This window comes from Paracoccus sp. C2R09 (assembly GCF_018860625.1).
Classification (GTDB): domain Bacteria; phylum Pseudomonadota; class Alphaproteobacteria; order Rhodobacterales; family Rhodobacteraceae; genus Paracoccus.
This window is the reverse complement of the sequence record NZ_JAHKQB010000029.1, coordinates 485,454-581,787: the sequence shown is the minus strand read 5'-3', so window position 1 is coordinate 581,787 and position 96,334 is coordinate 485,454. Positions and strand designations below refer to the sequence as shown.

The following is a 96,334-nucleotide window of genomic DNA, read 5'->3' as shown; positions in this document are numbered from 1 at the left end:
AGCCCCGTCAACCGCGCCATTCCATCCTTTCCCTGCATCGGAAAACGACCCTCGCATCGTCCGAAGGACGACGCTAGAAGGGTGCCCGACCGGACTTTCCGGTCGATTTGCAATTGGGGAAAGACGATGACCACATCCGATGCGCAGCAGTTGATCGTGACCTTGGGCGAAGCGGCCCGCATGGCCGCAATCGAGCTTGCGCAGGCCCCAGCACCGCAGAAGACGCAGGCTTTGAACGCGGCGGCGGATGCCCTGCTGGCCGACAAGGCGGATGTGATCGCAGCCAATGACAAGGATATCGAATTCGCCCGCGAGAAGGGCCTGAGCGACGCAATGCTGGACCGCCTGCGGCTGGACGATGCGCGGATCGAAGCGATCGCGGCGTCCCTGCGCGAAGTGGCGGCACAGGACGATCCGGTGGGGCAGGTGATCGCGGAATGGGACCGTCCCACGGGCCTGCATATCCAGCGCGTCCGCACCCCCATCGGGGTGATCGGCGTGATCTATGAGAGCCGTCCGAACGTCACCGCGGATGCGGCGGCGCTGGCGCTGAAATCCGGCAATGCCGTGATCCTGCGCGGCGGCAGCGAGAGCCTGAACAGCAGCAGCGCGATCCATGCCTGCATGGTCAAGGGACTGCGCGCGGCGGGCCTGCCGGAAGCCTCGGTCCAGATGGTGCCGACGCGCGACCGTGCCGCGGTGTCTGCGATGCTGGGCGCGCAGGGGCTGATCGACGTGATCATTCCGCGCGGTGGCAAGGGGCTGGTCGGTCTTGTCCAGGCCGAGGCCCGCGTGCCGGTCTTCGCCCATCTGGAAGGGATCTGTCACATCTATGTCGACGCGGCCGCCGATCCGGAAAAGGCGCGGCGCGTGGTGTTGAACGCCAAGACGCGGCGCACGGGCATCTGCGGCGCGGCCGAATGCCTGCTGATCGACCGCGCCTTCCTGGCTGCGCATGGGGATACGATCCTGCGCGACCTGATCGACGCGGGCGTCGAGGTGCGCGCGGCGGACGAGCTTGCCCGGACGCAAGGCACCGTTCCCGCCTCGGAGGACGATTTCGGCAAGGAGTTCCTGGATATGATCATCGCCGCCAAGCCTGTCGACGGCGTGGATCAGGCCATTGCCCATATCCGCCGCTTCGGCAGCCAGCACACCGAATCCGTGCTGACCGAGGATGACGCGGTTGCCGCCCGCTTCTTCGCGGGGCTCGACAGCGCGATCCTGATGCGCAATGCGTCGACCCAGTTCGCGGATGGCGGTGAATTCGGGATGGGGGCCGAGATCGGCATCGCCACGGGCAAGATGCATGCCCGCGGCCCGGTGGGTGCCGAGCAGCTGACAAGCTTCAAGTATCTGGTGACGGGCGACGGGACGGTCCGCGCCTGATCCTTCAGAAGGCGATCTCGCCGCCGGACTGGTCGAACTCGGCCACAAGGCGGCGGTTCTCGGTGCGGGCCAGCTCGGCCAGCAACGGGAACTGAACCTCGGACGGGGCGGCTTCGCGGCCCTGTCCGACCGACAGCCACGCCCACAGATCGGCATCCAGCCGCGCCCGGTCGCATTCCGCGATCAGCCGCCAGCCCGGCGCATTTCGCAGCACCAGCACCCGGCCGCCCCAGGGCATCACCGTCTCGAGGCACAGCAGCCCCAGCATGACCATGCGTACCTGCGGTCGCGCGAAATCGCCCTCTGCATCCAGCTGGACCCGAAGGCGCCCCTGTGCCGAGATCCCGTCGACCAGCTTCTGCAGCTCGGCGCGCGGGACGCGCTGATCCTCCTGCGCGGTGCCGAAGGCCATGCGGAAGGCCTGAATGCGGTTGCGGGCCGATGCGACGGCTTCGGCGATCAGGCGAATCTCGGGGCTGTTGCCGATATCCGGAAAGTCGGGCGACATCTCCAGCAGTTCGACCCCGTTTCCGATCGCGCCCAGGGGCGACACGAGGTCGTGGCAGAGGCGCGATCCCAGCAGGGCCGCAAGTTCACCAGCCCGGGGCGCCGTTGTCACATCGGACATGTTGGATTACCTTTCACTTGAACCCTCGGAGCGAATGTCGTGAATGAAATACTCGAGCCCGGAATGATCGTGCGCCACCCCGACGCCCCCGAATGGGGCGATGGCCAGGTGCAATCCCGCATCGGGGACCGCATCACCGTGAACTTTACCGAGGCGGGCAAGCAGGTTCTGGACGGCAGGCGCGTGGCATTGGCAATCGTTCGCTTCGATGATCGTTAACCTTTTGTTATCGTTAATTCATGGTGCAACTTGCGGTTGTCACAGGCAAGGGCAACTTCGTTAATCCTGCTGGATTGTTGCAATGAGGTGCCACGCCCCCTAGACAGGCCGGGCACAGGTCAATCCCCAGGGGTCCCCTTGAACCGCATCGATACAAGCTTCTTCGAGATCCGTCTTGCCAGCGATCCCCAGGACCTTCTGGCCGCGCAGCGCCTGCGCTATCGCGTCTTCGTCGAGGAACTGGGCGGCACGGGACCGATGGTCGATCACGACGCCCGGCTGGAACGGGACGAATTCGACGACGTGGTGGATCACCTCTGCCTGATCGACACCCGCCGGGACGCGGCCGAACTGGATCATGTCGTGGGCGTCTATCGCCTGCTGCCCGGTGACCGGGCCGCCAGCTTCGGGCGGTTCTATTGCGATGGCGAATACGATCTGGGGCCGCTGCGCGATTGCGGCCGCCCGCTGCTGGAACTGGGCCGGTCCTGCGTCGATCCCGAATATCGCGGCGGGTCGGGCATGTTCGTCATGTGGAACGCGCTGGCCGATTACGTGCTGGACCACGGGATCGAGATCCTGTTCGGCGTCGCCAGCTTTCACGGGACGGATGCGCAGATACTTGCGCCCTCGCTCAGCTGGCTGCACCACAAGCATCTGGCCCCGCCGGAACTGCGACCCCGTGCGCGTGACGAGGGTTTCCAGAGGATGGACCTGATCGCGCCCGATGCCATCGACCGCCGAGAGGCGTTGGTCGCGATGCCCGCCCTGATCAAGGCCTATCTGCGGCTGGGCGGTCAGGTGGGCGAGGGGGCCTTCATCGACCGCGAATTCAACACCACGGACGTGTTCCTGCTGATGGACACGGCCGCGATGTCGGCCAAGCACCGGCAATTCTATGAAAGCCGCTGGCAGCAGGCGACATGACACCCGCGACCTGGCGCGAGGGCGAGCCGATCGCGCTTCGCCGTCCCCGTGGCCCGCGCGACTGGCTGCGCGTCCTGCGGCGCGGGCTGCCCGCCATCGCGGTCCTGCTGATCGGCGTCATCCTGATCCTGCCGCTGCGCGCGGTCGAACGTCTGTTCCACGGACCTCGCCGCCCGTGGACCGGTCCGCATGTCCAGGTCGTCTGCCGCCTGGTCCTGCTGGCCATGGGCATCGGCTGGCGGCGCGAAGGTGTGCCGATGCAGGGGCCCGGCGCGGTGGTGGCGAACCATTCCAGCTGGCTCGACATCCTGGTCTTCAACGCGGCGATGCCGGTCTTCTTCGTCAGCAAGGCCGAGGTTGCGGGCTGGCCGGGCATCAACATCCTGACCCGCGTGACGAACACGCATTTCGTGACGCGCGATCCGCGGCTTGCCCGGCAGCAGGCGCAGGAATTCGCAGCACGCATCCGTGCGGGGCACAGGCTTCTGTTCTTTCCCGAAGGCACCTCGACCGACGGGCGGCGCGTGCTGCCCTTCAAGCCGACGCTGTTCCAGGGGTTTCTGGACCCCGAGCTGCCCAAAGGGTTGGCAATCCAACCGATCAGTGCGTCCTATCACGCGCCTGACGGTCAGGATGCGCGGTTCTATGGCTGGTGGGCGGACATGGCGCTTGGGCCGCATCTGCTGGCGGTTCTGTCGGTGCCCCGCCAGGGTCGCGTGACGGTCCGCTTGCATGCGCCCTTGCCGATCCGGGCCGAGACGCGGAAGACCTTGGCCGCTAAATCCGAGGCCGCGATCAGGAAGGGCTTGACCGACTCGACCGCCCGATGCTGACTTGAGACCCGTTCGATACCGCATATCGTGTTTCCCGTCCTTGTCGCCACAAAGGAACGTCCGATGACCCGCTTTGCCGCCCCTATCGCCGAACAGATCTGGGACATGAAATACCGGATGAAGGATGCCGAGGGGCAGCCGGTCGATACGGGGGTCGAAGACAGCTGGCGGCGGGTCGCGCGCGACCTTGCGCGGGTCGAGAAGGACCCCGCCGCATGGGAGGAGAAATTCTTCCACGCGCTGGAGGATTTCAGGTTTCTGCCCGCCGGTCGCATCCTTGCCGGGGCAGGCACCGGGCGCACCGTGACGCTGTTCAACTGCTTCGTCATGGGCACCATCCCCGACAGCATGGGCGGCATCTTCGACATGCTGAAGGAGGCCGCGCTGACCATGCAGCAGGGCGGGGGCATCGGCTACGACTTCTCGACCATCCGGCCGCGTGGGGCGCTGGTCAAGGGCGTGGCGGCGGATGCCTCGGGGCCGCTGTCCTTCATGGATGTCTGGGACGCGATGTGCCGCACGATCATGTCGGCGGGCAGCAGGCGCGGCGCGATGATGGCCACGATGCGCTGCGACCACCCCGATATCGAGGCGTTCATCGAGGCCAAGCAGGACAGCGCGCGCCTGCGCATGTTCAACCTGTCCGTGCTGGTGACCGACGATTTCATGGAGGCGGTGAAGGCCGACGGATCCTGGGATCTGAAGTTCGACGGGCAGACCTTCCGCAGCCTGCAGGCCCGCGATCTGTGGAACCGGATCATGCGGGCGACCTATGATTATGCCGAACCGGGCGTGATCTTCATCGACCGGATCAACAAGGCGAACAACCTGCATTACGCCGAAACCATCGCCGCCACCAATCCCTGCGGCGAACAGCCCCTGCCGCCCTATGGCGCCTGTCTGCTGGGGTCGGTGAACCTTGCGCGGCTGGTGCGCGATCCCTTCACCGATGCCGCGCGGCTGGATCCCGATGCGCTGGACGATCTGGTCCGCACGGCGGTGCGCATGATGGACAACGTGGTGGACGCATCGCGCTTTCCGCTGGAACAGCAGCTGGCCGAGGCGCAGGCCAAGCGCCGCATCGGGCTGGGCGTCACCGGCCTTGCCGATGCGCTGCTGATGCTGGGACTGCGGTACGGTGCCGATGACGCGGTCGCGCAGACGCGGGTCTGGATGAAGGCCATTGCGCGGTCGGCCTATCTGGCATCGGTCGATCTGGCCAAGGAGAAGGGGGCGTTTCCGCTGTTCGACGCGGATGAATTCCTGCGTTCGGGCTTCATGTCCAGGATGGACCCGGATGTGCGGGACGCCATTGCCACGCATGGCATCCGCAACGCGCTTCTGACCAGCATCGCGCCGACGGGCACGATCAGCCTCTATGCCGGGAATGTCAGTTCCGGGATCGAGCCGGTCTTCGCCTATGCCTACAAGCGCAAGGTCCTGCAGAAGGACGGCACGCGGACCGAGGAGGAGGTCGTCGATTATGCCGTCCAGATGTGGCGCGACCTCAGGGGCGACGCGCCCCTGCCGGATTACTTCGTGAACGCCCAGACGCTTGCGCCGCGCGATCATGTCGCCATGCAGGCGGCAGCGCAGGAATGGGTGGACAGCAGCATTTCCAAGACGATCAACTGCCCCGAGGATATCGATTTCGAAGCGTTCAAGGACGTCTATCTTGCGGCCTGGGACCTGGGCTGCAAGGGTTGCACGACCTATCGCCCGAACGATGTCACGGGCAGCGTCCTGTCGGTCAGCGAAACGACCGAGAAAACCCCCGAGGCCGATCAGGGCGCCGATGTCGTCTACCTGACCGAGCCGCTCGACCGTCCCGCCGCGCTGGAGGGGTCGACCTACAAGCTGAAATGGCCGGATTCGGCGCATGCCATCTATATCACCGTGAACGACATCGTGCAGGGCGGCCATCGCCGCCCGTTCGAAGTGTTCATCAATTCCAAGAACATGGAGCATTACGCTTGGACCGTCGCGCTGACGCGGATGATCTCGGCGGTGTTCCGGCGCGGGGGCGATGTCAGCTTCGTGGTCGAGGAGTTGAAGGCCGTCTTCGATCCGCGCGGAGGGGCCTGGATGAAGGGGCGCTACGTCCCTTCGATCCTTGCCGCGATCGGCGGCGTGATCGAGCGGCACATGATCGCCACCGGTTTCCTTGCGGGCGAGGGGCTTGGCCTGAAATCCGATCCCCAGGCCGATCCCCAGTCCGAGGCAATGGCCGTGGGCGATGCCCCGCGCGGCGCGGCATGCCCCGCCTGCGGCGAGTTCGGCATGCGCATGGTCGAAGGCTGCATGACCTGCCCCTCGTGCGGCCATTCGAAATGCGGATGAGGGGCGTCGATCAGGGGGCTATTGTGGCGTGCCACGCGACATGACCTAACCGTCTCACAAGGTCATTTCGGCTGAGATGATAAAGAAACGGCCTCGGGGAGTACCCGAGGCCGTTTGCATGTCCGGTTGTGGAGACGCTGCCAGTATTTTTGCTGGGCAGCAGGCCAAATCGACCTCCGTTGCGCATCGTGTGATCGTATGAACGAAGGCAGACGCAGCAAGTGAATGCGGTTCCGCGTCCATCCGATCGTAGCTTGTCAGGAGCGGCCCTGAGCCGCCTTCCACCCACCACGCCGATGCTGCGCCGCAGCTTCACCAGAACGGTCATTCATCCACGGCGCAGCATTTTCGGAGGGTGAAGGTCGGCAGAGCGGACAAAGCGGACAGTTAGGGTGCGGCTTGCACCAGCATCCCCGCGACCGACAAAGCGAGGATCAGTGCCATGATGCCGTTGAACACACGCATCTGGCTTTGACCGATCCGAGCTCCGCCCCATGCCCAAGCTGCTAGGGACAACCAGCAGATCGCACCAAACAGGATGGTGAAAACAGCCATTCCGGTGGTGCGGTCCTCTAGTGGCAGCACGAAGGTCGAGATTGATGAGAACACCGCAAGCCAGGCTTTCAGGTTAAGCCCCTGCACCACGACCCCGGACCAGAAGCCGGGAATCCTGGGGTCACTGTCCGCAGGGTTTCCGCCACCGCCACGAAGCAGCCCGCATGCCATCCACAAGAGATAGGCGGAACCAGCAAGGGTCATCGGCCCTGCGAGTGCCAAGACCCACTCGGTTCCGATCAGCATCCCGCTTCCGACAATCACAAGCAGCGCGAGGAAGCTGGCGGTCGCACCGCTTACGAAGCGCAGAGCCCGTGGCGCTCCATGCGTCGCGCCCGTCATTGCGCCGATGATATTGACCGGCCCCGGCGTCGCCGAGGACGCGAGCGCAAAGCCGCACATGGCCAACAGCGTCTCCAGCGGCAGCATCAGCGTAACAACGGCAGGCTACCACAGATCCGGTCCACAGCCTTTCGAGGCCCGGCCAGCAGGATTGCCTGCGGCGCGTGACCCGCCAGCGGCGCAGCAGCGATGCGCGCGGAATAATCCGCATAGTCGTGGGCCTCGAAGGCCGCGCGCATGTAAGCCAGCCGCAGCGGAAGGTCAGATGCAGCGGCAAACAGCGTCGGCAGGTCGGCCGCCGAGGCATCGAGCACCGGGAGCGCAACCGTCGTGATCCCGCCCAGCACCTGACCGTCCCTCGTGGTGGTGTTGGCACCGACCAACTCGGGGCGCAGTTGCCCCAAGCTCATGCCCAGGACGGCGGCGAAATTGGCCTTCAGGCCGGTGGGCAGGGTTTCGTCCAAAATGAGAACAGGTTTCTGTGACATAGCTGTATCCTTTTTGGGACCTTCCATGTCACACCGGTTGCCAGGTGGGATTGGACGAAATTGACCTTCAGTGCCGGATCAGAGCGCCCGGCGTCACACCGTAGTGGCGACGGAACTGCCGGATCAGATGCGCCTGATCGCAGAACCCGGCAGCAATGGCTGCCTCGGCGGCAGGCGTGCCGTCCAGCAGCAGGCGGCGTGCCAGGTCGACGCGCGCCCGCAGCACATGGCCATGCGGTGTCAGGCCCGTGGCTCGGGTGGTGCTGCGGATCAGGTAGGACGGATTTAATCCAACCTGCTCGGCCAGATCGGACAGGCTCAGGCTCTCACCGTCCGCGACACCGGCCTCGATCCGCTCCAGCAGGGCGCGAATGGCAGCGGGTTCGCGACCCGACTGCCGCAATTCAGCACCGCCGTAATGCGCGAAAGCCTGTGCCAGCACCGCATGTACAGCCTCTTCAGCCTCCAGTCGGCCAGCATATTCTGTCGGATTGTTGAGGCTCCGCGACAGCCGCGCCAGCGCCCTCGTCAGCCTTAACCCTCGATCCTGTGGAGCGATCTCGGCAAAGCCCCGCAAGTCACGCAGACCGAGCACCGCGCGCACCGCCGTCTCCGGAGCATAAAGCATATTGTATCGCACACGACCTGCCGCTGCGCGGCCGGTATGGGGTTCATCGGGGTTCATAAGCGACAGCGACCCGGCGGGCAGCACCATGCTTTCACCCCGGCATTGGTATCCACCCGCGCCCTCTCCGATCGCACCGATGGCAAAGCCTTCATGAGCGTGGCGGGCGAAAGTCTGATTGCTGAATGAGGCTTCAAAAAGTTCGATGCCGTGAAACCAGCCCAGATGGTGATAGCGATTGCGCTGCATAGAGACGCTATATAGTCGGTCCACCTCACCGTGAAAGGCCTTTTTGGGCTCGAGGGAGACATGCGGCGCTGCGGCATGCCCCTTCGTCTTGGCGCATCAGGTTTGCGGGCGCTGACGGCCCGTTGCGGACCTTCACGCCAGGCGCCGGGCATGACCGGTCGCGGCCCAAAGCCGCCCTTCGCGCTTGGTGCAGGTCACCAGCAAACACCTAGCCGAATTTGCAGGGGGAGAAACGCGTAGTGTCGGTGACCAGCTCGAAGCAATAGGGCTGGAGCCTATTCCCTTATCGCCAGCGGGTAGGGGGCGTGTGTTTCTGCGCGCCGACGTGCCCCGTGGTCCTGCAACACTGAGGCATCATTCCCCGAATGCCCATCGAGATGTCGCTTGGCCGGAACCTGAGTGCAAATAACTCAGCAGAAGGCGTCTTCCATTTCCGATCCCAAATGTTGAAAGTCTGTTTATCAGATGTCTCTGTGTGCCGCTGCTCACCGGTTACGCTTGAAGCCGCAAGCCAAGCGGGCATCGCAGGTCATTGAAAGCAAGAATTCGACTATGGGATGAGTTGTTGAGAGAAATTGAATTCAAGACTTGGCTTGGCGAGCAAGGCCAGTCGCCTCAAGCAGCATCTTCCCGGGTTAGCAGTGCCAAGCGGGTTGAGAGTTATTTGGGAGATCTGGATGAACTCTTCTCCTCACAAGACAAGGAGGAAATCCTCGAGCAGTTTGCTTACAGCGCTGAGGATGAGCGTGAAAAACGGCCCAATCCGTCGCCCGTTCCAATCGATGGCGTGCTGAGAACTGGTCTGGCCAGCATACGGCAGGCTCTTCAGCTCTACCACGCGTTCTGGGAGGGCAAGCAGCCCGCGCCCGGTGAACTGGATACGGAGGCTGCTGCAGACCGCCTGTCGCGCGAGAAAATCGAAGCCGCTATGGACGCCTTTGATTTGCGTGAAACTTCTGAGTTCGAAGCCACGTTTTCCGCGTTCAAAGTGCCTACAAGGTACTGGGTCAGGTCAACCAAGTCGCGATCACAGAAAGCCTATCCTACCAAACCAATTGTGGGCTTTCTGAGTGGGAAGATCTCCAAGAATTTGAATGGCGGATGGAGTCAATCGTCAGCTGCGGCTGCCCAATTGCACAAGGCTGGATTCGTGATCGTCGACAAGGATGATCAGCCTTTGCCGCTACCTGACGAGTATGCGCACCTGATGCGAGGCGCGGAGCGCGCTAGGCTCGTTGCTCTTAACTACTTCATTGAGCCATCTCGGGAGGCCGGGCTGCGTAGCGTTACCATCCGAGCGGGCGCTCTGCATGATCTGTGTGGTCTTGAGAGAAATTGGGCAAACGTCTGTCAGGCCCTAGAAGGGGATAAATTCCGGTCTCTGGCCCGTGTATCCGCCCCGACGATCAAGGGTCCATCCAGAAGTACGACAACAGAGTTCACCTTCGAGCTTGAGCCCCGGCTGGGCAGTAAAGGGGATGATATGCGAGCTTCAGCAAGCACAGTGGCACAAACGCTGATCCTTTACGGGCCACCGGGCACCGGGAAAACGTTCAGCACTATGGCCGAATCCGTCCGTCTGTGTGGAGAGGCGGTGCCAGAAGACCGTGACGATCTGATGGTCACGTACCAAGGTTTGTTGGCTGCGGGGCGGATCGAGTTTGTCACGTTCCATCAGTCCATGGCATATGAAGAGTTCGTCGAAGGGCGGCAGCCTATGACCGGGACGGATGAGGGTGGCGGTACTTCAACGGCCGGGTTCAGGCTGGAAACCGTTCCGGGCATTTTCCGTCGCATAGCGAAACGGGCCGAGACCAGTCGAGGGCGATCGTCAGCAGAGGAGGCTGTGCGTCTTGGCGACCGTCAGGTTTTCAAGATGTCGATCGGCGAAGCGAGCAATCCTGAAGAAGCGCATCTTTTCGAGGAGGCAATCCAAGGTGGTTATACCCTCTTGGGATTTGAGGACATCGATTGGTCGGATGAGAAGTTTGCGAGCCGCCAGGCCATCATCGAAGCTTGCAAGGCCCAAGGCGAACACCATGCCAGCGTGGATGCGCGCTCAGGTGTTGTGCAGATGCCTTTCAAGTTTAGGAATGAGGTCAAGGAAGGCGACCTTGTAATCGTTTCGAAGGGCAACTTGCTGTTTCGAGCTATCGGAGTGTTTACAGGGGAATACGAGTTCGCTCCACGTCCGGAAGGCGACTATGCCCATCGCCGAGCTGTGCGTTGGCTTTGGGTCGACCGAGACGGGGTTTCCGTTGCCGAGATCTACTCCCGCAAGTTTTCCCAGAAATCGATCTATACGATTGACGTAGTCGAGCTCAATGTACCGGCCCTTGAGCGCTACATGAACAGCCAGCAAAGCGATGGCCCGTCGGAACCCGAGCCCTTTGTCCTGATCATCGACGAAATCAACCGCGCGAATATTTCGAAGGTTTTTGGGGAGCTGATCACGCTGCTCGAGCCGGATAAGCGACTTGGCCAACCAAACGAGATCAAGGTGCGTCTGCCGTATTCCGGGGACGACTTTGGTGTTCCGTCGAACCTGCATATCGTTGGCACGATGAACACCGCAGACCGCTCTATTGCCCTGCTCGATACGGCACTCCGACGACGCTTCACCTTTCGTGAGCTCATGCCCGATGGGAAGCATCTTGACGATGCCGGGGCCCGCACCGGGATCGATTTGGCGCTCCTTCTAACGACGATCAACGAGCGGGTAGAGTATCTCTATGATCGCGATCACCAGATAGGGCATGCCTACTTTACCGGCTGCCAGACGCTAGCTGACGTGGACGAGGTGATGCGCCACAAGGTTATTCCTCTGCTGGCCGAATACTTCTTCGAAGATTGGGCCAAGATTGCTGCAGTCCTGGGAGATCTGGAGACCCATGAAGCGACCATCGAAGGCGGTTTCCTCAAACGCTCGGTTCTGAAAGCACCGCCGGGGCTCGACAACGGCGAAGCAATGCCTCGTTTCCGATGGGCTGTCCGTAGCGCTGCGGAGGGCTTTGATTACTCCAGATTGCTTGGGTCATGATCCGCCGCACGCTCCGTGAGTGGCAGCGCATCGGCTATGGTGATGACGAGGCGACCATCCCACAGGCAGAGGCCGATCGCATTGCCGTGGTCGCAGCGCGTTCCGCATTTGCCGGGCGCGGTGGGGAAGGTGTTCTTGAACACGGTCGCAAGGCGTTGCGTGCGCGGGGGGTGGTGGGCGTGATCGCTGCGCCGGGGTGTCAGTTGGAGATTCTTCCAAAGATAGAAGGCCTTGGGGAGCATGAGGCCACTGACGATGCGCTCCGTCGCCGTCTGATCCACATGCTGGCAGTAGTCCATGATTTGCGCATCGATACTGGTGCCATGACGCAGCTTGGTTGGCAAAAAGACACTGTTCTGGAACTGCTTATCCGACTCTTCTGCACGCGCCTTCTGGAGGCGGTGCGCATGGGGTTGCCGCGTCGATACTTGGAACATGCCGATGACCTTACTGCGCTCCGTGGGCGGCTTGACCTCACCCGGCAGTTTTCACGTCATGCGGTTTCGCCGCAAAGGCTTGCTTGCAGTTATGATGAACTGTCGTTCGACAGTCCGCTGAACCAGGTTATGCGCGCGGCAGTTTCCCGATTGCAGCGGCTGGCTCAGGCTGCCGACAATCAGAGGCTGTTGCGCGAAATTGAATTTGCGTATTCGGACGTGACCCGTGTTCCTGTCGCCGCGCTGCGTTGGGATCAGATCACTTTGGACCGGACAAACCAACGTTGGAGTGAACTCCTATCGTTCGCTCGCTTGCTTCTTACCGACAGGCATCAGCAGACGAGCGCAGGCGCCATCGACGGTCATGCGCTTTTGTTCGAAATGAATGCGCTGTTCGAGCAGTACGTTGCCAAATTGCTGACCAGGGCCCTGTCAGGCAGCGGGTACCGTGTCTCAGCGCAAGGCGGCCACCGAGACTGCTTGTTCGAAGAGTGTACAGGGCGCTTTCGGACTAAGCCGGACCTCATCATTCGCCAAGGCGATCGGACCGTGCTTGTCATCGACACCAAGTGGAAACGGATGTCCCCTCGCATTGACGATCCGAAGCAGGGTGTCAGTCAGGCTGATGTGTATCAGTTGATGGCTTACAGCCAACTCTATCAGTGCCCGAACGTAATGCTGCTCTACCCACATCACGGCGATTTGCCGCCCGATCCAATTCGCACCTGCTATGCTATCGCCAATGCAGGTGCGAAAGAAAACCTGGTTGTCGCCACTCTAGACGTAACAGGCCCGTCGCGTACGCATGTACAGGCCCTTGAGGCGTTGGTTCAAAGTGTGCTGTCAAAATCCGAGGCTGCGTAGCTCGCAGCGTTTAATCACTGCCTGAGTGCAATGTGTAGCTGCGGAGCATGTGGCTCCGCAGCGCGGGACATTACGGCACCGTTGCGGTCATTCTTTCTGAAATTTTGGAGCAAATCGATGCGACATCAGAACTCTTAATCATTGATTTATAAGGATAATTTTGCGGATGGTGAGTAATGTTGCTTGGTACGCCACAGCTATGGCGGATCAGGCGACATGACCTAAACGTCTCAAAAGCTCATTCTGGTTGAGATAATAGATAATGGCCTCGGGGGAGTACCCGAGGCCGTTTGCATGTCTGACCGTGGCGACGCCTGGTGGTGTTTGCGGGGGCAGCATGCCGAGGAAGAAGGTCGAGCTTCACTACGTGTATTGCGATCGTAGTAGGGAAGGCAGACGAAGTGAGCGGATGCGGTTCCCCGTATATCCGATCTTGGTTCGTCCGAAGATTACGGCCCTGAGCCGACTTCCGACGTCCTCGTAGCGAACGGCCGCCGCGAGCCCATAGCTGCCTTGGCTGATCTACGTGTTGTCGGACGCGCACCAGATGTGCTGGCGTCCTCGGCCGGCGCTATATTTTGACCGCCATCAAGCTTGTCCACGAACTGAAAACTGCACTCCCGGGGGGGAAGCCCGGGTGAAATGCAGCAAAAGGGGCCGGCTGAGCAGCCCTTGTGGTAATGGCGGCCTTCTTCAGAAATTGACCCTATCGCCGCCTTTCAGCGCAAGTATTTCCCGCGCCTCGTCCGGCGTGGCGACTTCGCAACCGAGATCCTCGACGATCCGGCGGATCTTGGCGACCTGCTGGGCGTTGCTTTCGGCCAGCTTGCCACGCGAGATGAACAGGCTGTCCTCCAGACCGACGCGCACATTGCCACCCATCTGGCTCGCGGTCGTGGCGAGGGTCATCTGCGCGCCGCCTGCGCCCAGAACAGACCAGCGGTAATCGTCGCCGAACAGCCGGTCGGCGGTGCGTTTCATGAACACCAGGTTATCGACCTCGGGTCCGATGCCGCCGAGAATGCCGAAAATGAACTGGATGAACACCGGTGCCTTGAACAGGCCGATATCCATGCAGAATTTCAGATTGTAGAGGTGGCCGACATCATAGCACTCATGCTCGAACTTGATGTCGTGCGGGGCCAGCGTATCGGCGGCTTCCTTGATGTCGCGGAAGGTATTGCGGAAGATGTTGCCGTCGGAATTGGCGACGTAGTCCTTCTCCCAGTCGAATTTCCAGTCGTCATCCTTGAAGCGATTGGCGAGCGGGTGGAACGAGAAGTTCATGCTCCCCATGTTCATCGAGCACATTTCTGGGCTGAAGGTCTTGGCCGGCGTTATCCGGTCCTGGATCGACAGAGACAGCGAACCACCCGTGGAGATATTCAGCACCGCATCCGTCGCCTGCTTGATCCGCGGCAGGAAGGGCTGGAAATCCTTGACGTCGACCGACGGCGCGCCGGTCTCGTTGTCTCGGGCGTGCAGGTGCAGGATCGACGCACCGGCCTCGGCTGCCGCGACGGCTTGCTGTGCGATATCGTCATAGGAATAGGGCAACGCGTCCGACATGGTGGGCGTGTGGATCGCGCCTGTGATGGCGCAGGTGATGACGGTTTTCTGACGTGCCATGGGTCAGTCTCCTTTGGTGTGGTCCGCAATCACGACGCGGTAGCCGAGTGGGAAGAGTTGCAGATTGAAGCGGTGCCGGATGAAGCCCCAGATGCCGTGCGGCGCCTTCAGCATCACCACGATGGCAACAAGGCCGAGGACCATCAGGTAGATGGTGCCAAGATCCGCCAGCGTTTCACGCAGCAGGAAGAAGACCAGCGTGCCTATGATCGGGCCCTCGATGGTGCCGATCCCGCCGATGACGACGATGAAGATCACGAAGGCGGTCCAGTCGTTGACGCTGAACGCTGCGTCGGGGGAGATGCGTAGCTTCTGCAGGAAGATCAGCGCGCCGATCACGGCCGTCAGGCCGGAGGTGACGACATAGACGAAGAACTTCGTCCGCCAGATGTCGATGCCGAGCGAGGCCGAGGCCAACTCGTTGTCGCGGATCGCGGTCAGCGCCAATCCCTTGCGCGAACGCAGCAGCAGGTAGACGGCGGTGACGACGATCAACGCCGCGCCGAGTGCCAGCCAGTAGCTGAGCGCCTCGCGCGCCGAGCGATCAGCGGCCATGGAGCGCACGATATCGGTGGGCAACGAGGTGCCGGAGCCGCCACCCAGTGCCGAAACCTGTGCGAAGACCAGCCGGAAGACCTCGGCCACGACCCAGGTGCCGATGGCGAAATAGGCACCCCTCAGGCGGAATATCAACGCCGCGACGGGGATCGAGATCAGCGCGCCGAGCACGCCTGCCAGGGCAATGGCAACCAGCGGGGGCAGACCTGCGAATATGGTCAGCGCGAACAGCATGTAACCGCCGAAGCCGACATAGGCCTGCTGTCCGACCGACACCAGCCCGGCATAGCCCGCCAGCAGGTTCCACAGCGAGGCCAGCGCGAGGTAGAGAAAGACCTCGCCCATCAGCCGCAGGTCGGCCCGGCCTGCCCAGTACGGCGCGGCGATCAGGATCACGACGATCAGAGCACCCAGCACGGCGGCGACCTTCGCGGCGTTGGAGGTACGGCTTACCCGGATATCTGTGTTCATCCGCTGATCCTCGGGAATAGGCCGTTGGGGCGCACGGCAAGAATGACGAGAAAGGCGATGTGGCCAGCTAGAAGCTGCCAGCCGGGGTTGATCGTCGCGCCCACGGTCTGGGCCACGCCAAGGATGACCCCGCCGACAAGTGTGCCCCAGAGGTTTCCAAGCCCACCGATGATCACTGCCTCGAAGCCGAAAATGAGCCGCCCGCCACCGACCGAAGGGTCGAAGCTGGTGCGGATGCCCAGCAGAATGCCCGCGACTGCCGTCACCGCGAGCGCAAGCGCCATGGCAAGCCCGAAGACATGGCGCTTGTTCAGCCCCATGAGCTGAGCGATGTCCTGGTTGTCCGACGTGGCGCGAAAGGCGCGGCCCAATGGCGTGCGATAGAAGGTCCATTGCAGCGCCGCGATGACAGCGACTGCGATGGCGAAGGTCAGCAGCGGCAACAGTCCCAGGGACAGCGGGCCGAGCGCGACCGAGGCGGTTTCGAGCACGCCCGCGTCCATTTTCTGCGGATCGGCCGAATAGCCCTCCAGCAGAGCGTTCTGGATGATCACCGACAGGCCGAAGGTGACAAGCAAAGGCGGCAGGATGTCGTCGCCCAAGGTATGGTTCAGCACCCCCCGTTGCAGCACATAGCCGATCCCGGCCATCACCGGCACCACGACGATCAGCGCCACCAGCGGGTGCACCCCCAGCACGACGGTCGTGGTCAGCCCCAGATAGGCGGCCAGAACGATCAGATCGCCATGCGCGATATTGACCAGCCGCATCACTCCGAAGATCAGCGACAGCCCGGCAGCAAAGAGCGCATAGAGCCCCCCCAGCAGGATGCCTTGAACCACTGCATTCACGAAATCCATGTCATTCCACTCCGAAATAGGCGCGTGCGATGTCTTCGCGCGAAACGGCGTCGGACCTGCCCTTAAGCGACACCCGACCCTCTTGCAGGCAGTAGACACGGGACGACACGGCAAGCGCCTTGGTGATGTCCTGCTCGACGATTACCGCGCTCATGCCGCCGCCGACGATGCCGGGCAGTGCCTTGTAGATGTCGCGGATGATGACCGGCGCGAGGCCGAGGCTGATTTCGTCGAACATGATCAGATCGGGGTTGGCCATCAGTGCCCGGCCGATGGCGACCATCTGCTGCTGACCGCCCGAAAGCGAGGTCGAGGCCTGCGCCTTGCGTTCCTCCAGGATCGGGAAGAGGTCATAGACCCTGCGCAGGTTCCACGGGCCCGCGCGATTGACCCTCCCGCCGATCATCAGGTTCTCCTCGACCGAGAGCGAGGGAAAGAGCTGTCGGCCCTCGGGCACCATGGCGAGGCCCATTTTCGCCACCACGTCTGGGCGCGCATTGCCGATCGGCCTGCCGCGATAGGTGATCTGCGACGCCTCGTTCCCGATCAGCCCGGCGATCGAACGCAGCAGCGTCGTCTTGCCGGCGCCGTTGGCCCCGATGATGGCCAGGACCTCGCCCTCGTTGACCTCCAGGTCGACCCCGTAAAGCGCCTGGAAATCACCATGGAAGGCATTGAGGCCCGTGAGTGTCAGGATCGGTTCAGGCATCGGCTTCAATCCCCAGATAGATTTCCTGCACTTCCGGGCTCTCCATGATCGCCCGGGGTTCGCCCTCGGCGATCTTGCGGCCGAAATCGATCACGATCAGCCGCTCGACCACCGCCATCAGCGCATGCACCACATGTTCGATCCAGATGATCGAAACGCCGCTGGCGTGGATCGACTTGATGGTGGCGATCAGCGATGTGCATTCCGCCTCGGTCAGCCCGCCCGCGATCTCGTCAAGCAAGAGAAGGCGGGGCTTGGCGCAAAGCGCGCGGGTCAGTTCAAGCCGCTTGCGGTTGAGCAGGGTCAGCCCGCCGGCGCGGTCGTTGGCCTTTCCTAGAAGCTCGGTCTGGTCAAGCACGTCGAGGCAGAGCCGCTCGGCCTCGCGCCCGGACAGTCCGGCTGACTGCGTGGCCGCCACCATCGCATTCTCGAACACCGTCATATGGGTGAAGGGCTGCGGAACCTGGAAGCTGCGGGCGATGCCGGCGCGTGATCGGCGCGCGGCACTCATGCCGGTAATGTCCTCGCCTTCGAAGCTGATGCGCCCGCTGTTTGCCATGAGCGTGCCGGTGATCAGATTGAACATCGAGGTCTTGCCGGCACCATTGGGACCGAGGACGCCAAGCGCCTCGCCTTGTGCCAGCCCATAGCTGAGGCCGTCAGCAACGGTTACGGCGCCGAAGGATTTCGATACGCCGTCGAGTTGTAGGATCTGCGCCATCGGGGCCTCCCATCGGCGATGTCGGGCGGCGGCATTTGCCGCCCCTTGGGGGGTCAGAGAAGTTTCAGCTCACCGGTAAGCGGAATGTCCGGTGCCGCGGAATTGGCCACGATCTTGAGATCGAAGGCATCGCCTTCTTTCTGCCACTGGCCGGCGACCAACGGCGTCTTGGTGACGTTGTCGATCGGTCCGTTCGACCAGTCGACCGGGCCGACGATCGTGTCGAGCTTGGTCTTCGGGATTGCCGCAGCGATCGATTCGTAGTCATCCAGGTCCTCGGCGCGCCTGACGACATCCGCCACGACTTCGAACAGCGCATGCTTGAAGCCGATGGGCTGGGTCCAGGGGCGGCCCGAGGCGGCGGCATAGCCCTCGGCCAAATCCTTGGAGCTGGCGCCGGTCAGCGACGAGCTGAACGGATGGTTGGGCGACCACCAGACCTCGGACGAGAGGCCATCGCCGCGATTGCCGAGCGACTCGATTGCCGAAGGGAAAAGCAGCGCCTTGCCGATGGTCACGATCCTGGGTCTGAAGCCCTGCTGCGCCGCCTGCGACCAGAAGGTGGCAAAGTCGGGCGCGATCATGTTGCCGGTCACGATCTCCGCGCCGGCGTCCTTGAAGGCGTTGATGTAGTTCGAGAAGTCGTCGGTCAGCGGCTGATACCGCCCGGGATCGGTCAGGGCGTAGCCGGCGGCGGCCAGCGGCTTGGGCATGCCCAGCTCGGCATCGCCCCAGGCATTGCCGTCAGCGTCGTTCGGAAACAGCCCCCCGACCACCTTCGTCACGCCGGACTGGCCCCACATGTCGAGGAAGACCCCGATCACATCCTCCAGCCCCCAGAAGAAGTGATAGGTATAGTCGAACCCTCTGCCCGGCACGCCGTTGCGGCCGAAGAAATAGGGCTGCCAAGGGCAATCCGTGGTGATGCAGGGCACCTCGTTGATCTCGGCCTGGTCCGAGACCGGGTTCACGGTGTCGGGGGTGGACGCGGCGACGATGATGTCGACCTCGTCACCGAGGATCAGGTCGGCAGCCACTTCGGCGGCGCGGTTCGGGTTGGACTGGCTGTCCTTCGAGATGATCTCGATGTTCCAGGTCTTGCCGTTGTTTTCGACACCGGTGTTGAAGTGGTCCTGGATGGCAGCCAGCACATAGTCATCTGCCTCGGCGAACCCGGCCAGCGGCCCGGTGCGCGGGCTGACATGACCGACTTTCAATGTCGGGGTCTGCGCGTAGGCGCGGGTTCCGCGCAGGATCGCCGGGGCGGCCAGCATCGCGGCGGAACCGGTCAGGAACCGACGACGTGTGGGGGTCAGCAGCTTTATCATGGTTTTCTCCTCCTCCCGGCCTCCCCGCCGGGTTTGATCCGAAATCAGGTCAGTTTCAGTCGTCGAGAATGCCTCCGAGCCGGGTCAGGTGACGGCCCACGCGGGCGCGCACCGCATTGGCTTCGTCTTCCGTCCATTTGCGGAAGCCTTCACCGGATTTCATGCCCAGCTTACCATCCTTCACGAGCTGCTGGAGATAGGGTGACGGGCCTTGCCGGCTTTCGAGGTCGAACAGCACGTTTTCGTGGATATCCAGCGTCAGGTCGGTGCCGACAAGATCGGCGTTTTCCAACGGGCCCAGCACGGCCAGCCTGCGGCCAAAGCAGGACTTCACAACCGTATCGACCGCTTCCGCATCGCAGATGCCGCGTTCGACAAGGCTCACCGCCTCGCGCCAAAGCGCGTGTTGCAGGCGGTTGCCGATAAATCCCGGCACGTCCTTCTCCACCATCACCGGGGTTTTCCCGGCGCTGGCCAACAGGGCCATCATCCGGTCGGCGACCTCGCCGTCGGTCCACGTGGTCTTGATCACTTCGACCAGCGGGATCAGGTGGGGCGGATTCCACCAATGGGTGCCAAGCGCCCGTTCGGGGTGTTTCAGTCCGTCCATGATCTTGGTGATCTGGATGACCGAAGTGTTGGAAGCCAGCACCGCCGCGACGGGTGCATGCGCTTCGACATCGGCGAAGATCTGGCGCTTGAGGTCCAGCTTCTCCGGCGCGGCCTCGAAGATGTAATCCGCTTTGCGAACGGCCGACGCGACCGACGAACACGGTTCGATCATCTTCGATGTACGAGCGATCTCGTCATCCTCGGCACCCATCACCCGCAGACTGTCGGATATCCGCTTCGGGGCGGAATTCAGCGTCTCGGCATGCGGGTCGGTGATCGTCACACAATGTCCGGCGCGCGCCAGGGTCAGCGCGATGCCGTGCCCCATAAGTCCGGCACCGATGACCGCGATCTGCTGCTTGTTGGAAATCATTGTTCAGCCCGCCGTATAGCCACCGTCGGCATAGAGAATATGCCCGGTGTAGAAATCGGATGCCTTGGAGGCGAGGAACAGCAGCGGCCCGGCAAGGTCTTCCGGCTCACCCAGGCGACCCTTGGGCACACGTGCGAGGAAACCATCGCGCACCGCCTTGGCCTTTTCGTCGTCACCGAACATCCAAGCGGTCAGCGGCGAGCGGAAAACGGTGGGTGCCATGGCATTGACCGTGATGCCGGTGGGGCCAAGCTCGCAGCCCAGTGCCCTCACGATGCCGTCGGTCGCGGCCTTGGAGGCGCAATAGGCCGTGTAGCCCGCCGGATGGCCCAAAAGCCCGCGCGCCGAGGAGACCAGCACGATCTTGCCACCTTCGCCCTGCGCCTTCATCTGCCCCGCAGCGGCACGCGCCAGCAACCAGCTTTGCGTGACATTGGCGTCCATCACGGATTCGAAGGTTTCGGGCGCCATGTCGTTGATCAGCGCGACCTTGTTCATGCCCGAGGCGACGACGAGAATGTCGAGCCGCCCGTAAGCCTCGACCGCCCGTGCCACGAGGCCATTGCAGGTTTCCTCGTCGGCGGGGCGTTTGTTGATCGCCGTCACTTCGGCGCCCATGCCGCGGCACTCTTCGGTGATTTCGTCCAGTGCGTCCTGGTTGCCGGCGACAAGCACCAATTTGCAGCCCGCCCCGGCGAGGACACGCGCCGCGACCATGCCGAAAGCGCCCGACGCCCCGGTGATCAGCGCCACCTGGTTCTTGACGTCGAACATCGAGAGGGGATTTGCCATCGCGTTCATGCCTCAGACCTCCGGGGGATAGGGAATGACGACCAGCATCTTGCACGTGTCATTGATGCGGTTCTCGATCCTGCGGACCTCGTTTGGCGGGATGGTGCAACTGTCCATCCGACCGAGCACGGTTTCCTCGCCCTCCACGATCACCGTCATCTCGCCTTCGAGCACGACATAGACCTTCTCGTAGGGCGTGCTGTCCGGGCCCGCGCCGCCGCCAGGCAGGAACTGGCTGAATCCGATCCACTGATTTGTCGGTCCACCTTCCTCGAACCCCTGAAGCCTCAGCCCATGGCATTCGAAATGATTGGGGGCGGTATAGGTCTGCGCATCCTCGAAACGTTTTACATGCATGGCGTCCTCCCTCGCACTCGCATCGTGAAAAGAGGCCGCCGATCTCCCGGCGGCCAGTCAGGGAGCGTTCAGAACTCGGAACCGTCATCGATGCGGAAGTTCTGCGACTTGTCGATCATCGCCACGAGGCGGATGATGCAGCCGTCGCCGCGGTCCCAGTTCCACGGGAAGAAGGCAAAGGTGCAGCGCTTTCCGGTCACGGCATCAAGATCGCCGCCGACGTTCTCGATGCCCAGGATGCCGTTCTTGAACAGGATGTTGTGCACAGGCTCCCACTCGGGGAAGTCGTCTTTCCAGTCGTTGCCGCCGGACCATTCCTTGTATTCCTGTTCCAGATGCGGCAGCAGTGGTCCGTTGCGCTGCGGGCCGATCGCGGTGGCCAGCGGGTGGTCGTTGGCCTGGGTGTCATGTCCCACGACCTTGATACCCTTCTCGACCATCCATTCGCCGGCCGAAGCCACGAGACCCGGGCAATAGGCGAAGTAGTCGCCGTCCTCATAGTCATGGTGCCAACCGGTGTTGATGATCAGGACGTCGCCCTTGCGGATGGCGTGTCCGCAGGCCTTTTCCAGATCCTCACCGGTGATGGGCTCCCACTTCTTCTTCGGGATGGACACGACGATGCCGGTGCCGAAGAAATGCGGCAGCGGCACCTCGTCGATGAAGGGCGTGCCCTGCACCACATGCGCCGGTGCGTCGATGTGGGTGGTCGCATGCATCGTGGTGGTGATGCGCTGGCTCAGCACGCCGGATTTGGCCATGTAGTGGATACGTTCGATCTTGGTATCCTGAAAGTACGGCCAGTTCGGGTTCTGGAACCCGAAGCGGTGACTGAGATTGTAGAACTCCAGCCCCATGTCGTTATTGGTATTTTCCTGAAACTCGATCCCGCGAATTTCGACCATCGGATGCACCTTCTCTGTTCACCGGCCAAGGACCGGTGTCGGATTGAATGTCTATGCAGGAAGCTCCTCCTCCCGTCCCGAATTACGGTACATAAGTCCACGATACGGTCAATCAAAACCTATAATTCGGTTGATCTGCACCGCATCGCGGTACATAACGATCTGAACTGCGAAGCAAGCAATGAGTACTAAAGCGAAAGGTAAATTCCTCTAATGATTAAGAATAATGACGGAAAGGACCGGTCAGGAATTCAGGTTATTGCGCGGGCCGCCGCCATCCTGCGCGTACTCAAGGAGGAACGAAGCGGGCTCAGCCTTGGTCAGATCGCGCAGCGCGTCAACTTGCCCCGCTCTACGGTACAGCGAATCACGGGTGCCTTGTCCGCAGAGCGGTTCGTCATGCAGGACCCCAATGGCGGCGGTATCCGGCTTGGCCCGGAACTGGGTGCATTTGCCGAAGCGGCGAACTTCAACATCGTGGAGCGATGCCGCGCGATCCTGAACGAAGTAACCCAGAAGACCGGTGAAACCACGGATCTCGCGGTGTTCCGCAATGGCGGTATGATCTTCCTTGATCAGGTGCCCGGCTTGCACCGTCTGCGCACCGTGTCGTCCGTCGGTGATATCTTTCCGCTGACCACCACCGCCAATGGCCGCGCCTGCCTTGCGCTGATGCCGGAAGAGCAGTCGCGGCAGCTGATCAACCAGGAAACCGCGGGTGGATCGACAGATGGTGATCTACAGGCATTGCTGGGCAGGCTGGAAGATATTCGCGCGAACGGTCTGGCCTATGATCTTGACGAACACACCGCCGGCATTTCCGCCATCGGATTTGCATTCCGTGACCTGAGCGGAAGTTACCACGCGATTTCGGTACCGGTACCGACAATGCGTTTCGCAGACATAAAAACGCGCTTGGAGCTCGCATTGCATGAGGCACGGGACAAGGTCCGGGCAGAGTTTTCGTTCGAATAACAAGTGTAGCAAGTCGGATCACGCGTGCCCCGCGCGTTCGTAGGTGATGTGACTGTTCGATGCACCCTTCATACGAGAGCGGCTTCTGATTTTTTGTACCATTCGAATGGCGGCATCAATTGGTATGCACCGGCAGGATGGCACGCGGCGAATGCCCAGAATCCGCAATTTATGACCGGCGGTTCGTAGCGGAGACAATATTGGACCCCCGCAGCAATCGGCTGAATTGTCCGCTCTGTAGACCTCAACTCTTCGAGAACCGTCTCATCCACCTCTTTCTCGATGAGCTCAATCCTCTTGCGCTTGGGTTCGGACGTTGTGTGCCTGTCCGACCCGGTCGTCCGGGCTGCCATCCATCCTGCTGAAGCGCTTCATCTACGGCTAGCTGAACCGGATCCCACCCAGCCTCCGTCTGGAACACGAGGCACGTTGCAATCTCGAGCTGATGTGGCTGACCAACCGCTTGGTGCCCGACCACAAAACCATCTCTGACTTCCGGCGGGGCAATGGCCCAGCCATCCGCAGGACATGCGCACGGTTTGTCGAACTTTGCCGCCGGATCGGCGCGCTTAAGGGGGGTGCGTTGCCATCGCAGGCACCAAGTTCAAGACAGTGAACAACCGCGACCACGACTTCACGAAGAACAAGATTGCCATCCGTTAGGGCCGCACCCGGCAGGAGATTGCGCGACTGAAGACGATGCAGAAGGCTTTGGCCGACGCACCCGGTGGGCAGATTTCCCTAACCGATCCCGGTGCCCGCGCCATGACGACCAGCGCCCGGCATGGCGGCATGGTCAACTACAATGTGCAGACAGCGGTCGGTACCGAGACGCATCTGGTCGTGGCACACGAAGTTACCAATCAGGGTTTTGCTCGCGACCAGCTCGGCCCAATGGCGACCGCCGCCAAGGAAGCCCTTCCGCGCGACGGACTGCATGCCATCGCCGGCAAAGGGTATTTCAGTGGCGCTCAGATCCTAGCTTGCCATCAGGCGGGGATCACCACGACCATGCCGCGCCCGTAAACCTCGGGCAGCCGGGCCAAAGGTATGTATGCGAGGGCCGATTTTGCCTGTAACCCTGCACACGATGTCCATGTCTGCCCGGTGGGTGAAGAATTGATTGACCGCTGCACCCGAGGGGAAGGCGGGCTGCGGGACGGTCGCTACTGGACCAACGCCTGTCAGCATTGTCGGGTCCCGCACCGCTGCACCAGTGGCAACGAACGCCGGATCACTCGATGGGACCATGGGCATTTGCTCGATGCGATGTACGAACGGCTGAGCGGGGACGCGAACCCGATGACCTTGCGCCGTTGCACGGTCGAACACCTGTTCGGCACGATCAAAGCTTGGATGGGGCACACCCGTTTCCTGACGCGGGGGCTAAAGAATGTCAGAACCGAGATGGCGCCTAATGTTCTGGCCTGCAATATGAAGAGAGTGGTCGCGTTGATCGGCGTCCGGCGCCTGATGCAAGCCATTCCGGCCTGTTTGGGTAGCCGCCAGAGGATCAGGCGCTGCATTACCAGACCGTCATGCGCGCTCAGGGATGATCTGCGGCAGCTCAAGACGAGCAGCGCGAATAAGTTGGATCAGGAAGCTCGCGTCGACGGGTTTGCACACAGACCCTGACGGACACGTTGATCGATAGTCAGGGCAGGAAGCCGCTGAATCGACGGTGACGCATTCTTGCGTACAGGCACTTCTGGCGTGCCTAGGTCAACTTGCGAAACATGGGTGCCGCGCAGATGAGTAAGAGCTGGGTAGGCCACGAAGGTCATTGATTATGAAGGTTTGTTTCAATGCGATGCGCCAGTGGGAACAATTCGCTTAAAAAAGAAAAATTCTTGGGATATTAATAAATAGTGGCGGATAGCACGCCACGGAGCAGGTCATTCGCGGTCTACCGGATCGCACGCCGCCTTGCCGATTTCGATGCCGTGCTGCCCGGATGGTCGAACCGCTTGGGGCCGGGGTGCCGGACATCCGCCTCAGATGAAGGAACGGGTCCGCGACGGCTTGCGGCCAAGCATGTTGCGTAGTGCCAAGTTGAGAACCGATGCGGTGCTGCAGGCGGTTGCAAGGTCTGCGGGCAGCTTCGCGCGATCTGCACCGCGGGGGCAGGACGGGCTGTCGGGCGACAGCCGGGCAAAGAGATCCGGCCAATCCCCGGCAAAGCGTGGCAGCGCAATGTCGGCAGGCGCCGGGTCGGCCAGAAGCCACGTGCGCACGCGGATGACCCCGTCCTTGGGTGGAAGACCTCCGACTGCGGGTGCGATACGGCCGATACTCTCGATCTTGGGAAAGCCGAGCGTTTCGGCGGTGGCAAGAACCTGTTCGGCAACGGCCCATCCGCATCCGAAGGACAGTACATGAAGGGGCCGTGGTTGTGACGGGGTGCCAAGAATGCCTGCCTCGGCGCCGATCGTGGCCAGCCCGCGCCACAGCCCGCCGCCGGGCTGTAGGGCCGCCGCGATCCCTTCATGCCACATCTGCAGCAGCGGGCGCGCAACCACCAGCCCCCGCCGGGTCAGATAGGATGTCAGCGGTTCGGCCACCCCGTCCGACCGTTTTTCCGCGCGCCGCGCCTCGTCGGTCATGCGCAGGACCAGGGTGCGGATCTCATCCACGCCATAGGCGACATTGATGGGATAGATCCCGTTCAGCTTGAATGGCTCGATCAGCCGGGCGCTCAGCCGGGCGATGACATCGTCACCCAGGGCAGGGTCGTGAAAGATCAGCGCAAGTCGGGGATATTTCCGTCGGCCCTTGTCGGACGCCAAAAAAAGCGCGGTCTCTCGGAGCGTGCGGGGACCGGCGCCGATCCGACCGTCCCCCCGCAAGCCGTCGCGTTCTGCCTGTATCGAATGCCCGATCAACGCGTTGCGACGCGGGTTGCGCAGCTGGGCCACGGCGGAAGGGACCGTCGCATGCTGCCCGGCTGTCGGGAATGACCGCACCTGCAGATCGAAGGCCGCAGGCGCACGAGGCGCAAGCCTGAGGACCCAACCGTCGATCACGTTGGCATCCCAGTCGGAATAGCTCCAATGCGCGTGGCCCTTGCGCCCCTTCCATTGGCCCCAATCCTCGCCCCACGAGTTTCGAATGACGAACCCCCGATCGTCATAACCGACGATGGTGAAGGCATGTGCCCCCGATCGACCCGGCTTCTGCGGAATGCGCCCGACGGGCCGGGTGCGGCGCCGCCAACCTTCATGCAGATATGCCGAGACCACGACGGATCCGACCTCTTGCACCGCAAGCTGATAGTCGCTGACCAGAGGGTGCAGCCGGAAATAGGCCCCGAGGGCGATGTTGCGGGCCTCCTTGGCGGCGGCGATGGTCAGATGCCATGTCGGATCGTGCCCGGTATAGGGGGCCGTCTTATCCAGGCAGACCCCATGGTGATAGATGCCCTTGATCGCGCCCCGAAGCGACGTGCCGCCGGGCAGGTCGTCCACGAATTCATCGTTGCGGGTCGCCAGGGCATAGATCATCGCGGGGCTGACACGTTGACCGGCCCCGCCCGCAACGTGCTTCAGTTGCAGGTTGATCGCCGATGCAAGCGCGAAGCCCACGCAACTGAACGGATCGGCCTGGCAACCGATCTCACCTGCGGTGGGTCGTTCGGGCAGGATGGATTGCCGGGCCGGCTGCAGCACGGGGCGATAATACTGATCGCGCGCATCGCTGCGATCCGGCAGCAGGGCGTGCATCCTCGGCAGATCGTCCCCCTGGGTCGCGAATTCCTCGCCGGTGGCCCGCAGCTGGGTCAGGGGTCTTCCGAAATGGAAAGAAGACGCGTCTGGCCATTTGTCCGGGTCGGGTGCCACCGCGCCCGCAGGCCCGGTCATGCGCATATGCAGCGCCTGTTCCCCCAGAACGACGGGAAGAAAGACGCCGCGATTGGGGTCGTCCACGCCCGAACCCCCGAAGTAATGAATGCCGATCGCCTCGCCCGTGGCCAGATCGATGATCGGAGAGCCGGAGCTGCCCGGCAGCGTCGAGGCATCGTGCAGAAAGACCGCCTGGCCAAGGCCTCCGGTCACACCGTAAGCGGCGCGCTTCGTCGCAAGATCGCCGTCGAATATCCCGATCAGCGCATTCGCATCCGAGGGGGCGGTAGAGGGGTTGGGGTAACCGATGACGCCGATCTCGAGCGGATTTCCGTTCGGGCCCTGATCCGGCTGCCGCAGCGGGACGGGTTCGCGGTCGCAATCCGCGTTCAGGCGCAACAGCATCAGATCCCATTTCGGATGCGCCCATTCGACGCCCTCCACGCCGATGACGGTATCGACCGCAGGGTCGGTCACGGCACTGCCGGACTGTCGTTCGAACACCACGCGGGCAGGGCGGTATGGTGGTCGATTGGAGGCAATCAAAGGCATGGAGTTCGGCCGACATTGGATCGCCGCGCCCGGATTCAGAATGGCGCCCAGCATATGCCGGGCCGTCGCAACGCGGCGTCTGTCGGCCGAAACGCGAAAACAGGTTCCCAGCCGCAGCCACCGGCCCCCGTCATTCACTTCGATCACCCCGACCGAGGGGGCAATCGCGGCGACCCGCGCCGCTAGAAGCCTGCGCGAGGCATCGGACAGCGTTTCGAACCGGGCGGTATCGGGCAGCTGATCGGCCAGCAGCACGATCGCCGGTCGGTTGCTTCGGATGATCGAACGAACACGGCTGGCCGCCCCCGGCGGAGTGCGATGACCCGCCATAAGTTCGCGAATATGGAATATGTCGGACATATATGGGCCATAATTAATTTATAACCGGATGCATTTATGATATGCTGAATCAGAAGCGGTTTAAAGATTCTCTTTCTGCACGAACTGAAAATAATATTATTAACCCGAAGAATTCAGAAATGCATTTTCATCCCGATATTGTTCCGCTTGGTCTTGTCGCGATGCTTGCTGAGTTCCGGAGGGTGGTCATGCGCAAATTCCCCAAGTTCGTCGCCCTGCTGGGTGGAATGGCCCTGGGCATGTTCGGTGCACCGGCGGTGGCGGCCACGGGCGCCGCCCCCGAAAGGACCGAGATGTCCGAGACCTGCCTGTCGGTGAAGGCGTCCGATGATGCCCGGGTGGTCTGCGCGGATCTGGCCGCCATCGACCAGACATTGGTCTATAACCGCTTCGGCTCGTTCAATCCCTTTGGGATGATCTTCGTGTTGAACCGCGACATTGCCCCGCTGGAACCTGCGGTTGCAGCCGACGGAGTGATCGACCTGTCGCTGGATGAACCGCTTGCGGCGGGCGATTGCCAGACGCTGCTGGGGACGGAAACCCGTGCGGCCGGAACCGGGCTGTCTGCCGGAAATGTGCGGCTGCGTGATTGCAAACGGCCCCGTCCGATGGTTCTGCGCGTGAATGTCGGGGATACATTGGTGGTGCATGTGCGCAATCTGCTTGCCCCGTCGCAGGCCCCCGATTTCTCGCGCGATTTCTGCGACCGGGCCGATCCCACCGCCGATATCGGCAGGGAACGCGTCCGGGCATCCGTCGCCGAAGGGGATGCGCAGCTGGTGGCGCATGGCGAGGCTTCCTGCGACACGCAGCCATCATCCGATGCGCCGGAGGACCGGGCGTCACCGCCCGATTGGCCCCGGACACGCGGCGTGAACCTTGTCGTCCAGGGCCTGGTTCCCGTGGCGATGCCCGGCAAGGACGCCCCCGATCCCGCATGCTATGGCACCGACATGGTAGAACCCGGCGATGATTTCCACTGCCGCTACCGGGTCCTGCAAGAGGGGACCTATTTCTTCGCCTCGCTTGCTGCGCCCGCCGGCGGAGAGGGGAACGGCGGCAGCCTTGTCCATGGCCTGTTCGGGGCGGTCGTGGCGCAGAAGCCCGGATCGCGCTGGTATCGCAGCCAGGTGACAAGCGCAGCGCTGGACGCGGTCTGGAACGCGACCGGCACCGTGCCGAACCGGACCCGGCAGGGCGGCCCCGATTACGAGGGCACCGACGACGCCGGGACGGGGGTTCCGATCCTGAACATGGCGATGCCGGTCGACGGAACCGCCCAGGCGGATTTCAACGATGCCGGCGCGGTCGAGATCGTGCATGGCGATCTGAATGCGATCATCTATTGCGACAGCTCGGCGCCGGGTGCCGATTGCGCGCCCGCGCTGCAGGGTCAGCCGGTCGATGCCGGAACGGTCGAGCCTGCTTATACCTCGTTTCGTGAATTCTCGGTCTTCTTCCACGATGAGCTGAAGACCTTCTATACCAAAAACTTCCGCGAGCTGGGCCAGTTCGGCCAGCTGGCAGGGGTAAAGGACGGGTTCGCGATCAATTACGGGGCGTCGGGCATGGGCTCGATCCTGCTGGCCAATCGCAAGGGCATCGGCCCCGGCGACGACTGCATGGAATGCCTGTACGAGGAATTCTTCCTGTCATCCTGGGTCAACGGCGATCCGGCCTTGCTGGAATGGTATCCGGACGACCCGTCGAACGTTCACCATTCCTATCTGAACGATCCGGTCGTCTTCCGAAACTTCCATGCCGGACCGAAGGAAACGCATGTCTTCCACCTTCATGCGCATCAGTGGTTTGCGGGCAACGACCCCAACCGGGGCAGTTACCTCGACAGTCAGACGGTCGGACCGCAGCAGGGCTTCACCTACAACATCTATCACGGTGGCCTGCGCGGTCCGGGCGATACAGGGCAGGGCTGGTGGGACAGCCAGGGGTCGGGGAACCGCAACCGGACGGTGGGGGATTCGATCTTCCACTGCCATCTCTATCCGCATTTCGCGCAAGGGATGTGGGCGCTCTGGCGTGTGCATGACGCGCTGGAGGACGGCACCCGCCTGATGCCGGACGGGCAGGCGCATGACGGCCTGTCGGTCGATTTCACGCCGGTCGCGGATCGGGCGGCGGCCCGCGCAGGCAGCGTCGATCCGACCACCGGCGAATGGATGAACGCGCAGGAGGGAACGCCCATCCCGGCGCTTGTACCCTTGCCGGGCGAACCGATTCCGCTGGCACCGACCTATGCCGTTGCCGCCGACATGGATGCCGACAGCGGGGAACTGCTGTCGGATGCGCCGACCCCCATGCCCGGCTATCCCTTCTATATCGCGGCCGAACCGGGCCACAGGCCGCCGCAGGCGCCGCTTGATATCGCACGCAACCTTGGCGAATTCGCCGATGCCAGCGCCGCCGAGGATCTGCGCCGGGACGGCGATGCGTCGGGACTGTTCGAAGCCGCCGGCGAATGGCTGGACGGGGGGCTGAACCGACATGTCGTAAGCGCGGGGTCCGAACGCGAATTGGGGATCAGGCTGCCCGAAGTCATCTCGGATCCCGCGATATTCGAGGCGCTGTCGCCCGAACGGCAGGTCGATGCGATGAGGCAGGTGATCGCCAAGGCCTTCGCCCTCGGAGATCTGAGCGGCAAGATGAACCGCGCCGTCATCAAGCTTCGCGACCCCCTGGGCGAGCGGCTGGAGCAGGCAGCGATGGGGTTCCACCATGATGGGGAACGCTATGGTCCCGACGGAGGCGCGCTGCGCCTTGCGCGGGCGGACGGGACCGCGGTGACACAACAGCAGAACGGCGGCTATGACACGGGGCTTGCGACCGCGCCCGGCGCACAGCCGGACCGCCCGCCCGTCTTTTACGTCAACGGCGCCGCCCCCCGGCCGGGCGCGCCCTTTGCGGATCCCTGCGGGCGCTGGATCCCCGACGCAAAGGCGGATGCGGTCACGGACCCCCTGACCGGCAGCTGGCTGGGTGATCCGTTCCTGGGCGACGGGGCCGTGGCGGGGTATCGGCGATACGAGGCCTCTGCCGTGCAGCTGGACATGATCGTCAACCGGGCGGGCTGGCATGATCCGCAGGCCCGCATCAACGTGCTCAGCACCGAATCCGACAGGTTCAAGGCCGGACCGGGCCTGATATCGCCCCTGATCAGCGACAGCGAGGAGCCGTTCTTCTTCCGCGCGCTGTCGGGCGAATGCATCGAATTCCGGCACACCAACGAACTGCCCAAGGAACTGGAACTGGACGATTTCCAGGTGCGCACGCCGACAGACACCATCGGCCAGCATATCCATCTGGTGAAGTTCGACGTCACCTCCTCGGACGGTTCGGGCAATGGCTGGAACTATGAGGACGGCACCTTCGCCCCGGACGAGGTCGCGGCCCGGCTGTGCGCATGGGACAAGACCGGGAACCCGCAGGCCGCCGCGATCATGGCCGACCTGGAAGCCGCCATCGCCGGCACGCTAAGTGTCGCACCGCAGTTCGAAGCCGATTTCGGCGACAGCTTCTGCACCTCGCCCGTGGTCGAGGAACATCGCATCTGGCGGCTGCCGCGCAGCCTGTTCCCCTATCTGTTCCAGACCACGACCCAGCGCTGGTTCGCCGATCCGATCCTGTCGAACGACGAAAAGGGCAAGGCCATCGACCGGACGATGCGGACGGTCTTCACCCATGACCATTTCGGACCCTCCTCGATCCAACAGCACGGGTTCTACAGCGCGCTCGTGGTCGAACCGCCTGCCCGAACCGGCGTCGCGGGGGATCCGGATCGCAAGCCGCTGCTGCAGGCGGTCTGCGATTTCGATGCGGCGGGCCCGGATTGCGCCACGCCGCTGGACCCGGCGGATGCGGCCACGACCGTGGCATGGGGCGGCGAGCAGTGGGAGGGGACGCGCAAACTGATCCGCACCGGGCTGGGCGATCCCGAACACCCGAGCTATCGCGAATTCGCGATGTCGATCGCCGATTTCGCGCTGCTTTACGATCCGCGCAGCCGGAACGATGCGCAACAATTGGTCAGGGCGATGCAGGATCCCACAGGTGCCATGGATGCGGGCCTCGGGGGTCTGGAAGGAATGGCGAAGATCTATTGCGAGGCACGCCACCGGCTGAGCCCGTTCAACATGGAGGCGGCCTGCAATACGGGCTTTCAACGCGAGGGCCCCGGGCTCAGCTTCTTCTATCCCGGCGATCCGCCTGCCTGGATCGCCGGCGGGCTGAACCGGGACGATATCCACCGGTCGCGTTACCAGGGGGACATGTTGGCAGGCCAGCCCGACGGAACGAACGAGGTCCGTGCGCTTCTGGAACATCTGGTCAGCTATCGCCAGAAGGCGGGCGGGACCTTCGACCCGGATCGTCCCGTCTTTCCCCTGGGCGTACCGCAACCGGGGCGGATGGCGGGGCCCGTCGCCGCACCCGAGCGGCCGGAATCGATTTCGGTCGACCATCACGACCCGTATCTGGTGAACTATCGCGGTGCGCCCCTGCCGCTTCGGATCGCGGATACGGATGGCGGCCCGGATCGATCGGCCGATTGCGCACCGTTGCAGCTGAACCGACCGGGCGAGCATGGCGAAAGCGATGCGACACGCGCCTTGGCCGATGGCATGTTCGGGACATGCTCCTATTCCCACCAGATGACCGGGGAAATCGGCGATGCGGGGAATGCGCTTCATTCGGGTGTGCATCAGGATCCCGAAACGCCGGTCCTCGAAGCCTTCGCCGGAGAGCGGCTTGCCTTCCGCCTGGTCCAGGGCGCGCAAGAGGTGCAGCATACCTTCGTCCTGTCGGGGCAGCCGTTCAAGCGCAATATCGATCAGGCCTTTCCCCAGGGCGCCCGGCCGCTGGTCGATGCGGCTGCGCCATCGCTGCAGAACCGCTGCCAGCAGTTGGCGCAGATCGTCCAGGGGCGGCCCGGATCCTACCGCCAATGGCTGGACACGGCCCCGTCGAACCGGGAGGATCCGCCATGGGACGCCGATAACATCGCCTATTGGAAGGCCTTCGAAACCGCGCTGGCCAATTGCGACAATATCGAAGGCTTCAATTTCGCGCAGGAGATCGGCATCTCCGAGCATTTCGAGATGCAGGGCAGCCTGCGCGCCGATATCGGCGCAAGCGTCGAAAGCGCGCTGCTCGGTGCATCGGGCGGTCTTGACGATCAGGCCCAGGATGGCACGCCCAAGACCTCGTCGGACTATCTCTATCATTTCGGGTCGGTCGATGCGCTTTGGAATGGGGCCTGGGGGCTGGTGCGCATCTTCAGGGATGGCACCGCGCCCGATCCGGCAACCGTGCCGGGGCTGAACTCGGTCGAGGTCGGACCTGCCGTGCCCATCAGCACACGCCTTCGCGGCAACGTGCGCGGCGCCGAAGGCGCGGCCGCGCTGCCCGGGATACCGGCCGGTTCGGGGCTGGCATGCCCCTATCCCACCGAAGGCGGGCCGGTGCAGCGGGTCGTGGATGCGGCCATGGTCGCCTTCGAAACCCGTCGCGTGTTCGACCCCAAGGGAACGATCTATGCCGACGGTGTCTACGACCCGGACGGCCTGATGCTGGCCCTGATGTCGCCGAACGATCTGGGCATCAACGATATCGCGGACGATTCAAGCTGGAAGGCACTGACGGCGGACAAGGTGATCGCCGACATCCAAAGGGTCCACGGCACGCAACCGGAACCCTTCGTCCTGCGCGTCCGCGCCGGGGATTGTCTCAGGCTGCGCGTGGTCAACCTGCTGGGTGGTCCGGATGGCGCGATGCGCGACCTGATCGGGGATGCGATCCTGCCCAGGATCGTTCCGTTGAACGCCGACCCCATTCCCGAACTGCACGAGGGTTCCGACAACGGCAAGCGGTTGCGCCTCGCGGCATTGCCCGATGCGGACAACCGTGGCGGCGTTCGACCCTCGGCATCCCTTGCGCTCAGCCTCGGGCTGCCCAGCCTCGATCTGGTTCGCGACGTTCCCAAGGGCTACGGGTACAACCTTTCAGCGCTGCCCGGCGGCAATGGCGGTGTCGAGACCAGTCGCCTGATGGTGTCCTATGCTGGCCGTTCGCGTCTTGATTTCGACGACGAGAACGACGCGCAGACCGTCCTTGCCAACCATGCCATCGCCATTCTGAATGCGCCGGAAGGCCCCCTGGCGACGCTTCTTTCGGGCGTCACGGGCGGGGATTCGGGTCCGCTGATCGTGGTGCCGCATACAGAGGAAGGCGCCGCCTTGGCCTCGGTCCTGGGTCACGACTTCGATTTGATGGCACCTCAGGCCCTGACCGGGGGCGTCCTGGGCGCCGATCCGGCAGTTCTGGAACCGATGCTGGCCGAAGGCTGCGCGGCGGATCGGGACTGCCCCAGCGCAGAACAGCTTCACACGGAAATTGCCGCCCATGTGCAATCGGCATTGTGGCAGGCCGCGCACGAGGTCACGCATTGGATCCCCTATGCCTTCGGGCCGGTGCCCGTCGTTCCGACGGGGGATGTCATCTCTCAGACCGTGCATGGCCTGTTCGGGGTGATCGACGTGGTGCCCGCGAACTGGCAGCCTGCCGGAACGGGCGGGCTGTCCTGCGCCGATCATCCGGTCGAAGGTTACGAATACTGCGAAGCCAGCCATGTGCCGGGCCTGGGGGACGGGCAGGGGATGCTGTACCAGGTGCCCCGGGATGACGGCGACCCCGTCAACCTGCGCGAATTCGTCCTGTTCTATCAGGACGGGCTGAACCATTGGGATGACGCATCCACGCTTGCGGTGAACTGGGAAGGCGAAGGCGACCGTCCGGCGCGGGACGGCGACGGTCGTTTGCTGCGCATCGTGCCCGATTGCATCGTCTGCGATGACAGCTATGATCGGGGCGAGGCTGCCGTCAGCCAACGATCCCCGGCCTTCAGTCGCATGCTGCGCCAGGCGTCGCCCGATACACCCATCGACGAGAGCGACGATCTCAACGCGCATGTGTTCCCGCCCCGCTTCGCGCTGTCCGATGCCGGTCAGCTGAAACTGGAGGCCTGCACCGACGAGCAGGTCGTCATCCGCGTCGTGCATCCCGGTGGGCGTGCCCGTCAACGGGCCTTCGTCATGAACGGACATTCATATGACGATCTGTTCCCCGGCTTCGGTTTCCCCCGCTCGGCCCTGCTGGCCCCCGGCAAGACGATGACCGCCTGGCTGCGACCTGCGGCAGTGCAGGGAACCTATGTCTGGCATGACGGGCCGACCCATATCCGGGCGGGCGGGGTCTGGGGTCTTCTGGACATTGCCGACAAGGATGCCGCCCGATGCGCCGAACGATAAGGGCGGTCGCCGCCGCAGTTCTGCTGGCCCAGCCCGGGACGGGCGCGGCAGAGGATCTGAAGCCCGCCCTGGTCGCGCAGGCCGAATTCCTCCGGCCCGACGGAACGATCGCGACGGCAATCGCCGAAGGCGAGACGGTGACGGTCCGCGTATCGGTCGCAAGCGGCTTTTCCAGCCAGCCACCCTCGGGGCTGACGCTGTTCGGGTGGCTGCGGCAGGTCAGCGCCAGCGATCTGCCCTGCGGGCAATCGGCCGAAAGCTTTGCCCGGACAGGGCGGCTGCCAGCGGGGGCGATCTTTCTCAACGACCCGGTCATCGGTGTCGTGACCGAAGACGACGCGCTGGTCCTCTCGGACCCGGAATTCTCGTTGGCTTCGGCCAATATCATGGGGGCGTTCCGCCTTGACGAACGTCCGTCCACGCTGGTGCCCGACCCCGACAGCCGCCGTTTTCTTCTGGCCCTGCCATCCGCGGGCGAGGTTCTGGCCGTCGGTCCGACCGGACAGCGCGAGACGGTGGTGGCCGGGCTTCATCGCCCCGCACAACTGGTCGCCGGACCCGCGGGCGGCATCCTTGTCCGGCAGGACGACGGGCAGCTGCTGTTCGCGACCCGGTCGCAGCGGCACGAGATTGCGCGGGGCGTCGCGACCCTTCGTGCTGCGCGCGACCAGCGATGGGCCGCGGCGCTGGACGCGCGGCACGCCCTTGTCATCGATGCGCAGCAGGGCGCGATCGTCGCAAGGGTGGGGGCACCCGATGCCCTTGATGTGGCGATTCTGCACGATGATCAGGCTGATCGGCCATTCGCCATCGCGGTGCTTCGCCGCGACACCGTGGCCGTCCATTACCTTGGGGATATCGAAGCCCCGGTCATCATCCCGCTGGCCGACCAGGCCGCGCGCCTGGTGGCCTCGCCCCGCGGGCGGGTCGTGCTGGCCTGGACCCCTTCGGGTGGCCGGGTCAATGTGGTGGATGTCGCGCGAAGCCGGCTGGTCCGGGCCGTGGGTGCCAATGCCCCGTTCACCGAGATCGCGTTTTCCGAGGACACCGCCTTTCTGATGCTGGCCAGCCAGACCCATGTCGGCGCGCTGGATCTGGCGGCCATAGCCCGGGGCGAGGATGCGAATTTCCGCGAGATCCAGATAGGCTCCTCGACCGTGCCGCCATCCGGATCCGCCCGACAACTGCTGGCGCCGCTTTTCCCGATGGAGGGAATGCTGGCCGTCCATGCCGACAGTTATCAGGGTTACCGGATCATGGATGGATCCGTCATGGGCGATGCGCCCGCGATGACCGCAACCTCGTTGCGCGGGGGCGTTCCGCGACTGGTGGCAACGCTGGACCGCAGCTTCGTGGAAATACGGCCCGGACTGTTCGAAACCGTCACGGCCCTGCCGCGCACGGGGCGCTTCGAGCTGGTGATCAGCACGGGCCTGGGGGAGCTGAACTTCTGCAGCGAGGTGCCGGTCGCCAATCCCCACGGCCCGCCCCCGGACCCGGTCGGCACCATCACCGCATTGCGCGATGGCGATGCGGTGCGCTTCAGGGTCATGGGACCGGACGACCGTCCGCAGGGCAACGCCCGGGGGCGGATCACCTTTTCGGCGCTGGCGGGTGGCTGGCGCGCATCGGCGCCACTGATCACCGATGCCGAAGGCCGGTCGAAGCTGGCCTATACCCTGCCGCGGCTGAGCGGGATCGTCGTGCAGTTCGACGCCCGCGGCACGTCCCGCTACCGCCCCTTGTTGTTGGAGGATATGGAATGAACCGGATTGCATCTGCCCTGGCTGCCGCAGTGTTTCTTGCATTGCCCGCCACCGCGCAGCACCACGAACACGCGCATGACCATGACCATCGAATGACCGATATGACCGCCGGCATCGAACGGTTGAGCCTGCCGAATTTTCCGGTCACCAGTTCCGAAGGCGTGACGGCCGGGTTGCGGGACATGCTGCCCCATGACGCTCCGCTGATCCTCAGCTTTACCTATACAGGCTGTGAATCGCTTTGCGCGGTGACCAACGCCATCCTTCTGGGCGTCGAAGACGACCTTCTGCGTGCGAATGCAGATGAGGTCGTCATCGCGACGATCTCCATCGACCCGGCCAATGATACGCCCGAACAGCTGCGGACCGCCAAGGCCCAGATCGGCGCCGGTGAAGGCTGGCTGTGGCTGACGGGCGGCACAAGCGGGACGAAGCCGATCCTCGACACGCTTCGGTTTCCGCCCGGCGCGATCGAGGATCACGACCCGATCTTTCTGATCGGCAGACCCTGTTCGGGTCGTTTCACGCGGGTCGTGGGCCTGGCCGATCCGCAGGATCTGGTGTCCTTCACGCGCGATCTGCCGGAATGCGAAGCCTGATCGCGGCCTGTCTGATCGTCGCGGCGCCCGCATTGGCCCAGACGGAGCCGGGACAGGCACTGTTCCTGCAGGGCGAAGGGGCCAGCGCCGTCCTGTTCGGGGGGCTGCGAATGTCGGGCCAACAGATCGCCTGTGCCGGGTGCCACGGCGCAGATGCCCGGGGCGACGCCGAAGGTGCGACCGTCTTTCCGCCCATCGACTGGGCCAGCCTCCGCCGCGGGGATCGTGCGGGCGGTCCTTATGATCGGGCTGCTTTCGCCGCGGCCTTGCGCGACGGTCTGGCACCGGATGGCCGCCGTCTTGTGGATGCGATGCCGCGATATGAAATCACCGACGACGCCATCGACGGGTTGGTGAGGTTTCTGCAGGGCATCGATGCCGATCAGCGCCGGGGGGTCGGCCCGCGCAGCATCCATATCAGCGCCCGCGCAGGTGGGGACGCCCTGCGCGGGCTCAGCCTGGCCGTCGATCGTTTCAATCGCGATGGCGGCGCCTTTGGGCGTTCCCTCACCATGGGGCCGCGGGAAACCTCGCTGCTGGACGAAGAGGATCTGGGCCGGATCCTGGATCTTCGCCTTGAACGGGCCGGCATTAAGCCTGTCTTGCGCGCCGAGCTGTACCCATCACCTGCACGCGCGGACACCCACCCCCGAACCCTGCGCGCCTATTTTCACGGGCTTGTGCTGGGCCAGGCTCTGATCGAATGCGGGCGGGACGTGACGCGGCATTGCATCGAGGATCACGCTCGCAAACTGCGCCTGTCCATGTTCCTGGACCTCCCATGACGCGGACCGAGGGAAGGCGACCTGCAGCCGCCTGCCTTGCAGGCCCGCAAGGCGCGGGTGCCTGACGGGCGCGGCGGCACGACATCCCCCGGGGCACGGCCCCTCGACCAACCGAGGTGACCGCCACCCTTGGGCGCCCGAGCGCTGTCCGACGTGGCGATCTTCTGGCCGTTCGCGATGTCAGTTGCCGCTGGACATCTCGGTCCTGAAGACCTCGGCCACGACCTGACATGCGAAATCCGCATCCACCGGCTTGTCGTTCAGCAGCCGATACCAGAGCGCACCATGGATCAGCTGCGACAGCAGGTCCGCATCCCGCGCGGGGTCGAGCTGACCGGCGGCCTGCGCGCGGCGCAGCAGGTCGGTGACCATCGCCTCTCTCGGGGCCACGAATTTCTGGTGGAACGCGTTCCCGAATGACGGGTCCTGTTGGGCCGCGGCGATCAGGGCGCGCATTGTGTCGCCGTCGCGTTCCAGATGCGCGAAGATGCGTTGCAGGAAATCGGCCAGCAGCCTGGCATAAGGCAGATCGCGATCGTCCGTCGGCGGTGCGGCCTGTCGCGCGGTTTCCTCGAAGACCGCCTCCAGCACCAGTTCGGCCTTGGTGTCCCACCGATTATAGAGCGTCTGCCGCGCGACACCTGCCTCCTTCACGATGGCCGAGATCGAGACCTTCTCGTAGCCCTCCTCTCGGACAAGCCTCAGTGCTGCTGATCGCAACGCCTCGCCTGCCTCGGGATTGATCGGACGTCCGGCTTTTTTTGCAATATCTCCCACGCAGCCTCCCTTCTGCACGCCCCCGCTTGATAGATGGACGGCAGTCTATTATGTAAAGTAGATCCAAGTCCATTAATACCAGAATAGCGGAATGAACATGCAAATCAAACCACCTTCGGCGCGGCGGGCGGCCGCCATAACAGGGACCCTCGGGCTGCTCTCTCTCTTTCCACCGCTTGCCACGGACATGTACCTGTCGGCGATGGGCGATCTGGCGCAGTCGATGGGCACGGATCACACGGCGGCGGAATTCTCGCTCTCGATCTTCTTTCTTGGGCTGTGCGTCGGGCAATTGCTGATCGGTCCGGCCAGTGACGGCTTCGGCCGCAAACTGCCCCTGATCTTCGGAACGACGCTGTTCGTTGCCACCTCGATCGCGCTGCCGCTGATGAACGACATCACGGTGTTCAACACCTTGCGGTTCTTCCAGGCCATCGGGGCCAGCGCAGGGATGGTCGTGGGCCGCGCGGTGGTCAAGGACCTCTATCACGGGCAGAAGGCGGCGCAGGTGATGACCGTGCTGGTGATGCTGCTGACCGTCGGGCCGATCGTGTCGCCCACGCTCGGCAGCCTGCTGCTCGAGGCGTTCGGCTGGCGTTCGATCTTCGTGACCATGGCGGTGATCAGCGCGATCGCCCTTGTGCTGACGCTGGCGATCCTGCCCGAGACCCTTGCGCCCGAGGCCCGTCAGAAGCGGCCCTTCGTCGATGGCGCACGCGGTATCGCGATGCTGCTGCGGCGGCGCGGCTTCCTGGCGATGGCGCTGGTGGCGGCGCTGGTGCAATCGGGGATGTTCGCCTTCATCACCGGATCCTCGGCGGTGTTCCAGGGGGTGTTCGGGTTGGATACGGTCAGCTTCGGGCTGATGTTCGCACTGGTCGCGGCGGCGCTGGTGATCTTCGGGCGGGTGAACACGCTGCTGCTGCGCAGCTATCGTCCCGCGCAGATCGTTCGCGCAGGCCTGCCGGTCTTCATCGGGGCGGCGGCGATCCTGGCGGCGATCTCGGGGACGCATCAGCTGTGGCTGTTCATCCTGCCCTTGTGGATCGCGATCGGGATGGTGGGGCTTTTGTCGGCCAATGCGATGTCGATCGCGATGGACCTGGCGCCTGATGGCGCGGGTGTCGGTTCGGCGCTGCTGGGCGCGCTGCAATTCGCGATCGCCTTCGGGGTGTCGTCGCTGGTGGCGGTGGGGGACAGCAGCACGGCCCTGCCAATGAGCCTGGGGCTGTTGCTGCCATCCCTGGCCGCCGGGGCGCTGTTCTTCGCATCGCCCCGCGGATCGGCCCAGCCCGTTACGGGCTGAAGGGCCTGCGCCCTGCCGGAGTGTTCCGGCAGGGCGCGTCGATGATCAGACCTCGTTGCGGCCCGAGGCGAGGATGCAGAGCAGCGAGATGATCGCCGCCACGAGCACGTAATACCCCACATACCCCATACCGTAATTCGCCTGCAGCCAGGTCGCGATATAGGGGGCCAGCGATGCGCCCACGATGCCCGCGAAGTTGAAGGCCAGCGACGAACCCGTGTAGCGCACATGGGTCGGGAAGGGGGCGGCCAGCGCCGCGCCGATGACGCCATAGGTGATGCCCATCAGCGCCATGGCGATGGTGACGAAGGCGAAGACGCCCGAACGGCTGCCGCTGAGCAGCGGGTCCAGCGCGAACGAGAACGCCCCGATCAGGATGGTCACCAGGATCAGCAGGTTCCGGCGGCTCCAGCGATCCGCGACCTTGCCCGCCACCGGGATCAGCGCGCCGAAGACGATGGCGCCCCAGACCTGCACCTCCAGCGCCTCGGGCAGGGTCATCTCCAGCACCTTGACGTTGTAGGACAGAAGATAGGCCGAGCCGATATAGAACAGCACGAAGGTCGCCAGCGCCACGAAGGTGCCCAGGAACAGGCTGCGCTTGTGGTTGCGGAACACCTCGACGAAGGGCACGGACACGCGGTCATGGCTGTCGATGGCCTTCTGGAAGGCCTTCGTTTCCGCCAGCGACAGGCGGACCCACAGACCGACGGCGATCAGCACGATCGAGAAGAGGAACGGCACGCGCCAGCCCCATGCCAGCAGATCCTCGCGCGACATGAAGGTCAGCAGCAGCAGGAACATCCCCGAGGACAGGAACAGCCCGACCGGTGCGCCCAGCTGCGGGAACATGCCGTACCAGCTGCGCTTGCCCGGAGGGGCGTTCTCGGTCGCGATCAGCACCGCGCCGCCCCATTCGCCGCCGAGGCCGAAGCCCTGCCCGAACCGGCACAGTGCCAGCAGCAGGGGGGCCATGACGCCGATCTGGCTGTAGGTCGGCAGGATGCCGATGATCACGGTCGAGATGCCCATGGTCAGCAGCGCCGCGACCAGCGTGGCCTTGCGGCCGACACGGTCGCCGAAATGGCCGAAGACCACCGCGCCCAGGGGCCGTGCAAAGAAGGCGATCGAGAAGGTCGCGAAGGACGCCAGCAGGGCCGTCGTCGGATCCTCGCCCGGGAAGAACAGCGCGGGGAAGACCAGCACGGCAGCCGTGGCATAGACGTAGAAATCGAAGAACTCGATCGTCGTGCCGATCAGGCTTGCCAGCAGGACCCTGCTTGGCTTGTTCAAGGGTGTCGAGGCTGCCGATGGCTCGGCCATGCCCCCGGTCGAGGAAGCGTCGGTCATGTCATTCGTCCAAGGTTATGCGGCGGGCATCGCTGCCCGCTATCGGGCCCTTGCCCTAGCGGAACAAAACTGCGCCAGAAACCGCCTGAACGAAATTTTAGGCGATTGCATGGCAGGGTTTCGTTCAATGCATGACTTGGGGTCCGGTCAGGACCAGTATGCGGCGATCATCATGTCGCGCTTGGCATGGCCCCGCGCGATCAGCGCCTTGCGAGCAAACTTGGATTCGTCGGCGCTGGCCGCGAACCAGACGTGATCTTCGGGGGCGATGTCGGTATCCGCAACGGCCCAGACCAGATCGTCGGCCGAATGCACGCGGGCATCCTGCGCCAGATCGCCCAGGTCCGCGACCGACGCGCGGATCGTCGCGGTGACCGCGCCCGGCGCCTCGGCCAGAATGCGGCGCATGGCGGGCAGGGCGGTTTCATCCCCGAACAGATGCACGCGCGGCGCGGTCGGGCAGGTCCCGCCGCCCGGGCCCATGATGCCAACTGTCATGCCAAGGGCACGGTCGGCAGCCCAGTCGCAGGTAGGGCTGCCCGCATGGCGGAAGATGTCGAAATCCAGCCAGCCCGGACCATAGGCCGCCACGGTATAGACCGCGCGATGCAGCGCATCTGCCCCCTCGGGCCAGCCGACCCGCCCCGTGGGCTGCACGCGCGGCCAGATGGCCGTGCGCCCCGCCGGGGGGAGCAGCAGGCGGAAATGCATTCCCCCTTCGGTAAAGCGCGCGGTATCTTCGCCCGTCAGGCGCACCCGGATGAAGCCGGGCGTCAGGTCGTGGACCGATGCGACGCGCATCAACGACAATCCGGGGGCAAGCGCGCCGGCATCGACGTGATCCCAGGCGACCTGCAGCCCGACCTCGGCGAAGATCTCGGTCGCACTGTCGCGCAGGGTCCCGATCAGCCTTTCCTCGGGGGCGGCCAGATCGACCGACAGGCTGTCGCCATGGGGCGTCAGGCGCAGCTCGCAGCCCCAGACGGACATGGCCAGCTGTTCGGCATTCTCGGTCAGAGGCACGTCCCACGCGGCGGCGCGCGCCTTCAGTGCGGCCACCGCCGCCCCCGATGATTGCCCGATCAGCCCCGTGCTTCTGTAGCTGCGCAACTGTGCCATGCCTGCCCCCGATCTGCTTGCCTGTCTATTAGCATAGTATTTCTGTCGGGCAATTGACAATCCCGACAGATTCGATCAGCAAACGATCATCGACACTTGCCACGACAGCAATTCATGCAGCTTGCGATCCCCGTTTCGCAGGCCTTGCTTCGTGCATCCGAATGACGGCACCCGGAAAAAGACGGACATATCCCGATGAAAAGACCCCTGATCGCGTTCCTTCTGGCCAATGCGGCGACGCTTCCCGCGATGGCTCAGGATACCCCCTACATGCTGCCCGGCATCACGCTGGAGGCCGAAAGCAACACGACGCTGGTGCAGGACGGATATGTCGCGATCAGCGGGCGCCAGGCGACCCGCGTGGACACCCCGATCGCCAGGATCCCGCAATCGGTCTCTGTCATCACCCAGGATCAGGTCGAGGATCAGGCACCGCGCACCCTGAACGAGGCGCTTGGATACACGTCCGGGGCGAACCCAAACAATTACGGTTTCGACACGCGCTATGACGCATTCTTCCTCCGGGGCTTCCCGGCCTATTACAACGGCTATTTCCGCGACGGCCTGCGCCAGGTGAACGCACCCACGGCCTGGTTCAAGACCGAACCCTATGGCCTCGAAGGGGTGGCGGTGCTCAAGGGGCCGAACTCGTCGCTGTTCGGCGTCAGCGGTCCGGGCGGCGTGGTGAACCTTGTCACCAAGCGCCCCAAGGATACCGAATATGCCGAGATCCGCGCGACGACCGGCGGCAACGACCGTGCCGAGATCGCGGCCGACTTCTCGGGGCCGGTTTCCGAAGGCAGCGATTTCAGCTATCGCCTGACCACGCTCTATCGGGACAGCAACACCGATCTGGAAGGGTACAAGGACGACAAGCTCTATGTCGCGCCCGCCCTGACCTGGGACAACGGCACCACGCGCGCGACGATCCTTGCGGAATTCACCCGTTCGACGACGGGCGGCACGGCAGCCTTCTACAATTCGTCCTATGGCGTCGCCTCCGACATCTATAACGGCGATCCCGATTACAACGATTTCGATCAGGACCAGTGGCGCATCGGCTACGAGGTCGAACATGACCTGTCCGACGACCTGACCCTGCGCCAGAGCTTCCGCGCGGCCCGCGTGTCCTCGGACCTGGAATACAGCGGCTATTACGCGCTGGCCGGTTCGCTGAACCGCTACTGGGGCCATTACCGCGAAGAGATCGAGACCCAGACCCTGGACAGCGGCATCCGCTGGAGCGTCGCGACCGGCGCGTTCGATCACGAGGTGACGGCAGGCATCGACGTGTCGCGGTCCGATTACGACAGTTCCAGCACGTTGGGTTACGTCTCGGCGGCGCAGACGGCGGCTGCGGATCTGGACTTTGCCGGTTCGCAGGTGACGGAACAGGCGGGCATCTATGTCCATGACCAGATCGCATGGGACGCATGGCAGGCCTTCGTCAGCGCGCGTTGGGACCATGTCGATACGAAATCGACCGCATCCGACGGCAGCGTGACCGACCAGACCGATACCGGGCGTTCGGGGCGCGTCGCGCTCAGCTACGATTTCACCGGCGGCGTGATGGCCTATGGCAGCGTCTCGACCTCTTTCTCGCCCAATACCGGCTTCGTCTATGACGGTGCGGATGACGATGTGGGCCGCGCGGCCGAGGCCACGCAATCCACGCAGCGCGAGATCGGCGTGAAATACGCCCCCGAGGGCACGAACCTGCTGCTGTCGGCGGCGCTGTTCGATATCGATCAGCGCGATGGCGTGGTCCTGGACGCCTCGGGCGAGGTGAACCGCCAGCGGCAGCTGGACCTGAGCAGCCGCGGGATCGAGCTGGAGGCACAGGCCAACTGGGACAATGGCTGGGCGCTGATCGCCAGCTATGCCCACCAGGAGGTCGAGATCGACCAGGGCGCGACCGGCACCGATGGCAACGAGCTTTCGGGGACGCCGAACGACACGCTGTCGATCTGGGCGAAATACGACGTGCAGGCCGGCCCGATGCAGGGCCTGGGTCTGGGCGCGGGCCTGCGCTATGTCGGCGAAAGCTATGGGGATGACGAGAACAGCATCACCAATGACGACCGCACCTTCGTCGATCTGGCCGTCAGCTACGACCTGCCGCAGGCCGAGGGCGTGCAGATGCAGCTGAACGTCAAGAACGTCTTCGACCTCGAGAAGCAGACCTGCACTGCAGGCTATTGCTACAATGACGAAGGCCGCACCTGGACGGCCAGCATCAGCCGCAGGTTCTGATGCTTCGGGCAGGAAATCTGACGGTTCTGTCAGGGCTTTGGGCGGCATATGTCGCCCAGAGCGTCATCGGCGGCCTGACCTGGGGCGGGCTGCCTGCCGTGTTGCGCGACCAGGGGTTGCCGCTGGACCGGATTGGCCTGCTGTCGCTGCTGATCGCGCCCTGGGCGCTCAAGTTCCTCTGGGCCCCGCAGGTCGAACGGTGGCGCATCAGGCCCGGCCGAAGGCCGCGCACCGCGACGATCCTGCTGGCGACCGGCATGGTCGCGGTGGGCGGACTGATCGCCACCGGCTGGCTGGGACTGGTGCCCCTGCTGCCGGTTCTGGCCTGCCTGATGCTGGTGGCGATGGCCACGGCCACCGCGGATATCGCGGTGGACGGACATGCGGTCGGCATCCTGTCGCAGGCGCAGCACGGTTGGGGCAATGCCGCACAGGTTGGCGGCGCCTATGTCGGCTCGGCGATCGGCGGGGGGCTTCTGCTGGTGCTGGTCGCGGCGATGGGCTGGACCGGCGCGGTCTGGACGCTGGCCCTGCTGGTCGCGTTGCTGCTGGGATGGTTCGCCCTGACCAGCCGCGATGCCCCGCCGGCCGAGGCCGTCATTGCCACGCCCAGCCTGCGCCGCGCCCTTGCGCGTCCGCGCATCAGGCAGGGAATGCTGTTGGCCGCGACCTTCGTTCTGGCGCAGAAATTCGCGATGGGCATGTTCGGTCCCTTCCTGATCGATCTGGGCCTGCCCCTGTCTTTCGTGGGTGCGCTGAGCGGTTTCGGAAGCCTGGTGCTGGGCCTGCTGGGCGCGCTTCTGGGCGGGTTCGTCGTACGCGGATACGGCATCCGAACGACGCTGCTGATCGCGCTTGCGGTGCAGTTCATGTGCCTCGGGGTGCTTGCCATCGGCGCGCAGGGCGGATTGCCGGTGCCGGTCCTTGCGGGAACCTGTCTGGTGTCGGGCAGCGCGCTTCTGTCCTTCGGATTTACCGCGCTTTATGCGCAATTCATGCGGTGGTCCGACCAGGCGCAGGGGGGCGTCGATTTCACGCTCTTCCAATGTCTCGATGGCGGGCTCAGCATGGTGATCGGAACCGTGGCGGGGCTTTTGGCCGAACGCGCGGGTTTCGCGACGCTGTTTTCCGTGGCTGCGGTATTGTGCATCGTCTCGGGCATATCGATGGTGGTCTGCCGCCGCGACTAACCTTTTGCACAGGGTTTTAGCCATAAGCGCGCTAACGAATTCCTGACGAATGGAGGATAGTATGCTGCAGATATACCCACCATCGAACGGAGCCCATTCGAGATGTTCAATCGCAAGACAATCATGGCTGCGATCGCAGTCGCCGGGATCGCGGCCGCTTCGCCTGCGCTTGCGGGCGATGTGCTGCTGACCGTGACGGCTGCGGGCGACCAGTTCGAATATGATCTGGACGCCCTGCAGGAACTGCCCAAGGTGGAATTCACCACTTCGACCATCTGGACCGAGGGTGAGAGCAGCTTTACCGGCGTCGCACTTTCGGTCCTGCTGGCCGAGGCCGGCATCGACAGCGGCAGCGTGATGGCCACCGCCATCAACGATTACGCCGTCGAGATCCCGGTGGACGAGATCGACGAGAACGCACCCATCATCGCCTATCTCCAGGACGGCGAGGTGATGTCCCCGCGCGACAAGGGTCCGCTCTGGGTGATCTATCCTTATGACGAGGATGAGAAATACCAGACCGAGACGGTCTATTCCCGCAGCATCTGGCAGCTTGATCGGATTATGGGGGCGAAATGACCCGCTGATGGGCGTTCTGCCCATTGGGAGCCTTGCGTTAGCCCTTTGGTTGTGTTTCTGACCTTTCGCATTAGGCTCTGATTGTAACGAGTCGGTGAGGGAGGTGCCTGTGGACGCCCGCCAGATCGCGATCAGCAAAGGTGACGAGGCGCTTGGACGCATTGTCATCGTGGCCGATGACGATGCCGTGCAGCGCATGTACACCTCGGCCATCCTGCGAAAGCTGGGCTTCGAACCGCTCGAGGCCGGTGACGGGGTCAGTGCGCTGGAACTTCTGCGCAACACTGCGGCACAGCTTCTGATCTGCGATCTGGATATGCCGCGAATGGACGGGCACGAGCTGGCCCGTCAGATCCGGGCCGACAATGCCGAGCGGTATGTCCACATCCTTATGGTCACGGGTCGCGACCAGCGTCGCGAACGCGAAAGGGCGCTCGAGTCCGGGGTCGACGACTTCATGGCCAAGCCCTTGGATACCGCCAGTCTGACCGCACGGGTCCGAAGCGTGACCCGGCTTCTGCGTCATGAACAGCTTTTGGCCGACCGAAACGCTGCCGTCGCCGCCGCGAAGGAACGCATCGAGGAAGATATCCGCGCCGCTGCCAACGCGCAGCGCAGACTTCTGCCGGAGCCGCATCGGACAACGGGGGGCTGCACCTTCCATTCGGCCTTTGTACCGTCGAACATCCTGTCGGGTGACATGTTCGCCTATTATGATCTGGGTGACGGGTTGACCGGCTTCTATGCCGCCGACGTCGCAGGGCACGGGGTCCATGCGTCGCTTCTGTCGGTCGCGCTCGGGCACCTGATGACGGCGGATTACTTCCGCAGCCAGATCAACGACGGCAGCGGCGTACCTGCACCGCACGCTCTGGTGGCGGCGCTGAACCGCCGGTTTCACGACCCGGACAGTCATGACTACTTCACCATGTTCTGCGGCGTGATCGACCGGGCTGCGGACCGGCTTCACTACTGCCAAGCAGGCTATCCCTCGCCGATCATCGTTTCGCGTGAGGGCGATCTTGATCACGTGGGCGACGGTGGTTTTCCAGTCGGCCTGATCGACACGATCACCTACGAGCAGGGTCAGACCGCATTCCCGCAAGGCCATTCGCTGATGCTGGTCTCGGATGGTGCACACGAGGCCGAAAATGCCGAAGGCCGGGCATTCGAGGATTCCCGCATCGCCGACTGTGTTCGTCGTGCCGCGCGCGAACCATCGCATATTCCGCAACGACTGGTTGCGGCCTTGACAGAATGGCGGGCTGGACGCCCACTGGATGACGATCTGAGCGTCCTTGTCTGCGAAAGGAGAAACGAACGATGATCAAGGCGCTGCCTGGAATAGGCGAGGGAATTTGCGTGATCGAACCCCGACTGGAGCGGCTTACAGCCGCCAATGCGACCGGGTTCCGCGATGAATTACTGGCCCTTCTTGAGAAGGGGGAGGACCGGTTGCTGGTCGACATGTCCGGCGTGGAGTTCGTGGATTCATCGGGGATCGGCGCCATGGTCGGTGTTCTCAAGCGCATCGGCAATCGCGGCGAAATTGCGATCTGCGGGCTGAGCGGCAGCGTGCAGAAGATGTTCGGGATTACCCGGATGGACCGGGTCTTCGCCGTCTATCGTGACCGTGACACCGCCATCGCTGCGATGAACGAGCGCGCGTGATGATCTACAGCGCCGATATCAAGCCGGATCAGGTCGAGATCGATCATGTCCTTCCCAAGCTGAGATTGGCGCTGTCACCCCTGCTGGATGCCGATCGGCTGGACTGCGTCGAGATCGTATTAGCCGAGGCGCTGACCAATGCGGTCAAGCATGCGCAGTCCAGCGGCACCCCCGAAGCGATCCATCTGACCGCCGGTCGCGAGGCCGATCACGTTTGGGTCGAGATCGTGGACGCCGGCAACCGGAGTCCGGGCGATCTCTATGACGATCTGGCGGCCCCGGATGAACTGGACCCGATGCAGGTGGACGGGCGCGGCCTGTCGCTGATCGCGGCGCTGGCCGATCATGTCGAATTCGAGCCCGCCGAAGGAAGTAACCGTCTGCGCCTGCGCTTCGATCAGGGGGGGCGGGCATGATCTGGGGAATTCTGGGACTGGCCGTGATCCTTGTGGCTGCGGCTTTTGTCCTTTGTGCCCGCAAGCCCATGGTCCCTGTCGAACGGCCAGCGCCTGCATTGCGCCACCTGGGGGAACTTCACGACCGGATCCGTGAACTGCAGTCCGAACTGGGCGAGAAGGTCGTACCCTCGCTTCTGCGGGCCGCGATCTCCGATCTGGACCGGCACCTTGGGGCGATGGCGGAACCGGAGACACCTGACGGCGGTGAACAGCGCCGGGCGATCCATTCCTTCATCGGCATTCTCGATACGGTCGGCTGTTCGTCGTTGGCAGAACGCTGCCGGGAACTGCAGGACCAACGCCGCGCGGGCGAGGCCGATCCCGAATTGCAATGCGACGTGCTGGAACAGGTAAGGCTTCTTCGCGCCGAACTGAAGGCTGCCGTCGATCGGATTGAAAGCGGCGATCAGCCGCCAACAGGAGGATAGGATGCAGCGTCTCGGAATTGCCGTCGTGGCAACCCTTCTGCTGGGGGCTCTCGTCATCGACGAAGGGACATTCCCGGCCCAGTCGCAGGAAAGCGATGCAGTGCCCGATCCGGTCACGAATCAGGCGGACCCGGCATTGCCGCTGTTTCCCGGCGACACGCCGATCGGCGACCTGCTGCCGCCGGCTCTGCGCGATCCGAACCGGCAATCGCGCCGCGATTTCCTGATGTCCCGCCCTGTCGAGGAGGGCGATCATTTCGGCCGCCATGGGGCGCTGACCGAACGCGAGATGGAGATGGCGCGCAGCGCCTGGCAGTATTTCGTGAACAGCTACCAGGAGGATACTGGCCTCGTGAACGCGGTCGGGTCCTATCCCTCGACCACTTTGTGGGACACGGCGTCCTATATCAGCGGTCTGGTTTCCGCCTACGAACTGGGGATCATCGACAAGCGTGAATTCGACCGCCGCGCGACCAAGCTGATTGGCACGCTGCGCAATCTTGACCTCTATCGCGGCGAGGCCCCGAACAAGGTCTACAACACCCAGACCGGCGAAAAGGTGAATTATGCCAACCAGCCTGGAGAGGTGGGCTTCTCGGTGCTGGACATGGGGCGGATGCTGGTCTGGCTGCGCATCCTCAAGGAACGCTATCCATATCTCGCGAACGGCGTGGACAACGTTCCGATGCGCTGGAACTACTGCAATATCGTGGCTGATGACGGGCGGCTGTTCGGTTCGATCGTGGGGGGCGACAACCAGACGCGCTATGTCCAGGAAGGCCGGCTGGGTTACGAGGAATATGCCGCCAAGGGCTTTGCGCTGTGGGGCTTCGACGTAGCCGGTGCGCTGGACCCGCATCCGCTGAAATATACCAACATCTACGACGTGGATGTGCCGTATGACGGGCGCGATCCGCGGGTGTTCCACAACCAGAACTATGTCCTGACCGAAAGCTATCTACTGGACGGGCTGGAGATGGGCTGGGACCTGCCGGTGCCCGACGCGGACGGTCCGGGCGTTGCATCGCAAGGATGGCGGGCGGAATTCGCCCATCGCATTTTCTTGGTACAGCAGCGCCGCTTCGAGGCGACGGGCATCATCACGGCCCGGTCCGAACATCAGGTCGAGGGAAAACCCTACTTCGTCTATGACTCGATCTTCGCGGACGGATACCCTTGGAACACGCTGGACCCGAGCGACGTCTATCAGCCCGACCGCGCTGCCGTGGCGTCCAAGGCGGCCTTAGGGATGTGGGCGCTGTGGGACGTGCCCTACACGGATCTTCTGTTCGAGACGGTGGCCGATCTGTCCGACCCCGAAGGAGGCTTTTACGAAGGCCTCTACGAGAACGGCAACGGCTACATTCCGCTGCGGACGGCCAACAACAATGGCATCATCCTCGCCTCGCTGCTCTACAAGGTGCAGGGGCCGATCATGCAGTTCAAGAACGACAATACCAGCTTCTGGGACATGGCTTATAGCGGTACGGATATCCGCGCGAACAAGTGCCTGCCCGAGAAGATGGTGGTGGAAGCGACCTGCTGCGCCTGCGCTGCAAGCGCCGAGATCCAGCCGACCGTTCCGTGGGACGAGTTCAAGTACTGCCGCCCGCTGGATCGCGAGAACGGCATCGCCGCTACCGATTGCCGCCCCGAGGAACAGGAGTTCGCCAAGCCTGAACCGCGCGTCGTTCTGCCTGCCGCCTGCCGCGCCGAATGGGCTTCGCCATGAACGCCAAGGGACGGATGATCTGGTTCGATGCCAACCGCGTCTGCGCGGCGGTGGGCGTCGTGCTGATCCACAGCACGACCGACTTCTCGGGGCGGCCCTTCCCTGACGCCACCGTGGGCGAACGCATCGTGCCGGTTTTCCTTCGCTCGCTCGGAGAGTTTTCGGGCTCGGAGATGTTCTTCTTCTTTTCGCTGTTCCTGATGGCGCTGAGGATCGACCGGCATCGCCCCAGCTATCGCAACGCGATCAGCGCGCAGGCCGAGCGGTTGCTGGTGCCCTTCGCCTTCTGGACCCTGTTTTACGGCTTGTTCCGGCTGATGAAGGCGCAGGCCTTCGGCTATGCGCCGCAATATCTGGAACAGATATCCGAGGTCGAGACCTGGGTGTCGTTCTTTCTGCTGGGCAAGTCGCAATATCACATGCACTTCCTGCCCACGCTGTTTGCGATCTTCCTGTTCTATCCGGTGATGCGGCTGGCCATGCGATACCCCATCCTGGGGGTCGGTCTCTTCGCCACGCTCGGCGCGATGGATCATGTCCAGAGCTTCTTCTGGACGCTGGATATCACGCCACTGACGCGGGACTACCTCGTGCGGATCACCAAGGTCTGGGGCTATGTTGGATACGGTTTCGCGGCATTCGCTCTTTACTCGCTCTGGCAAGAAGGGCTGCCGCGCGGAGAGTCCAAGCTCATCCGCAAGGGGGCGTTCTACTTTGCCTCGATCGCCTATATCGCGACGATGCCCTTCTTCGGATCGGCGCTGCTGACGGGGCAGTGGGGGATCAGGACGGGTTGGGATTACTACGGCCACTTCTTGATGCCGCTGTTCATGTTCTGCCTGTTCCTCGGACGCCAATATGCGGACTGGTCGCCCAGCTGGTCGCGAATGGCGAAATATACCTTCGGCATCTACCTCGTGCATCCGATGGTGATCGACATATTCGACGTGCTGGTCGTCAAGTCGGGCGCGGCCGCGATGCTGGCGCCCGCATGGCTGGTGATCCTGCGCTTTGCCGTCGTGCTGCCAGCAGCTTATGGCGTTGCCCGCGTGATCGAGAGAACGGCGCTTCTGGCTTGGACCATCGGTCTGGGTCCCGCGCCATGGAAGACCCGCGGAACCGTCGCGGGGCAGGGATGATCGACGCATGATGGACGACTATTTCCGCGCGTTCGAGGATCGCCGTCCCCCCGAGCCGCTTCCTTATTCCGCCGCGCGCGAGATGCTGTGGCAGTTCCTTGCCGTCATCACGCTGGTCGTGGGGGGCTGGTATGTAACCTGGCGTTGGGGCCATTCGCTGAATCACGAGGCGTTGTGGTTTGCCCTGCCACTGGTCTTGGCCGAGACCTGCGCCTATGTGGGGCTGGTTCTTTTTGTCTACAACCTGTGGCGCGACCAGCCGGTGACGCTGCCCGATGCGCCCGCGACCGTGGACCAGATCGATCCGGCCAGTCCCGATCCGGGGCGTCCTATTTCGGTCGATGTGCTGTTCGCGACTTATAACGAGGAACCCGAACTGGTCCGGCTGGGCATCGCCGATGCCAAAGCGCTGGATTATCCCCATCCGATCGACATCCGCATCCACGTGCTCGACGATGGCAGCCGCCCCGAGATGCGCGCCGTGGCCGAGCAGGAGGGGGTAGGTTACATCACGCGCGAAGGGAACGAGGGCTTCAAGGCCGGCAACCTGCGCAACGCGATGGAGCGGACCTCGGGCGATCTGATCCTGATCTGCGATGCCGATACGCGACCCTTCCCGACGATGTTGTCGCGGACCTCGGGGTATTTCCGCGATCCGAAGATGGCCTGGGTCCAGACGCCGCAATGGTTCTATGACCTGCCAGAGGGGCGCACCCTGCCGCAGGTGCTGGGGTCGCGCTTCGGGGAGCGGGGAGCACGCATCGGTCGGTCCATCCAGCGCGTCACCGGCGAGATGCGCTTCGGCGCAGACCCGTTCGTGAACGACCCGCAGATGTTCTACGACGTCATCCAGCGCCGTCGGAACCGTGTGAATGCCGCATTCTGCTGCGGCGCGGGGTCGATCCACCGCCGAGAGGCCGTAATGGAGGCCGCGCTGCGCAGCTTTGGCGAGGCGGTCGAACGCCGCGTCATCGCTGCCGAGGAAGAGATCACGCTCGAGAGCCGCGAACGCCGCGTCGCGCCCGAACTGCTCGAGGCGATCCGCACCGAGGCCGTCACTGCCGAGGTGCTGACGCCATATCGTTTTCACGTGTCCGAGGACATCTATACCTCGATCGTGCTTCATTCGGACCGCGAACGTGGCTGGAAATCCTGGCAGCACCCCTACGTCGAAAGCCGGATGCTGTCGCCGCAGGACCTGCTGACCTGGACAATACAGCGCTACAAATATGCAGGCGGCAGCTTGGACATCATGTTCAACGACAATTCGCTGTTCCGCAAAGGTCTGACCCTGCCGCAGCGCATGATGTATGGCGCGACCTTCTACAGCTATCTGGGTGCGATCTGGAACGTCATGTTCCTGTTCGCGCCCGCGATCTACCTGTTCACTGGCATCGCGCCAGTTTCGGCCTATTCCAACGACTTCTTCGTCCATGTGATCCCCTTCATGATCCTGCTGGAACTGGCCATGATGGTCGGGACATGGGGCATCGCAGGATATGCATCCAAGGCCAGCTACCTTGCCTTCTTCTCGGTCGGGCTGCGCGCGATCTGGGCGGTGGCGCGGGGTCGAAAGATCTCGTTCCCCGTCACGCCCAAGGACCGCCAGTCGGGCCGCTTCCTGAAGCTGGTGCGACCGCAGTTGGCCGTGCTGGCGATGACGGCGACCGGGGTTCTCTGGGGCTTCGCGATGCTAGCGGCGGGCGGGACCCCGCATACCCTGACCGGCGTGGTGACGAACGCACTGTGGGGATTGAACAATTGCGTGGCCATGGCGGGCATCATTGCCGCCGCCCTCTGGCAGCCACCCGAGACCGAGGAGTCCGCGGCATGAGCTTTCGTGATAACCTGTCCCGAGCGCGGGGGCATATCGTCATGATCCTTGCACTGATTCTGGGCCTGTTGCTTGTCATGTGGTTGGAAACCCTCGGCGAGCCCGAGCCGATTGCAGGGAACGGACCCGACGTGATGCAGCCCTTCCTCGATCTCGAACCGCTGCCTCTTGCCATCCGGGGCGAGAGTAGCGAGCGCGATCTGGAGCATGCGGAGATCGCCTGGACCTATTTTCGGAACAACGTGAACGACAAGACGGGGCTGGCCAACTCGGTCCACAACTATCCCTCGACCACCATGTGGGAAACGGGGTCCTATCTCGTGGCTATCCTGTCTGCCGAACGGCTTGGTCTGATCGAGGACGCCGAGGCGCAGGACCGCATCGCCCGCGTGCTGAACAGCCTGTCGAAGCTGCGTCTGTTCCAGGACCTGCTGCCGAACAAGGCCTATCATACCGGGACGCTGCAGCTCGTGAACTATGCCAACCAGCCGGTGGAGCTTGGCTTGGGATGGTCGGCGCTGGACATCGCGCGGATCGTGGGTACCCTCGGGCTGGTCGAACGCAACCACCCCGATCTTGCGCCAGAGGTCGAGGCGCTGCTCGGCCGCTGGCGGCTGGACCGGATGGTGAAGGACGGCGAGCTGATCGGTACCAATGTCACCAATGACGATATCCGCGAGAACCAGGAGGGGCGCGTCGGCTACGAACAATATGCGGCCAAGGCCATGATGTCCTTTGGTTTCGATGTCTATCGCGCCTATGACGTGGCGGGCGATCTGATGGTAAAGCAGGTCGAGGGGCATCCCATTCCCGTCGATACCCGGCTGCACCGAGCGTCCACCCCCGCCTTCGTGGTCAGCGAGCCCTATCTGTTCGATGGGCTTGAATTCGGTTTCGACGACCGCTCCAGACGCTTCGCTACCGCCATTTATCGCGCGCAGGAGGCCCGTCATGCCGATACGGGCAAGCTGACGGCCGTGACTGAAAGTCACCTGAGCGAGGCGCCATATTTCGCATATTCCACGATCTGGGGCGGTGGAGCGCCCTGGGCCGTGATGACCTTTCAAGGCGAACGCATCGACAGCCGCCGCACCATGGCCACCAAGGCGGCCTTCGGTTGGGACGCGCTGTTCGGCACGGAATACACCGCGCAACTGGTCGATGCGGTCGAGGGCTTTGCCGATCCTGAAAAGGGCTGGCCCGAAGGCATCTACGAGGAAACGGGAGAAGTGAACGGCTCGACCACGGCGAACACCAATGCGGTCGTGCTTGCCGCGCTGGCCTTCAAGGCGACTGGTCCACTGACGAGGGTCGCCCCATGAAGCATGCGCTGGTCATCCTGCTGATAAGTGCGGGGGCCGCGCAGGCAGTCCCTTGCGTGGGCGCGAATTTCGACACCCCGCTGCCCGGTGCGCAGAATGTCGAGCGCCGCAGTTCGGACGTGCCGACCGCCCGCTATCCCGGGATCTGGCAGGAAGGGCGCGTGGCGGGCTTCGCCTATCAGTTGGCCAGCGATTATTCCGGGCTGCTCTCGGACAGCCTGACCGCACCCAGTTGGCAGATCGCCATCGAATGCGGCGCTGCGGGTGGCTGCACCCGCCAGACAGCGGACGCGCCCGAAGGGGCAATCCCCGTGGCCGACGCGCTGGAACGGTGCCTGACGGGCCAGCCAGTCTCGGCACAGGATTTCATGCGCCCCACGCCGGCGCAGGTGGCGGGGCTGCCGGCCGATGCAGGCGTCACCGACCCAGATCGGGCCATCGATTCCGTGGCAGGCATCGCGACAGCTGCAGGGATCGTGCAAAGCAATGATGTTCCCGCAAAGGCAGCCCCCGTCGCCCCGACCAAGGTCGACCGCCCGGCAGCCATCGATGAGAACCAGGAAGCACAATCGGACGGCCCCATCGCCGAAAACCTCGTCGATCTGGGCCCCTCGCTGCAGCCAGATCGCGAATGCGGGTTGCAAACGATCATAGCGGGCACCTCGACCGTCCAGACCCTCCAGCGGCTTCTGATCGCAGCGGGTGAGGATCCGGGACCGGATGACGGCGTGATGGGCGGGCGGACGCGTAAGGCGATCGAAGCCGCGCTTGGTCCTGAAGGACCGGCCATGTCGATCGAGGGCGCGATCCGGGCGCTGAACGGCAAGATGTGTCAGGAGTGACGGTGTGGGGACCTGCGGACATGGCTGGGGCAGGGCGCTGGTCGCGCTGATGGCCATGTCGGTCCCCGCCTCGGCGCAGGATGTCGCCTCCGATATGCCCCCAAATATGCCCCTCGTATGGCCTTCCGAGCTGAAACCCGCGACGCCGCCCGATTGGCGCCAGATCGTACCTGGACCACGCAGCATCCACACCGAAGACTTCGCAGTGCCCGACGCCGTCGAGGTGCTGCACGATGCCCCCAATGTCTTCAGCTGGTCGCGCTTTCAAACCGGACGTATTGGAGATTTCACCTACAGGCTGTTTCCCGATGCATCGGCCATCATCGTGGCAGCATCCGGACGTCCCTTCGCCGAATACATGCTGAAATGCACAAGGGGCGAGGAATGCCGGATTTCGAACGATACGGGTGTGATCATGATCGTTCCCGCCATCGCGGCACCGAAACCTCCCCTGCCGCAGGGGAATGTCACGGGGCTGGACGCCGCGCAATACCTGGCGGAATGGATCCTGGCCGGAACCGGCACACGGCCCCCGCCTCCGCCCGATCCTGCGCCCGCTGCTCAGTTCGAAGGCCCCGTCCTGCCCCTGGCAGAGGATTTGCCCGAGGAACCTGCCGAGGCAGACCCTGCCGATCCTGAACCCGAAATCGATCAGAATAACCTTCTGCCGCCCGAGGTTGATTGTCTCGAACCCGATCCTTTCTATCCCGATGCTTGTTCCGTCCCCGAACCCCGCAGGCGTGCGGTGGTGGCAGCGACCCCGGTTGGCGACGTTGCTGCACCCGTCACTGCCCCGCCCCCGCCCCCGGAGGATAACCGACCCAGAACGTTGGCCGAACGGTTCAAGCTGGCCTGCTCGCTTACCACGGGCATGGGGCTGCAATATACCGACCCCAACGATTACGAGGATGCCTATGGCAAGGCGCGGGTCAGCTTGGGGTGCAATGTGCGCCTCCAAGAACGGGTGTCGCTGTCGCTGGCACTGATCCATTTCCCGATCTCGGGGCAGAAGGCGCCCTGGGATCCCGATTTCACTTATGCGCTGAACATGCGCGTGACCGAGAAGCTGAGCCTCGGCTATTCGAACTACAGCGCGCGTTTCTCGGGCGGAAATTCGGATTTGATCTCGTCGCTGCTGACGGGCAGCTTGCGGGCTTCCTACAAGCTGCCGCCATTGCCGTTGCCCATGGACCGAGAGGCGCAGTGTTCAGTTAGCATCGGATTGTCCAATCCGGGCAACGATTCAGGCTCTCTCAGTTGCGGGATGACGGTGAACGACAAGCTGCGGCTGGGTTTGACGCTTTATGCCTATCCCTCGGGAACGCAGGAACCCTGGAACCCCGATTACAGCTATACCGCCAGCTACAAGATCAACGATCGCATTCAGCTGAACTATTCCAACTACAGCTCGAACCGGTGGCCGTGGAATCGCGGCTCCAGCCCCGGTCCGGGCATGCTGGGCGGGTCGCTCAGCCTGTCCTACAAGCTTCTGTTTTGAAAGGCCGCTCATGAAACCGGCTTCCCTGATCGGCACCCTTGCCACTTTCGCCATCCTGGCCTCGCCGCTTCGGGCCGAGGTCCGCATGCAGAACGCGATCGGCAGCGAGGTGCTGGGCCGCCCGGTCGGCTATTCGGTCTATCTGCCGCCGGGATACGGCCGGGACAGGCGCGATTACCCGGTGCTGTATCTTCTGCATGGCGGGGGGACGGGGCAGCCTTCGGACTGGTTCACGCTGGCGGGGATCGATCAGATGCTGGACCGGATGATCGCCGACGGTCAGATACGCCCACTGATCGCCGTGGCCCCGGATGGTCGGCGCGACGAAGCGAACGTGGTCGCAACCTATTTCCTCGATGATGCAAATGGGGAAACGCTCTGGCGCACGATGTTCCTGACAGAATTTATTCCCGCGATCGAGCAGAAGTATCCGACCATCGGCAGCGGCGACGGGCGGGCGGTCTTGGGCATTTCGATGGGTGCAGTGGCGGGCATCGTCTATCAGTTGCACGAGCCGACGATGTTTGCGGGTGTCGCGGCGCTCAGCCCCGCGTTCCGAACCGATGCGCAGCTGCTGGCACTTTCGGATGAGGGCTATGCCGCGCGATACGAAGGCGTGCTGGGTGCGGGGCTGACCGGCCCCGCGCGGATGAATGACATCTGGGAGGCCCTGCGCCCATCGACCCTGACGGCAGGGGCAGATACCGCCAGACTGGGCCGCATTCCACGGATCTGGATCGATATCGGCGCGGACGATCCCTTCTTTGAAGGCGCTGCAGACCTGCATGTCGCCCTGCGCGATGCAGGCGTGGTACATGACTTCACTGTCACACGTGGCGGTCACGACTGGCCCTTCTGGCGCGGCGCGTTGCAGGATGCGCTGGTCCATGTGGACGCCGTCCTCACCCGAGGCTACGGTGAATGATGCTGTGCGGGGGAGCCACTTGTTTCCTTGAAGGAAAGTGGCGGAGGGTGTTATCCTGACTTCGCAGATTTGCACTGTAAACGTTAGAAAAAATTGACTGCCGTGAACCAATTTGTGAACCATAATGTGCACCATTTTTCGGCACTATTTCTGGCTTCTCGCGGCCCCTACAGTTCGCTTAGCAGTTCGCGCAATGCGATTTTACAATCTGCGTTGGTCGTAGTCTAATACCAAGATGAAGCCGATCACCATCATCCTGCGCGACAACATTTGGCATATCCGCAAACGGGTGCCGCGCCGCTTTGCAAAGGTCGAGAAGCGCACGATTGTGCTTGTCAGCCTGCGCACGGACAGCCGAACGGTCGCCTAGGAGCGCGCCTCGCAGGTCTGGGGGCAGATGATACAAGCGTGGGAGGCCAAAGAAGCTGGATACGTCAGCACGCAATTGACCGTTTCGAGGCAGCGCGCCGCCTCGCGAAGTTACGCAGCGTGCGCTACATGAGCGCGCCCGAAGTTGCCAAGCTGCCCATCGAGGATATTTTGAGAAGGGTAGAGACGGTGAAGGATGGCGCGCGGCGGATCGACAACGCAGAGGCCGACGCCATGCTGGGCTTGGTACCGCGGCCAGAACTGCGAGCAAGTGACGCCTGGGAAGCCTTCAGGGAAGTGGCTGCCGAGGATATGAGGGGCAAGAACAACGACCGGATCAGGCGTTGGCGCAGCCCTCGCATCCGCGCCACGCAAAACTTCATCAGCGTGATCGGCGACAAGCCGCTGGCCGACACCGCGAACAAGGATTTCACGCACCTGCTGGGGAGTTGGAAGCGTGTCGCGCGGGCGCGCGGGATCGCCTTGAGCTACAGCACCGACGGTGTGATGCTGCGGTCGGACAAGGAAAAGGATGATGTTCGTCCGCCGTTCTCAACAGAATGGATCAGGTCGAAGCTGCTCGCACCGGGGGCACTCAAGGGCATGAACACGGATGCGCGGCTGATCCTGCTGGGGATGATAAATACCGGCTATCGGCCATCCGAAGGCGCGGGCCTGCTGCACGAGGAAATCCGGCTTGATGCGAACCCGGCAGACCTTCGTTATGACCGAGGGACCCAAGAGGGGCAGGTCAGCCGAGCTGCAAGTATGGCCCCAGAAAGCTGTGCGCAATCACTCAGAGAAGATCAGCGAACCCAAAAAATCGCGTATGTGTGTACCGGATTGTGAACCATAATGTGCACCAAATTCCTAGCATAAGAGGCGAGTATCATCAGCCCCAACGAGCATTGCATTGCAATTGCTAGGTTTTTCTATGGTACTGAAATGGTAAATTGGCGGAGAGGGTGGGATTCGAACCCACGGAACCCGTGAAGGCTCAACGGTTTTCGAGACCGCCCCGTTCGACCACTCCGGCACCTCTCCGCGCTTTCTGGTGTGGTGAAGCGGCGTTTAAAGTTAGGGGGGTTGAAGCGCAAGGGGGTTTCGACGAAAAAAAGCTGCGCCGATGAATTTTCTGCTGAAAGGCATTGTGGATGCTCAGACTTCTCGTGCTTGCGGCGTTGCTGCCCGGCGCCGCACCGGCCGAACCGGCGCCCGCGCCGCCCGCGATCCGGTTGGTCCAACAGGACCTGACCGAAGAGCTGTGGGAGGTGATGCGGATGGATGCGATGATCGACATCATCGCCGACGAGGCCGTGTCCGAGGCCCGCAAGCTTGAGGAGAGCGGCGTGATCGTCGGGACGGGGCAGCCCTGGCCGGATGTCGTGCGGCGCATCCACGACCCCGAAACGCTGCGCGTCACCTTTCGCGAGGGCGTGGCCGAGGCGGTCGCGCGACTGGACCCGGGACTGGTGCGCGCGGGCCTGGGCTTCTACCGATCACCCCTCGGGCAGCGGTTCCTCGACCTTGAGGCATCCGCGCGACGGGCCATGCTGACGGAGGGCGTCGAGGATCAGGGCCGCGAGGCCTTCATGCGCGACCTGACCCGGGGCGGCGAAAGGTCCGCGATCATCCGGCGGATCATTCGGGACGCCGATCTGATCACGCCCAATGTCGAAAGCGGACTGAACGCGACGGTCGCCTTCTCGCAGGGCTTTGCCGAGGGTGGGGGTTACGACATGCCGCCCGATCAGTCGCAGATGCTGGCCGAGGCGTGGGAACAGCAGCCGCAGATCGAGGCGGATGCCGCCGCCTGGTTGGAAGGCTTCTTCATGATCGCCTATTCCCCCGTCACCGACGAGGAGATGGAAGGCTATGCCGGCTTCGCGACATCTGACCGGGGGCAGGCATTGGCCAACGCGATGTTCGGCGGTTTCGACAAGCTGTTCGCGCAGACCTCGTACCGCATGGGCCTTGCCGCTGCCCTGCGCCGCGGCGGGAGAGAGCTTTGACACTGACATTCCTGGGCATCCTTGCGCATCCGAAGATGATGGAGGTCTTCGGCCTGTCCGGCGATCCCGTCACGATGGCGGGACGGTTGGTCGATCGGGGGCAGGCGGGTATCGATGCGGATGGCTGGCCGCATGTGAATGCCGCGACGGGCCGGATGCCGGGCATGGAGGTGACGCCGAACGATGCGTTCTGGCGCTATGCCCGCGTGATGGGGCTGCAGGTTCACGACCACGATGGCAGGCAGGTCATCGGCATTGCCGGAACCACCGCCGACGATCCGTCGGAAGTGCCGCAGGACCCGCAGCTTCCTGCCGGAATCGCGCAGCAGATCATTGATGCCCCGCCCACGGTCGATATCCACACGCTGCGCTGGCGGCTGCCGATGATGGCGATCTGGGCGGGCAGCCGAAACCGGGGGATGGCCTCCGAACCCTCGGGGCAGGGCGTCGTGCCCCTGCGCGGCGACGGTGGTTTCACCACGCTGGAACGGCATCAGCCCTTCACCGGCTTCTTCGTGGCCGAGCGTCGCCGGATCACGCATCGCCGGCATGACGGCGGCGAAACCGGCCCCATGACGCGCGAAGCCTTCCTGATGGGGGATGCGGTCGTGATGCTGCCCTGGGATCCCGTCCGCGACCGCGTGCTGGTGATCGAGCAGTTCCGCTTTGCCCCGGCGCTGCGCGGCGATCCGCAGCCCTGGCTGCTGGAGCCCATCGCCGGACGCGTCGATGGCGGCGAGACGGTCGAGGCCGCGATCCTGCGCGAGGCGCAGGAGGAAGCGGCGCTGGAGGTCACGCGGCTGATCCCGGCATTCAGCTACTATCCCAGCCCGGGGGCCGTTTGCGAGTATCTCTATCAATATGTGGGCATCGCGGATCTGCATGATGACGTCACCGGCGTTCATGGGCTGGAAACCGAGTCCGAGGATATCCGCGGCCACCTGATGCCGCGCGGTCAACTCAGCGCGATGGTCGATCAGGGCCAGATCAGCAACGGCCCGCTGACGACCCTGTCCTTGTGGCTGGATGCGCGCGTGGAACGCATCAGGCGGGAACTGCAGGGGGGCTGAACCGTTCGGCCAATGGCCGGCGGCGACCTTGCCCCTTCGTGCCGCGCATGTTTAGGAACGAAATGTCGAACAATCACGAAGGGATGCTGTACCGCCATGCGTATCTGCTCTGACCTTGCCGAGGCGATCGGCAACACCCCGTTGATCCGCCTTCGGCGTGCCAGCGAGGAAACCGGCTGCGAAATCCTCGGCAAGGCCGAGTTCATGAATCCCGGCCAGTCCGTCAAGGATCGCGCCGCGCTGTTCATCATCAAGGATGCGATCGCGCGGGGGCAGCTGCGCCCCGGCGGCACCATCGTCGAAGGCACCGCCGGCAATACCGGGATCGGCCTTGCGCTGGTCGGTGCCTCGATGGGGTTCCGCAGCGTGATCGTCATCCCCGAAACCCAGAGCCAGGAGAAGAAGGACATGCTTCGCCTGGCGGGGGCCACCCTGGTCGAGGTTCCGGCAGCGCCTTACAAGAACCCGAACAACTATGTCCGCTATTCTGGCCGCCTGGCCGAGGAGCTGGCCAAGACCGAACCGAATGGCGCGATCTGGGCGAACCAGTTCGACAATACCGCCAACCGCATGGCCCATGTGGAAACGACCGGCCCCGAGATCTGGGAACAGACCGCGGGCAAGGTCGACGGCTTCATCTGCGCGGTGGGGTCCGGCGGAACGCTGGCCGGCGTGGCCGAGGCGCTGCAGCCCAAGGGCGTCAAGATCGGCCTGGCGGACCCCGAGGGTGCGGCCCTCCATTCCTTCTATACCACCGGCGAATTCGCGAGCCCCGGCAGCTCGATCACCGAAGGTATCGGGCAGGGGCGGATCACCGCCAATCTCGAAGGGTTCACCCCCGATTACAGTTGGCGCATCCCCGATGACGAGGCGCTGCCCGTGGTCTTCGACCTGCTGAAGGACGAGGGGCTGTGCCTTGGCGGATCGTCCGGCATCAATGTCGCGGGCGCGATCCGCATGGCCCGCGAGATGGGTCCGGGCCATACCATCGTCACCATCCTTTGCGATTACGGCACGCGTTACCAGACGAAGCTGTTCAACCCCGAATTCCTGCGCGCCAAGGAGCTGCCGGTCCCCGAGTGGCTGGAAAAGGGCGCCCCCGATCTTCCCGAAGTATTCGAAGGCTGAAGCAAGACATGCGACATTTCTTGGCCACCATCCTACTGGCCATCATGACTGTCTGCGTCGTCCCGGCATATGCACAGCAACTGCCGGATTACGACCAGTGGAACGAAACCGCCCAGGCCGCCGAAGAGGTGGTCCGCAATCCGCAGGCGACGAATGCCGATCTGGCGACGCTGCGTGCCGAACTGGTCGATTGGCGCGACACGCTGCTGGCCGCCGAGGACGTGAACGGCGACCAGATCTCGATGATCCAGAACCAGATCGACACCCTGGGCGAGGCCCCCGCCGAGGGCGAGACCGAGGATGCCAGCGTCGCCGAACGCCGCAGCCAGCTCGAGGAGCAGCTGTCCGAGGCCCAGGCCCCGCGCATCGCCGCGAACGAGGCCGCAAGCCGCGCCAGCGCGATGATCGCCCGCATCGACGAGATCACGCGCCAGCGTGCCGCGCTGGAGCTGACCAAGCAGTCGCCGTCGCCCCTTCTGCCCGCAAGCTGGGGCAAGGCCGCGACCGACGGGCTGGATCTGATCGAAGGCGTCGGCAACGAGGTTTCGGGTGCCAACTCGACCGACGGGCTGTGGGAGAGCGTGCGTCCGAACCTGGCCGAGGTGCTGTTGTACCTGTTCGGGGCGGTCCTGCTGCTGACCCTTGGGCGGAACTGGATCGGCAGCCTGCCGTCGCGGCTGTCTGCACGCGCCACGACCTATTCGCGGGCCGTGCTGGCCTTCGTCGTCTCGCTCGGGCAGATCGCCTTGCCGATGCTGGGCGTCTATCTGGGGATCAGCGCGATTCAGGCCACCGGCCTGCCGGGCGACTGGACGACGCCCTTCCTGAACGCGCTGCCGGTGGCCGCGGTGATCCTGTTCGGGGGCATCTGGCTGTCGCGCGCGATGTTCCCGCGCCAAGCCATCGCCTATACGTCGTTGCAGATGACCGAGAAGGCGCGCCACCGCGCAGGCCGTTGGGTCAACGCCCTGGCCGCGCTGATGGCGCTGCAATACATCCTGTCGCGCGCCGTGCTGCCCCTTTCGGGGCTCTACGAGCAGGGCGAGGTTCAGGTGGATCGCGTTCCCGTCGAATTCTCGGACAGCGGGGCGGGCGTCTGGCACCTGGTGCTGGTCACCATCACCGCGCTGGTGATGTTCCGCCTGGGCAACATCCTGCGCCGCATTCCGCGCGACGCGGGCGCACAGGATCTGACCTATCGCCACTATATCGTGGCATGGGCCGGGACGCTGACGCGGATCGTGGCGCCGCTGGCGGTGATCGCCGTCGCCGCGGGCTTCGTGAATTTCGGCAACCTGATGGTCTGGCCGTGGCTCTATTCGCTGGCGCTGATCGCGCTGCTGATCCTGCTGCAGGATTTCATCGCGGATCTGTTCAATATGCTGCAGCGTGGTGCCGAAGGTGCGCGCGACGGCCTGGCCCCGCTGCTGATCGGCTTCGCGCTGGTGATCATGTCGATCCCGCTGTTCCTCGTGATCTGGGGAGCGTCGGTCGACGAGCTGGCCGAATACTGGGTCGCCTTCCGCGAGGGGATTTCGCTTGGCGGGATCACGCTGTCGCCCGGATCGATCCTGACCTTCCTGATCGTCTTCCTGATCGGTTACTTCATCACGCGCGGCGTGCAGGGGGCGTTCCGCAACTCGATCCTGCCGAAGACCAAGCTGGATCCGGGGGGGCAGAACGCGCTCGTGTCGGGTCTCGGCTATGTCGGGATCGTACTGGCCGCCATCCTGGCCATCACCTCGGCCGGGATCGACCTCAGCTCGCTTGCCATCGTCGCAGGTGCACTGTCGGTCGGTATCGGTTTCGGTCTGCAGAACATCGTGTCGAACTTCGTGTCGGGCATCATCCTGCTGATCGAGCGTCCGGTCAGCGTGGGCGACTGGATCAGCGCGGGCGGCCAGCAGGGCATCGTCAAGCGCATTTCGGTCCGGTCGACCCAGGTCGAGACCTTCGACAAGACCGAGGTGATCGTCCCGAACAGTGATCTGATCAGCCAGCCGGTCACGAACTGGACCCGCCACAACAAGGTCGGTCGCATCATCGTGCCGGTGGGCGTGGCCTATGGCACCGACACCCGCAAGGTCGAGGCCATCCTGCGCGAGGTGGTCGAGGATCACCCGCTGATCAGCATCGACCCGGCCCCTTCGATCCTGTTCCGCGGTCTGGGTGCGGATTCCCTCGACTTCGAGATCCGCGCGATCCTGGCGGATGTGGGGACCGGACTGGGCGTCACCTCGGACCTGCTGCACGAGGTGGTGCGGCGCTTCTCCGAGGAAGGGATCGAGATCCCCTTCGCGCAGCGCGACATCTGGCTGCGCAATCCCGAAGCCCTGAAGGGCGAAGATGCCGCGCCGGCACCGACCGGCCCCGTCAAGAGCGAGGCCTTGTCGGAAACCGCCCGGTCGCTGCCCGACAGCGACGACATGGACGGCGACGGCCGCTGATCCCGTCCGGAAAGAAGAAAGGGCGCCCTGATCGGGCGCCCTTTTTCATGCCTTGGCGAGGGTCTGTTCCTCGTCCCCGCTGCCATCGTCCGGCAGCCCTTCGCGCGACAGAAGCACCGCGACCGATCGTAGCCAGGGGATATGGGCGCAGACGATCATCAGCGCGACCATGATCGGCACCGCAAGGAACATGCCCGGCACGCCCCAGACCGCACCCCAGAAGGCCAGCGACAGGATGATGCCGAAGCTGGACAGGCGCAGCGTCTGACCCAGCAGCATCGGGTCCAGCACGTTCCCGATCAGGAATTGCGTGGCGGAACACAGGATGGCGATGGCCAGCGTGATCGTGGTGTCCCCTGACAGCACGAAGGCCAGGATGATCGCGATGACGGTGGCCACGATGGACCCCACGGACGGGACGAAGTTCAGGATGAAGGTCAGGATCGCGACCGCCGTCGCCAGTTCCAGCCCGACGGTGCGGAAGATCAGCCAGACGATGCCGGCGGTCACCGCGCTTACGCCCGTCTTGACGACCAGATAGCGGTTCACCCGATGCATGATCGAGGCGATGATGCGGCGTGCCTGCACGGCCCGTTCCGCGTCGCCCGTCAGACGCTCCATCTTGACGGGGAACCACACCTGTTCGGCGAACATGAAACCCACGAACAGGATCACGAGGACGCTGCCCGACAGGATGCCCGAGGCCTGGCCGGCAAGCGACCTGATCCAGCCGGTGATGTTGAAATTCGTCAGCGCCGTCATGATCCGTTCCTGCGCCTCGGGCCCGAGGCGTTCGGTCAGGGCGGGCAGGGCGGCCTGCGCCTGTTCGGCATAGGTGATGGCGATATAGACGATCTCGTTCACCTGGGCGACGATCGTGGTCGATACCCACAAAAGCCCAAGCGCGATCCCGATCAGCGCCAGTGTCGTGGCCAGCCATTTCGCGACCTTCAACCGGGTCGAAATTGCGTGGATCGCATCCGATGTCAGCGAGAAGAGGATGATGGCGATGGCCAGCGAGATCAGGATGAACCGCGCCTGCACCAGCATGATCAGCAGCAGCGAAAAGGCGATGAGGCCAAGAAAACCCGTCTGCAGGCGTTCGCGCAGGACGGTTTCGTTAGAATGATCCAATACGGTCCTCATTCATTGAAAAACCCGATCCCGGCGGGCGGGATCGGGCAAGGTTGTCAGTCCTCGGATGTCTCGGTCAGGGTTTCGTTGACGCCCTGTTCGGCAACCCTTGCGACAGAAACGACATATTCGCCCTGCGCCGTGTTGAAGACCCGCACGCCGCCGGCGCTGCGCGACCGGAAACTGATCCCGTCCACCGGAACCCGGATGGATTGCCCGGTCGAGGTGGCCAGCATGATCTGGTCGTCGGGGTCGACGGGGAAGCTGGCCACCAGCGCGCCGCCGCGCATGGCCTTGTCCATCCCCATCACGCCCTGACCGCCGCGGCCCCGGACAGGATAGTCGTGGCTGCTGCTGATCTTGCCCGCACCCTTGGCGGTGATGGTCAGGATCATGTCCTCGGCCGCCGACATCTCGGCATAGCGTTCCTGGCTGATCTGGCCCTCGGGCGCGGCTTCCTCGTCCTCGTCGGGCTCGGCGCCGTCATCCAGCGCACCCGCGACCGCGCGGCGCATCTTCAGATAGGCCACGCGTTCCGAAGGCTCGGCCTCGAAGTGGCGGATGACCGACATGCTGACGACCTCGTCGCCCTCGGCCAGGCGGATGCCGCGGACCCCGGTGCTGTCGCGGCCCTTGAAGACGCGGACGGCGGTGGTGGGGAAGCGAATGGCGCGCCCTGCGGCGGTCATCAGCATCACGTCGTCATCCTCGGTCGCCATGCGGACGCCGATCAGGCTGACGCCCTCGGGCAGCTTCATGGCGATCTTGCCGTTCGACTTCACGTTGGTGAAATCGGACAGGGCGTTCCGGCGAACATCCCCCTGCGAGGTGGCGAAGATCGTCTGATAATTCTCCCACTCGGTCTCGGGGGCGTCCACGGGCATCAGCGCCGCGATGCTGACGCCGCCGTCGATCGGCAGGATGTTGACGATGGCCTTCCCACGAGAGGTGCGTCCGCCGATCGGCAGGCGCCAGGTCTTCATGCGATAGACCATGCCGTCGGTCGTGAAGAACAGCAGTTCCGTGTGGGTATTGGCCACGAACAGCGTCGTGACGACGTCGTCCTCCTTAGTGGCCATGCTGGACAGGCCCTTGCCGCCCCGGCGCTGCGCACGGAATTCGGCCAGCGCGGTGCGCTTTATATACCCGCCCGAGGTGATGGTGACGACCATGTCCTCGCGCTCGATCAGGTCCTCGTCCATCATGTCGCCGGACCACTCGGTGATCTCGGTGCGGCGCGGAACGGCAAAGAGGTCCTTCACCTCGCGCAGCTCGTCGCTGATGATGCCCATGATCCGGTCGCGCGAGGCAAGGATCGCCAGGAATTCGCGGATCGCCTCGGCCAGCGATTGCAGCTCGTCCGTGACCTCCTTGACGCCCAGCTGGGTCAGGCGCTGCAGGCGCAGCTCCAGGATGGCGCGGGCCTGCGTCTCGGACAGGTTGTAGGTGCCGTCGTCGTTCACCGGGTGCAGCGGATCGTCGATCAGGCGCAGGTATTCGACGATGTCATGCGCCGGCCAGCGACGCTCCATCAGACGCTGGCGCGCCGCGGCGGCGTCGGCGCTGCTGCGGATGGTGGCCACGACCTCGTCGACATTGCTGACCGCGACCGCCAGACCGCAGAGCACATGGCTGCGTTCGCGTGCGCGGCGCAGTTCATAGGCCGTGCGGCGGGCGACGACTTCCTCGCGGAAGCTGATGAAGTGGGTCAGGAAATCGCGCAGCTTCAGCTGTTCGGGGCGTCCGCCGTTCAGCGCCAGCATGTTGCAGCCGAAGCTGGTCTGCATCTGCGTGAAGCGGAACAGCTGGTTCAGCACCACGTCGGGCGTGGCGTCGCGCTTCAGGTCGATGGCCACGCGGATGCCGGTGCGGTCGGATTCGTCCTGCACCGAGGCGATGCCCTCGACCTTCTTCTCCTTGGCAAGCTCGGCGATCTTCTCGATCAGGCTGGCCTTGTTCACCTGGTAGGGGATCTCGTCCAGGACGATGGTGTAGCGGTCCTTGCGCGGTTCCTCGATATGGTGCCGGGCGCGGATGATGACGCTGCCGCGCCCTTCGAGATAGGCCTTGCGCGACCCCGAACGCCCGAGGATCAGACCGCCCGTCGGAAAATCGGGGCCGGGGATCAGTTCGAGGATGCGTTCGGTCGGCAGATCCGGGTTCTCGATCAGCTCCAACGTGGCGTCGATCACCTCGCCCAGGTTGTGGGGCGGGATGTTCGTGGCCATGCCGACCGCGATGCCGCCGGCGCCGTTGACCAGCATGTTCGGGAAACGCGCCGGCAGCACCGTTGGCTCGCGGTCCTTGCCGTCGTAATTGTCCTGGAAATCGACGGTTTCCTTGTCGATATCCATCAGCAGGAAGTTCGCAGGCTTGTCCATGCGAACCTCGGTGTAACGCATGGCGGCGGGGGGATCGCCATCCATCGAACCGAAGTTCCCCTGGCCGTCCAGCAGCGGCAGCGACATCGAGAAGTCCTGCGCCATCCGCACCAGCGCGTCATAGATCGCGCTGTCGCCATGGGGGTGGTATTTGCCCATCACGTCGCCCACGGGACGGGCCGACTTGCGATAGGCCTTGTCGGCGGTGTTGCCGGTCTCGTTCATCGCATAGAGGATGCGGCGATGCACCGGCTTCAGGCCGTCGCGCAGATCCGGGATCGCGCGGCTGACGATGACCGACATCGCATAGTCCAGATAGGACGTGCGCATCTCGGACGAGATGTCGATCATGGGGCCGTCGTGATGCATCACGAGGCGGGTCTCGGTCCCGCCTTCCTCGCCATTCTCAGGGGTTTCGGGCAGATCGTCTTCTGGGGTGTCGGCCACGGGTCTTCCTCAAGATCTAGTCGAGTTACCGTATAGCCGAGCACGCGGCGCGGGGCAATCGCGCGTGCGGAATCAGGGGCTTCTCAGCGCCCCCGACCCGCCCTGACCGCGGCCATTGCCCAGATCGCGGCCAGCCCGGCCGAGAAGACGGCGTTCCAGCCGGCCATGGACACACCGAACATGCTCCAGGCGACCTCGTCGCAGCGGGTGACGGGGGCGTCCTGCAGGCGTGCCATCAAATCCTGCGTGGACATGCGGGCAAAATCGCCCACGCCGCCCGAACAGTGCTGCGGGCCGTCCCACAGCTGCATTTCCACCCCGACATGGAAGATCGCGAAGCCCATCGCGGCGCCTGCGGCGATCATGCCAAGGATCGCCAGCGCCCGGACGCGGCCGGTCAGCCAGACCAGCCCGCCGATGACGATGGCCGCCAGATGGGGCCAGCGCTGCAGGATGCACAGCTCGCACGGGGCATAGCCTGCGGCCTGGAAGGTCAGCGCCGCGATCAGAAGGAAGGCCGAACCGGCGGCGGCGAACAGGGAAAGACGATATCCGGTCACATGAACCTCAGTGCTGCGAACCCGCCGATCAGGCAGATCATGAAGATGGTGAAGACGAGGCCCAGCCTGCGTTCGATGAAATCGCGGATCGGCGGCCCGAAGCGATAGAGAAGCCCCGCCACGATGAAGAACCGCCCCGCGCGCCCCAGGACCGATGTCAGGATGAACAGCGGCAACGAGAAGCCGACCGCCCCCGAGAAGATGGTGATCACCTTGAACGGGAAGGGCGTCAGCGCCGCGAACAGGACCGCCCAGCCCCCATGCGCCGCGAATTGCGCGGCCAGCGTGTCATAGGCGTGCTGCTTGCCGTAAAGCGTCAGCACCCATTGGCCAACGCTGTCCATCAGCAGCGCCCCGATCCAGTAGCCCAGCAGCGCGCCCGCGACCGATCCGCAGGTGGCGATTGCCGCGATCACCCAGGCCCGTGCGCGGCGCGCCAGCACCATGGGGATCATCAGCACGTCGGGCGGGATCGGAAAGATCGAGCTTTCGATGAAGCTGACCGCGAAAAGCGCGGTATCCGCGTTCTTGTGGCCCGCAAGCCCCATGGTCCAGTCGTAAAGCCTGCGCAGCATGAAAACGTCCCTCGTAACTTTTGCGTCCTGCATCCAGATTGAGGCCGCTCAGGTCAAGCATCTTGCACGTATGTCGCAAGGCTGTGATGGTGGCGAACGATCGGCAGATGCAGGGGTGGTCGATGAAATGGCGCGGACGCCGCGGAAGCGGCAATATCGAGGACAGGCGCAGTTCGGGCGGCGCAAGGATCGGCGGGCTCGGGGCGGGGGGCGTGCTGATCGTGCTGGCGATCGGCTATTTCTTCAACATCGATGTCAGCCCGCTTCTGAACGGCGGCAGCCAGGGCAGCAGCGCACCGCTGTCGCAGCGCGACGAGGAATGGGGGCAGTTCGTTTCGGTGGTCCTGGCCGATACCGAGGAGATCTGGGCCGACACGCTGCCCGCGCAGGCGCAGCGCCAATATGTGGATCCTTCGCTGGTGCTGTTCCGCGGGGCGGTCCAGTCGGCCTGCGGGGGCGCGTCCTCGGCCATGGGGCCGTTCTATTGCCCGGGCGATCAGAAGATCTATCTGGATACGGATTTCTTCGACATGATGGCCGAACGCATGGGCGCCGGGGGCGATTTCGCCGCAGCCTATGTCGTTGCGCACGAGGTCGGGCACCATGTGCAGAACCTGACCGGCGTGCTGGGCGCGGTGAACCGTGCCCGTCAGCAGCAATCCGAAACCCGCGCGAACGAGATCTCGGTCCGGGCCGAGCTGCAGGCCGACTGCTATGCCGGGATCTGGGCACGCCGGGCGCAGGACCGCTTCGGGACGCTGGAGGAAGGCGATATCGACGAAGCCCTGGGCGCGGCCCATGCGGTCGGCGACGACGTGATCCAGGCCAGCGCGGGAACCACACCGATGCCCGACAGTTTTACCCACGGAACGGCGGCACAGCGCCAGGACTGGTTCATCCGGGGCTTCCGGTCGGGCGAGATGGGGCAATGTGACACATTTGCAGTCAGCGAACCGTGACCAAGTCTGACGAAGGGAACAGGAGAACGACATGACGACGATCCTCGGCCTTTTCGGCCTGCTTACCGCCTTCGGCATCACCGCCCATCTGGGCCTGCCGCGCCGTGAACCGGTCCGGGTCAGGGCCCGCCGCTGATCAGCGCGGAACGCGGGGGCGCCTGGTGTCCATCGTGGCCCAATCGGGCCACAGGCCCATCTTTTCCAGCGCCAGCAGCAGCAGCCCGGCTGCGATGATCCCGAAGACCAGCTTGACCATCTTCGCGCTTGGGGGTCTGCGCGCCCATCTTGCGGCACGGATCAGCCAGATCATGTTGTTCATCGCCACGTCCGCCTGCTAAGTCCCTCGGGACGAACCGAACCAGAGCCCGCGTTGAAACTCAAGAGCCTTGCCCGTGCCGCATACCGAAGACAGCCGTAACCTCCCCTATACCGCCCAGCAGATGTTCGACCTCGTGGCCGACATCGAAAGCTATCCCGAGTTTCTGCCTTGGAACAGCGCGGCCCGCATCCGGTCGCGCAATGAACGCCCCGATGGCGCGACCGAGATCGCGGCCGATCTGGTGATCAGCTTCAAGGTCTTTCGCGAACGCTTCGGCAGCCGCGTCGTGCTGTGGCCCCGCAACCAGGACGGCCAGCTGAAGATCGACACCGAATATCTGGACGGTCCGTTCAAATACATGCGCAGCGGCTGGGTATTCACCGACAGGCCCGATGGCGGCTGCCACGTCGATTTCTTCGTCGATTTCGAATTCAAGAACATGATCCTGCAGCGCCTTATCGGCGTGGTCTTCGGCGAGGCGATGTCGCGGATCGTTCGCGCCTTCGAAGAGCGCGCGAAGAAGCTGTATGGCTGAAATGCAAAGGCCGCCCGAAGGGGCGGCCTTGCCGATCGTCAGGTGATCGCGGCGCGCAGCGCCTCGGCCTTGTCGGTGCGTTCCCAGCTGAACGCGGTGCCGCCTGCCAGCGCATAAGGATCGCGCCCGAAATGGCCATAGCTGGCCGTGGGGCGATAGATCGGGTGCAGCAGGTCCAGTTCACGGATGATCGCGAAGGGCCGCAGGTCGAACACCTCGCGCACGGCGGCAACGATCTTGTCGGCCGAAACGGTTTCCGTGCCAAAGCAGTTCAGGCTGATCGAGGTCGGTTCGGCCACGCCGATGGCATAGCTGACCTGGATCTCGCACCGGCTGGCAAGTCCTGCCGCGACGATGTTCTTGGCAACCCAACGTCCCGCATAGGCCGCGCTGCGATCCACCTTGGACGGATCCTTGCCCGAGAACGCGCCGCCGCCGTGACGGGCCATGCCACCATAACTGTCGACAATGATCTTGCGACCCGTCAGGCCGCAATCGCCCACCGGACCGCCGATGACGAACTTGCCCGTCGGGTTGATGAAGTATTTCGTGTCCGCCGACAGCCATTCCGACGGCAGCACCGGCTTGATGATCTCCTCGATCACGGCCTCGCGCAGGTCGTTCAGGGCGATGTCGGGATTGTGCTGGGTGGACAGCACGACCGCATCGATCCCCTCGGGGCGGCCATCCGCGCCATAGCGCAGCGTGACCTGCGACTTCGCATCGGGGCGCAGCCAGTCCAGCGTGCCATCGCGACGGACCTTGGACTGACGTTCCACCAGCCGGTGGGCATAGGTGATGGGCGCGGGCATCAGAACGTCGGTCTCGTCCGAGGCATAGCCGAACATCAGGCCCTGGTCGCCCGCGCCCTGTTCTTCCAGGCTTTCGCGGTCCACGCCGATATTGATCTCGGGGGATTGCTTGCCGATGATGTTGATGACCGAGCAGGTCGCACCGTCGAAGCCGACCTCGCTGCTGGTATAGCCGATATCGTTGATGACGCCGCGCACGATCGATTCCAGGTCGACCCATGCGCTGGTCGTGATCTCGCCCGAGATGATCGCCACCCCGGTCTTGACCATGGTTTCGCAGGCGACGCGGGCACGCGCATCCTCGGCCAGGATGGCGTCGAGGATGGCGTCGCTGATCTGGTCGGCGATCTTGTCGGGATGGCCCTCGGACACGGATTCCGAGGTGAAGAGCGAATATTCGGTCATATGCGTCAGTACCGGTAATGATCTGATTTGAACGGGCCTTCGGGCGTAACGCCGATATAGTCGGCCTGTTCCTTCGACAGCTTGGACAGTTTCGCGCCGACCTTTTCCAGGTGCAGCATCGCGACCTTCTCGTCCAGATGCTTGGGCAGGATGTAGACGCCGGGCTTGTAGTCGTCGCCCTTGGTCCACAGCTCGATCTGGGCCAGCACCTGGTTGGTGAAGCTGGCGGACATCACGAAGGACGGGTGCCCGGTGGCGTTGCCCAGGTTCAGCAGGCGGCCTTGGCTCAGCAGGATGATGCGATTGCCCGAGGGCATCTCGATCATGTCCACCTGGTCCTTGACGTTGGTCCATTTGTGGTTGCGCAGGCTGGCCACCTGGATCTCGTTGTCGAAATGGCCGATATTGCCGACGATCGCCATGTCCTTCATCTCGCGCATATGCTCGAGGCGGATGACATCGCGGTTGCCCGTGGTGGTGACGAAGATGTCGGCGGTACCCGCGACCTCTTCCAGGGTCACGACCTCGAACCCGTCCATGGCGGCCTGGAGCGCGCAGATCGGATCGACCTCGGTCACCTTCACACGGGCGCCGGCGCCCTGAAGGCTGGCAGCGCTGCCCTTGCCGACATCGCCGTAACCGCAGACGACGGCGACCTTGCCGGCCATCATCACGTCGGTCGCGCGACGGATGCCGTCGACCAGCGATTCCTTGCAACCGTACTTGTTGTCGAATTTCGACTTGGTGACGCTGTCGTTCACATTGATCGCGGGGAAGGGCAGCTGGCCGTTCTTCTGCAGATCATAGAGGCGATGCACGCCGGTCGTCGTTTCCTCGGACACGCCCAGGATCTGGTCGCGGGTCTTGGTGAACCAGCCGGGCGATTGCGCCATGCGCTTGCGGATCTGCGCCTTGACGACCTCTTCCTCCTCGGATTCGGGGACCGGGATGATGTCCTCGCCCGCTTCGGCGCGTGCGCCCAGAAGGACATACATCGTCGCATCGCCGCCATCATCGAGGATCAGGTTCGGGCCTTCCTCGAACTGGAACGAACGGTCCAGGTAATCCCAGTGTTCGGCCAGCGTCTGACCCTTGATCGCGAAGACCGGCACGCCGCTGGCGGCGATGGCCGCGGCGGCATGATCCTGGGTCGAGTAGATGTTGCACGATGCCCAACGGACATCCGCGCCCAGGTCGACCAGCGTCTCGATCAGCACGGCGGTCTGGATCGTCATGTGCAGGCTGCCTACGATCCGCGCGCCCGCCAGCGGCTTCGCTTCGCCATATTCGGCGCGCAGCGCCATCAGGCCGGGCATCTCGGTTTCCGCGATGTCCAGTTCCTTGCGGCCGTAATCGGCCAGCGCGATATCCTTGATGATGTAATCGGTCACGGCTTCGCCTTCGTCCATTCAGTTTGAACGACCGATACCGCATGCCCCCCGTGACCGAAAGGGGCTATTCCGTCACGCGTGCTGGGGAAGGCTGCTGCGGGCCATGCGACGCACGAAATCGCGGATCAACTGCTTGGCGGTCACCATGGGGTCCGCGCCGGGGGCCCATTCCCCCATCCGTCCGTCCACGATCATCCGCGCCGTGCCATAGGCGAAGCAGCGCGACGACAGGACCATCTGCTCGATATTCTCCTTGGGGTGCAGCTGTCCGTTGTCCAGGGCGCGCTTCAGCAGTCGCTTCATCAGCGCCACCAGCGAATTCAGGTAACGCCGCAGCTTCGGTTCGTGCAGGACGGTCATCAGGCGTTCGTCGGACATCAGGCGGAACTGCCCGCGATTGCGGTCGGCCCATTCGAGATAGGCGTCCCCGATCGCGGTGAACTGCGCGACGGGATCGTTCGGGTCCACCTTGACGACCGAGCGGGTGCAGCTGTCGATCAACAGCACCAGTGCCTGTTCGACGACCGCGATCAGAAGGTGCTGATCGTCGGGGAACATGGATCGCAACCGTTCCTCGGGCATCCCGATGGCGCGTGCCACCTCGGAGACGCTCGGCGTGGCGCTGTGCATGTCGTCCATAAGCTCCAGCGTGACGTTGATCGCCTGCTCGTGCAGGCCCATCGACGATTTGGTGCTGTTCAGTATGTTCATTGCCACAAGACCCGGCTGCTGGTGGGGATCATCGAAATCAGTGGAACTGGCAAACAACGTCTTCTTCACTATCTGAGCGACACGGCGACGATTTCAACCCCCAGTTGAAACATCCGAAGCGGTCTCACCCGCCACTCTCACCGAACGGCCAATATGGATTATAGTTTCAGATAGTCGAATTGCGATCTGTCTAAAACGACAACCGTCTGAAAAGACGAGGCCCGGAAATCTCCGGGCCCGTCCATTCCGAAATCAGTTGTCGGCGCGCGACTGGCGCTTGCGCTCGTGCGGGTCGAGGAAGCGCTTGCGCAGACGGATGTTCTTGGGCGTGACCTCGACCAGCTCGTCGTCGTTGATATAGGCGATGGCCTCTTCCAGCGACAGGCGGACGGGCGGCGTCAGGCGGACAGCCTCGTCCGTGCCCGAGGCGCGGACGTTGGTCAGCTTCTTGCCCTTGAGCGGGTTCACTTCCAGGTCGTTGTCACGGCTGTGCTCGCCGATGATCATGCCCTGATACACCTGCTCTTGCGAGCCGATGAACATCTTGCCGCGATCTTCCAGGTTCCACAGCGCATAGGCGACGGAGACGCCGTCCTCCATGCTGATCAAGACGCCCTGACGGCGGCCCTGGATGTGACCCTTGTAGGGGGTCCATCCGTGGAAGATGCGGTTCAGCACGCCGTTGCCGCGCGTGTCGGTCATGAATTCGCCGTGATAGCCGATCAGCCCGCGCGAGGGGACATGGGCCACGATGCGGGTCTTGCCGACGCCTGCGGGGCGCATGTCGACCATCTCGCCCTTGCGGTCGCCGGTCAGCTTCTCGATGACCACGCCGGTATAGTCGTCATCGACATCGATGATGACTTCCTCGACCGGTTCGGTCCGCTGGCCGTTCTCTTCGCCGAAGATGACGCGCGGGCGGCTGATCGACAGCTCGAAGCCCTCGCGGCGCATGTTCTCGATCAGGACGCCCATCTGCAGTTCGCCGCGGCCCGAGACCACGAAGGCCTCGCCGCCGGGGGTGTCCTCGATCTTGATGGCGACGTTCGATTCCGCCTCCTTCATCAGGCGTTCGCGGATGACGCGCGACTGGACCTTGCTGCCGTCACGACCGGCCAGGGGGCTGTCGTTGATGCCGAAGGTCACGCTGATGGTGGGGGGATCGATCGGCTGCGAGGGGATCGGGGTCTCGATCTCGGGGGCGCAGATCGTGTCGGCCACGGTGGCCTTGGCCATGCCGGCCAGCGTCACGATGTCGCCGGCGACGGCTTCCTCGATCGGCTGCTGCAGCAGGCCGCGGAAGGCCAGGACCTTGCTGATGCGGAACTGTTCGATCCGCTGGCCGTCGCGCGACAGCGCCTTGACCGTGTCGCCCGCCTTGGCGCGACCGGCCTCGACCCGGCCCGTCAGCAGACGGCCGAGGAAGTTGTCGGCGCCAAGCGTGGTGGCCAGCATCTGGAAGGGTTCGTCGGCCTTGGCGATCTGCTTCGGCGGCTCGACATGCTTCAGGATCAGGTCGAACAGCGCGGACATGTCCTGACGCGGGCCGTCCAGCCCCTCGTCGCACCAGCCACCGATGCCCGAGGCATAGAGATGGGGGAAGTCCAGCTGTTCGTCGTTGGCGCCAAGGTTCGCGAACAGGTCGAACACGTCGTTCAGCGCCTCTTCGGGTTCGGCGGCGGGCTTGTCGACCTTGTTCAGCACGACGATCGGACGAAGGCCGAGCGCCAGCGCCTTCGAGGTCACGAACTTCGTCTGGGGCATCGGGCCTTCGGCGGCATCGACCAGCAGGCAGACGCCATCGACCATCGACAGGATGCGCTCGACCTCGCCGCCGAAATCGGCGTGGCCCGGCGTGTCGACGATGTTGATCCGCGTGCCCTTCCATTCGACCGAGGTGGCCTTGGCAAGGATGGTGATCCCGCGTTCGCGTTCGATGTCGTTGCTGTCCATGGCGCGTTCCGCCACGGCCTGGTTCTCGCGGAACGACCCCGATTGCTTCAACAGCTGGTCGACCAGCGTGGTCTTGCCATGGTCGACGTGGGCGATGATTGCGATATTGCGGATATCCATAAGGGGCCTTCCTTGCGCTTCGCGGCTGGCCCTAGCCGATAAGAGACCCCATTACCAGTACGCAAATGAAATGCCGTCGCGTGTTCGGCAAAGCGTCACAAATGCCAACGGGCGCCGCAATGGCGCCCGATGAAGGTTCCAGATTGCTGGCGGCTTCGGATCAGCGCAGACCCAGGAACGACAGGATGAACAGAACGATCACGACAAGACCGACGATATAGACGATGGAATTCATAAGCTTGGCTCCTGTTGGCGCTTCGGGTCCGCCGCGCTTGGCGGCATGTTGACATCTGATGGCGCAACGACGCGACCGCGTGCGGGGTTCCCGAAATAGCGCGGATCAGGCGGGCAGGGTGCCTTTTCGCAGGGCATGTTGCAGCCATGCAAGCCCGACATGCGTGGTGCGCAAGGGGATGTATTCCGCACCGACCCAGCCGCGATATCCGTCCTCGTCCAGTGCGGCGAAGAATTCGGAATGATCCAGATCCCCGCCATCCGGCTCGGACCGGCCGGGATGCGCTGCCACCTGAACATGCCGGACATGGGACTTGACCCGTGCCCATGTCGCCAGCGCATCCCCCGTGATGGACTGCGCGTGATAGGTGTCGAATTGCAGCCCAAGGTTCGGTGCGCCGACCCGATCGATCACCTCGACCGCCATGTCGAAGCCGTCGAGGAAATAGCCCGGCCTGTCGGTCGCGTTCAGCGGTTCGATCGTCAGGCTGGCATGGGGCGCGCGTTTCGCGGCCCAGGCAAGGTTCGCGACATAGGTCTCCATCGCCTCGTCGCCCTGGGCCTTGCCGGCCATCAGATGGATATGCCGCGCGCCCAGAACCTGCGCCACCCGCAGGCTGCGTTCGAAATCGCGCTGGAACCGTTCCTGCAGGCCCGGTATTGCCGCGAACCCGCGCGCGCCCCCGGCCCAGTTCGGGGGCGGGGCATTGATCAGCACGAAGTCCAGCCCGGCCGCCTTGCAGGCCCGCTTCAGTTCGGGCGTGGCCGTGTCATAGGGGAACAGGATCTCGACCCCCGCGAACCCGGCCTCGGCGGCGGCGGCGAAACGCTCGGTCAGCGGCAGTTCCGTGAACAGCATCGTTAGGTTCGCGGCAAAACGCGGCATCAGGGCTCCAGCGCGAAGAAGGCGCCGCCGGATTTCAGCCCCAGCCGGCCCCCGGGTCCGGGTTCGGCCGCGGCAGCGAGGCGATAGAACGTCTTGCGGTCGATCAGCGCCTCGAGGCCCCGGCGGACATGCACATAGGGGCGCGGGTTCTGCGCATCGCCCCGCAGGATGATCGCGTGTTCCGCATCGGCCACGACGCTGTCGCCCAGATTGGTCGTGAACTCGATCCGGTCGGGCGCAATCTCGGCATCGACGGCGATGAAGGGGGCGTCCTCGACGGTGATGCCGACCTTCTCGACCGGGGTGACAAGGAAGAAGCGGCCATCCTCTCGTTTCAGGATGGATGCGAACAGCCGCACCAGTGCGGGACGGCCGATGGGCGTGCCTTCGTGCCACCAGCTGCCATCCGCGCGGATCTGCATGTCCATCTCGCCGCAATAGGGCGGGTTCCACAGATGCACCGGGGGCAGGCCGCCCTTCGACGCCTTGCTGGCGGCTGCGGCAAGGCCTTCGGCACTCACGCTTTTGTCACCGTTTTCGGGCATTCGATCTGGTCGCCTCCCTGTTGGTTCCCTATGCTCTTCCTAAAGCAGCGGAAGGGCCTTGTCATGATGTCGGACGATATTCTGGTGCAGGAAGTCAAGTCGTTGACCGATCGGATGGTTTCGGCGCGCAGCAGCGTCGAACGCCGCTTCGTGGGTCAGCACGACGTGGTCGAGCAGGTGCTGGCCGCGATCCTTGCCGGCGGCCACGCGCTGCTGGTGGGTCAGCCCGGTCTGGGCAAGACGATGCTGGTCGATACGCTGGCCACGGTCATGGGGCTGGACAGCCAGCGCATCCAGTTCACGCCCGACCTGATGCCCGCCGACATCCTGGGCAGCGAGGTGCTGGACACGATGCCCGATGGCAGCCGGGCCTTCCGCTTCATCGAGGGTCCTGTCTTCACCCAGCTTCTGATGGCGGACGAGATCAACCGCGCCAGCCCCCGCACGCAATCTGCGCTTCTGCAGGCGATGCAGGAACGCGAGGTGACGGTCAGCGGGCAGCACCGCGCGCTCGGGCGGCCCTTCCACGTGCTGGCGACCCAGAACCCGATCGAGCAGGAGGGCACCTATCCGCTGCCCGAGGCGCAGCTGGACCGCTTCCTGCTGCAGATCGACGTGGGCTATCCCGACCGCGACACGGAACGAGAGATCCTGCTGGCCACCACCGGCGTCGAGGAAGGCGCGGCCCATGCGGCCTTCACCGCCGAAGGGCTGATCGCGGCGCAGCGGCTGATCCGGCAGATGCCGGTCGGCGAAACCGTGGTCGAGGCGATCCTGGACCTGGTTCGGTGCTGCCGCCCCGAAGCGCCCGAGGCCGCGGGCTTTGTCCGCGACGCGCTTCTGTGGGGGCCGGGGCCGCGTGCCGCGCAGGCCCTGATGCTGGTCACCCGGGCACGCGCGGTGCTGAACGGGCGTTTCGCGCCGACCACGGACGACGTGGCCGCGATGGCCGCGCCGGTCCTGCGGCACCGCATGGCGCTGAGTTTCGCGGCACGCGCGCGGGGCGACAGCGTGGACGGCATCATCGCCCAGCTTGTCGACGACCGCTTCGGAGGCCGTCACGCGGCATGAGGCAACCGACCGTTCAGGACGCACCGCAGCTGCGTGCCGAGGCCGAGGCCGCCTCGGGGCATCTGCCCGCGCTGATCCTTGCCGCCGAGCGGTTGGCCGCGATGGTCGCCCCCGGCGCGCACGGGTTGCGCCGGGCCGGCCCGGGCGAGGATTTCTGGCAATACCGCCCCGCCTCGCAGGGCGACAGCCTGCGTGCCATCGACTGGCGCCGTTCGGGCCGATCCGACGCGCAATTCGTCCGCGACCGCGAGGCTCAGACCGCCCAGAGCGCGGCGATCTGGATCTCGGACGGCGCGGGCATGGATCACGCGGGCGGGGATCGGACCACCAAGCTGCAGCGCGGCAGGCTGATCGCGCTGGCGCTGTCGATGCTGATGCTGCGCGGGGGCGAAAAGGTCGCGATGCTGGGCCAGCCTGCAAGGGCGGGGCGGCTGCAGGCCGATCGCATCGCCGAGGCGCTGGTCCGCCCGGGCGATCGCGACGATGCCCCCATATCCGCGCTGCGGCCCCAGCAGCGCGTGATCCTGATTTCCGATTTCCTGACCGATCCGTTGTGGCTCGAAGCCTTCCTTGCGCATGCATCCGGCATGGGCGCGCGCGGGCTTCTGCTGCAGATCCTCGACCCCGACGAGGCGCATTTCCCCTTTGACGGTGCAGTCGATTTCCGCGGCGTTTCGGGGTCCGAACGCCATCTGTCCCGCGATGCCGGGTCACTGAGAGAAGCCTATCTGGCGCGACTGGCCGAACGGCAGCGCTGGCTTGGGGTGCAGGCCGCGCGGTCGGGATGGCAGAGCATGTGCCACATCACCGACGAGGATCCGGCCAATGCGCTGGCATCGCTCTGGTCCGCGCTTGGCGGGGGGCGCTGATGCTGCTGCTGGGACCGCTCGGGTTCGTTACCCCCTGGGTGCTGGCCGCGCTGGTGGCGCTTCCGGTGCTGTGGGTGATCCTGCGCGCGACGCCACCCGCACCGCGCCGTGTCGTCTTTCCGGGCGTGGCGCTGCTGACGGGGCTGACGGACCGGTCCTCCATTGCCCGACGCACGCCCTGGTGGCTGCTGCTGATGCGCCTTGCGGCCATCGCGGCGCTGATCCTGGCCTTCGCCGCCCCCGTCTGGCGGCCCGTGACGCAGGCGGGGGGCGATGGACCGCTGTTGGTGATCCTGGATGCGGGCTGGCAGGCGGCCCCCGGCTGGTCGGAACGTCAGGCCCGCGCCGAACGCGCGCTGAAATCAGCCGCCGCCGATGGACGCCCCGCCGCCCTGCTGCTGGCGCAGGACGATCAGGCCTCAGGTGCGATCGGGTTTCAACCCGCGGACAGCCTGATCGCCACGCTTCGGGCGGCCCGCCCTGCGGCATGGCCCACCGCGTTGCCGGGCGATCCGGGTGCCGTTCTGGCAGAGGTGCCGCAGGGCAGCCTGCAGACATTGTGGATCGCGGACGGCACCGACAATCCGAACCGCGCAGCCTGGTTGGCGCAGCTGACGGGGCGCGGCACGGTCACCGTCCTGCCACCGGCCCGCCAGCCTGCCAGCCTGTCGCTGGCCCCCGGCGACCAACCCGCATTGTTGATCCATGGTTCATCCGCCGATGTCCTGGCAATCGGACCCGACCCCCAGGGGGCCGAGCGTCCGCTGGCCCGGCTGACCGCGTCCGAGGACGGCACCGTTCCCATCGACCTCCAGCCCGAACTGCGCAACCGCATCACCCGCTATGCCATCGAGGGCGAAAGCCATGCCGGCGCCGTGGTGCTGACCGACGACCGCCTGCGCCGCCGCAAGGTCGCGCTTGTCGGGCAGGCCGCAGGCCAGGCCGAGGGGCAGGAGCTGCTGTCCCAGATGCACTATATCCGCGAGGCGCTGGCCCCCCATGCGGACTTGATCGAGGGTGGTCTGGGGGATGTCCTGGACGCGGCCCCCGATGTCGTCATCCTTGCCGATCAGGTCCAGCTTGCCGAGATCGGGGAACTGGCCACATGGGTCGATGACGGCGGGCTTCTGATCCGCTTTGCCGGTCCGCGCATGGCAGGCTTCGACCGGCTGGCGGAAGAACCGCTGCTGCCCGTGGCGCTTCGCCAGGGCGGTCGCGACATAGGCGGCGCGCTCAGCTGGGGCGATCCGCGCGCCATCGCGCCATTCGCGCCCGACGGTCCCTTCGCAGGGCTGCAAGCCCCGTCCGAGGTGACGGTCAGCGCCCAGCTGATGGCCCAGCCCGCCCCGGATCTGGCCGAACACGTGCTGGCCCAGCTGTCGGATGCGACCCCGCTGGTGACGCGCAGCGGGTTGGGGCAGGGGCAGATCGTGCTGTTCCACGTCACCGCCAATCCCGATTGGTCGAACCTGCCGCTGTCGGGGCTGTTCCCGCAGATGATGGCGCGACTGGTCGATACCGCCGGCAGCCACGCGGCCGAGGCCGAGGGCGCCCCCGACGATGCGGCATTCTGGACGCCGGTTTCGGTCTTGGACGGCTTCGGTCGGCAGGCGGACCCTGCAACGATCCAGCCTGTTCAGGGGGACGCGATGCAGGACGGCCCCGCGCCGGGACGCCCCGCCGGGATCTATGCCGCGGGCGAACGCAGGCAGGCGCTGAACGCGGGCGGGCCGCAGGTCGCGGCCCAGTGGCCCGACGCGCGGGTCGAGGATGGCCAGACCCCGCAGGGCCGCGCGCTGACCGGCCCGCTGATCGCGCTGGCGGCGCTGCTGCTGGCCCTGGATGCCGCCGGTTCCGCCTGGATCGCGCGGGGCGGGCGGGTCGCGGCGCTGCTGCTGGCGGCGTTCCTGACGGCGCCCGACGCACATGCGCAGGACCTGGACCCCGAAATCGTCCGCGCTGCGCAAGAGGTGGCGCTCGCCTATGTCCTGACAGGGGACGAGGCCATCGACCGATCCTCGCGCCAGGGGCTGGCCGGCCTCTCGGCCGCGCTGCGCCAGCGGACATCCGTGGAGCCGGGCGCCCCGGTCGGTGTCGATCTGGATCGCGACGATCTTGCGCCGCTGGTCTTCCTCTATTGGCCGGTGACCGATGAACAGGCGGCGCCGGGTCCGCAGGCCTATATGCGGCTGAACGCGTTCCTGCGGTCGGGGGGCATGATCCTGTTCGATACCCGCGACGGGGATCTGAGCGGGGTCGGCGGCCCGGACATGTCGGATGCGCTGCAGCGTCTGGCCGCGCCGTTGGACATCCCGCCCCTGGCCCAGGTCCCCGAAGATCACGTCCTGACGCGCAGCTTCTATCTTCTGGACGATTTCCCGGGCCGCTGGCAGGGCGGCAGCTTGTGGGTCGAGGCACCGCCCCTGGCACGGTCGGATGCCGATGGCGCGCCCTTCCGCCAGCTGAACGACGGCGTGACGCCGGTGGTCATCGGGGGCAATTCCTGGGCCGAGGCATGGGCGATCGACGATGACGGCTATCCGGTCTTTCCCATCGGACAGGGATGGGAGGGCGAGGAGCAGCGAGAGACCGCGCTGCGCTTCGGGATCAACCTGATCATGTATGTCCTGACCGGGAATTATAAATCGGATCAAGTGCATGTGCCCGCATTGCTCGACAGGCTGCGCGCCGAGGAGGGGATGCGATGACCGCGCTGCGCTTCGATCCGTCGCTGCCCTGGTGGTTCATCGGCAGCCTTGCCGCGCTGGCGGTGCTTGTCGCGGGTTTCGCGATGTGGCGCGGTTTGCGGGGCTGGGCATGGCGTGGGCTTGCCGGGTTGGCGGCCGCATTGGCCATCGCCGGCCCCGCGATCGAGATGGGAACCCGCAGCGGGCTGACCGATATCGTCCTGTTGATCGAGGACCGTTCGGCCAGCCAGTCCCTGCCGGGGCGCGCCGATCAGACCGACCGCGCGGCGGACGGACTGGCGGCAGGGATCGCCGCATTGCCGAATACCGAACTGCGCCGCATCACGCTTGGCGATGACCCCGACGGGACGCTTCTGGGACAGGCCATCGCACGCGCCGCATCCGCCGAACCCGAGGCCCGCCTGGCAGGCGTCGTCGCGGTCACCGATGGCCGGCTGCACGATGCGCCCATGCTGCCCGTCGGTCTGCCCGCACCGGTGCATGTTCTTCTGACCGGGCAGCCGGATGATTGGGACCGCCGCCTCGTGATCGAGGAATCGCCCGGTTTCGGGCTGATCGACCAGGAGGTCGGGATCAGTCTGCGGATCGAGGATCAGGGCCGCGTGCCCGACGCGGCGCGGACCGGCAGCGTCGCGCTGCGCATCTCGGTCGACGGAGAGACCGAGCAGGTCTTTGCCGTCCCGCTGAACAGCACGCTGGAACTGCCCGTGACGCTGCGCCATGCGGGGCAGAACGTCATCCGCCTGGCCATCGACGAGGTCGAGGGCGAGCTGACCGACCGCAACAATTCCGCCGCGATCAGCATCAACGGTGTGCGCGACCGGTTGCGGGTGCTGCTGGTTTCCGGAGAGCCCCATGCCGGTGAAAGAACCTGGCGCAACCTGTTGAAATCGGACGTTTCCGTAGATCTGATCCATTTCACGATCCTGCGTCCGCCCGACAAGTTCGACGGGGCCGCGGTGTCCGAGCTGTCATTGATCGCCTTCCCCACCCGAGAGCTGTTCCTGGAGCGTATCGACGATTTCGATCTGATCATCTTCGACCGCTATCGGGTCAGGGGCATCCTGCCGCAGCAGTATTTCGACAACATCGCCCGCTATGTCGAGGATGGCGGCGCGATCCTCGTGGCGGCAGGCCCCGAGATGGCCACGGTCGAGAGCCTCAACCTCTCGCCCCTGGGGCGGATCCTGCCCGCCGATCCGACGGGCCGGATCATCGACACGCCCTTCCGACCCGAACTGACCCCGGAGGGGATGCGTCATCCGGTGACCGCGGGCCTTCCGCAGGGGGGCGCCGATCCCGAATGGGGCCGCTGGCTGCGCATGGCCGAGATGACACCGAACCCCGACGCGCAGGTCGTCATGACCGGGGCCGAGGGCAAGCCGCTCTTGGTCATGGACCGCTTGGGGCAGGGTCGCGTGGCGATGCTGGGATCGGATCAGGTATGGCTGTGGGGGCGCGGCTTCGACGGCGGCGGCCCGCAGCAGGAACTGCTGCGCCGGATCGCCCATTGGTCGATGAAGGAACCCGAGCTTGAGGAAGAGGCCCTGCTGGCCGAGATCGACAGGCTGGACATGCATGTCATCCGCCGCAGCCTGTCCGACGAGGCGGGGCCGGTGACGATCACCCTGCCGGATGGCAGCGAACGGGAACTGGCGCTGACCGATGACGGACCGGGCCGCCATGTCGCCGATTTCAGCGCGCCCGAACCGGGGCTCTATCTGCTGCGCGACGGCGATCTGCGCCGCGTCGTGGCGCTTGGGCCTGCCGCCCCCCGCGAGTTCGAGGAAACCGTGGCGGATGCAGCGCTGCTGCAGCCACTGGTCGATGCGACGGGCGGAAGCGTGACACGGATCAGCGACGGCGTGCCGGATGTCCGGCAGATCCGCGCGGACCGCAACAGCGCCGGGCAGGCGCTTGGCGGCCCCTGGATCGGGATCACGCCGCGCGATGCCGCAACCGTGACGGGATTGGAGCGCAGGCCCATTCTGCCGGGATGGGCGTGGCTTCTGCTGATCTGCGGCCTGATCCTTGCCGGCTGGCTGACCGAGGGAAGACGTGGCAGGATGGCGTGAAGCTTGCCATCCGCCCCCCCGATTGGTAACCGGATCGAAACCGCCCGAAGGAACGCAAATGGCTGACGACACGCCCAATCCCGCCCCGACGACCCATGCGGACCTGTCGCTGATCAAGCGGATCATCCCGCATCGTTATCCCTTCCTGTTCATCGACAAGGTGCGCGACATCGTCGCCCATGAAAGCGGCGTCGGGATCAAGATGGTCACGAACAACGAACCGCATTTCCAGGGTCATTTCCCGGACGAGCCCATCATGCCCGGTGTCACCATCATCGAGGCGATGGCCCAGACCTCGGCCGTGATCGTCGGCATCAGCATGAACATCATCGATCGGCCGCTGGCGACCTATTTCATGGGGATCGACAAGTGCAAGTTCCGCCGCATGGTCGTTCCGGGCGATATGCTGGAACTGCATTGCCGCGCGCTGCGCGGTGGCGGCAAGATATGGAAGTTCGAGGGCAAGGCGATGGTCGACGGGCAGCTTTGCGCCTCGGCCGAATTCACCGCCATGATGGCGCTGAAGGCCGATGCCTGATCTCATCCATCCCAGTGCGGTGATCGACCCGGCGGCCCGGATCGGGCAGGGGGTCGAGATCGGCCCGTTCTGCGTCGTGGGCCCCGATGTCAGCCTGGCCGATGGCGTGGTGCTGAAATCGCATGTCGTCATTGCCGGCGAAACCTCGATCGGCGAGGAGACGGTCGTATTTCCGTTCGCCTCGATCGGCGAGGTTCCGCAGGACCTCAAGTTCCAGGGCGAACGGACCCGCCTGGAAATCGGCAAGCGCAACCGCATCCGTGAACATGTCACCATGAACCCCGGCACCGAGGGCGGCGGCAGCGTCACCCGGATCGGCGATGACGGTTTGTTCATGGCAGGCAGCCACGTCGCCCATGACTGCCAGATCGGCAATCGCGTGATCCTGGTGAACCATGCCTCGGTCGCGGGGCATTGCGTCTTGCAGGACGACGTGATCATCGGAGGCTTGTCGGGCGTGCATCAATGGGTGCGCATCGGTCGCGGTGCGATGATCGGCGCGATCACCATGGTCACCGCCGATGTTATCCCCTTCGGCCTGGTTCAGGGTCCGCGCGGCCATCTGGACCACTTGAACCTGGTCGGCCTGAAGCGCCGCGGGGCAAGCCGCGCCGATATCGCCGGATTGCGCGAGATGCTGTCGATGCTGGCCCATGGGTCCTTCCGAGAGATCGCACGCAGCCGCGTCGGCGAGGAGATGGGCGAGATGGAGCGCGAGGTCCTCGACTTCATCCTCGGGCCGTCGGATCGCAGCTTCCTGACCCCGGCACGACCTGCATGAGCCGCACGGCAATCATCGCCGGGCAGGGCGCACTGCCGGCCGCTCTGGCCCGTGCCATCGACGATCCGCAGGTCTATGCCCTCGAAGGGTTCGAGCCCGACGGGCTGGACGCCACGCCCTTCCGGTTGGAGCGTCTGGTCCCGTTCCTCGATCACCTGCACGAACAGCAGATCGAAAGGGTGGTCTTTGCCGGTGCGATCCAGCGCCCGAAGCTGGATCCCGAAAGCTTCGATCAGCGGACGGCCCTGCTGGTGCCGCGGATCCTGATGGCCATGCAGTCGGGCGATGACGCGGCCCTGCGCACGGTCCTCGACATATTCGAGGAAAACGACCTAAGCATTTCATCCGCATCGGAAATCCACCCAGAACTGACCCCGTCCGAGGGGGTTCTGACCGGAACGATATCCGATTTCGACCGGCGCGATGTCGAACGTGCGGCGCGCATCGTGGCGACCCTCGGGCCGCTGGATATCGGGCAGGGCGCGGTGGTTGCGCAGGGCCTGTGCCTTGCGATCGAGGCACTGCCGGGCACCCGCGCCATGCTGGAATTTGCCAAGCTGCATTCCGGTCTGCGCCCCCGCCCCGACGGTGCCAGGGGCGTGCTGTTCAAGGCGCCGAAGCCCGATCAGGATCTGCGCATCGACATGCCGACCATCGGGCCGGACACCATCGCGCAGGCGGCGGATGCGGGTCTGGCGGGCGTCGCATGGCAAGCGGGCACTGTCATTGTTCTGGATCGCGACGAATGCGTGCGGCGTGCCGATGCGGCAGGCATGTTCCTGTGGTCGGCACCGCGCTTCGCGACGGTGTGACGGAAAAGGACTGGCCCGGCCTTGGCTGGGCGGTTTACCCATGACCACGAATGCAGCAAGGTTAACGGCATGCGTTACTTCCTGATCGCAGGCGAGGCCTCGGGCGACCAGCTGGGCGAGGCACTGATGACTGGGCTGGCCCAGTTGGACCCGCAGGCGGGTTTTCTTGGCATCGGCGGGCCGGGCATGACGGCGCGCGGGATCGACAGCCTGTTCCCGATGGACGAGCTGAGCCTTATGGGGATCTGGGAGGTCCTGCCGAAATATCGCCATCTGAAGCGCCGCATCGCACAGACCGCGCAGGCCGTGATCGACAGCGATACCGATGCGCTGATCACCATCGACAGCCCCGATTTCTGCCTGCGGGTCGCCGCGCTGGTCAAGAAGGCGCGCCCAAACATGCGGGTCGTGCATTACGTGGCGCCCTCGGTCTGGGCCTGGCGGTCGGGGCGCGCGGCCAAGATGGCCAAGGTCGTGGACCACGTTCTTGCGATCCTGCCGTTCGAGCCGCCGCTGATGCGGGCCGCGGGCATGACCTGCGATTTCGTGGGCCACCCGGTCGCAACCTGGACAGCCGCCGGCCCCGATGAGGGGCAACTGTTTCGTAGCAATCACGGCATCGCGCCCGATGCGGCGGTCGTGCTGTGCCTGCCCGGATCGCGCCGGTCCGAAGTGGCGCGGCTTGGCGCGCGCTTCGACGAATCCCTGATGCGGCTGCGCGATCGCGTCCCGGAAATACGGGTCGTGCTGCCCACGGTGCCGGGCGTGGCGGCGATGGTGCGCGACATGACACGCCGCTGGCCGACGGCCCCCATCGTGATCGAGGAACGGCAAGAGAAGCGCGCCGCCTTCGCTGCGGCCGATCTTGCCCTGGCGGCATCGGGGACGGTCAGCCTGGAGCTGGCCGCGAACCGAATCCCGATGGTCATCGGCTATGACATGGCGCCGCTGTCGCGCCTGATCGTGGGGATGCTGCTGCGCACCGACACGGTGACCCTGGTGAACCTTGTCAGCGAAACCCGCGCCGTGCCCGAATTCCTTGGCGGCAAGTGTCAGCCCGGCCCCCTGGCCGAGGCGCTTCAGGCCGCGCTCGAGGATCCGAAATCGCGCGATGCCCAGCTTCACGCCATGGATCTGACGATGGACCGTCTGGGCAAGGGGGGTGAGGCGCCGGGCCTTCGCGCGGCGCGCTCGGTCATTCAGGCGATCACTGGACCGCGGTGACGATGATCTCGACCTTGTAGTCGGGGGTCGCCAGCGCCGATTCGCCAGTGGCGCGGGCAGGCGCGTGGCCCTGCGGGACCCATGCGTCCCAGACTGCGTTCATTTCCGCGAAATCGGACATGTCGGCAACCCAGATCTGGGCCGAGACGATCTTGGTCTTGTCGCTGCCGGCCTGTGCCAGCAGGTCCTCGATCCGGGCGAGGATCGATTTCGTCTGCTCGGTGACCGAGGTGCCGGGTTCGCCGACCTGGCCTGCAAGGAAGACGAAGCCGTTGGCGATGACGGCATGGCTCATGCGGGTGCCGGTTTCGATGCGCTGGATGTCGGTCATCCTGTTCTCCTGAAATTCCGCCGGACCTGTGCCGGCGCGCGGACGCTAGCTGCGGCAGGATGACCCCGCAAGTCGGCTTGCGGACGTTTACCGTTCGTTCTAACCTGCCTGCATGCAGATTGATCAGAACTTGCCAGCCATGCCGGGACAGCGTCTTGCGCGCGGGACGGGACGACTGCTGCGCAGCATGGATCACGCGGTTCTGCTGGAATTCGTGCCCAGCCGCGGGCTGCGCGTGGACGTGATCAGCCTGGGCCCCAAGGGCGAATTGTGGATCGTCGAATGCAAGAGCGGTCGCGCCGATTTCCGCGCCGATCGCAAATGGCAGGGCTATCTGGAATGGTGCGACCGCTATTTCTGGGCGGTGGACGGCGATTTCCCGACCGAGCTGCTGCCCGAGGATACCGGCCTGATCATGGCCGACGGTTTCGGCGCCGAGATCATGCGCATGGCCCCGGAAACGAAGCTGGCCCCCGCGCGACGCAGCAGGATACAGCGCGATTTCGCGCGCGCCGCCGCATTGCGCCTGCAGGGCCTGAACGATCCCGAGGGGATCAGCGCTTCGGCTTTTTAGCGCCCTTGCCGTTCATCATCTGCGCGGCCTCGACGGCGGCCATCAGTTCCTCGGCGATCTCGGTCGCTTCCTCGGGGTCGAAATCCATCGGCAGATCAATGCCGTCGCCCTGAATGTAGATGCGGACCATGCCCTGATCTGTCGGACCGACCTGCAGATTGGTCTGAATTTCGTTTTCGCTGTTGATACCCATGGCCTGTCCTTTCGCTTGGAAGAACTTTCTGTATCCGAACGTCATTTTCCCGGCAAGGAGGGCTTGCAACCATCTCGTGACAGGGCTAAAGACCCGCGCAGTGCCGCCTTAGCTCAGTTGGTTAGAGCGCTAGATTGTGGATCTAGAGGTCCCCCGTTCAAGCCGGGGAGGCGGTACCACCTTCCAGACATCTTCGACGCCTGTCCATAGCGGATGGTTCGCCCGCCACGCTTGCGCATGGCGGGTCGTTTCGTTTCAGGCGGCCTCTCCTCGGGCGCGGGCGATCTCGGCCTCGGTCAGGGGGCCGGGGAAATGGCACGCGGTCGCGTGGTCGTTGCCCATCAGCGCGGGCACCTCTGCCGCGCAGCGATCCGCGGCGCGCGGGCACCGCGTGCGGAAGACGCAACCCGAGGGCGGCGCCATGGGCGAGGGCAGATCCCCCGTCAGCGGCACGATCGTCTTCGCGGTCTGGATCGTGGGATCGGGCACCGGAACGGCCGACAGCAGCGCCTGCGTATAGGGATGCTGCGGATCGGCATAGAGCGCCTCGACCGGGCCCGTCTCCATCACCTTGCCCAGATACAGCACCATCACGCGGTCGCTGATATGTTTGACCACCGACAGGTCGTGGGCAATGAAGACCAGCGCAAGGCCCAGTTCCTTCTGCAGCCGGATCAACAGGTTGATGACCTGTGCCTGGATCGACACGTCCAGCGCCGAAACGGGCTCGTCGCAGATGATCAGCTTGGGCTCGACGATCAGCGCGCGGGCGATGCCGATGCGCTGGCACTGTCCGCCGCTGAATTCATGCGGATAGCGGTTGATCTGGTTCGGCAGCAGGCCGACCTTTTCCATCATCGCCTTGACGCGTTCCTTGACCTCGGCGCCACCCAGATCGGGCCGGTGCGTGCGCAGCGGCTCGGCGATGATCTGACCCACGGTCATGCGCGGGTTGAGGCTGGCCAGAGGGTCCTGGAACACCATCTGGATGTCGCTGCGATAGCGCATCATCTGGCGCGGGGTCATGGCCAGAAGGTCCTTGCCGTCGATCCATTCCGCGCGGCCCGTGGCCGGGGCCAGCCCGATCAGGGCGCGCGCAAGCGTCGATTTCCCGCAACCCGATTCACCCACGACGCCAAGCGTCTCGCCCGGTTTCAGGGTGAAATCGACGCCCGAGACGGCATGCAGTTCGCGTGGCTTGGCCCATGGCATGTCGCCTTCGCGGCGGATCTGGAAGGTCACGCGCAGGTCGCGCACGTTCAGAAGATCGCTCATTCCTGCTCCTGAATGTTGCTGGGGGTTCCGGCCGCGCCCGCACCGGCGACGGCGCCGCGCGGGATGGGCTGATCGGGCATGCGTTCGGGATGGGCCGCGGCCTGTTCGGTGCCCGCGGCCTTGTGGGCGCGGCGGGCCAGCACCTCGGGCAGGGGCGCCAGGCAGGCGCGCATCCGGTCCGGCGCAAAGCCCTCCAGCGGGGGGTCGATCACGTCGCAATCGGGCCGCTTGTAGGGACAGCGCGGTGCGAAGGCACAGCCCTTGGGCGGGCGGCTCATGTTCGGGGGCTGGCCCGGGATGGCGCGCAGCTCGTCCTCGTCCTGATCGACACGGGGGATCGCGTCCAGCAGCCCCTGGGTATAGGGATGCGCGGCCTCGGCAAACAGCGGACCGACGGGGCCGGTCTCGCGGATACGGCCGCCATACATGACGGCCACGCGTTCGCAGGATCCGGCAACGACGCCCAGATCATGGGTGATCAGGATCATCGCCATGCCGAATTCGCGCTGCAGATCGGCCAGCAGCGTCATGATCTGCGCCTGCACCGTCACGTCCAGCGCGGTCGTGGGTTCGTCCGCGATCAGCAGGCTGGGCCTGCACAGCAGCGCCATGGCGATCATCACGCGCTGGCGCATGCCGCCGCTGAATTCATGCGGATAGAGCCGCACGCGCCCCTTCGCATCGGGGATCTTGACCGCGTCCAGCATGGCCACGGCCTCGGCCACGGCCTGACGCTTGGACATGCCCTTGTGCAGGGTCAGCACCTCGGCCATCTGGTCGGACACCCGCATATAGGGATTGAGCGAGGTCATCGGGTCCTGGAAGATCATCGCGATCTTCTCGGCCCGGATGCGGTTCAGCACCTTGGCGGGGGCGTTCAGGATTTCCTGCCCGTCGAAGGTGACGCTGCCGGTCGCGCGTCCGTTCTTGGCCAGAAGCCCCATCAGCGCGAAGGACAGCTGCGACTTGCCGCTGCCGGATTCCCCGACGATTCCCAAGGTCTCGCCCGGTGCGACGTCGAGATTCACGTCGTTGACCGCGCGCACCTCGGCGTCGTTGGTCTGGAAGCGGACCGAGAGGTCGCGGATTTTCAGAAGGCTCATGTCAGCGGTCCTTCGGATCGAGTGCATCGCGCAGGCCGTCGCCCACGAAGAAGAAGCCGAACAGCGTGATGACGAAGAAGAACAACGGGAAGGCAAGCTGCCACAGCGTGCCGTAGTTCATCGTCCCGGCCCCTTCGGAAATCAGCGCGCCCCAGCTGGTCAGCGGCTCCTGCACGCCCAGCCCGAGGAAGCTGATGAAGCTTTCGGTCAGGATCATCAGCGGCACCAGAAGCGTCGCATAGACGGCGACCACGCCCAACAGGTTCGGCACGATATGGCGGATGATGATCTTCCAGGACGGCACGCCGGTGGCGCGCGCGGCCTCGATGAATTCGCGGTTCTTCAGCGACAGGGTCTGGCCGCGGACGATGCGGCTCATGTCCAGCCACGAAATCAGGCCGATGCCCAGGAACAGCATCGACATCGAACGCCCGAACATCACCAGCAGTAGGATCAGCACGAACATGTAGGGGATCGACATCAGGATATCGACGGTCCGCATCATCAGCTGATCCGTGCGCCCGCCCACATAGCCCGCCGTCGCACCATAGAGCGTGCCGACGATCACCGCGATGGCCGCGCCCACGACGCCCACCATCAGGCTGATCTGGGTGCCCTGCACCACGCGGGCATAGAGGTCGCGCCCCAGGTTGTCCGTCCCGAAATAATGCCCGCTGGCGATCGAGGGCTGACCCGCCTGCGCCACCTGGCCCATGACGGCAAAGTCCAGCTCCTCGTTGGACCATTGGGCGAACTGGCCGCCGATGACGGCGAAGACCGCGACCAGCACCAGGATCGTCAGGCCCAGCATCGCGGCCCGGTTGCGCAGGAACCGCTTGCGGGCATCGGCCCAGGGGCTGCGGCCCTTCACCTCGTCTTCGACCATGCGGTCGGACAGGGATTTCATCTTGTCTTGATCGATGACCATGGCTCAGTACCTGATCTTCGGGTCGATCCATGCATAGAGCACGTCGACGATGAGATTGAAGAGGATCGTCAGCGCCCCCACGAGGATCGTGACGCCCATCATGACCGCGTAGTCGCGGTTCAGCGCCGAATCCACGAAGGCCTTGCCGATCCCGCCGGTCGAGAAATAGATGTCGATCACGACCGAACCGGTGATCATCGACACGAAGACCGGCCCCAGATAGCTGATGACCGGCAGCATCGCGGGCTTCAGCGCGTGGCGCAGGATGACGCGGTGTTCCGGCATCCCCTTGGCCCGCGCGGTGCGGATATGGTTCGAGCCCAGCACCTCGAGCATGGCGGATCGGGTGATCCGCGCGATCGACGCCATGTAGCTGGTGGCCAGCGCGATCACCGGCATGATCCAGAAGCTGGGATCGCTGAAGGACCAGCCCCCGCCCGGCAGCAGCCCGTACCAGAGCGTCAGGACCAGGACCAGAAGCGGCGCCATCACGAAGTTCGGCAGCACCTGCGCCCCGATCGAGATGCCGACGGCCAGATAATCGACCCAGCTGTTCTGACGGATCGCGGCGATCGCACCCAGGGACACGCCGAAGACGACCGCGGCCACGAAGGACAGCGCGCCATAGGTCAGCGTCACCGGGAAGCCCGCGGCGATCAACTGGTTCACCGTCCGGTCGGGATAGACGAAGCTGGGTCCGAAGTCGAAATGGACCACGATCCCGTAGATATAGTTCCAGATCTGCAGCCAGAGGGGGTCGTTCAGGCCGTACTTGGCCTCGAGATTGGCCAGCACCTGGGGCGGCAGCGCCCGTTCGGCGGTGAAGGGACCGCCCGGTGCCAGATGCATCAGGGCGAATGAGAAGACGATCAGCAGAAGCAACGTGGGTATTGCCACCGCCAGTCGTCGCAAGACGAATGCGAACATCGCAAGGGGGCCTTTCCTGCGGCATTAAATCCGAAGGCCGGGGCAGGTCAGAACCCGCCCCGGCCCGGCAATTGTCTGGATCGGGGCTTATTCGGCCGCGCGATACAGGTCCTTGGCATACCAGGTGTTCAGCAGGTTCTCGCGCGGGAGACCCTTGATCTCGGGGTTGATCATGTCGACCTTGGCATAGTGATAGACGAAGACGGCAGGTGCCTCTTCGGCGAGGATCTCCTCGGCGCGCTGATAGAGCGGCGCGGTATCCTCGGCGGTGCGGGCCTCGGCCAGCAGCTGGTCGTATTCCTCGTTCGACCACTTGCCGCTGTTGTAGCCGTCGGTGCGGAACCAGTCGAGGAAGGTCGAGGCCTCGTTGTAATCGGCACACCATGCATAGCGGGCCAGCTCGAAGTCCTGGCTCTGCAGGCGGTCGGTATGGACCTTCCATTCGACGTTGTTCAGCTCGATCTCGATGCCCAGGGGGCGCCAGAACTGCTGGGCTGCGATGGCCAGCAGGCGGTGGCTGTCATCGGTATTGTACTGCAGCGACAGCTTGAGCGGGTTGTCGGGACCATAGCCCGCCTCGGCCAGCAGCTCCTTGGCCTGCTCCTGACGCTCGGGCATGGACATGTCCTGCATGCCGCCTTCGGGCGCGGTGAAGCCGTTGATCGCCCAATGCGTCCAGCTGTAGCTGGGCTTCTGGCCGCCCTGCAGCACCTGGTCCACGATGACCTCGCGGTTCAGGCCCAGTGCCAGCGCCTGGCGCACGCGCACGTCCTTCAGCGCCTCGGGGCCCTTGTCGGACACGTTCATCACATAGGCATAGGAGCAGCCGTAGGGGACCGAGACCGCCTGTTCGGGGAACTCTTCCTTCAGGCGCGGGAACTGGCCTGCCGGGATCTGGACACGGTCCAGTTCGCCCGCCTGGTAACGGGTCAGCGCGACGTTGTTGTCGTTGACGGTCACGCCGCGGACGGTCTCCATCACGACGTTGTCGGCGTCCCAGTATTCGGGATTCTTGTTCAGCACGATGTCCACGCCCAGGTTGTGGCTGGCCAGCGTGAAGGCG

General features: G+C 64.4%; 80 protein-coding genes, 2 tRNA genes and 1 pseudogene (1 of these 83 running past the window's edge). 46 read left to right on the top strand and 37 right to left on the bottom strand.

All coding sequences use genetic code 11. From position 1 onward, the window contains the following. Nucleotides 1-126: 126 nt before the first annotated feature. On the top strand, nucleotides 127-1,389 hold the full coding sequence (locus KO490_RS14675; RefSeq protein ID WP_216020125.1) for a glutamate-5-semialdehyde dehydrogenase: 1,263 nt from the start codon (nucleotides 127-129) through the stop codon (nucleotides 1,387-1,389). A gap of 4 nt (nucleotides 1,390-1,393) precedes the next feature. Here KO490_RS14675 and KO490_RS14670 read toward each other — a convergent pair whose 3' ends face one another. After that, nucleotides 1,394-2,017 (bottom strand): histidine phosphotransferase family protein, encoded by a 624-nt coding sequence (locus KO490_RS14670; protein ID WP_216020124.1) that lies wholly within the window; start codon nucleotides 2,015-2,017, stop codon nucleotides 1,394-1,396. Between the two features lie 39 nt (nucleotides 2,018-2,056). Between KO490_RS14670 and KO490_RS14665 the strand changes: the two genes are divergently transcribed. From KO490_RS14665 to KO490_RS14650, 4 genes are all read left to right on the top strand, one after another. Then, a complete protein-coding gene (locus KO490_RS14665) occupies nucleotides 2,057-2,236 on the top strand; it encodes a DUF3553 domain-containing protein (RefSeq protein WP_216020123.1) in 180 nt (59 codons plus the stop codon). A gap of 147 nt (nucleotides 2,237-2,383) precedes the next feature. Next, nucleotides 2,384-3,163, top strand: coding sequence for a GNAT family N-acetyltransferase (locus KO490_RS14660; RefSeq protein WP_216020188.1), 780 nt, complete (start codon nucleotides 2,384-2,386; stop codon nucleotides 3,161-3,163). Beyond that, a complete protein-coding gene (locus KO490_RS14655; RefSeq protein WP_216020122.1) occupies nucleotides 3,160-3,996 on the top strand; it encodes a 1-acyl-sn-glycerol-3-phosphate acyltransferase in 837 nt (278 codons plus the stop codon). The genes KO490_RS14660 and KO490_RS14655 overlap by 4 nt, the downstream gene beginning before the upstream one ends. A 63-nt stretch (nucleotides 3,997-4,059) precedes the next feature. After that, nucleotides 4,060-6,336, top strand: coding sequence for an adenosylcobalamin-dependent ribonucleoside-diphosphate reductase (locus KO490_RS14650; RefSeq protein WP_216020121.1), 2,277 nt, complete (start codon nucleotides 4,060-4,062; stop codon nucleotides 6,334-6,336). Between the two features lie 387 nt (nucleotides 6,337-6,723). On the opposite strand, the gene KO490_RS14645 is transcribed toward KO490_RS14650, so the two are convergent. The 3 genes from KO490_RS14645 to KO490_RS14635 all read right to left on the bottom strand — a co-directional run bounded on the left by KO490_RS14645 (nucleotide 6,724) and on the right by KO490_RS14635 (nucleotide 8,595). Then, on the bottom strand, nucleotides 6,724-7,320 hold the full coding sequence (locus KO490_RS14645; RefSeq protein WP_216020120.1) for a LysE family translocator: 597 nt from the start codon (nucleotides 7,318-7,320) through the stop codon (nucleotides 6,724-6,726). After that, the gene (locus KO490_RS14640; RefSeq protein WP_216020119.1) at nucleotides 7,320-7,721 is read right to left on the bottom strand and encodes a DUF2000 domain-containing protein; all 402 of its coding nucleotides are present in this window, start codon (nucleotides 7,719-7,721) and stop codon (nucleotides 7,320-7,322) included. The genes KO490_RS14645 and KO490_RS14640 overlap by 1 nt, the downstream gene beginning before the upstream one ends. 67 nt (nucleotides 7,722-7,788) lie before the next feature. Further along, a complete protein-coding gene (locus KO490_RS14635) occupies nucleotides 7,789-8,595 on the bottom strand; it encodes an AraC family transcriptional regulator (protein WP_216020118.1) in 807 nt (268 codons plus the stop codon). A gap of 565 nt (nucleotides 8,596-9,160) precedes the next feature. Between KO490_RS14635 and KO490_RS14630 the strand changes: the two genes are divergently transcribed. Together KO490_RS14630 and KO490_RS14625 are read left to right on the top strand one after the other, a co-directional pair. Further along, the gene (locus KO490_RS14630; RefSeq protein ID WP_252727193.1) at nucleotides 9,161-11,635 is read left to right on the top strand and encodes an AAA family ATPase; all 2,475 of its coding nucleotides are present in this window, start codon (nucleotides 9,161-9,163) and stop codon (nucleotides 11,633-11,635) included. Further along, nucleotides 11,632-12,936 carry an McrC family protein gene (locus tag KO490_RS14625; RefSeq protein ID WP_216020117.1) on the top strand — a complete coding sequence of 435 codons (1,305 nt, stop codon included), beginning with the start codon at nucleotides 11,632-11,634 and terminating at the stop codon, nucleotides 12,934-12,936. Before KO490_RS14630 ends, KO490_RS14625 begins: the two co-directional genes overlap by 4 nt. Nucleotides 12,937-13,629: 693 nt before the next feature. On the opposite strand, the gene KO490_RS14620 is transcribed toward KO490_RS14625, so the two are convergent. The 10 genes from KO490_RS14620 to KO490_RS14575 all read right to left on the bottom strand — a co-directional run bounded on the left by KO490_RS14620 (nucleotide 13,630) and on the right by KO490_RS14575 (nucleotide 22,251). Further along, nucleotides 13,630-14,565 carry a 3-keto-5-aminohexanoate cleavage protein gene (locus KO490_RS14620; RefSeq protein ID WP_216020116.1) on the bottom strand — a complete coding sequence of 312 codons (936 nt, stop codon included), beginning with the start codon at nucleotides 14,563-14,565 and terminating at the stop codon, nucleotides 13,630-13,632. A gap of 3 nt (nucleotides 14,566-14,568) precedes the next feature. Further along, the gene (locus tag KO490_RS14615; RefSeq protein WP_216020115.1) at nucleotides 14,569-15,594 is read right to left on the bottom strand and encodes a branched-chain amino acid ABC transporter permease; all 1,026 of its coding nucleotides are present in this window, start codon (nucleotides 15,592-15,594) and stop codon (nucleotides 14,569-14,571) included. Beyond that, nucleotides 15,591-16,454 (bottom strand): branched-chain amino acid ABC transporter permease, encoded by an 864-nt coding sequence (locus tag KO490_RS14610; RefSeq protein ID WP_216020114.1) that lies wholly within the window; start codon nucleotides 16,452-16,454, stop codon nucleotides 15,591-15,593. The genes KO490_RS14615 and KO490_RS14610 overlap by 4 nt, the downstream gene beginning before the upstream one ends. Nucleotide 16,455: 1 nt before the next feature. Then, a complete protein-coding gene (locus KO490_RS14605; protein WP_216020113.1) occupies nucleotides 16,456-17,163 on the bottom strand; it encodes an ABC transporter ATP-binding protein in 708 nt (235 codons plus the stop codon). Beyond that, nucleotides 17,156-17,884, bottom strand: a complete 729-nt coding sequence (locus KO490_RS14600) for an ABC transporter ATP-binding protein (RefSeq protein ID WP_216020112.1) — start codon at nucleotides 17,882-17,884, stop codon at nucleotides 17,156-17,158. Before KO490_RS14600 ends, KO490_RS14605 begins: the two co-directional genes overlap by 8 nt. A 53-nt stretch (nucleotides 17,885-17,937) precedes the next feature. Then, complete coding sequence (locus KO490_RS14595; RefSeq protein WP_252727192.1) at nucleotides 17,938-19,158, bottom strand: ABC transporter substrate-binding protein; 1,221 nt, start codon at nucleotides 19,156-19,158, stop codon at nucleotides 17,938-17,940. 109 nt (nucleotides 19,159-19,267) lie between these two features. After that, nucleotides 19,268-20,197, bottom strand: a complete 930-nt coding sequence (locus KO490_RS14590) for a 3-hydroxyacyl-CoA dehydrogenase family protein (protein ID WP_216020110.1) — start codon at nucleotides 20,195-20,197, stop codon at nucleotides 19,268-19,270. Nucleotides 20,198-20,200: 3 nt separating this feature from the next. After that, the gene (locus KO490_RS14585; protein WP_216020109.1) at nucleotides 20,201-20,998 is read right to left on the bottom strand and encodes an SDR family NAD(P)-dependent oxidoreductase; all 798 of its coding nucleotides are present in this window, start codon (nucleotides 20,996-20,998) and stop codon (nucleotides 20,201-20,203) included. 3 nt (nucleotides 20,999-21,001) lie between these two features. Beyond that, a complete protein-coding gene (locus KO490_RS14580) occupies nucleotides 21,002-21,346 on the bottom strand; it encodes a cupin domain-containing protein (protein WP_216020108.1) in 345 nt (114 codons plus the stop codon). Nucleotides 21,347-21,414: 68 nt separating this feature from the next. Then, the gene (locus KO490_RS14575) at nucleotides 21,415-22,251 is read right to left on the bottom strand and encodes a cyclase family protein (RefSeq protein WP_216020107.1); all 837 of its coding nucleotides are present in this window, start codon (nucleotides 22,249-22,251) and stop codon (nucleotides 21,415-21,417) included. A 213-nt stretch (nucleotides 22,252-22,464) separates the two neighbouring features. On the opposite strand from KO490_RS14575, the gene KO490_RS14570 reads away from it, so the two are divergent. Next, a complete protein-coding gene (locus tag KO490_RS14570; protein WP_216020106.1) occupies nucleotides 22,465-23,226 on the top strand; it encodes an IclR family transcriptional regulator in 762 nt (253 codons plus the stop codon). Nucleotides 23,227-23,486: 260 nt separating this feature from the next. Next, nucleotides 23,487-24,717: pseudogene (locus tag KO490_RS14565) on the top strand (transposase); the annotation flags it as partial. Nucleotides 24,718-25,220: 503 nt separating this feature from the next. Here the strand turns inward: KO490_RS14565 and KO490_RS14560 are convergent. Further along, nucleotides 25,221-27,977, bottom strand: coding sequence for a trypsin-like peptidase domain-containing protein (locus KO490_RS14560; RefSeq protein ID WP_216020105.1), 2,757 nt, complete (start codon nucleotides 27,975-27,977; stop codon nucleotides 25,221-25,223). 188 nt (nucleotides 27,978-28,165) lie between these two features. On the opposite strand from KO490_RS14560, the gene KO490_RS14555 reads away from it, so the two are divergent. From KO490_RS14555 to KO490_RS14540, 4 genes are all read left to right on the top strand, one after another. Continuing rightward, the gene (locus tag KO490_RS14555; RefSeq protein ID WP_216020104.1) at nucleotides 28,166-35,296 is read left to right on the top strand and encodes a hypothetical protein; all 7,131 of its coding nucleotides are present in this window, start codon (nucleotides 28,166-28,168) and stop codon (nucleotides 35,294-35,296) included. Then, nucleotides 35,281-37,062 carry a hypothetical protein gene (locus KO490_RS14550; protein ID WP_216020103.1) on the top strand — a complete coding sequence of 594 codons (1,782 nt, stop codon included), beginning with the start codon at nucleotides 35,281-35,283 and terminating at the stop codon, nucleotides 37,060-37,062. The genes KO490_RS14555 and KO490_RS14550 overlap by 16 nt, the downstream gene beginning before the upstream one ends. A 92-nt stretch (nucleotides 37,063-37,154) precedes the next feature. Further along, nucleotides 37,155-37,661, top strand: a complete 507-nt coding sequence (locus tag KO490_RS14545) for an SCO family protein (RefSeq protein WP_216020102.1) — start codon at nucleotides 37,155-37,157, stop codon at nucleotides 37,659-37,661. Next, nucleotides 37,649-38,446, top strand: coding sequence for a c-type cytochrome (locus KO490_RS14540; protein ID WP_303463351.1), 798 nt, complete (start codon nucleotides 37,649-37,651; stop codon nucleotides 38,444-38,446). Before KO490_RS14545 ends, KO490_RS14540 begins: the two co-directional genes overlap by 13 nt. 180 nt (nucleotides 38,447-38,626) lie before the next feature. On the opposite strand, the gene KO490_RS14535 is transcribed toward KO490_RS14540, so the two are convergent. Then, a complete protein-coding gene (locus KO490_RS14535) occupies nucleotides 38,627-39,223 on the bottom strand; it encodes a TetR/AcrR family transcriptional regulator (RefSeq protein ID WP_303463352.1) in 597 nt (198 codons plus the stop codon). Between the two features lie 97 nt (nucleotides 39,224-39,320). Here KO490_RS14535 and KO490_RS14530 point away from each other — a divergent pair, with 97 nt between their 5' ends. After that, on the top strand, nucleotides 39,321-40,529 hold the full coding sequence (locus KO490_RS14530) for a multidrug effflux MFS transporter (protein ID WP_216020100.1): 1,209 nt from the start codon (nucleotides 39,321-39,323) through the stop codon (nucleotides 40,527-40,529). Nucleotides 40,530-40,574: 45 nt separating this feature from the next. Here KO490_RS14530 and KO490_RS14525 read toward each other — a convergent pair whose 3' ends face one another. Both KO490_RS14525 and KO490_RS14520 read right to left on the bottom strand, forming a co-directional pair. Next, nucleotides 40,575-41,879: an MFS transporter gene (locus KO490_RS14525; RefSeq protein WP_216020099.1), complete on the bottom strand. Its 1,305-nt coding sequence runs from the start codon at nucleotides 41,877-41,879 to the stop codon at nucleotides 40,575-40,577. A 147-nt stretch (nucleotides 41,880-42,026) separates the two neighbouring features. Beyond that, nucleotides 42,027-42,998 carry a siderophore-interacting protein gene (locus KO490_RS14520; protein WP_216020098.1) on the bottom strand — a complete coding sequence of 324 codons (972 nt, stop codon included), beginning with the start codon at nucleotides 42,996-42,998 and terminating at the stop codon, nucleotides 42,027-42,029. A gap of 195 nt (nucleotides 42,999-43,193) precedes the next feature. Here KO490_RS14520 and KO490_RS14515 point away from each other — a divergent pair, with 195 nt between their 5' ends. From KO490_RS14515 to KO490_RS14440, 16 genes are all read left to right on the top strand, one after another. After that, the gene (locus tag KO490_RS14515; protein ID WP_216020097.1) at nucleotides 43,194-45,251 is read left to right on the top strand and encodes a TonB-dependent siderophore receptor; all 2,058 of its coding nucleotides are present in this window, start codon (nucleotides 43,194-43,196) and stop codon (nucleotides 45,249-45,251) included. Continuing rightward, nucleotides 45,251-46,441 (top strand): MFS transporter, encoded by a 1,191-nt coding sequence (locus KO490_RS14510; RefSeq protein WP_216020096.1) that lies wholly within the window; start codon nucleotides 45,251-45,253, stop codon nucleotides 46,439-46,441. Before KO490_RS14515 ends, KO490_RS14510 begins: the two co-directional genes overlap by 1 nt. Before the next feature lie 123 nt (nucleotides 46,442-46,564). Beyond that, nucleotides 46,565-47,020: a molybdopterin-dependent oxidoreductase gene (locus KO490_RS14505; protein ID WP_252727191.1), complete on the top strand. Its 456-nt coding sequence runs from the start codon at nucleotides 46,565-46,567 to the stop codon at nucleotides 47,018-47,020. Nucleotides 47,021-47,129: 109 nt separating this feature from the next. Beyond that, complete coding sequence (locus tag KO490_RS16690; protein WP_303463269.1) at nucleotides 47,130-48,347, top strand: PP2C family protein-serine/threonine phosphatase; 1,218 nt, start codon at nucleotides 47,130-47,132, stop codon at nucleotides 48,345-48,347. Beyond that, nucleotides 48,344-48,691 carry an STAS domain-containing protein gene (locus KO490_RS14495; RefSeq protein ID WP_216020094.1) on the top strand — a complete coding sequence of 116 codons (348 nt, stop codon included), beginning with the start codon at nucleotides 48,344-48,346 and terminating at the stop codon, nucleotides 48,689-48,691. Before KO490_RS16690 ends, KO490_RS14495 begins: the two co-directional genes overlap by 4 nt. After that, on the top strand, nucleotides 48,691-49,107 hold the full coding sequence (locus KO490_RS14490; protein ID WP_252727216.1) for an ATP-binding protein: 417 nt from the start codon (nucleotides 48,691-48,693) through the stop codon (nucleotides 49,105-49,107). Before KO490_RS14495 ends, KO490_RS14490 begins: the two co-directional genes overlap by 1 nt. Further along, entirely contained in the window at nucleotides 49,104-49,577 is a 474-nt protein-coding gene (locus tag KO490_RS14485; RefSeq protein ID WP_216020092.1) for an Hpt domain-containing protein, read from the top strand. Before KO490_RS14490 ends, KO490_RS14485 begins: the two co-directional genes overlap by 4 nt. A 1-nt stretch (nucleotide 49,578) precedes the next feature. Further along, nucleotides 49,579-51,309 carry a DUF3131 domain-containing protein gene (locus KO490_RS14480; RefSeq protein WP_252727190.1) on the top strand — a complete coding sequence of 577 codons (1,731 nt, stop codon included), beginning with the start codon at nucleotides 49,579-49,581 and terminating at the stop codon, nucleotides 51,307-51,309. Beyond that, nucleotides 51,306-52,448 carry an acyltransferase gene (locus KO490_RS14475; RefSeq protein ID WP_216020091.1) on the top strand — a complete coding sequence of 381 codons (1,143 nt, stop codon included), beginning with the start codon at nucleotides 51,306-51,308 and terminating at the stop codon, nucleotides 52,446-52,448. The genes KO490_RS14480 and KO490_RS14475 overlap by 4 nt, the downstream gene beginning before the upstream one ends. 7 nt (nucleotides 52,449-52,455) lie before the next feature. After that, nucleotides 52,456-54,282: a glycosyltransferase gene (locus tag KO490_RS14470; protein WP_252727189.1), complete on the top strand. Its 1,827-nt coding sequence runs from the start codon at nucleotides 52,456-52,458 to the stop codon at nucleotides 54,280-54,282. Then, on the top strand, nucleotides 54,279-55,604 hold the full coding sequence (locus KO490_RS14465; protein ID WP_216020090.1) for a DUF3131 domain-containing protein: 1,326 nt from the start codon (nucleotides 54,279-54,281) through the stop codon (nucleotides 55,602-55,604). Before KO490_RS14470 ends, KO490_RS14465 begins: the two co-directional genes overlap by 4 nt. Then, complete coding sequence (locus KO490_RS14460) at nucleotides 55,601-56,446, top strand: peptidoglycan-binding protein (protein ID WP_216020089.1); 846 nt, start codon at nucleotides 55,601-55,603, stop codon at nucleotides 56,444-56,446. The genes KO490_RS14465 and KO490_RS14460 overlap by 4 nt, the downstream gene beginning before the upstream one ends. A 205-nt stretch (nucleotides 56,447-56,651) precedes the next feature. Next, nucleotides 56,652-57,944: a hypothetical protein gene (locus tag KO490_RS14455; protein ID WP_216020088.1), complete on the top strand. Its 1,293-nt coding sequence runs from the start codon at nucleotides 56,652-56,654 to the stop codon at nucleotides 57,942-57,944. A gap of 10 nt (nucleotides 57,945-57,954) precedes the next feature. Then, nucleotides 57,955-58,869, top strand: coding sequence for an esterase family protein (locus KO490_RS14450; RefSeq protein ID WP_216020087.1), 915 nt, complete (start codon nucleotides 57,955-57,957; stop codon nucleotides 58,867-58,869). Nucleotides 58,870-59,104: 235 nt separating this feature from the next. Beyond that, complete coding sequence (locus tag KO490_RS14445; RefSeq protein WP_216020086.1) at nucleotides 59,105-59,239, top strand: DUF6538 domain-containing protein; 135 nt, start codon at nucleotides 59,105-59,107, stop codon at nucleotides 59,237-59,239. A gap of 128 nt (nucleotides 59,240-59,367) precedes the next feature. Next, nucleotides 59,368-60,087, top strand: a complete 720-nt coding sequence (locus tag KO490_RS14440) for a hypothetical protein (protein ID WP_216020085.1) — start codon at nucleotides 59,368-59,370, stop codon at nucleotides 60,085-60,087. Between the two features lie 105 nt (nucleotides 60,088-60,192). On the opposite strand, the gene KO490_RS14435 is transcribed toward KO490_RS14440, so the two are convergent. Next, nucleotides 60,193-60,282: transfer RNA gene (locus tag KO490_RS14435), tRNA-Ser, on the bottom strand. Nucleotides 60,283-60,392: 110 nt separating this feature from the next. On the opposite strand from KO490_RS14435, the gene KO490_RS14430 reads away from it, so the two are divergent. From KO490_RS14430 to KO490_RS14415, 4 genes are all read left to right on the top strand, one after another. Then, nucleotides 60,393-61,250: a DUF2059 domain-containing protein gene (locus tag KO490_RS14430; protein ID WP_216020084.1), complete on the top strand. Its 858-nt coding sequence runs from the start codon at nucleotides 60,393-60,395 to the stop codon at nucleotides 61,248-61,250. Continuing rightward, nucleotides 61,247-62,320, top strand: coding sequence for an NUDIX domain-containing protein (locus KO490_RS14425; protein ID WP_252727188.1), 1,074 nt, complete (start codon nucleotides 61,247-61,249; stop codon nucleotides 62,318-62,320). Before KO490_RS14430 ends, KO490_RS14425 begins: the two co-directional genes overlap by 4 nt. A gap of 96 nt (nucleotides 62,321-62,416) precedes the next feature. After that, complete coding sequence (locus tag KO490_RS14420; RefSeq protein WP_216020083.1) at nucleotides 62,417-63,448, top strand: cysteine synthase A; 1,032 nt, start codon at nucleotides 62,417-62,419, stop codon at nucleotides 63,446-63,448. Nucleotides 63,449-63,456: 8 nt separating this feature from the next. After that, nucleotides 63,457-65,895, top strand: coding sequence for a DUF3772 domain-containing protein (locus tag KO490_RS14415; RefSeq protein ID WP_216020082.1), 2,439 nt, complete (start codon nucleotides 63,457-63,459; stop codon nucleotides 65,893-65,895). 45 nt (nucleotides 65,896-65,940) lie between these two features. Here the strand turns inward: KO490_RS14415 and KO490_RS14410 are convergent, their stop codons facing one another. The 4 genes from KO490_RS14410 to KO490_RS14395 form a co-directional block, all read right to left on the bottom strand. After that, nucleotides 65,941-67,029 carry an AI-2E family transporter gene (locus KO490_RS14410; RefSeq protein ID WP_252727187.1) on the bottom strand — a complete coding sequence of 363 codons (1,089 nt, stop codon included), beginning with the start codon at nucleotides 67,027-67,029 and terminating at the stop codon, nucleotides 65,941-65,943. Between the two features lie 56 nt (nucleotides 67,030-67,085). Further along, complete coding sequence (gene gyrA / locus KO490_RS14405) at nucleotides 67,086-69,779, bottom strand: DNA gyrase subunit A (RefSeq protein ID WP_216020182.1); 2,694 nt, start codon at nucleotides 69,777-69,779, stop codon at nucleotides 67,086-67,088. Nucleotides 69,780-69,940: 161 nt separating this feature from the next. After that, nucleotides 69,941-70,417 (bottom strand): disulfide bond formation protein B, encoded by a 477-nt coding sequence (locus tag KO490_RS14400; RefSeq protein WP_216020080.1) that lies wholly within the window; start codon nucleotides 70,415-70,417, stop codon nucleotides 69,941-69,943. Further along, entirely contained in the window at nucleotides 70,414-70,992 is a 579-nt protein-coding gene (locus tag KO490_RS14395; RefSeq protein WP_216020079.1) for a YqaA family protein, read from the bottom strand. The genes KO490_RS14400 and KO490_RS14395 overlap by 4 nt, the downstream gene beginning before the upstream one ends. An 86-nt stretch (nucleotides 70,993-71,078) precedes the next feature. Between KO490_RS14395 and KO490_RS14390 the strand changes: the two genes are divergently transcribed. Then, nucleotides 71,079-71,951 carry a neutral zinc metallopeptidase gene (locus KO490_RS14390; RefSeq protein WP_371822361.1) on the top strand — a complete coding sequence of 291 codons (873 nt, stop codon included), beginning with the start codon at nucleotides 71,079-71,081 and terminating at the stop codon, nucleotides 71,949-71,951. A gap of 136 nt (nucleotides 71,952-72,087) precedes the next feature. On the opposite strand, the gene KO490_RS14385 is transcribed toward KO490_RS14390, so the two are convergent. Beyond that, nucleotides 72,088-72,270, bottom strand: a complete 183-nt coding sequence (locus KO490_RS14385) for a hypothetical protein (RefSeq protein ID WP_216020078.1) — start codon at nucleotides 72,268-72,270, stop codon at nucleotides 72,088-72,090. A gap of 73 nt (nucleotides 72,271-72,343) precedes the next feature. On the opposite strand from KO490_RS14385, the gene KO490_RS14380 reads away from it, so the two are divergent. Next, on the top strand, nucleotides 72,344-72,805 hold the full coding sequence (locus tag KO490_RS14380; RefSeq protein ID WP_216020077.1) for a type II toxin-antitoxin system RatA family toxin: 462 nt from the start codon (nucleotides 72,344-72,346) through the stop codon (nucleotides 72,803-72,805). Nucleotides 72,806-72,843: 38 nt separating this feature from the next. Here KO490_RS14380 and metK read toward each other — a convergent pair whose 3' ends face one another. From metK to KO490_RS14350, 6 genes are all read right to left on the bottom strand, one after another. After that, a complete protein-coding gene (gene metK, locus KO490_RS14375) occupies nucleotides 72,844-74,022 on the bottom strand; it encodes a methionine adenosyltransferase (protein WP_216020076.1) in 1,179 nt (392 codons plus the stop codon). A 5-nt stretch (nucleotides 74,023-74,027) separates the two neighbouring features. Further along, nucleotides 74,028-75,431: an adenosylhomocysteinase gene (gene ahcY / locus KO490_RS14370; RefSeq protein WP_216020075.1), complete on the bottom strand. Its 1,404-nt coding sequence runs from the start codon at nucleotides 75,429-75,431 to the stop codon at nucleotides 74,028-74,030. 54 nt (nucleotides 75,432-75,485) lie between these two features. After that, nucleotides 75,486-76,124 (bottom strand): TetR-like C-terminal domain-containing protein, encoded by a 639-nt coding sequence (locus KO490_RS14365; RefSeq protein WP_216020074.1) that lies wholly within the window; start codon nucleotides 76,122-76,124, stop codon nucleotides 75,486-75,488. Nucleotides 76,125-76,376: 252 nt separating this feature from the next. Continuing rightward, nucleotides 76,377-78,197, bottom strand: coding sequence for a translational GTPase TypA (gene typA / locus KO490_RS14360; protein WP_216020073.1), 1,821 nt, complete (start codon nucleotides 78,195-78,197; stop codon nucleotides 76,377-76,379). A 340-nt stretch (nucleotides 78,198-78,537) separates the two neighbouring features. Then, the gene (locus KO490_RS14355) at nucleotides 78,538-79,317 is read right to left on the bottom strand and encodes a hydroxypyruvate isomerase family protein (protein ID WP_216020072.1); all 780 of its coding nucleotides are present in this window, start codon (nucleotides 79,315-79,317) and stop codon (nucleotides 78,538-78,540) included. Further along, nucleotides 79,317-79,862 (bottom strand): DUF1285 domain-containing protein, encoded by a 546-nt coding sequence (locus tag KO490_RS14350; RefSeq protein WP_216020071.1) that lies wholly within the window; start codon nucleotides 79,860-79,862, stop codon nucleotides 79,317-79,319. The genes KO490_RS14355 and KO490_RS14350 overlap by 1 nt, the downstream gene beginning before the upstream one ends. A 63-nt stretch (nucleotides 79,863-79,925) precedes the next feature. Here KO490_RS14350 and KO490_RS14345 point away from each other — a divergent pair, with 63 nt between their 5' ends. The 8 genes from KO490_RS14345 to lpxB all read left to right on the top strand — a co-directional run bounded on the left by KO490_RS14345 (nucleotide 79,926) and on the right by lpxB (nucleotide 89,940). Beyond that, nucleotides 79,926-80,933 carry a MoxR family ATPase gene (locus tag KO490_RS14345; protein WP_216020070.1) on the top strand — a complete coding sequence of 336 codons (1,008 nt, stop codon included), beginning with the start codon at nucleotides 79,926-79,928 and terminating at the stop codon, nucleotides 80,931-80,933. Further along, nucleotides 80,930-81,802 carry a DUF58 domain-containing protein gene (locus KO490_RS14340; RefSeq protein ID WP_216020069.1) on the top strand — a complete coding sequence of 291 codons (873 nt, stop codon included), beginning with the start codon at nucleotides 80,930-80,932 and terminating at the stop codon, nucleotides 81,800-81,802. The genes KO490_RS14345 and KO490_RS14340 overlap by 4 nt, the downstream gene beginning before the upstream one ends. Next, nucleotides 81,802-84,510 (top strand): DUF4159 domain-containing protein, encoded by a 2,709-nt coding sequence (locus KO490_RS14335; protein ID WP_216020068.1) that lies wholly within the window; start codon nucleotides 81,802-81,804, stop codon nucleotides 84,508-84,510. Before KO490_RS14340 ends, KO490_RS14335 begins: the two co-directional genes overlap by 1 nt. Continuing rightward, a complete protein-coding gene (locus tag KO490_RS14330; RefSeq protein WP_216020067.1) occupies nucleotides 84,507-86,585 on the top strand; it encodes a hypothetical protein in 2,079 nt (692 codons plus the stop codon). Before KO490_RS14335 ends, KO490_RS14330 begins: the two co-directional genes overlap by 4 nt. A gap of 58 nt (nucleotides 86,586-86,643) precedes the next feature. Further along, nucleotides 86,644-87,123 carry a 3-hydroxyacyl-ACP dehydratase FabZ gene (gene fabZ / locus KO490_RS14325; RefSeq protein ID WP_216020066.1) on the top strand — a complete coding sequence of 160 codons (480 nt, stop codon included), beginning with the start codon at nucleotides 86,644-86,646 and terminating at the stop codon, nucleotides 87,121-87,123. Then, nucleotides 87,116-87,904: an acyl-ACP--UDP-N-acetylglucosamine O-acyltransferase gene (gene lpxA, locus KO490_RS14320; RefSeq protein ID WP_216020065.1), complete on the top strand. Its 789-nt coding sequence runs from the start codon at nucleotides 87,116-87,118 to the stop codon at nucleotides 87,902-87,904. Before fabZ ends, lpxA begins: the two co-directional genes overlap by 8 nt. Further along, nucleotides 87,901-88,716 (top strand): LpxI family protein, encoded by an 816-nt coding sequence (locus KO490_RS14315; protein WP_216020064.1) that lies wholly within the window; start codon nucleotides 87,901-87,903, stop codon nucleotides 88,714-88,716. The genes lpxA and KO490_RS14315 overlap by 4 nt, the downstream gene beginning before the upstream one ends. Before the next feature lie 69 nt (nucleotides 88,717-88,785). After that, on the top strand, nucleotides 88,786-89,940 hold the full coding sequence (gene lpxB / locus KO490_RS14310; protein ID WP_216020063.1) for a lipid-A-disaccharide synthase: 1,155 nt from the start codon (nucleotides 88,786-88,788) through the stop codon (nucleotides 89,938-89,940). Here lpxB and KO490_RS14305 read toward each other — a convergent pair. Then, a complete protein-coding gene (locus tag KO490_RS14305) occupies nucleotides 89,924-90,271 on the bottom strand; it encodes a RidA family protein (protein WP_216020062.1) in 348 nt (115 codons plus the stop codon). The genes lpxB and KO490_RS14305 overlap by 17 nt on opposite strands. Before the next feature lie 139 nt (nucleotides 90,272-90,410). Here KO490_RS14305 and KO490_RS14300 point away from each other — a divergent pair, with 139 nt between their 5' ends. Then, nucleotides 90,411-90,845, top strand: coding sequence for an MmcB family DNA repair protein (locus KO490_RS14300; protein WP_252727186.1), 435 nt, complete (start codon nucleotides 90,411-90,413; stop codon nucleotides 90,843-90,845). Here the strand turns inward: KO490_RS14300 and KO490_RS14295 are convergent. Beyond that, nucleotides 90,826-91,038: a DUF6324 family protein gene (locus KO490_RS14295; protein ID WP_216020060.1), complete on the bottom strand. Its 213-nt coding sequence runs from the start codon at nucleotides 91,036-91,038 to the stop codon at nucleotides 90,826-90,828. The two genes, KO490_RS14300 and KO490_RS14295, sit on opposite strands and share 20 nt — an antisense overlap. A gap of 102 nt (nucleotides 91,039-91,140) precedes the next feature. On the opposite strand from KO490_RS14295, the gene KO490_RS14290 reads away from it, so the two are divergent. Then, a tRNA-His gene (locus KO490_RS14290) sits at nucleotides 91,141-91,217 on the top strand. A gap of 76 nt (nucleotides 91,218-91,293) precedes the next feature. On the opposite strand, the gene KO490_RS14285 is transcribed toward KO490_RS14290, so the two are convergent. From KO490_RS14285 to KO490_RS14265, 5 genes are all read right to left on the bottom strand, one after another. Next, the gene (locus KO490_RS14285) at nucleotides 91,294-92,313 is read right to left on the bottom strand and encodes an oligopeptide/dipeptide ABC transporter ATP-binding protein (RefSeq protein ID WP_216020059.1); all 1,020 of its coding nucleotides are present in this window, start codon (nucleotides 92,311-92,313) and stop codon (nucleotides 91,294-91,296) included. After that, the gene (locus KO490_RS14280; RefSeq protein ID WP_216020058.1) at nucleotides 92,310-93,416 is read right to left on the bottom strand and encodes an oligopeptide/dipeptide ABC transporter ATP-binding protein; all 1,107 of its coding nucleotides are present in this window, start codon (nucleotides 93,414-93,416) and stop codon (nucleotides 92,310-92,312) included. Before KO490_RS14280 ends, KO490_RS14285 begins: the two co-directional genes overlap by 4 nt. 1 nt (nucleotide 93,417) lies before the next feature. After that, nucleotides 93,418-94,344 carry an ABC transporter permease subunit gene (locus KO490_RS14275; protein WP_371822359.1) on the bottom strand — a complete coding sequence of 309 codons (927 nt, stop codon included), beginning with the start codon at nucleotides 94,342-94,344 and terminating at the stop codon, nucleotides 93,418-93,420. A 3-nt stretch (nucleotides 94,345-94,347) separates the two neighbouring features. Next, a complete protein-coding gene (oppB, locus tag KO490_RS14270) occupies nucleotides 94,348-95,271 on the bottom strand; it encodes an oligopeptide ABC transporter permease OppB (RefSeq protein WP_216020057.1) in 924 nt (307 codons plus the stop codon). Between the two features lie 87 nt (nucleotides 95,272-95,358). Next, nucleotides 95,359-96,334, bottom strand: partial view of a peptide ABC transporter substrate-binding protein gene (locus tag KO490_RS14265; RefSeq protein WP_216020056.1) — the 3' portion only. It continues 626 nt past the right edge of the window; only the last 976 of its 1,602 coding nucleotides appear in the window; its start codon lies off the right edge, out of view; its stop codon occupies nucleotides 95,359-95,361.

Bases quoted from the DNA above. Each gene is read 5' to 3' on its own strand.
- lpxB (WP_216020063.1), top strand. From the start codon at position 88,786: ATGCGTTACTTCCTGATCGCAGGCGAGGCCTCGGGCGACCAGCTGGGC.
- KO490_RS14470 (WP_252727189.1), top strand. From the start codon at position 52,456: ATGATGGACGACTATTTCCGCGCGTTCGAGGATCGCCGTCCCCCCGAG.
- KO490_RS14540 (WP_303463351.1), top strand. From the start codon at position 37,649: ATGCGAAGCCTGATCGCGGCCTGTCTGATCGTCGCGGCGCCCGCATTG.
- KO490_RS14460 (WP_216020089.1), top strand. From the start codon at position 55,601: ATGAAGCATGCGCTGGTCATCCTGCTGATAAGTGCGGGGGCCGCGCAG.
- gyrA (WP_216020182.1), bottom strand. From the start codon at position 69,779: ATGCATCACGACGGCCCCATGATCGACATCTCGTCCGAGATGCGCACG.
- KO490_RS14490 (WP_252727216.1), top strand. From the start codon at position 48,691: ATGATCTACAGCGCCGATATCAAGCCGGATCAGGTCGAGATCGATCAT.
- KO490_RS14485 (WP_216020092.1), top strand. From the start codon at position 49,104: ATGATCTGGGGAATTCTGGGACTGGCCGTGATCCTTGTGGCTGCGGCT.
- KO490_RS14275 (WP_371822359.1), bottom strand. From the start codon at position 94,344: ATGGTCATCGATCAAGACAAGATGAAATCCCTGTCCGACCGCATGGTC.
- KO490_RS14445 (WP_216020086.1), top strand. From the start codon at position 59,105: ATGAAGCCGATCACCATCATCCTGCGCGACAACATTTGGCATATCCGC.
- KO490_RS14640 (WP_216020119.1), bottom strand. From the start codon at position 7,721: ATGTCACAGAAACCTGTTCTCATTTTGGACGAAACCCTGCCCACCGGC.
- KO490_RS14515 (WP_216020097.1), top strand. From the start codon at position 43,194: ATGAAAAGACCCCTGATCGCGTTCCTTCTGGCCAATGCGGCGACGCTT.
- KO490_RS14645 (WP_216020120.1), bottom strand. From the start codon at position 7,320: ATGCTGCCGCTGGAGACGCTGTTGGCCATGTGCGGCTTTGCGCTCGCG.
- KO490_RS14355 (WP_216020072.1), bottom strand. From the start codon at position 79,317: ATGCCGCGTTTTGCCGCGAACCTAACGATGCTGTTCACGGAACTGCCG.
- KO490_RS14305 (WP_216020062.1), bottom strand. From the start codon at position 90,271: ATGACCGACATCCAGCGCATCGAAACCGGCACCCGCATGAGCCATGCC.
- KO490_RS14590 (WP_216020110.1), bottom strand. From the start codon at position 20,197: ATGATTTCCAACAAGCAGCAGATCGCGGTCATCGGTGCCGGACTTATG.
- KO490_RS14440 (WP_216020085.1), top strand. From the start codon at position 59,368: ATGAGCGCGCCCGAAGTTGCCAAGCTGCCCATCGAGGATATTTTGAGA.
- KO490_RS14650 (WP_216020121.1), top strand. From the start codon at position 4,060: ATGACCCGCTTTGCCGCCCCTATCGCCGAACAGATCTGGGACATGAAA.
- KO490_RS14465 (WP_216020090.1), top strand. From the start codon at position 54,279: ATGAGCTTTCGTGATAACCTGTCCCGAGCGCGGGGGCATATCGTCATG.
- KO490_RS14480 (WP_252727190.1), top strand. From the start codon at position 49,579: ATGCAGCGTCTCGGAATTGCCGTCGTGGCAACCCTTCTGCTGGGGGCT.
- KO490_RS14545 (WP_216020102.1), top strand. From the start codon at position 37,155: ATGACCGATATGACCGCCGGCATCGAACGGTTGAGCCTGCCGAATTTT.
- KO490_RS14635 (WP_216020118.1), bottom strand. From the start codon at position 8,595: ATGCAGCGCAATCGCTATCACCATCTGGGCTGGTTTCACGGCATCGAA.
- fabZ (WP_216020066.1), top strand. From the start codon at position 86,644: ATGGCTGACGACACGCCCAATCCCGCCCCGACGACCCATGCGGACCTG.
- KO490_RS14570 (WP_216020106.1), top strand. From the start codon at position 22,465: ATGATTAAGAATAATGACGGAAAGGACCGGTCAGGAATTCAGGTTATT.
- oppB (WP_216020057.1), bottom strand. From the start codon at position 95,271: ATGTTCGCATTCGTCTTGCGACGACTGGCGGTGGCAATACCCACGTTG.
- KO490_RS14675 (WP_216020125.1), top strand. From the start codon at position 127: ATGACCACATCCGATGCGCAGCAGTTGATCGTGACCTTGGGCGAAGCG.
- KO490_RS14415 (WP_216020082.1), top strand. From the start codon at position 63,457: ATGCGACATTTCTTGGCCACCATCCTACTGGCCATCATGACTGTCTGC.
- KO490_RS14340 (WP_216020069.1), top strand. From the start codon at position 80,930: ATGAGGCAACCGACCGTTCAGGACGCACCGCAGCTGCGTGCCGAGGCC.
- KO490_RS14420 (WP_216020083.1), top strand. From the start codon at position 62,417: ATGCGTATCTGCTCTGACCTTGCCGAGGCGATCGGCAACACCCCGTTG.
- KO490_RS14615 (WP_216020115.1), bottom strand. From the start codon at position 15,594: ATGAACACAGATATCCGGGTAAGCCGTACCTCCAACGCCGCGAAGGTC.
- KO490_RS14345 (WP_216020070.1), top strand. From the start codon at position 79,926: ATGATGTCGGACGATATTCTGGTGCAGGAAGTCAAGTCGTTGACCGAT.
- KO490_RS14280 (WP_216020058.1), bottom strand. From the start codon at position 93,416: ATGAGCCTTCTGAAAATCCGCGACCTCTCGGTCCGCTTCCAGACCAAC.
- typA (WP_216020073.1), bottom strand. From the start codon at position 78,197: ATGGATATCCGCAATATCGCAATCATCGCCCACGTCGACCATGGCAAG.
- KO490_RS14390 (WP_371822361.1), top strand. From the start codon at position 71,079: ATGGTGGCGAACGATCGGCAGATGCAGGGGTGGTCGATGAAATGGCGC.
- KO490_RS14300 (WP_252727186.1), top strand. From the start codon at position 90,411: ATGCCGGGACAGCGTCTTGCGCGCGGGACGGGACGACTGCTGCGCAGC.
- KO490_RS14450 (WP_216020087.1), top strand. From the start codon at position 57,955: ATGAAACCGGCTTCCCTGATCGGCACCCTTGCCACTTTCGCCATCCTG.
- KO490_RS14555 (WP_216020104.1), top strand. From the start codon at position 28,166: ATGCGCAAATTCCCCAAGTTCGTCGCCCTGCTGGGTGGAATGGCCCTG.
- KO490_RS14395 (WP_216020079.1), bottom strand. From the start codon at position 70,992: ATGCTGCGCAGGCTTTACGACTGGACCATGGGGCTTGCGGGCCACAAG.
- KO490_RS14295 (WP_216020060.1), bottom strand. From the start codon at position 91,038: ATGGGTATCAACAGCGAAAACGAAATTCAGACCAATCTGCAGGTCGGT.
- KO490_RS14600 (WP_216020112.1), bottom strand. From the start codon at position 17,884: ATGGCGCAGATCCTACAACTCGACGGCGTATCGAAATCCTTCGGCGCC.
- KO490_RS14475 (WP_216020091.1), top strand. From the start codon at position 51,306: ATGAACGCCAAGGGACGGATGATCTGGTTCGATGCCAACCGCGTCTGC.
- KO490_RS14350 (WP_216020071.1), bottom strand. From the start codon at position 79,862: ATGCCCGAAAACGGTGACAAAAGCGTGAGTGCCGAAGGCCTTGCCGCA.
- KO490_RS14335 (WP_216020068.1), top strand. From the start codon at position 81,802: ATGCTGCTGCTGGGACCGCTCGGGTTCGTTACCCCCTGGGTGCTGGCC.
- KO490_RS14385 (WP_216020078.1), bottom strand. From the start codon at position 72,270: ATGAACAACATGATCTGGCTGATCCGTGCCGCAAGATGGGCGCGCAGA.
- KO490_RS14315 (WP_216020064.1), top strand. From the start codon at position 87,901: ATGAGCCGCACGGCAATCATCGCCGGGCAGGGCGCACTGCCGGCCGCT.
- KO490_RS14610 (WP_216020114.1), bottom strand. From the start codon at position 16,454: ATGGATTTCGTGAATGCAGTGGTTCAAGGCATCCTGCTGGGGGGGCTC.
- KO490_RS14430 (WP_216020084.1), top strand. From the start codon at position 60,393: ATGCTCAGACTTCTCGTGCTTGCGGCGTTGCTGCCCGGCGCCGCACCG.
- KO490_RS14505 (WP_252727191.1), top strand. From the start codon at position 46,565: ATGGCTGCGATCGCAGTCGCCGGGATCGCGGCCGCTTCGCCTGCGCTT.
- KO490_RS14495 (WP_216020094.1), top strand. From the start codon at position 48,344: ATGATCAAGGCGCTGCCTGGAATAGGCGAGGGAATTTGCGTGATCGAA.
- KO490_RS14605 (WP_216020113.1), bottom strand. From the start codon at position 17,163: ATGCCTGAACCGATCCTGACACTCACGGGCCTCAATGCCTTCCATGGT.
- KO490_RS14580 (WP_216020108.1), bottom strand. From the start codon at position 21,346: ATGCATGTAAAACGTTTCGAGGATGCGCAGACCTATACCGCCCCCAAT.
- KO490_RS14520 (WP_216020098.1), bottom strand. From the start codon at position 42,998: ATGGCACAGTTGCGCAGCTACAGAAGCACGGGGCTGATCGGGCAATCA.
- KO490_RS14330 (WP_216020067.1), top strand. From the start codon at position 84,507: ATGACCGCGCTGCGCTTCGATCCGTCGCTGCCCTGGTGGTTCATCGGC.
- KO490_RS14530 (WP_216020100.1), top strand. From the start codon at position 39,321: ATGCAAATCAAACCACCTTCGGCGCGGCGGGCGGCCGCCATAACAGGG.
- KO490_RS14595 (WP_252727192.1), bottom strand. From the start codon at position 19,158: ATGCTGGCCGCCCCGGCGATCCTGCGCGGAACCCGCGCCTACGCGCAG.
- KO490_RS14670 (WP_216020124.1), bottom strand. From the start codon at position 2,017: ATGTCCGATGTGACAACGGCGCCCCGGGCTGGTGAACTTGCGGCCCTG.
- KO490_RS14550 (WP_216020103.1), top strand. From the start codon at position 35,281: ATGCGCCGAACGATAAGGGCGGTCGCCGCCGCAGTTCTGCTGGCCCAG.
- KO490_RS14525 (WP_216020099.1), bottom strand. From the start codon at position 41,879: ATGACCGACGCTTCCTCGACCGGGGGCATGGCCGAGCCATCGGCAGCC.
- KO490_RS14655 (WP_216020122.1), top strand. From the start codon at position 3,160: ATGACACCCGCGACCTGGCGCGAGGGCGAGCCGATCGCGCTTCGCCGT.
- KO490_RS14365 (WP_216020074.1), bottom strand. From the start codon at position 76,124: ATGAACATACTGAACAGCACCAAATCGTCGATGGGCCTGCACGAGCAG.
- KO490_RS14620 (WP_216020116.1), bottom strand. From the start codon at position 14,565: ATGGCACGTCAGAAAACCGTCATCACCTGCGCCATCACAGGCGCGATC.
- lpxA (WP_216020065.1), top strand. From the start codon at position 87,116: ATGCCTGATCTCATCCATCCCAGTGCGGTGATCGACCCGGCGGCCCGG.
- KO490_RS14585 (WP_216020109.1), bottom strand. From the start codon at position 20,998: ATGAACGCGATGGCAAATCCCCTCTCGATGTTCGACGTCAAGAACCAG.
- metK (WP_216020076.1), bottom strand. From the start codon at position 74,022: ATGACCGAATATTCGCTCTTCACCTCGGAATCCGTGTCCGAGGGCCAT.
- KO490_RS14510 (WP_216020096.1), top strand. From the start codon at position 45,251: ATGCTTCGGGCAGGAAATCTGACGGTTCTGTCAGGGCTTTGGGCGGCA.
- KO490_RS14625 (WP_216020117.1), top strand. From the start codon at position 11,632: ATGATCCGCCGCACGCTCCGTGAGTGGCAGCGCATCGGCTATGGTGAT.
- ahcY (WP_216020075.1), bottom strand. From the start codon at position 75,431: ATGGACGAAGGCGAAGCCGTGACCGATTACATCATCAAGGATATCGCG.
- KO490_RS14285 (WP_216020059.1), bottom strand. From the start codon at position 92,313: ATGAGCGATCTTCTGAACGTGCGCGACCTGCGCGTGACCTTCCAGATC.
- KO490_RS14560 (WP_216020105.1), bottom strand. From the start codon at position 27,977: ATGTCCGACATATTCCATATTCGCGAACTTATGGCGGGTCATCGCACT.
- KO490_RS14575 (WP_216020107.1), bottom strand. From the start codon at position 22,251: ATGGTCGAAATTCGCGGGATCGAGTTTCAGGAAAATACCAATAACGAC.